Annotated in this window: 82 protein-coding genes and 2 pseudogenes (2 of these 84 cut by a window edge); 47 read left to right on the plus strand and 37 right to left on the minus strand. The window is 55.5% G+C overall.

Translation table 11 applies throughout. The features are described 5' to 3' along the window. Together OHL21_RS14105 and OHL21_RS14110 are read right to left on the minus strand one after the other, a co-directional pair. A protein-coding gene (locus tag OHL21_RS14105; protein WP_263417924.1) for a TonB-dependent receptor crosses the window boundary here: on the minus strand, nt 1-2,080 show its 5' portion. The gene continues 1,535 nt to the left of window position 1, outside the view; 2,080 of the gene's 3,615 nt are visible here — the first part of the coding sequence; its start codon is at nt 2,078-2,080; the stop codon falls past the left edge of the window. Nucleotides 2,081-2,188: 108 nt separating this feature from the next. Beyond that, nucleotides 2,189-4,516 (minus strand): glycoside hydrolase family 31 protein, encoded by a 2,328-nt coding sequence (locus OHL21_RS14110; RefSeq protein WP_263417925.1) that lies wholly within the window; start codon nt 4,514-4,516, stop codon nt 2,189-2,191. A gap of 249 nt (nt 4,517-4,765) precedes the next feature. Between OHL21_RS14110 and OHL21_RS14115 the strand changes: the two genes are divergently transcribed. Further along, nucleotides 4,766-6,088 carry a hypothetical protein gene (locus OHL21_RS14115; RefSeq protein WP_263417926.1) on the plus strand — a complete coding sequence of 441 codons (1,323 nt, stop codon included), beginning with the start codon at nt 4,766-4,768 and terminating at the stop codon, nt 6,086-6,088. Between the two features lie 32 nt (nt 6,089-6,120). Here OHL21_RS14115 and OHL21_RS14120 read toward each other — a convergent pair whose 3' ends face one another. Next, on the minus strand, nt 6,121-7,509 hold the full coding sequence (locus OHL21_RS14120; RefSeq protein WP_263417927.1) for a PP2C family protein-serine/threonine phosphatase: 1,389 nt from the start codon (nt 7,507-7,509) through the stop codon (nt 6,121-6,123). Between the two features lie 127 nt (nt 7,510-7,636). Further along, complete coding sequence (gene katG, locus OHL21_RS14125; RefSeq protein WP_263417928.1) at nt 7,637-9,817, minus strand: catalase/peroxidase HPI; 2,181 nt, start codon at nt 9,815-9,817, stop codon at nt 7,637-7,639. Nucleotides 9,818-10,052: 235 nt separating this feature from the next. On the opposite strand from katG, the gene OHL21_RS14130 reads away from it, so the two are divergent. From OHL21_RS14130 to OHL21_RS14165, 8 genes are all read left to right on the plus strand, one after another. Further along, nucleotides 10,053-10,919, plus strand: a complete 867-nt coding sequence (locus OHL21_RS14130; RefSeq protein ID WP_263417929.1) for a LysR family transcriptional regulator — start codon at nt 10,053-10,055, stop codon at nt 10,917-10,919. Between the two features lie 712 nt (nt 10,920-11,631). Next, complete coding sequence (locus tag OHL21_RS14135; protein ID WP_263417930.1) at nt 11,632-15,000, plus strand: carboxypeptidase regulatory-like domain-containing protein; 3,369 nt, start codon at nt 11,632-11,634, stop codon at nt 14,998-15,000. 85 nt (nt 15,001-15,085) lie between these two features. Then, nucleotides 15,086-17,311, plus strand: coding sequence for an endo-alpha-N-acetylgalactosaminidase family protein (locus OHL21_RS14140; RefSeq protein WP_263417931.1), 2,226 nt, complete (start codon nt 15,086-15,088; stop codon nt 17,309-17,311). Nucleotides 17,312-17,471: 160 nt separating this feature from the next. Continuing rightward, entirely contained in the window at nt 17,472-18,569 is a 1,098-nt protein-coding gene (locus tag OHL21_RS14145) for a Gfo/Idh/MocA family protein (RefSeq protein WP_263417932.1), read from the plus strand. A gap of 49 nt (nt 18,570-18,618) precedes the next feature. Then, a complete protein-coding gene (locus OHL21_RS14150; RefSeq protein WP_263417933.1) occupies nt 18,619-18,921 on the plus strand; it encodes a putative quinol monooxygenase in 303 nt (100 codons plus the stop codon). A gap of 82 nt (nt 18,922-19,003) precedes the next feature. Further along, nucleotides 19,004-19,348 (plus strand): PadR family transcriptional regulator, encoded by a 345-nt coding sequence (locus OHL21_RS14155; protein WP_263417934.1) that lies wholly within the window; start codon nt 19,004-19,006, stop codon nt 19,346-19,348. After that, nucleotides 19,345-21,984, plus strand: coding sequence for an ABC transporter permease (locus tag OHL21_RS14160; RefSeq protein ID WP_263417935.1), 2,640 nt, complete (start codon nt 19,345-19,347; stop codon nt 21,982-21,984). Before OHL21_RS14155 ends, OHL21_RS14160 begins: the two co-directional genes overlap by 4 nt. A gap of 53 nt (nt 21,985-22,037) precedes the next feature. Beyond that, on the plus strand, nt 22,038-23,030 hold the full coding sequence (locus OHL21_RS14165; protein ID WP_263417936.1) for a zinc-dependent alcohol dehydrogenase family protein: 993 nt from the start codon (nt 22,038-22,040) through the stop codon (nt 23,028-23,030). A 58-nt stretch (nt 23,031-23,088) separates the two neighbouring features. Here the strand turns inward: OHL21_RS14165 and OHL21_RS14170 are convergent, their stop codons facing one another. Together OHL21_RS14170 and OHL21_RS14175 are read right to left on the minus strand one after the other, a co-directional pair. Beyond that, nucleotides 23,089-23,610, minus strand: a complete 522-nt coding sequence (locus tag OHL21_RS14170) for an Hsp20 family protein (RefSeq protein WP_263417937.1) — start codon at nt 23,608-23,610, stop codon at nt 23,089-23,091. 274 nt (nt 23,611-23,884) lie between these two features. Then, nucleotides 23,885-26,023 (minus strand): winged helix-turn-helix domain-containing protein, encoded by a 2,139-nt coding sequence (locus OHL21_RS14175; RefSeq protein WP_263417938.1) that lies wholly within the window; start codon nt 26,021-26,023, stop codon nt 23,885-23,887. Nucleotides 26,024-26,197: 174 nt separating this feature from the next. On the opposite strand from OHL21_RS14175, the gene OHL21_RS14180 reads away from it, so the two are divergent. Together OHL21_RS14180 and OHL21_RS14185 are read left to right on the plus strand one after the other, a co-directional pair. Next, nucleotides 26,198-26,518 carry a hypothetical protein gene (locus tag OHL21_RS14180; protein ID WP_263417939.1) on the plus strand — a complete coding sequence of 107 codons (321 nt, stop codon included), beginning with the start codon at nt 26,198-26,200 and terminating at the stop codon, nt 26,516-26,518. 480 nt (nt 26,519-26,998) lie between these two features. Beyond that, nucleotides 26,999-28,117, plus strand: coding sequence for a sigma-54 interaction domain-containing protein (locus OHL21_RS14185; RefSeq protein ID WP_263417940.1), 1,119 nt, complete (start codon nt 26,999-27,001; stop codon nt 28,115-28,117). Between the two features lie 145 nt (nt 28,118-28,262). Here the strand turns inward: OHL21_RS14185 and OHL21_RS14190 are convergent, their stop codons facing one another. Genes OHL21_RS14190 through OHL21_RS14215 form a run of 5 tightly spaced genes read right to left on the minus strand, consistent with a single transcriptional unit; the run spans nt 28,263 to nt 33,471 of the window. Continuing rightward, nucleotides 28,263-29,270 carry an NAD-dependent epimerase/dehydratase family protein gene (locus OHL21_RS14190; protein WP_263417941.1) on the minus strand — a complete coding sequence of 336 codons (1,008 nt, stop codon included), beginning with the start codon at nt 29,268-29,270 and terminating at the stop codon, nt 28,263-28,265. Continuing rightward, nucleotides 29,267-30,334: a non-hydrolyzing UDP-N-acetylglucosamine 2-epimerase gene (gene wecB, locus OHL21_RS14195; protein ID WP_263418045.1), complete on the minus strand. Its 1,068-nt coding sequence runs from the start codon at nt 30,332-30,334 to the stop codon at nt 29,267-29,269. Before wecB ends, OHL21_RS14190 begins: the two co-directional genes overlap by 4 nt. Before the next feature lie 41 nt (nt 30,335-30,375). After that, entirely contained in the window at nt 30,376-31,176 is an 801-nt protein-coding gene (locus tag OHL21_RS24405) for an N-acetyltransferase (protein WP_317889985.1), read from the minus strand. A 53-nt stretch (nt 31,177-31,229) separates the two neighbouring features. Next, nucleotides 31,230-32,069, minus strand: coding sequence for a glycosyltransferase family 2 protein (locus OHL21_RS14210; protein ID WP_263417942.1), 840 nt, complete (start codon nt 32,067-32,069; stop codon nt 31,230-31,232). Nucleotides 32,070-32,103: 34 nt separating this feature from the next. After that, entirely contained in the window at nt 32,104-33,471 is a 1,368-nt protein-coding gene (locus OHL21_RS14215; RefSeq protein WP_263417943.1) for a nucleotide sugar dehydrogenase, read from the minus strand. 387 nt (nt 33,472-33,858) lie between these two features. Here OHL21_RS14215 and OHL21_RS14220 point away from each other — a divergent pair, with 387 nt between their 5' ends. The 20 genes from OHL21_RS14220 (at nt 33,859) to OHL21_RS14310 (ending at nt 59,112) form a co-directional block, all read left to right on the plus strand. Then, a complete protein-coding gene (locus OHL21_RS14220; protein WP_263417944.1) occupies nt 33,859-34,980 on the plus strand; it encodes a Gfo/Idh/MocA family protein in 1,122 nt (373 codons plus the stop codon). A gap of 51 nt (nt 34,981-35,031) precedes the next feature. Next, nucleotides 35,032-35,388 carry a hypothetical protein gene (locus tag OHL21_RS24490; RefSeq protein WP_449649506.1) on the plus strand — a complete coding sequence of 119 codons (357 nt, stop codon included), beginning with the start codon at nt 35,032-35,034 and terminating at the stop codon, nt 35,386-35,388. Further along, nucleotides 35,385-35,756 carry an EamA family transporter gene (locus tag OHL21_RS14225; protein WP_263417945.1) on the plus strand — a complete coding sequence of 124 codons (372 nt, stop codon included), beginning with the start codon at nt 35,385-35,387 and terminating at the stop codon, nt 35,754-35,756. The genes OHL21_RS24490 and OHL21_RS14225 overlap by 4 nt, the downstream gene beginning before the upstream one ends. A 1-nt stretch (nt 35,757) precedes the next feature. Next, the gene (locus tag OHL21_RS14230; protein WP_263417946.1) at nt 35,758-37,167 is read left to right on the plus strand and encodes an NAD(P)/FAD-dependent oxidoreductase; all 1,410 of its coding nucleotides are present in this window, start codon (nt 35,758-35,760) and stop codon (nt 37,165-37,167) included. Nucleotides 37,168-37,177: 10 nt separating this feature from the next. Further along, nucleotides 37,178-37,381: a hypothetical protein gene (locus OHL21_RS14235; protein ID WP_263417947.1), complete on the plus strand. Its 204-nt coding sequence runs from the start codon at nt 37,178-37,180 to the stop codon at nt 37,379-37,381. Further along, the gene (locus OHL21_RS14240) at nt 37,378-38,142 is read left to right on the plus strand and encodes a polysaccharide deacetylase family protein (protein WP_263417948.1); all 765 of its coding nucleotides are present in this window, start codon (nt 37,378-37,380) and stop codon (nt 38,140-38,142) included. The genes OHL21_RS14235 and OHL21_RS14240 overlap by 4 nt, the downstream gene beginning before the upstream one ends. Before the next feature lie 15 nt (nt 38,143-38,157). Continuing rightward, nucleotides 38,158-39,330 (plus strand): glycosyltransferase, encoded by a 1,173-nt coding sequence (locus OHL21_RS14245; RefSeq protein WP_263417949.1) that lies wholly within the window; start codon nt 38,158-38,160, stop codon nt 39,328-39,330. Then, nucleotides 39,299-40,663, plus strand: coding sequence for a glycosyltransferase family 4 protein (locus tag OHL21_RS14250; RefSeq protein WP_263417950.1), 1,365 nt, complete (start codon nt 39,299-39,301; stop codon nt 40,661-40,663). The genes OHL21_RS14245 and OHL21_RS14250 overlap by 32 nt, the downstream gene beginning before the upstream one ends. A gap of 120 nt (nt 40,664-40,783) precedes the next feature. Next, a complete protein-coding gene (locus tag OHL21_RS14255) occupies nt 40,784-41,386 on the plus strand; it encodes a polysaccharide biosynthesis/export family protein (RefSeq protein ID WP_263417951.1) in 603 nt (200 codons plus the stop codon). 173 nt (nt 41,387-41,559) lie between these two features. After that, a complete protein-coding gene (locus OHL21_RS14260) occupies nt 41,560-42,666 on the plus strand; it encodes a hypothetical protein (protein WP_263417952.1) in 1,107 nt (368 codons plus the stop codon). After that, on the plus strand, nt 42,656-44,128 hold the full coding sequence (locus OHL21_RS14265; protein ID WP_263417953.1) for a GumC family protein: 1,473 nt from the start codon (nt 42,656-42,658) through the stop codon (nt 44,126-44,128). The genes OHL21_RS14260 and OHL21_RS14265 overlap by 11 nt, the downstream gene beginning before the upstream one ends. Before the next feature lies 1 nt (nt 44,129). Then, entirely contained in the window at nt 44,130-44,945 is an 816-nt protein-coding gene (locus OHL21_RS14270) for a tyrosine-protein kinase family protein (RefSeq protein ID WP_263417954.1), read from the plus strand. Nucleotides 44,946-44,992: 47 nt separating this feature from the next. Further along, on the plus strand, nt 44,993-49,207 hold the full coding sequence (locus tag OHL21_RS14275) for a BACON domain-containing protein (protein WP_263417955.1): 4,215 nt from the start codon (nt 44,993-44,995) through the stop codon (nt 49,205-49,207). 20 nt (nt 49,208-49,227) lie between these two features. Further along, entirely contained in the window at nt 49,228-51,138 is a 1,911-nt protein-coding gene (locus OHL21_RS14280) for a DUF2079 domain-containing protein (RefSeq protein ID WP_263417956.1), read from the plus strand. Beyond that, nucleotides 51,135-52,682, plus strand: a complete 1,548-nt coding sequence (locus OHL21_RS14285; protein WP_263417957.1) for a lipopolysaccharide biosynthesis protein — start codon at nt 51,135-51,137, stop codon at nt 52,680-52,682. Before OHL21_RS14280 ends, OHL21_RS14285 begins: the two co-directional genes overlap by 4 nt. Next, nucleotides 52,679-54,085 (plus strand): O-antigen ligase family protein, encoded by a 1,407-nt coding sequence (locus OHL21_RS14290; protein ID WP_263417958.1) that lies wholly within the window; start codon nt 52,679-52,681, stop codon nt 54,083-54,085. Before OHL21_RS14285 ends, OHL21_RS14290 begins: the two co-directional genes overlap by 4 nt. After that, complete coding sequence (locus OHL21_RS14295) at nt 54,082-55,281, plus strand: glycosyltransferase family 4 protein (RefSeq protein WP_263417959.1); 1,200 nt, start codon at nt 54,082-54,084, stop codon at nt 55,279-55,281. Before OHL21_RS14290 ends, OHL21_RS14295 begins: the two co-directional genes overlap by 4 nt. After that, on the plus strand, nt 55,247-56,464 hold the full coding sequence (locus OHL21_RS14300) for a glycosyltransferase family 2 protein (protein ID WP_263417960.1): 1,218 nt from the start codon (nt 55,247-55,249) through the stop codon (nt 56,462-56,464). Before OHL21_RS14295 ends, OHL21_RS14300 begins: the two co-directional genes overlap by 35 nt. 160 nt (nt 56,465-56,624) lie before the next feature. Further along, a complete protein-coding gene (locus tag OHL21_RS14305) occupies nt 56,625-57,557 on the plus strand; it encodes a polysaccharide deacetylase family protein (protein WP_263417961.1) in 933 nt (310 codons plus the stop codon). Continuing rightward, entirely contained in the window at nt 57,541-59,112 is a 1,572-nt protein-coding gene (locus OHL21_RS14310; RefSeq protein ID WP_263417962.1) for an IPT/TIG domain-containing protein, read from the plus strand. Before OHL21_RS14305 ends, OHL21_RS14310 begins: the two co-directional genes overlap by 17 nt. On the opposite strand, the gene OHL21_RS14315 is transcribed toward OHL21_RS14310, so the two are convergent. Continuing rightward, complete coding sequence (locus tag OHL21_RS14315; protein WP_263417963.1) at nt 59,092-60,375, minus strand: glycosyltransferase family 4 protein; 1,284 nt, start codon at nt 60,373-60,375, stop codon at nt 59,092-59,094. The two genes, OHL21_RS14310 and OHL21_RS14315, sit on opposite strands and share 21 nt — an antisense overlap. Continuing rightward, nucleotides 60,372-60,728 (minus strand): serine O-acetyltransferase, encoded by a 357-nt coding sequence (locus tag OHL21_RS14320; RefSeq protein ID WP_263417964.1) that lies wholly within the window; start codon nt 60,726-60,728, stop codon nt 60,372-60,374. The genes OHL21_RS14315 and OHL21_RS14320 overlap by 4 nt, the downstream gene beginning before the upstream one ends. Before the next feature lie 571 nt (nt 60,729-61,299). Between OHL21_RS14320 and OHL21_RS14325 the strand changes: the two genes are divergently transcribed. Continuing rightward, entirely contained in the window at nt 61,300-66,060 is a 4,761-nt protein-coding gene (locus OHL21_RS14325) for a beta strand repeat-containing protein (protein WP_263417965.1), read from the plus strand. A gap of 48 nt (nt 66,061-66,108) precedes the next feature. On the opposite strand, the gene OHL21_RS14330 is transcribed toward OHL21_RS14325, so the two are convergent. Together OHL21_RS14330 and OHL21_RS14335 are read right to left on the minus strand one after the other, a co-directional pair. After that, nucleotides 66,109-67,449, minus strand: coding sequence for an exopolysaccharide biosynthesis polyprenyl glycosylphosphotransferase (locus OHL21_RS14330; RefSeq protein ID WP_263417966.1), 1,341 nt, complete (start codon nt 67,447-67,449; stop codon nt 66,109-66,111). Nucleotides 67,450-67,452: 3 nt separating this feature from the next. Continuing rightward, the gene (locus OHL21_RS14335) at nt 67,453-68,601 is read right to left on the minus strand and encodes a DegT/DnrJ/EryC1/StrS family aminotransferase (RefSeq protein WP_263417967.1); all 1,149 of its coding nucleotides are present in this window, start codon (nt 68,599-68,601) and stop codon (nt 67,453-67,455) included. 366 nt (nt 68,602-68,967) lie between these two features. On the opposite strand from OHL21_RS14335, the gene OHL21_RS14340 reads away from it, so the two are divergent. From OHL21_RS14340 to OHL21_RS24495, 7 genes are all read left to right on the plus strand, one after another. Next, nucleotides 68,968-69,936 carry an NAD-dependent epimerase/dehydratase family protein gene (locus tag OHL21_RS14340; RefSeq protein WP_263417968.1) on the plus strand — a complete coding sequence of 323 codons (969 nt, stop codon included), beginning with the start codon at nt 68,968-68,970 and terminating at the stop codon, nt 69,934-69,936. A 59-nt stretch (nt 69,937-69,995) separates the two neighbouring features. Continuing rightward, nucleotides 69,996-71,885 carry a glutamine--fructose-6-phosphate transaminase (isomerizing) gene (glmS, locus tag OHL21_RS14345; protein ID WP_263417969.1) on the plus strand — a complete coding sequence of 630 codons (1,890 nt, stop codon included), beginning with the start codon at nt 69,996-69,998 and terminating at the stop codon, nt 71,883-71,885. A 55-nt stretch (nt 71,886-71,940) separates the two neighbouring features. Beyond that, nucleotides 71,941-73,494 carry a PAS domain S-box protein gene (locus tag OHL21_RS14350; RefSeq protein WP_263418046.1) on the plus strand — a complete coding sequence of 518 codons (1,554 nt, stop codon included), beginning with the start codon at nt 71,941-71,943 and terminating at the stop codon, nt 73,492-73,494. Nucleotides 73,495-73,980: 486 nt separating this feature from the next. Further along, a complete protein-coding gene (locus OHL21_RS14355) occupies nt 73,981-74,667 on the plus strand; it encodes a phosphoribosyltransferase (RefSeq protein ID WP_263417970.1) in 687 nt (228 codons plus the stop codon). 218 nt (nt 74,668-74,885) lie between these two features. After that, nucleotides 74,886-75,329 (plus strand): CBS domain-containing protein, encoded by a 444-nt coding sequence (locus OHL21_RS14360; RefSeq protein ID WP_263417971.1) that lies wholly within the window; start codon nt 74,886-74,888, stop codon nt 75,327-75,329. 265 nt (nt 75,330-75,594) lie between these two features. Next, nucleotides 75,595-76,515, plus strand: coding sequence for a universal stress protein (locus OHL21_RS14365; RefSeq protein WP_263417972.1), 921 nt, complete (start codon nt 75,595-75,597; stop codon nt 76,513-76,515). Between the two features lie 438 nt (nt 76,516-76,953). Continuing rightward, entirely contained in the window at nt 76,954-77,304 is a 351-nt protein-coding gene (locus OHL21_RS24495) for a transcriptional regulator (RefSeq protein WP_399258565.1), read from the plus strand. Between the two features lie 307 nt (nt 77,305-77,611). On the opposite strand, the gene OHL21_RS14370 is transcribed toward OHL21_RS24495, so the two are convergent. From OHL21_RS14370 to OHL21_RS14395, 6 genes are all read right to left on the minus strand, one after another. Then, entirely contained in the window at nt 77,612-79,210 is a 1,599-nt protein-coding gene (locus OHL21_RS14370; RefSeq protein WP_263417973.1) for an acido-empty-quinoprotein group A, read from the minus strand. Beyond that, entirely contained in the window at nt 79,207-80,292 is a 1,086-nt protein-coding gene (locus tag OHL21_RS14375) for a c-type cytochrome (protein WP_263417974.1), read from the minus strand. Before OHL21_RS14375 ends, OHL21_RS14370 begins: the two co-directional genes overlap by 4 nt. Nucleotides 80,293-80,376: 84 nt before the next feature. Continuing rightward, nucleotides 80,377-81,279 (minus strand): sugar phosphate isomerase/epimerase family protein, encoded by a 903-nt coding sequence (locus OHL21_RS14380; RefSeq protein WP_263417975.1) that lies wholly within the window; start codon nt 81,277-81,279, stop codon nt 80,377-80,379. Between the two features lie 191 nt (nt 81,280-81,470). Continuing rightward, nucleotides 81,471-81,878 carry a hypothetical protein gene (locus OHL21_RS14385; protein ID WP_263417976.1) on the minus strand — a complete coding sequence of 136 codons (408 nt, stop codon included), beginning with the start codon at nt 81,876-81,878 and terminating at the stop codon, nt 81,471-81,473. A 105-nt stretch (nt 81,879-81,983) separates the two neighbouring features. Then, the gene (locus OHL21_RS14390) at nt 81,984-82,442 is read right to left on the minus strand and encodes a hypothetical protein (RefSeq protein ID WP_263417977.1); all 459 of its coding nucleotides are present in this window, start codon (nt 82,440-82,442) and stop codon (nt 81,984-81,986) included. An 812-nt stretch (nt 82,443-83,254) separates the two neighbouring features. Then, the gene (locus tag OHL21_RS14395) at nt 83,255-83,413 is read right to left on the minus strand and encodes a hypothetical protein (RefSeq protein ID WP_263417978.1); all 159 of its coding nucleotides are present in this window, start codon (nt 83,411-83,413) and stop codon (nt 83,255-83,257) included. 975 nt (nt 83,414-84,388) lie between these two features. On the opposite strand from OHL21_RS14395, the gene OHL21_RS14400 reads away from it, so the two are divergent. Next, complete coding sequence (locus tag OHL21_RS14400) at nt 84,389-84,718, plus strand: hypothetical protein (RefSeq protein ID WP_263417979.1); 330 nt, start codon at nt 84,389-84,391, stop codon at nt 84,716-84,718. A gap of 19 nt (nt 84,719-84,737) precedes the next feature. Beyond that, on the plus strand, nt 84,738-85,055 hold the full coding sequence (locus tag OHL21_RS24500; protein WP_399258516.1) for a hypothetical protein: 318 nt from the start codon (nt 84,738-84,740) through the stop codon (nt 85,053-85,055). Nucleotides 85,056-85,395: 340 nt separating this feature from the next. Here OHL21_RS24500 and OHL21_RS14405 read toward each other — a convergent pair whose 3' ends face one another. The 5 genes and pseudogenes from OHL21_RS14405 to OHL21_RS14425 form a co-directional block, all read right to left on the minus strand. Then, nucleotides 85,396-86,040 carry a hypothetical protein gene (locus OHL21_RS14405; RefSeq protein WP_263417980.1) on the minus strand — a complete coding sequence of 215 codons (645 nt, stop codon included), beginning with the start codon at nt 86,038-86,040 and terminating at the stop codon, nt 85,396-85,398. A gap of 368 nt (nt 86,041-86,408) precedes the next feature. Continuing rightward, complete coding sequence (locus tag OHL21_RS14410) at nt 86,409-87,611, minus strand: M23 family metallopeptidase (RefSeq protein ID WP_263417981.1); 1,203 nt, start codon at nt 87,609-87,611, stop codon at nt 86,409-86,411. A gap of 183 nt (nt 87,612-87,794) precedes the next feature. Next, nucleotides 87,795-88,709, minus strand: a complete 915-nt coding sequence (locus OHL21_RS14415) for an FtsX-like permease family protein (protein WP_263417982.1) — start codon at nt 88,707-88,709, stop codon at nt 87,795-87,797. Between the two features lie 415 nt (nt 88,710-89,124). Next, nucleotides 89,125-89,601: pseudogene (locus OHL21_RS14420) on the minus strand (FtsX-like permease family protein); the annotation flags it as partial. A gap of 441 nt (nt 89,602-90,042) precedes the next feature. Further along, complete coding sequence (locus tag OHL21_RS14425) at nt 90,043-90,228, minus strand: hypothetical protein (RefSeq protein ID WP_263417983.1); 186 nt, start codon at nt 90,226-90,228, stop codon at nt 90,043-90,045. Nucleotides 90,229-90,485: 257 nt separating this feature from the next. Between OHL21_RS14425 and OHL21_RS24505 the strand changes: the two are divergent. Together OHL21_RS24505 and OHL21_RS24510 are read left to right on the plus strand one after the other, a co-directional pair. Next, nucleotides 90,486-90,761, plus strand: a pseudogene (locus OHL21_RS24505) (hypothetical protein); the annotation flags it as partial. Between the two features lie 22 nt (nt 90,762-90,783). After that, nucleotides 90,784-91,119 (plus strand): hypothetical protein, encoded by a 336-nt coding sequence (locus OHL21_RS24510; protein WP_399258521.1) that lies wholly within the window; start codon nt 90,784-90,786, stop codon nt 91,117-91,119. 699 nt (nt 91,120-91,818) lie between these two features. On the opposite strand, the gene OHL21_RS14430 is transcribed toward OHL21_RS24510, so the two are convergent. The 11 genes from OHL21_RS14430 to OHL21_RS14480 all read right to left on the minus strand — a co-directional run bounded on the left by OHL21_RS14430 (nt 91,819) and on the right by OHL21_RS14480 (nt 110,706). Next, the gene (locus OHL21_RS14430; protein WP_263417984.1) at nt 91,819-92,613 is read right to left on the minus strand and encodes an SDR family oxidoreductase; all 795 of its coding nucleotides are present in this window, start codon (nt 92,611-92,613) and stop codon (nt 91,819-91,821) included. Between the two features lie 118 nt (nt 92,614-92,731). Continuing rightward, the gene (locus OHL21_RS14435; RefSeq protein WP_263417985.1) at nt 92,732-95,506 is read right to left on the minus strand and encodes a PAS domain S-box protein; all 2,775 of its coding nucleotides are present in this window, start codon (nt 95,504-95,506) and stop codon (nt 92,732-92,734) included. Nucleotides 95,507-95,532: 26 nt separating this feature from the next. Continuing rightward, nucleotides 95,533-96,414 (minus strand): MEDS domain-containing protein, encoded by an 882-nt coding sequence (locus tag OHL21_RS14440; RefSeq protein ID WP_263417986.1) that lies wholly within the window; start codon nt 96,412-96,414, stop codon nt 95,533-95,535. Nucleotides 96,415-97,479: 1,065 nt separating this feature from the next. Further along, nucleotides 97,480-98,346 carry a 2-dehydropantoate 2-reductase gene (locus tag OHL21_RS14445; protein ID WP_263417987.1) on the minus strand — a complete coding sequence of 289 codons (867 nt, stop codon included), beginning with the start codon at nt 98,344-98,346 and terminating at the stop codon, nt 97,480-97,482. 275 nt (nt 98,347-98,621) lie between these two features. Next, nucleotides 98,622-100,028: a sensor histidine kinase gene (locus OHL21_RS14450; protein WP_263417988.1), complete on the minus strand. Its 1,407-nt coding sequence runs from the start codon at nt 100,026-100,028 to the stop codon at nt 98,622-98,624. Further along, nucleotides 100,025-100,702, minus strand: coding sequence for a response regulator (locus tag OHL21_RS14455; RefSeq protein ID WP_263417989.1), 678 nt, complete (start codon nt 100,700-100,702; stop codon nt 100,025-100,027). Before OHL21_RS14455 ends, OHL21_RS14450 begins: the two co-directional genes overlap by 4 nt. A gap of 16 nt (nt 100,703-100,718) precedes the next feature. Beyond that, entirely contained in the window at nt 100,719-103,262 is a 2,544-nt protein-coding gene (locus OHL21_RS14460) for a TonB-dependent receptor (RefSeq protein WP_263417990.1), read from the minus strand. A 127-nt stretch (nt 103,263-103,389) separates the two neighbouring features. Then, nucleotides 103,390-106,434 carry a TonB-dependent receptor gene (locus OHL21_RS14465; RefSeq protein ID WP_263417991.1) on the minus strand — a complete coding sequence of 1,015 codons (3,045 nt, stop codon included), beginning with the start codon at nt 106,432-106,434 and terminating at the stop codon, nt 103,390-103,392. Nucleotides 106,435-106,531: 97 nt separating this feature from the next. Next, nucleotides 106,532-108,538: an outer membrane protein assembly factor BamB family protein gene (locus OHL21_RS14470; protein ID WP_263417992.1), complete on the minus strand. Its 2,007-nt coding sequence runs from the start codon at nt 108,536-108,538 to the stop codon at nt 106,532-106,534. 6 nt (nt 108,539-108,544) lie between these two features. Further along, on the minus strand, nt 108,545-109,717 hold the full coding sequence (locus OHL21_RS14475) for an FG-GAP repeat domain-containing protein (RefSeq protein WP_263417993.1): 1,173 nt from the start codon (nt 109,715-109,717) through the stop codon (nt 108,545-108,547). Between the two features lie 95 nt (nt 109,718-109,812). Continuing rightward, on the minus strand, nt 109,813-110,706 hold the full coding sequence (locus OHL21_RS14480; protein ID WP_263417994.1) for a sugar phosphate isomerase/epimerase family protein: 894 nt from the start codon (nt 110,704-110,706) through the stop codon (nt 109,813-109,815). A 140-nt stretch (nt 110,707-110,846) separates the two neighbouring features. On the opposite strand from OHL21_RS14480, the gene OHL21_RS14485 reads away from it, so the two are divergent. From OHL21_RS14485 to OHL21_RS14500, 4 genes are all read left to right on the plus strand, one after another. Continuing rightward, nucleotides 110,847-111,518, plus strand: coding sequence for a response regulator transcription factor (locus tag OHL21_RS14485; protein WP_263417995.1), 672 nt, complete (start codon nt 110,847-110,849; stop codon nt 111,516-111,518). Nucleotide 111,519: 1 nt separating this feature from the next. Next, nucleotides 111,520-112,917, plus strand: a complete 1,398-nt coding sequence (locus OHL21_RS14490) for a sensor histidine kinase (protein ID WP_263417996.1) — start codon at nt 111,520-111,522, stop codon at nt 112,915-112,917. Next, nucleotides 112,914-115,061, plus strand: a complete 2,148-nt coding sequence (locus OHL21_RS14495; RefSeq protein WP_263417997.1) for an outer membrane protein assembly factor BamB family protein — start codon at nt 112,914-112,916, stop codon at nt 115,059-115,061. Before OHL21_RS14490 ends, OHL21_RS14495 begins: the two co-directional genes overlap by 4 nt. A gap of 128 nt (nt 115,062-115,189) precedes the next feature. Beyond that, nucleotides 115,190-115,343 carry the start of a sugar phosphate isomerase/epimerase family protein gene (locus tag OHL21_RS14500; RefSeq protein ID WP_263417998.1) on the plus strand. It continues 851 nt past the right edge of the window, so the window shows 154 of its 1,005 coding nt (coding positions 1-154); its start codon is at nt 115,190-115,192; its stop codon lies off the right edge, out of view.

A 115,343-nucleotide genomic window follows, 5' to 3' on the forward strand; every position in this document is an offset into this window, starting at 1 on the left:
GTCCCGGAATCACCTTCCAGTTATCCAGAAAATACCCGGCGCCGGTGTTGTAGTACATGTCAGTCACCGGATTCGTGCTGCTCTGCGAGAAGCCGCTGGTGATTCCCATCAGGAAATTCGCCAGCGGGTTCGCGGTGCCAATCTTCTTTCCGGTAACCTGATCGACCATCACACCGCTGCCGAAAGAGAGGGCTCCATTCGCTGAACCATAGGTACCCTGCTTGTTTCCTGCCTGACTCCAGTAGCCGCCCATCTTGAAAGTGTGAGTCTTGTAGACGACGGTAAAGTCGTCCGCCACGGAGGGGGACTTTTTGATGGAGTTATAGGTATTGCCCTGCTGGAAGATGTCGGGCTGCGAGATGTCAGGAAGAGTACGAGCTCCCGGAGAATTGATCGACGGAACGAAGGACGACGCGCCGTTATACACGGTGTTGTAGTTGTACCCGACTGCACTCTTCGACATCGCCTGCAGATTTGAACCAGTGAATGGATTGTCGAGCCAACCAACTGCAACACGCAGCTCGTTGGTCGACGCCCCGTTGAAGACGTGGATATAGCTTCCACTCAGCACATGGGAATGCGTTGGGCTGATCAGCGGTCCGCCCGGATAGGCCACGGAGTACGAAGGTGTCCACCAGATATGCGCCGGCGACGTTGCAGAGTCACTGCCGTACTGATAGCTGACGAAAAACTTGTTACGGTCGCTCAGGTTGTAGTCAACACGTCCGCGATAGATGTAGCCGTTATGCACATTTGTCGGTTGCAGGTAGTAGTTGTAGCCGCCTGAGTTGCTCGATGGATCGGTATTCGCTGCCGGGAAGAGTTTGAGCAGCGCCAATGCGCCAGGATCGAGATAGGAGGATGGAACCTGTGTTCCGCTCAGTGGAGCTCCATCAGGAGCGTAGCCGCCATTCAGAGAAGAGCAGAAGTCATTGCCGGTGCTTGTCTTGCATAGCGCCGCATTGGCGGAGTCTGTCAGGCTGAAGTTTCCTGACCTCATTGCCGTGGAGGGCACATAGCTCTGAAGGGGTGACGATGCCGGCAGTGTCTGGCGAAACGCTTCATAGCCGGCCCAGAACAGAAGCTTGTGGTCCTTATTGAACCCAGTGCCGGGAATCAGGATCGGACCGCCGATGCTGCCACCTGGATAGTAGTAGGACGCTTCCGGGCGTGCCGTCGGCGAGGTGCTGTGCTTGTTCTGCCAGGTATTGGCGTTGAGAATCGCGTTGCGCGTGTACAAGTAAGCCTGACCGTGGAACGCCGCTCCACCGGACTTGCTGATGACATTGATCACGACCGGTCCCTGCGCCGCATCGGCTCCGAAGTTGGAGCTCTGGACCTTCACCTCCTGCGTCATATCGGGGTTCACAGTAGCGATCGACCAGCAGGCGCAACCGGGATCAATGATATTGGCGCCGTCCAGCAGATACGCTGTTCCTCCGCGATACGGCGCGCCATTCGTATTCAAACCCACACCGACGGCCGATCCCGATGATCCCGCATCCGTGAAATCGAAGCCGGTGCCGTTCCCTGTTCCGGTCGAGGTTGTCGTTACGCCCGGCAATACCTTCAACAGCTCTGAGAAGTTTCGGCTTGCAAGCGGAATCCGCTCGATATCTTTCGCATCCAACAAGGCTGAGCGTTCACCGGAGTCCTCAGGCGCAATCGCCTCTGCGCTGCTGTTGATGGTGACGGTTTCGGTCGCGGCTCCCGGCGAGAGCACCAGATTTGGGAGCGAACGCGTATCCCCAGGGTTCAGCACCACGCTCTCTTGCCGATATCCGCGGAAACCTTCCGCCGTGATGTCGACGGTATAGTTTCCCGGGACGATCCCTGCAAAGTTGAAGTAGCCGGACGAATTCGTCTCCAGCCTTCGAACCTCGTTGGTGGACGTATTCGTTAGCACCACGCGAGCGCCGGGGATGATGGCGCCCGTACCATCCTGCACCGTCCCGGAGAGACTCGACGTTGTCTGCGCCATAAGCTTCCCTGAAAAATTGCCTAACATCAGCAGAAGCACGAAGAAGATCGCAACACCGTGATAGCCCGGCATCGTCATTTTCCGTTGTCTTGTTTTCATGATGGACTCCCTCAAAACAGAACTTGATAGGCCTCTTGGAACGTCTCTATATCGGAACGATTCGCAGAGTCGGCACGGGTGATGCCCTGATGGCAGAGACACAGTGCTTCATGGGTGCACCACCTGCACGACACCCTTTGCCGGATCGACTGGAATCGACGCATCACTGGAATTCAGCCGTTGCGCATGGTTATCCCAATGCAGCTCGGCTATATGGTGCTTTCCGCTCTCGTAGGCATAGGTCGTGCCATCGTCGTCATAGAGCGTGAACTGACCATCGGCGCCGGTATAGACCTTGATCGTCGAAATAGTCTGCTTGTCCTGCGTACTCTCCACCATGGAGCCCAGTGGAAGAATCGATCCTGCACGCACAAAGACAGGGATGGTATCGATCGGCGCAGCCACTGTTACACGCTGACCGCCCTGCAGACACTCGTTGGTCCAGAAGTTGTACCAGGAGGCTCCCGCGGGCAGATACACGCTGCGTGTCGTCACCCCCTGCTCCGTTACAGGAGCCACCAGGAGCGCAGGACCAAGCATGTATTCGTCTCCGAGATCGGCGACATTCGGATCGTTGCCGAAGTCGAGAAAGAGACCGCGCATGAAGGGAGCGCCGGTCAGATGTGACTGCCATCCCAGCGAATACAGATAGGGCATCAGCTCGTAACGCAGCCGCAAATACTTTTCGAGGATCGGCTCGGCCTGCTTGCCATAGCTCCATACCTCGTTGTGCAGACGCGATCCGTGCGCGCGCATGTTGGGCTGGAAGGTTCCGTACTCGAACCAGCGGGTATACAGCTCCGGATAGTCGTCGAATCCACCGACGTTCTCGCGCGCATCGCTCGGATCGAGCAGGGGCGGATGCTCCGGTTTATGAGACTGCGGAAGGTACTGCCATCCGCCTATATCGGTAGACCAGTACGGCATACCGCTGGCAACAAAGTTCAATCCGGTCGGGACCTGGCGGCGCAGGACATCCCAGCTCGGAGAGATATCGCTCGACCAGAAGATGGCGCCGTTGTGTTGCGCTCCCAGATAACTATCGCGGGAGAGGATCAGCGCTCGTCCTGGCATATCCTTGCGCATGCCGTTGTAGAAAGCAGCCGTATGAAATAGCGGATAGACGTTGAAGAACTGTGTTCCCGGCCCAACATGGAAGTAGCTGCCGTTCGGAGGGAGATCAGGCTCTGTTTCGTCTGCCCAGAAGGCGTCGAAGCCCTTGGAGACATAGTTATCGCGTACCGTGTTCCAGTACCACTGCGCCGCTTCCGGATTTGTGGTGTCGATGTCCGATCCGGCGCGATCGTAGGGCAAGCCGTTCGTCGGTGTTCCGTCGTCCTGATGCATCAGCCATCCCTTCTGCATCAGCGTGTTGTAATAGCGGCTCTCGGGGACAAACCTTGGCCAGACGCTGATCATCGTCTGGAAGTGCATCTGGTGCAGCTCACGATTCATGGCTACCGGGTCCGGCCACTTCGCCGGATCCATATCCATCTGCCCCATCTTTGTGTAGTGGAACCAGTCGATCACCAGGTCATCGATCGGTAGATGGCGCTCGCGGTATCCCCTGGCGACCTGCAGCAGCTCCTGCTGGCTCGTGTATCGCTGCTTCGACTGGATGTACCCGAAGGCCGACTTGGGCGGCATTGGCGTATCGCCGGTTAACAACCGGTAGCCCTTGTACTGCGCCTCATAGTCCCCGGCGATGATGAAGAAGCTTACCCGCTGGCCAACTTCGCTCAGGAAGGTGTTCTGGTCGTTGAAGCCAAAGCTGGCCGTAGTGCGTGACGGATTATCCCAGACGAGCCCGTACCCTTTATTCGTGACGACGAACGGCACACAAACGCTCTGCCCGCCGGGAGCGTTGTAGTCGTGCGCACAACGAAGCACGTGGCCGCGGCGGTCGAGGTAGCCCTCCTGGTTTTGCCCCATGCCGTAGTCATGCTCATCGGCGGCGGCGCTAAAGCTGGCGCTTACGGTGAAGAAGGGAGGATCAGAGGGCCTGCGATCCGCGTTGAGCCAGGCCGTTCCGTCCTTGTAGTTCGGTACGGCCATGCCCCAGCCTCTGAGGTCGACCAGCGACCGACCATCCACCGTAGCGATATGTAACCCTACCCATGGGGTCGATCCGTTGAAGAACTTCGCAATGTCTGCGTGCGTTCCTGACTCCGCTTTCTTCTCACTGGCAGGCGCCACCTGGATGTCCAGCGCCTGGGAGCGGAAATGAGCTCCGTCGGCTCCCTGTCGCTGTGTCCATCCATCTGCCACCGGACGGGCCAGGATGCCATAGCCCGCCGGGGCCACGGCATCCTGTTCCCGCAGGCTCAAGCTGACATGAACGATGTTCGGCGCGTAGGGTTCGACCACCACGGTGGCCTCATTGCGATGCAGGACAAACTGTGCCCTCGCACTTCCCTCCAGCGTAGCCAGCAACATAGCGGCCCCTACTGCCCAACGGCAGCCTCCTGCAAGGTGTCGAAACAGACTTTGTTTGCTAGCCGACACACTCTCTCTTTTCTTTTGGTCTCAAAAAATAAGAAGATTCAGATGCCGAATCACTACACTTATCTGCAGATACATCCGACAAGGTGCAATACAGTACAGAGATTCAGGTAACGGAGCTAAGTCCTTTGAAATCAACTTTGACAGCCCGAGAAAGGGAGAGGTAGCATACCTCTCTGTCCCATGAAATCTGTCCCCCAGGTTGTGGACGCGCACGCGAAAGACATCTCTCCCCTCGCTTCAGGCGAGCGGGAGCAGATCTGGGCTGCGGTCCAGGAGATCCTGACGAGCTCCTCTTTCTCTTCTTCTTCGCAAAATCAGTCGCTGTTGCGATACGTGGTGGAACACAGCATTGCGGGAGACGAAGCTCTGCTGCGGGAGCGCGTGATCGGGAAAGAGGTCTTCCATCGGCCGGCAGACTATGAGCCCGGCGAAGACCCTGTCGTCCGCATTCGTGTTGCGGACCTTCGGAAGCGACTGGCCATCTATTACCAGGCCAATCCGTCGGCCAGCCCCCGGATCTCTATCCCGGTGGGGGGATACCGGGCGGCCTTTGAATTTCTCGCTTCTCCCAAGCAGGAGGAAGCTTCGGCTGCCCGGGCGACCGAAGTCGCTCCTTCAGGCTTGCCCCCCGAGCTCCAGGTTGCGGTACCCACGGTTCAAGTTGTCCAAGATCACCCGAGACGCAATCGGCGAGTCATCCTCACAGCCGGCATTGTCTTGGCCGTCGTCCTTGCGGCACTCGGGATCCGGTTTTACAGCGCTCGTCCTCATGGCGCCGTGCAGCAGTTCTGGTCACCTCTACTCACGACAAACTCTCCCGTACTGCTGTCCGTGGGAAGCAATGCGGTTTACCGGCTCTCAGAGGGTTTTTCCGACAACTATGTTAAAGAGCACCATCTGGAAGCTTCCGGCATGGAGTTCTTCCCCACGCTCGATCCCCATCAAACTGTGGACTCCATCGGCCTGCATTCTGCGCCGGACAGCTTTGTCGCTCTGGGTGACGTCGCCGCTGTTGCGGAGATTACGCGAACGCTGACTGGCTTCAATAAGCCACAGCAAATTCGCTTCTCGAACGATATCTCGTTCGCGGAGGTGCGCAGCAATCCGACTGTCTCCATCGGCGGCTTCAATAACCAGATGACGCGGGAGTTCACGAAGAAGCTGCGCTTCACCCTCACCAGCCGCAACCGCATCGACGATCATCTGAACCCCGGCCAGAGCTGGCTGCTCAACGCATCATCCGACTCGCACGACACCGAAGACTATGCGCTGGTTACACGGTTGCTCTCCGGCAACGCCACGGGGCCGTTTCTCAGCCTTGCCGGCATGGGGCAATATGGCACTCTGGCGGCGACTGACTTTGCCTGTGATGAGGAGTCGATCAAAAAGCTCGACAGGCTTGCACCTAACTGGCAGCACAAGAACCTGCAGGCCGTACTCCGCATCAAAGTCGTGGATTATAAAGCGGTCTCGACAGAACTCGTCTCTGTTCACACCTGGTGACTTACGTTATTCCGAAGTCCGGCTTCCACGCCTCATGCAATGTAGTCGCAGATCAGGACGGTAAGGTCGTCATTCTGGTGAGGAGCCCATCGCCGGATTGACTCAATGATGTGGTCTGCCGCTTCGGCGCAAGTTCGCCCAGCCGTATCGCGAACCAACGCACAAAGCCGGTCCTTGCCGAACTCTATCTTCTCCGCGTCTTCCGCTTCGAGAATTCCGTCGGTATACAGTACGAAACGGTCGCCCGGTTGAATAGGGACACTTACGGTCTGATACTGCGCGAAGTTGAACGCGGCAAGCATAAGCCCATTCTCTTCGATTTCGATCGTTGCACCGTGGCGAAGAAGAAGCATTGGCGGATGAGCGGCGGCAGCGTATCGCAGTTCCCGGTCCGCGGCACTCAGGTAGACATATCCCGCCGTCACGAACTGGCTCTGAGTATTTCCACAAAGAACATCATTCATACCGGATAGAAGCTCCGCGGGTGTACGCGCGTTCTGATGCTGCGTGGTAATGGCGAGCTTGACCATGGATGCGATCAGCGCTGCGGGAACACCATGACCGGACACATCGGCAATCAGTAGCCCTGCCTCGTCGTCGCTTGCAACCACATACTCATAAAAATCACCTGCGACCGAGGTCATAGGAACGTAGCGGGCTGCGACCTGGAATCTCTTGGATATAGGAAAGGAAACGGGCAGCAATGAGAGTTGGATTCGCTGGGCGATCTCGAGCTCTTTCTGAATGGTCGATAGCTGCTGTTCTTTTCCAAGAGCCCGGCGACCTGCCACGATACCCAGGCAGGCGAGCAATACTACAAATCCGAAGGGCTCTATGTTGTCATGCCGGTCGAAGAACTCGCTCACATTCCCATAAAGCGCAGAAGCAATGAACAGTAACAGCCCCCTGCGGACGAGACGAATATCGTCTTTCTCCGAGTCAGCCCGAACGAGCGCAATGGAAACGAGCAAAAGAGCAATAACGACGAACCCGTTGTTAATGTTCCAAAAGACCTGCTGAGACCCGAAGATCAAGCCTGCAAGAGCAAGCAGCGACGCGACCGGCCAGATGATATTAGATGCGATGCGTCCAGCCCGCCCGAGTAGATTCAGTTCGCGGAAGAAGAAAAACGCCGGAATGGGGACCAGAAATCCAACCGCTGTATAAATTCGCCAAAAGACCGGCGGCCGCAGGCCCAGCAGCAAAAGAAGCTGATACCTCATCCAGAGGCGGCCACCATAAAGCAGGGCGAGCAGCGCGAACCAAAGAAGAAGCGGATCAAACCGGCGGCGCAATAATGCGAATAAGCTCGCGACCATGCCAATGCTGCTGATGGCCGCCCCCAGGAAGAGATAGACCTGGGCATGGTTGAACGTCCGGAGCACTTCGCTTCTGGCGAATTGTGGATCGGGTTGAAACATGTGCGCCCCTCATCTTATCCGATCTAAAGAATCGGATAATGGCGCCTTAAACGTGCTCAACCTCAACCGGGTCCGGCCGTTCCGGACAGGTTGAGGTTGAGTGGTTGCGATACAAAGATGCTGTTATCTACGCCAGCTCAAAGCGATCGAGATTCATCACCTTGTTCCAGACTCCAACGAAGTCCTGAACAAACTTGCCGTGTGCGTCTTCGCTTCCGTAGACCTCAGCCAGGGCCCGTAGCTGGGCATTGGAACCGAAGATCAGATCGGCGCGTGTTGCCGTCCACCGGACTTTCCCTGTCTTGCGGTCTCGCCCTTCAAAGACATCGTTGGCGTCTGAAGTTGACTTCCACACGGTTCGCATATCAAGCAGGTTGATGAAGAAGTCGTTGGTAAGCGCCTCCGGCCGCTCGGTGAAGACGCCATACTTCGTTTGTCCGAAGTTGGCATTCAGCGCACGCATACCACCTACGAGTACGGTCATCTCGGGCGCGGTCAGTGTGAGCAACTGTGCCTTATCCAGCAGAGTGATCTCGGCCGGAATGCCGCTGCCGTTGGTATAGGACCGGAAGCCGTCTGCAATTGGTTCAAGCATCGCGACTGACGCCACATCGGTCTGCTCCTGTGAGGCATCTGTGCGGCCCGGAGTAAAGGGGACGGTCACATTAATACCGGCATTTCTCGCGGCCTGCTCGACACCTGCACACCCAGCCAGGACGATGAGATCTGCAAGCGAGACCTTCTTGCCACCGGGCTGTGAGCCATTGAAGTCGCCCTGAATTCCTTCAAGCACCTTCAGGACCTTTGCCAGTTGCTGCGGCTGGTTCACCGCCCAATCCTTTTGCGGAGCGAGACGAATTCGTGCGCCGTTCGCGCCACCGCGCTTATCAGAGCCACGGAAGGTAGATGCAGAAGCCCAGGCCGTGGAGACCAGCTCCGGGATCGACAGACCCGAAGCAAGTACCTTCTGCTTGAGCGAGGCAACATCCTGCTCATCCACCAGCACATGATCCACCGCGGGAACAGGATCTTGCCAGATCAGTTCTTCCGCCGGAACCTCCGGGCCGAGATAGCGTGCCCGCGGTCCCATATCGCGATGCGTCAGCTTGAACCACGCACGAGCAAAGGCATCCGCAAACTCAGCCGGATTCTCGTAGAAGCGACGCGAGATCTTTTCATAGATCGGATCGAAGCGCAGCGAGAGATCGGTGGTGAGCATCGCCGGGGCATGACGCTTGGACGGATCGTGGGCATCCGGCACTGTACCGTCACCCGCATCTCCCTTTGGCTTCCACTGATGCGCGCCGCCGGGGCTCTTGGTCAGCTCCCACTCGTACTTGAAGAGATGATCGAAGAAATCGTTGCTCCACTTCGTCGGTGTCTTCGTCCACGTGACTTCCAGGCCGCTGGTGATGGCGTCCCCTGCAATGCCGGAAGCGTAAGCGCTCGTCCAGCCCAGCCCCTGCTCTTCGATCGGGGCTCCCTCCGGCTCACGCCCCTGATGGTGAGACGGACCTGCGCCATGGGTCTTTCCGAAGGTGTGGCCACCCGCGATCAAAGCGACGGTCTCCTCATCGTTCATCGCCATACGGCCGAAGGTCTCGCGGATGTCCCGCGCGGCCGCGACTGGATCGGGCTTACCTTCAGGCCCTTCCGGATTCACGTAGATCAGCCCCATGGTCGTCGCACCAAAAGGATTCGCGAGATCGCGCTCTCCGGAATAGCGCTTGTCGGTACCCAGCCAGGTCGTTTCGAGTCCCCAGTTAACGTCGAGATCTGGCTCCCACACGTCTGCACGTCCACCTGCAAAGCCGAAGGTCTTGAATCCCATGGATTCCAGAGCAACATTACCGGCGAGAATCATGAGATCAGCCCACGAGATTTTCTTGCCATACTTCTGCTTGATGGGCCAGAGCAAGCGGCGGGCTCGGTCAAGGTTGACGTTGTCAGGCCAGCTATTGAGCGGAGCGAAACGCTGCTGGCCTCTGCCGCCGCCGCCGCGACCGTCTCCAGTGCGATAGGTTCCCGCGCTATGCCATGCCATGCGAATAAACAGCGGACCGTAATGACCGAAGTCGGCCGGCCACCAGTCCTGAGAGTCGGTCATGAGCGCCAGAAGGTCTTTCTTCAGCGCTGCATAATCCAGGCTCTTGAACTCTTCCGCGTAGTTGAAATCCTCGCCCATGGGATCGGACAGAGACGAGTGCTGATGCAGTAGATTCAGATTCAACTGGTTCGGCCACCACTCACGATTCGTTGTCCCGGGACTGCTGCCGTGATGAAAGGGGCACTTTGCTTCGGTTGCCATGGATCTCTTCTCCTTCTTGAATGCTTGTTCACTCATCGCATCTGGCGCAATGGAAGCGTCTGCCTTGGGGTGCAGAAGCCGTCATTCCTTATACGCCCGATCCGCTGTTGTTTTCTTCAGCCGCGTGTAAAACACGCGCACCATTCGCTCTCGTCGTTCTCGACCAGATGACTGTAGCACTCGGGGGATCGATAGCTCCAATACATATTTCCCATCCGGAGTATAGTTATCTCCTATGGAATTCCATCAGTTGCGCTACGTCTGCGCCATTGCTGAAACAGGCAGTTTCAGCCGTGCCGCAGAGCGCTGTCAAGTCGCCCAGCCATCGCTTTCACAGCAGGTTCTTAAGCTTGAGGATGACCTGGGGGCAAAGCTTTTTGACCGGCTGGGGCGCAGCGTCCGCCTCACAGAGGCCGGCCGTGCCTTCGTTCCTCATGCCCGCTCAATTCTCAACCAGATGGAGGCGGCACGGGCGACTGTCGCTGATAAATCTGCTGACGTCCGCGGCAGCGTCGCCGTCGGCGTTATCCCCACGATCGCGCCCTTCCTGATGCCGCGCCACACGGCTGCATTTGCGAAGAGATACCCCGAAGCCAATCTGCGGATTGTGGAAGAGATGACACCGGTACTGGTGGAAAGCCTGCGGAATCTTTCGATCGATATTGCGGTTCTGGCCCTGCCGTTGCGCCACAAGGATCTGGAACTCTTCCCTCTCCATACCGAGCCACTCTTCGCTGTGCTGCCGAAGGATCATCCTCGTGCCGGAGCGAAATCGCTCTCCCTCAAAGAGCTACGTGGCGAGTCCTTCGTCATGTTGCGTGATGGACACTGCTTCCGCGATCTCAGTATTGCCGCGTGCACGCATGCTCACGTCACGCCACGTATCGCCTTCGAGAGCGGCCAGTTCAGTAGTCTTATCGGAATGGTCGCTGCCGGAGTTGGTATCTCGATCCTTCCGGAGATGGCCATCGACCGCAACCCAGGCTGCCGCTACATTCGTGTCAGCGATGCGCGCGCTACCCGCACCATCGTTGCCGCAGTTTTGCGAGGGCGTAGTTTTAACCGCATTCAGCAGGCATTTCTTGCAGGGATCCAAAAGTGAGATCTGACGACGGAAAGCGAGCTGCGGGGGGCAAAAAAGTTGCCGGCCAGAACGCAGCGAGCCCACATACTGACCGGCGAAGGAGAATTACTTGCCATTTGTTACAAACGACAACCACGTTGCACCGTGATCGAAGGAGAGATCACGATGAAGAGAGAGGTCGGCCACCAACTGCATGACCGGCTTCCCTAATCTCGACTAATGAAGTTCTAGAGCAACACGGAGAATGCTCTAGAACTTCCATGCCATCGATGGAACCCTCGGTCTCAAAGTTTTTATCGGCCGAATGGCGGCGAACGTGACAGGAAGATTGAAGAGAATGAGGCTGTTACAAAGCTCTACGATTCGCGGCATAGCCCTAATGCGTCGACATATAGGATTGTGTTTTGTTTGTCATTTCGCAGCGATAGCGGAGAAATGACAAAAAGCCAGGCAAAATTGCCCCGCTCAGCATGCCGATATACCCTAAACCTCCGAGGCAGTAATCTTTCCCTTCCGCCCTCTGACAGCACATCTGCACGCCCGACGGAGTGCAGACATCGTTCCGGGAGCATCCATAAACCAGCGGATATCTCGGTTTTTGAGCCAAATGCAGTTTTTTATTTACAACAAATAGTTTCTAAGAGTAAAAAAGCGGGCGTAGTTCAAGTTTTATTTGTTTGGACATCAAACTATATCATACGTGTATCGCGCCCTATTCCTCGTGTCGATTTTGGCGGCCCCCGTTTCACTTTTCGGCCAGGTCACTACCACTTCTATCGTCGGCACGGTCACGGATCCCACCGGAGCCGCCATCCCAAATGCCACCGTAATAGCCACAGATAATGACCGTGGGCAGTCGAAGTCCGCGCAGACGGGAAGCGATGGAGCATACCGTATCGACTTCCTGTTGACCGGCAACTATACCGTCACCGTATCCATGCCGGGCTTCAAACGGTTTGTGCAGAAGGGCATCACGCTCAATGCTGGAGCTCCGGCAAGCGTGGACATCGCTCTTTCCGCCGGTGAAGTGACGGAATCAATCGAAGTCACTGCTTCGGCGCCGCTGGTCAACACGGTCAACGCTGAAGTCGGAACCACGGTGGACTCACGCCAGATGATTGAGCTTCCCCTGGTGAACCGCAACCCTTATCAGTTGCTTGACCTAACGCCCGGCGTGCAGACCAACTCCAACATTCAATCGTTTGGCGCTCCCGCGCAGATTACCCTGATCAATGGAGGCAGCGACAACGGCGCCGGTTCCGTCAACTACTATCTTGACGGCGCACCGAATATGACCGGCCTGCGCAACTCAGGGAATATCCTTCCCAACCCCGATGCGCTGCAGGAGTTTCGCGTTCAGACCAGCAACTACGGCGCCCCGTACGGACGGTTTGCCTCTGGCATCATCAATGCGCTGGTCAAGACGGGGACGAACACGGTCCACGGTACGGTCTTTGAGTTCATTCGTAACCAGAAGCTCAACGCGCGCGACTGGGGATCAAATGCCTCTCTCCCGAAATCTCCTCTACACCGCAATCAGTTCGGGGCCACGCTTGGCGGGCCGATCGTACCCAACAAGACGTTCTTCTTCGGCTCCTATGCGGGTCTTCGCCAGACCAGCGGCACCTTCCTGCAGAACTCCATCATTCCTACAGCCGCCAATCAGGCCGGCAATCTGAGCGATCACTTCCCTGCCAATCTTTCGGCGACCTCGGCCTACTCGTGCGCGACAGGTTCCGCTCCCGTCCTGTCCGCTGCGGATCTCGCAAGCGGCAAGTACCTCATCTGCAATCCGTACAGCAGTTCCAGCGCAGCCAATAGAACGACCTATCCAGGGAACATCATTCCCGCAGGCCATCTTGATCCGGTTGCCGCGAGGTTCATGCAGAGCTATCTGCCGGCTCCGAATACGACCTTCTCCAGCTCCGTCGGCACCTATCCTTCGTGGCAAGGGTATTTCAGCTCTCCTTACAACACCGATGACTTTCTGCTGAAGCTGAATCACACGCTGAACGCGAACCAGCAGTTGTCGGCCACCTACTTCAACTCCAGCGGCTTCAATGCAGCTCGTGGTGGATCGAGCAACGTTCCTTACTCCTCGCAGAACATGTTCTGGCGGCAGCAGAACTTTGTTCTTGGACACACCTGGACCATCACCCCGGCCGTCGTCAACAATGCCTGGATCTCCTACACGCGCCTGCTCTCGAATCGCGTCAACACCCCGACACTCTCGCTTGCTGACTTCGGTTCAGCCTTCACACCGCAGGGACCGAAGGCTCTGCCTAATCTCTCCATCACCGGTTACTTCACTCTTGGGGAAACGAACTCCGGTCCCGGGTTCACGAACAATTACGCCGTCCGTGACCTGGTCACCTGGACGCTTGGCCGCCACACACTTCAATTCGGGGGCGAGGCCGTCCTCGACAAATCGCAGAAGGTCGCCAATCTGAATAACTGGGGAAGCTTCTCCTTCAATGGAGGCGTGACTCGCGTCGGCAGTCAGTCCACCGGACTCGCAGGCTTTGGCGACTTCCTGCTCGGTCTACCCAGTTCGGTACAGCAGGACGCGCCTGCCTCCGTCTCCGCCGTTACCCTTACCTCATCCTTCTTCCTGCAGGATGATCTCCGCCTCAATCGGCAGCTTACGGTCAATCTGGGATTGCGCTATGACATTCAGACGCCGCCGGTCGACCCTGCAAATCGCGAATCCAGCTTTGTGCCTGGACAGCAATCTACGGTGCGGCCGAATGCTCCCGTAGGCCTGCTCTTCCCCGGGGACGCAGGCATCTCTCGCGGTATCACACCTATCCGGTATAGCCATTTCTCTCCCCGGCTCGGTTTTGCCTACGATCCATTTGCAAATGGCAAAACCGCTTTCCGCGGCGGCGCGGGACTTTTCTGGGGCTCTCTCTCAGAAGAAAGTTGGATGGCGAGCGGCAACACCATTCCTTTCGCCATTCGCTACAGCTTCCCTGTCGTCTCCAGCACGACGGGCGCCAGTCTCTCCAATCCGTATCGCGGCCAACCTTCCGGAAATATCTTTCCATACAGCGGCAACTTCTTTCCGGTAGCCGGCCCCATCCAGCCGACAAGCAAGACGGCGGATTCTCCCTATACCGTGCAGATGAATCTCTCTGTCCAGCAGCAGCTTACCAACTCCTGGGGCATCTCTCTTGCGTATGTGGGAGCACTCAGCCGCAACCAGGTTTATGCTCCTGATCTCAACTACCCGGGACTCAGCACGAACTATGGTCTCGCAGCCGGCAGTTCGGGATGCACCAGCGGTTCAACCGGCGCTCCCATCCTCACGGCGACAACCGGCAATGTTCAGTGCCGGCGTCCTTACCAGCCGTTTGGCACCATCCTGCGCACCGAGTCGAATCAGTCCTCCTCGTATCACTCGCTGCAGGCTACGATTACGCAGCGCATGTCTCACCACTTCTCAGTCAGCGGCACCTATGTATGGTCAAAGTCACTGTCGAGCGTGGGACTTGAAAGCTCCGGTCCCGGGGGCACAGCGCAGAACTACACACGTCTGCGTGACGAACGCGGCCGCACCGACAACGACTACCGTCAGATGTCGACGATCGGCATTGTCTGGCAGCCGGACTATTACACCGGACCACAGCGCTGGCTCAAGGCAATCACGAACGGATGGGAGATCTCACCTCTCGCCCGTCTGCGCAGCGGCTCTCCCTTCACCGTAATGAATTCGCTCGATGCCAACCTGGACGGTCAGACCAACGACCGTGCCTCCGTGATCGGCGACCCCAATGCGGTACAGCGCTCACTCAACCAGTGGTTCAATACATCAGCATTTGTTCAGAATGCAGTGCCCACCAATGGCGTTCCTGTCAACGGCAACACGCCTCGTAACTTCCTGACGGGCCCTGCCTATCACAATGTCGATCTGAATCTGGCGCGCACCTTCCCGATCACGGAGCATGTCAAATTCCAGTTCCGTGCCGAGGCTTCCAATGCCTTGAATAATCCCAGCTACTCCAACCCCGGCAGCACGATCGGCACAGCGACCTTCGGCCGCATCACCGGCGCCGGCACTGTACGCCAACTGCAGTTTGGCGGCAAACTCAGCTTCTAACCATGTGGCGGGTCGAGGGCACAATTCTCGACCCGCTTCATGCAAGCAAAACTATCTCTGCAGCCAGATGCAAGGAGCAGCACGCATGACTGTTCACCCTGATCGACTTAGCCGCCGTACTCTTCTCAAAATCAGTGCCGCCGGCATGGCCATGGCAAAAACTGGCCACCTTTTCTCGGAACCAGCCACTCCCGTTCCTACAGGCCGCATCCTCTCGCTACGCTCGCCGCATCTCGTTCTGCAACTCGACGCAACAACCGGTCTTCCCATCTTCTATCGGCTGCTCGGTTCCGGAAAGCTCTACCGCGGAAGCACACCTTCTACCCCTTTGAAGGTCCGCCTCTTTCAGCACGAACCTCACGCCTTCAGTGATGTCGAGATACACCCGTCTCACGAGAAGACAACACGGACGACTGCCGACTTCCACTTCCAGGCGCTCTACGGTACCACCCCTGCGGCGAACTTCATCCTGCACTATGCAATCGATGGGCGGACTATTCAGGTCACACTCGAGGAAGTACAGGAGCATTCCGGCTTCGAGCTGATCTCACTCTCGATGCCCTCCCTGGTCAGCGTGCATGAATCCGATCCGAACTCATGGATCGCTCATGCAGACGACGGCGGCGATCTGGTTTCGCTGCGCGATGCCAAGGCAGGCAAGCTGCCTCTCAATACCTTCTGGGGGGAGATCAACGGTATCCTCCCGGTCATCATGGCCGGGCACTCAGGCACGGTCTGCGTGCAGGAGACCACCGCCTTTATGGACGGCACACTCCTGTCGGTGACTGGCGAAACTCCTGACAGGACTGCATCTCTTGGCACTACCAAGGTTCACCGTGTTGATGGGAGCGCCTGTTACGACATGAATCTGGGACGCGGGGCTCCGAAGAGCTGTGGCAACAACGCTACGCCCAATCTGCTAGTGGAACAGAAGTCGACCTGCCGGCTCGACTTCCTTGAACCGGAAGCAGGTGGAAAAGCACTCGACTGGCTTGACGGAGCAAGACTTGTCCGGGCCCGGATGCCCGCTATCCCTAACCATTTCTACGATGACAAATTCATCTATGGCATCCGGGTTGACGAACCGAAGTTTCCCAAACCATCGGCGACATTTGAGCGTTGCGAACAGATTATTCGAGACATTCATGCGCTGACCGACGGCTCTCCGCAACTCGTTCACCTGTGGGGTTGGCAGTTCCGCGGAAAAGACACGGGCTATCCGGCCGTGAACGTTGTGAATGAGCGCATCGGCGGTTATGAGGGCATGATGCGCCTGATGGATCGAGCAAAATCCTTAAACACCACCGTCAGCCTTTCCGACAACTACGATGATGCATATCGCAGCAGCCCGGCATGGAACGAAGGGATGATCGCCCGCAAACCCGATGGCGACCTTTGGAAGAGTCGCGAATGGACCGGCGAAGAGTCCTACATCCAGGGACTGGCCAAATATATGGAAGGCCCAGGCCCGGACCGCGTCCGCTATACCTGCGAACGCTATAAGCTGCCAGGAACCATTCATGTCGACGTGCTTTCGTATTACGCCATTCGCAATGACTGGGATCCCAAACATCCCGCAAGCGGCATTCGGAATCTCAATGCCGGTCGTTACCGGATCCTGGAGGAGTTCGCCAAGCACGGCGTCGACGTCACGTCGGAAGGGCTTCGCTATCCATTCATCGGCAAGATGAGCATGAGCTGGTATGCGGGCGGCCCAAAGCCCTGTCCCTTCGGGGGAAAGCCTGTGCCGATGCTCTCTATGATCTACCGCAAGAGCGCCGTCTGGGGCCGCGCCGGAAACGCGGGTGAGCTTCCCCTCTTTCTCATGACCTTCTATGGCGAAGCGCAGCACTCAATCTTCAATGGAGATGCCTCGCAGGAGAGGATGCTCGACTCCTTCTATCTGACGATGGTGCCTTGGTTCCGCCTGCACCTGCTCAACATCGAAGGCTTTCAGCGCACCCAGGAGCGAACCATTACGTATCTTGAAGGCGCCGGCAACTCCATCGAGATGGATTGGGAGAATCAGAGTTACAAAGTCACTCTTAACGGAGCAGAGGTCGCAAGAAAGGATGCTGTCTTCTGCCCCCTGGGCAATGACCGCATCGCTATGTATTCCGTTCACGACGGCCCATTGACCGCGACGCTGCCCGCATCCTGGAAGCCACAAGAGGTCGTTGGCGCGGCGCTCTTCCCAGATAGAAAGGAACCCGTCCCTCTGAAGCAGGCAGGACGTGAGGTCACGGTCACAATGCAAGGACGACGTCCTGTCATGCTGTACCGCAGCCGGAACAACACAAGCACAACTTAGCCGCAGAGACCAGAGCCGGGTGTCCTATAGTGGCTGAACCGAGAACATTCGTTTGTTCAGCCACCACACACTGCAAGATGTTGGGCTTCCTTCTGTTCGCTTGACCTCCATCAAAGCGACACGGCACACTGCCTTCTGACGGCAAAGGAGCCGGTCCTAAGTGAAATTGAGATTACCCCTTGCAGTTCTCTTCCTCGCACTCGCACCGGTGCTCCCCGCGCAGCAGCCGATTCGAGTCGCGATCGTCGGCCTTGTTCACGGCCACGTCAAAGGCTTCCTGCGTGATCTTCCCAAATCCAAAGACGCTCAACTGGTTGCAATCGTCGAACCCGATACCGCGCTTGCCGCTAACTACGAGAAGCAATTCTCGCTCGACCATTCCCTCTTCCACACCGACCTGGAAGAGACGCTCAACAGCACACACCCTGATGCAGTTCTGGTTTACACGACCATCCTTGACCACCGCCGTGTTATTGAAGCTGCCGCGCGTCATCACATCTCGTCCATGGTAGAGAAGCCCCTGGCGACCACCATGCCCGATACACTTGCCATCCGGGATGCTGCGAAACGTTACAACGTGCACGTCCTTGTCAACTATGAGACGACCTGGTACTCCTCCAACGCTGAAGCCCTGAGCCTCGCTGCGAATGGCAAGCTCGGCGATGTACGCAAAGTCGTTGTGCACGATGGGCACGAAGGCCCCAAGGAGATTGGCGTCGGCCCGGAATGGCTTCCATGGCTCACGGATCCCGTCCGCAATGGCGCAGGTGCACTCTTCGATTTCGGCTGCTATGGCGCTGACCTTGCCACTGTGCTGATGCATGGAGAAACTCCAATCTCTGTCACCGCCTCCGCTCAGACCGACAAGCCGGAGATCTATCCGCACGTCGACGACGATGCAACCATCATCGTGCGCTACCCGAAGACCCAGGCCGTCCTGATGGCGTCCTGGAACTGGAGCTTCGCCCGCAAAGATATGGAGCTCTATGGAACCCAGGGAACCATCTTTACCGTTGGCCCCTCCCACGCACGGAAGCGCTTCCGTGGTGAATCCGAAGAGCAGATGGGAACCTCACCCTCGCTTCCTCCCGCTCAGTCCGGATCTCTGAAATACCTCGCCGCTGTTCTTCATGGTGAGGTCAAAGATCAGGGTGATCTGTCTTCCCTGGACACGAACTTGATCGTGATGCAGATCCTCGATGCCGCTCGCACCTCGGTACAAACCGGAAAGACAGTCTCTTTGAAACAATTGCAATAAGACATCCGCCTGGACACAGGCACCCCACCAAACAAGAAGCGGAGGAACGATGCAGCAACTTACTATCATTGCAACCCTCGTGGCGAAACCTGGCAAGAGCGAGGAACTTGGAGAGGCGCTTCTCGCACTGGTACCGCCGTCGCGCGCAGAAAAGGGTTGCATCAACTACGACCTGCATCACTCTTTGAGTGATGCGAATACATGGGTTGTCTACGAGAACTGGGTCTCCAAAGCAGCCCTGGAAGATCACTTTGCCACCCCGCATTTTCAGGCGTTTTCCAAGCAGCTCGACGAGCTTACCGGCGGAAGCGTTGGCCTGCAGGAGTTCCAAATGGTGAGCTCAAAGGCCTGATCGGAGACAATTCAGACATTCTCCCCTTGACATTCGACACGAAGATGCGAAAGCCTTTTGTCGAATATCAAGGGGAGAGCCTATGCCGCCGTCTACCGACATTCTTCAGGGAACACTTGACGTTCTCATCCTGAAAACCCTCGCTCATGGACCTATGCATGGATGGGGTATTGCCACCCGTATTCAGCAGATCTCCGCGGATGTTCTCCAGATCGGGCAGGGTTCTCTGTATCCCGCTTTGCATCGGCTCGAATATAAGGGATGGATAAAAGCTTCCTGGGGAGCCTCCGAGAATAATCGCAAGGCAAAGTTTTACGCTCTCACACCTCTCGGCAGCAAGCAATTGCGGTCTGAGCTGGAACAGTGGAATCGCCTCAGCACGGCTATGTCCACAGTGCTCAACGCATCCCGGGAGGAGTTCGCATGATCCGCGAAGCTATCTACCGCCTCCGCTACATCTTTCGCAAGCACAACGTCTCAACGGATGTCGACGAAGAGTTGCACGTTCATATGGCGCATGCGATCGAGGCAAAGATTGCTTCCGGCCTGTCACCGGTCGAGGCCCGCCGTCAGGCCTCTATTGAATTCGGCAGCATGCAGGCTGCACGCGAACAATGTCACGACCAGCATCCGCGGGCATGGTTTGACACTCTGCGGCAGGATCTCCAGTTCAGCCTTCGTTCCCTGAAGCGCGATCGCGGTTTTACTGTAATCGCTGTCGTCATTCTCGCAATTGGTATGGGCGCCAATATCGCCGTCTTCAGCCTGGTGAACACGATCCTCCTACGGCCATTGCCCTTTCACGATCCCGAAGCGCTGGTATGGATTCAGCCGGCAGATGCGGACGGAGGACTTTCCGGTTCTACCTATTCGGTCGACGCGTATGAAGACCTCCGCGATATGAACCGTTCTTACAGCGGTGTGACGGGCTATTTTGCATTCAGCTCGCCGAATAACCATAAACTTACCGGTGAAGGCATTCCGCAACCGGTGACCGGAATTGACGTCATCCCTAACTTTCTTGACGTACTCGGCGTAACACCTGCTCTCGGACGGGACTTCCGTAGAGAAGATGGGCTTAAAGGCGCATCACCGGTTGTGATGCTCTCCCATGCATTCTGGATGACGCGTTTCCACGGCGATCGCAACGTCATCAATACCGCGGTCTCTATCGACAACGCACCAGTAACGGTTGTCGGAATACTTCCAGAGAGCTTTGATTTCGGTTCGACGTTCTCGCCCGGCACACGCGTAGACGTGCTTACCCCTTTGAACGTAGAGATGATTCGGTACTCCGGAAACACGCTAACGTTCATTGGACGTCTAAAGCCCGGTATTACCGCGCAGCAGGCATCGGCCGAAACTGCAACGCTATTCCCGCAGTTCTATTGGGGAAAGAAATTCCCCGAGAGCAAAGGCAGTTACGGCAAGGCCGTTGCCGTTCCCCTGAAAGAGCATGTTGCCGGACAGCTTCGTCGTTCTCTCTATGTTCTTTGGGCTGCGGTAGCGACCATCCTGCTGATCGTCTGCGTCAACCTCTCTAACCTGTTGCTCGGACGCGCGGCATCGCGCAGTAAAGAGTTTTCCCTTCGCTTTGCATTAGGCGCCAGCCGCGGGCGATTGATAAGACAGTTGCTCACCGAGAGCTTCCTGCTAGCCACCTCCGGCTCAATCCTGGGAGTCGCCCTGGCTGCGGCCGTGGTTCGCTGGCTTGCCCATCAGGGATCGATTGCACTGCCACTTATCTCAGAGCTCCGCATTGATCCGGTTACGCTCTTGTGGACGCTACTTCTCAGCTTCATCGCGATGGTGCTCTTCGGCATTGTCCCGAGTCTGCGGGCGACGGATACCGGACTACAGTCACGTCTTAAGGACAGCGGTCCTGCTACCAGCGAAGGCAAACGGCATGAAGGACTGCGCAATGCCCTGGTCGTGAGTGAGATCGCTCTTGCGTGCGTCCTGATCGTCGGCGCCGGCCTCCTCTTGAGAAGCTTTCTCCATGTTCTGGATGTTGACCTCGGCTTCCGGCCATCCCAATCCGCCTCGATCACGGTCGATGTACCGAACCTGAAGAAGGAGGAACGATACAACTTCTATCGCAATCTGCTACACGAAATCCCCATGATTCCGGGCATTGAGAGTGCGGGTCTCTCCGACAATCTTCCACTCGCGCGCAATCGTACATGGGGCCCTCCTGGAGTCAAAGGAGTGACGTATGGGCGGAACGAGCGTCCATCTACATTCGTTTACATCATCTCTCCTGGTTATCTTCCAACGATGGGCATGCATCTTCGTGGGCGCGATATCTCCTGGAATGACAATGCTACAAGCGAACCGGTGATCATCATCAATGAGAAGGCTGCGCGCTTTCTATTCCCCAATGGGGATGCAGTCGACCACATGATCGTGATGAGCGGGAAGGACGTCCGTATCGTCGGTGTTGTCTCCGATGTCCATGAGACCAACGTCGAAGCCAGTTCTGCCTGGCAGGTCTATCTGCCCATTGCCCAGGGATGGGGCGAAGATGGTGCGGAACTGGTCATTCGCAGCTCTATGCCGCCAGAGACGCTTGCGACGCCCTTACTCTCTACCCTGCGACGGCTCAACCCTGGTCAGCCTGCGGCCGAGCTGCGTCCGCTGCAGGCTCTCGTCGACCACAGCACCTCACCAAGGCGCTTCTTTGCCTTCCTTGTCGCCATCTTCGCCATCGTAGGGCTTTTGCTCGCATGCCTTGGCATCTACGGCGTGATCTCCTACTCGGTTGCCCGCCAGACGCAGGAGATTGGGATTCGCATGGCACTAGGCGCGACACGTAGCCGCGTGCTGCTCAGCGTTATCGGAAGGACAGTGCGCCTTTCGGTCATCGGCATTGCCATTGGAACGATCGTTTCTTTCATCGTGGCGAAGGCGATCAGCGCATTGCTTTACGGCACCGAGCCAAACGATCCTATTACGTTCACCGGCATGATATTACTCTTGATCTCTGTTGCCGTCTGTTCGGGCTACCTGCCGGCAAAGCGTGCAGCAGATGTGAGCCCGATGACCGCACTTCGAACGGAGTGATTCTTGATCTACATATCCGGACGTACGATGATTGATCATCGAGGAATTCTCCGATGCGTGCTGCGTTACTGGAACAACCGGCGCCGATTGAGACCTCATCGCTCATGCTGCGGAACGTCCCCGTGCCCTCTCCCATGCCAGGTGAGGTCTTGCTGAAAGTCCTGGCATGCGGAATTTGCCACACGGACCTCCATATCGCTGAAGGCGACCTTCCTCCGATCAAAAAGCCCGTCATCCTTGGGCATCAGATCGTGGGCGAGGTTATGAAGACAAACGCTGGTTCGTCTCAAATTGGAGATCGCGTAGGGATTGCCTGGCTGGGCGGTACCGATGGTACCTGCCGATACTGCAGAACGGATCGTGAAAATCTATGTGATCATCCCGTATTCACAGGCTACAGCCGGGATGGCGGCTTTGCGGAATATGTCGCCGCCGATGCCCGTTTCACCTATCCAATTCCAGAAAACCTGCCCTCCGAAACGGCTGCTCCGCTGCTTTGCGCCGGCGCCGTGGGCTATCGGAGCCTACGTGTTGCTGAGGTCAAACCCGGTACGAAAGTTGGCCTGTTTGGATATGGCGCCTCAGCGCAGATGGTGATGCCTGTTCTTCTCCATTGGGGCTGTGAGGTTTTCGTCTCCACGCGGGAACCAGACCACCAGGAGCTGGCCCTCACACAGGGCGCACGTTGGGCAGGGCCGCTCGATGAGAGAGCTCCCGAACAACTTGATGCCGCGATCACCTTTGCGCCGGTCGGTCATGTTGTTATCTCTGCCCTGCGGTCTCTCTCGAAGGGAGGGATCGTCGCGATCAATGCCGTCCACCTGGACCGCATTCCGTCGTTCGATTACGACACGCTTCTTTGGGGAGAACGGCAACTTCGCAGTGTCGCCAACCTCACACGGAAAGATGCTGCCGATTATCTGCAGCTAATTTCAAACCTTTCATGGCGACCAAAGACGACCCCATGCCACCTGGAAGAGGTGAATCGGGCTTTGCTTGATGTTCGGGAAAGCAGATTCACACTTCCCTATGTCATCATTCCGTGAGTCCAACACAGGTAAGCACCATAACGTCCCTGTGTTCGAAGCGAGTGGAGCTGCTTCTTCACGCCACCTTGATATTGACAGCTTTGGAAGGAGCGGATTTTGGCAATGTAAGTTGGAGCACGCCATCGCTGAGCTTTGCTTCACTCTGGCTTGCATCGATCATGGCGGGCAATTCGATATGGCGCGCGATCTCATTCGAAAATACCTCGCTATATGTGACAACCCCCTTCCCCTTTTCTTCCCTCCTGCTTTCGGATCTGCCGCGGATGTACACGCCATCCGGCTCCACTTGAACGGTCAGCTCCTCGGCTTTGAACCCGGGCACTTCAGCCCGAATGGAGAAACTTTGATCTGACTCTGTAATCTCGACCGGAACCGCTTTCAAGAACTCCGATTCAGCCTTAAACCAATCATCCCAGTCGCGGCCCTCACCCCCTCCGCGCTGCTGGAACAGGCTGAAAGCACGCTTAGAGATACGTTCGGTGAGGCGCTCCATATCCTCAAACAGATTCTGAATATGAGGAAATTGAATGGCAGCCTTACTCGATTTGCCTCGGTGGACGGTTAGCGTAGTAGGCATGGCAAGCCCCTCCTTCGGCGCAAGCGCGCTCACATAGCTACATAGCAGGCTCGATACGGGGAAGACCGTGACCACCTGCACCACCTCCGGTGACTGCCATCACTTACAGAGGAGATTTTCTGGGAACGAAGTTAAGAATTAGAGCATTTTCCCTGTAGGTGTAGTCCAGAGCATCCGCATCTATGGGCGTTTTCCGCAATGAAAACGCCGCTGCACTCCCCTCCGGGATACCCAGCAACAGGGAAAGTGCTCTAAGCAGCGGCCCGTACGCAATTCACCTGAGATCTACATTCAGGTCGTAGATCTCTGCCGAACCATCGAGGTACTCGAAGATCAGGTCTCCATCTGCGGTGAATTCTAATGTCCGGGATACATCACCATTCGCATAGACCTCTGGTATCTCCATCACCTGGGTTACGCCCTGTCCTCCGACCTGAAACCTGAAAAGGGTACAACGCTGATCCTGACCTGGCTGACTCTGGCTTGCCGCGCCCCCTTGTCGTGCTGTGAAATAGAGGGTGTTCCCCTTGCGATCCCAGATACTGGCGCCAATCCTGGCCGAGTTGAACACTACGTCCCACTTTCTGGACACCCTGTCAAAGACGCGTAATTGTTCTCGATCTGCACTTACCGCAGAGATATAACGACCATCGGAGGACCACCTCGCGGCCGTCATCCCCTCAGATTCGGGCAGTTCTTCTAACAGTTTTCCTTTTGAAGAAAGAATGGCGAGCTTCCCGGACCTCGTGCTGCCCGAGCCCATCTGATCCATGACAAGTTGATCGCCCGCGGCACTATACGCCAGTTCACTCGTTCCGCTGCCGCCGATTGCCAGGATGCCTGGCTTACCGCCACGTGCGTCCACCCGTGCTAAGCTCCACGGCTTGCCGTCGGTCATGCGCAGATAGAAGATTTCATGGTCATCAGACGACCATTGCGGCATGCGCGTGTACTCGTCATGCGCCGAAAGCCGGGTTCGTTCGGTGCCATCGAGACGGCTCTTCCAGAGTGAACCCTCCGGATACACGGAGTACGCAACCCACTGTCCATCATGAGAGATGCTCAGTGAATTCGCCGAAACTGCCGGAAGAAAAGGAGCAAATTTCGAGTTGAGCAGTACGAGCTTGTGCCTCGCCTGTTCACCGATCGCATAGATATGATCCTGGTCGATAACAGGCGCCCGCCAGAAATCCACCGGCCCCGATACCAGCTCCCAGGAACGTTTGATCTTTTTCCACCCAAGTATCTCTTCGCGCTGCACCCATAGTGACGTTGACGCGGAGTTTTCAACCACATATGCGAAATACTTTCCATTGGAAGTCCATACGCCGCAACATGCACGATGTTCATGCGGCTCGCCCTGGAGTACCGGTGAAAGGCGTTTCGTCGTCAGGTTTACCTCCTGAATGCTTTGCCCCCCATCCGGCTCTCGAACCGAAAACCGTATAGTAGTACCGTCAGGTGACCATACGGGCCAAAAGGGAATTCCTTGCACGGTCGCCAGGGATACGGGGTTTTGCCCCACCTTATCCGCGGTGAATAATTGCTGACCGCGGATGAACGCCAGATGCTCGCCATCCGGTGACCACGCAGGCGATTCTCCATTGAATTCGCTTAATGGACGGTCGTTGCCTCCCTTTAACGAGGCCACGGTGACTGTACCTTTATCGCCCGGCCGCGCAATGAGTATGTCCTCCGCGCCCGTCCCTATACCAGACAGAACCCCATCACGAAATGGAAGTACCTGGTTCCTGTAGATACTTCCATCGAGGGAGATACTTGCCAAAATATTCCGGCTGTCCTGGCGCTCCGTCAAAAACAGCCTCTTATCGCGCAGGAAGATGGGAGCATCACTTACCTTGTACACGCCATCATGTGTTAGCTGCCTGACTTTCAATAAGTGTGGCCTCGCCTGAAAACCACGGAGCAGCGTAGCTGCCATCGTGACAACAAGGACGGCTGCCTGTATCAGAAACATCTTCTTAATAATGCTCCTGGACCGTCTCCCCTCCATCACAGGCGCAACCGGCCCAACCGGTGATGGAATCTTCTTTTTTGTTTTATCCGATAGGGAGAGTGAGGGTTCGCGCATTGTCGAAAGAGACAATGCGGATGGTGACATACGGTACCCTTTTTTGGGTACTGTCTCTATGTACTCCTGACCATTTGGTAACTTACCTAAGGTCTTACGCAGCAGGAAGATTGTCTGGGTCAGATTGTGTTCTTCGACAATAACGTCACCCCAGACTTTGTCCAGGAATGTCTCCCTGCTAACGACCTCTCCTTTGGCATCAAGCAGCAGAGATAGGGTCTCCAATTGCCTGGGCGTGAGATCAATCATCTCAATTCCGCGCATGACAAGTAGCGGAGATTTCTCAAACGTATATTCTCCAAAAAACTGTATCTCTTTCATTGCAAAAGACCTGGATATAACAATGGATCAATTGACCGGCATCAAGAACGGTTTTGAGGACTATATCTGGCCGTTGTATGTACCTTGGGCCTGTTTCACTTTTACCGGGTTTCAATTCCGTATCGATCGTTGGCCCGTTGTACTGCATTTGGTTTTCTTAAAGGACATACCATTATGGAAATTACTGGACTGCATCGGTCGCTTTATGACCCTGCTTTGTATACCTCTCATGTTCCGCAAAGATTGCTGATCTGGAGCCCATATCTCCTGGTTGTCATACTTACATTGGCTGGAGTCAATATCATCCTTTCGACGTACCGGATGTCTCTCATCAATGCCATGCCCCCGAGCGGACGGCTGGCTGCGATGGGGGTACTGCAGGTAGCCTGTATCGTTTCGCTCTGTGAGATCTGGGTACAGAACGCATCTTCCATCCTCCGTCGGGAATCACGCGACGCAAACCAGCAAGTAGGCGACCAAACCTCCAGGCGCTGAAAGCACACATCGCCAAAGGAATTAAGGCGTCTCAACAGCCGGTAAAGGTGCGCCTTGGAATCTGGGGTACACCATACGCCTGTTTGACATAAAAATACGAGCGATTTCAAACATATTGAGGTACTTAAGGTATCCGTGATGCTAAGGACTAAAGTAGTCGCAATTATTACAAGCTCAAGGCCATTTATTCAGACTGCCGAGGCTACGCTTCAATCCGAGGGACATCTTGTTGAGGTCTTCGAATCCCTGAAAGAAGCCTTGGCTGCTTGCCAGACACGCCATTTCGATGCTGTCATTTTGGACGTCTCCGCACGTCCTCCCAGAGATGAGACTTCTTTGTCGAGACTTAGTCAGCAGGTAGGTGCACATCGCATTTGGCTTGCGCCCCCCCTCGGTCTGAGCCCGTGGGTTCAGGATGCAGAGACACTTGGGATCCATCATTTTCTCAAAGTCCCGGTTCAACGCCCTGAACTCGAAGAGATGCTTACGGAACTCTCCCAGTTAACGGAGGAGTTTGAAGTTACTCGCGACGTAGATCATGACGTCCGGCCGACTTCTGGACGCTATCATCTGGAAGAGATAAGCCATAACCGCTACTTCCTTGCGGCCTCACCGGCCATGATGCGAATCTATGAGAACATTCGCCTCCTCGCCGCGGTCGATGTTCCTGTATTGATCCTTGGGGAGAGCGGCGTCGGTAAGGATGTCGTCGCCAATCTCCTTCACAAGCACTCTCGCCGCTCGTCGCACACCTTCAGCTCCGTCAATTGTGCCGCTCTCCCGCCGGACCTTCTTGAAAGCGAACTCTTCGGCTATGAGGCGGGCGCCTTTACCGGAGCCGTCAAGGCGAAACCCGGTAAGTTCGAGCTGGCCGATCGGGGAACCCTCCTGCTGGACGAAATCGGTGAGATGAGCGCTCCGATGCAGGCTAAGTTGCTTCATGTCCTGCAGGACGGCCGTTACTCCCGTCTGGGTGCAAGAACCGTCTCAACCGCTGATGTCCGGGTGATCGCTGCCACCAACGTCAATATCGAGAATGCAATCACAGATAAGCTCTTTCGCGAAGACCTTTACTATCGCATCAGCGCCTTCACGATCAATATTCCTCCGCTGCGCGAACGGCGGGAGGAGATTCCGTTCCTTGTGGAACAGATGGTCAAGCGGCAGGCCGCTCAGTTCCAGCAAGATCCGGTCTATATCTCACCGCGCATCGTCTCTTTGCTACAGGAATACCACTGGCCCGGAAACCTGAGAGAGCTCTCGAATGCCGTCATACGCATTCAGATTCTCAAGGGTAGCGATGCCTCGGTCGCCGATATCGAGAGCAAGGTGATGGGACGTGCCTCCATCACCGAGCAGACCTGCCCGACGATTGAAGGAGAACCCGATGCCAGCGTAACTCATATGCGCTCCATCGTCCGGAACTTCAAAGACCAGACTGAAAGCCGGCTGATACAGCAGGCCCTGGAGGCGGCTCGCTGGAATCGCAGGCACGCCGCCGCGGCATTGCGTATCAGCTATCGCACTTTGCTGTACAAAATCGACCAGTATCACCTGAAAGAAGCTAGAGCTCCAATGCGGTTTTCGACGGGTCACTAAGGGATATCGCAGACGCGGGTACCCCGCTTATCGGTTTCACGAAGACTGGGCTTTAGCGCTGGGCTTTCCTGACGAAAGGAAGGCGCAGGGCTAAAGCCCATTTATGTTTATCGATGCAGTGTGGTCGATAGAGCGCAGATGAACTCTAGACTAGAGCGGCTTTGAGGCTTCCACTCGCCTCGAGTTGTTCCTTCTGCCACGCGATCGTCTTCATCAAGCCGATCGCTAGTGGTACTTTGGCTCGGAAACCAAACAGGCGTTCTGCCTTCCGGATATCCGGAACGCGACGGCGGACATCCTCGTACTTACGTCCTGCGATCTCGTTATAAGGGACGAATGTAATACGCAGCGATCCATCTTTTCCACTCAAGCGATGGATGCTGTGTGCCAGCTCCAGGATTGAGATCTCAGTATTGTCTCCAATGTTGACGATTTCACGATTGGCATTCTGGGATTCTGCGGCAGCTACGATGCCACGTGCGGTGTCCTCAACAAACGTAAAGGATCGTGTCTGCAGGCCATCACCATGGATGGGTATGACCTCCCCGCGCAGGATGGCGCTGATGAAGACAGACTGGGGGCCTCCCCACCAGCTCAGGTTTTGACGCGGCCCGTACGAACCAAATATCCGCAGAACAGTCGCATTGATCCCCGCTTCTTCCGCCATGGCAAGCACCAGGTGCTCGTCGAACATCTTCGAAGCAGCATAGGCCCATCTCGCCACCGTCGCGGGTCCAAGAACTGAATCTCCATCCTCGGAGAAAGGTACCCTTGGATTTTTGCCATACACATCCGAGGTGGATGTAATCACAAAGCGAGCGTTGTTCTCGACCGCGATCTGCAATGCGTTCTGAGTCCCATGGGAGTTCACCATCAGTGTCTTCGTCGGGTTTTCGTAACGCGGGATCTTGTATGCAGCCAGATGAAGGACAATATCGACCTTCCCCGCGGCCTGCCGCAAGGCGTCGTAATCACATACATCCGCGGCGTGAAATTCAAATCCAGGATATTCCCTCGCGGAGTCAAGGTTTGCGGAGTTCCCGTGTGACATGTCATCTACAGCAATGACGTCGTAACCTTTTCCAAGCATCAGATCGGTTACATGCGATCCCAGGAAGCCGGCAGCCCCCGTAATAAGTACCCGTTTTGTCATGCAGCCCTCACCATTTCCATAATTCGACCGATGCTACGTTCTCCTGCATGGCCTTCACCAAACTCGACCAGATCCCTGGGCTCCTGGATACTATTGCGCCCGAAGCGTGCCAGGCGACGAGCTCCATCCAGGATTTTTCCTGCCTCATTGCCGACCAATATGTTCCACCCCCCGTGCAGCGTCTCAATCCACTCGGTCTCGTCTCGGAGAGTCAAGCATGGTACCCCCATGAAGTAGGCTTCTTTCTGCAGCCCACCCGAATCCGTCATGATGAACCGGGCATTTCGCTGTAGCGCGAGCATATCCAGGTATCCGACCGGCTCGATCACGTTCACATGATCCGCAAGAAACAGATCAGAATTGCTCGTTCCGAGCAGACGTTTCCGCAGCCGCGGATGCATCGGAAAAATAATGGGAACATCCATCTTCTTTAAAGCCTCAAGAATGCCATTAAGCCGTTCAGGCTCATCCGTCGCTTCGGCTCGATGAATAGTAACCAGAGCATATTCCTGGGTTCCCAAGTGAAGCTCACGCTGTATTGCGGACTGCTCATTCGTGCCGAAGAGGCTGACAGCATCGAGCATGACGTCTCCTACAAATGCTGCCCGCTCGCCGAGTCCTTCCATCTCTAACTGCTTTACGGCATTGGGCGTCGGGCACAGAAGAAGGTCTGATATATGGTCTGCAACGATTCGGTTTAGTTCTTCCTGCATCATCCGATTGAAGCTGCGCAATCCAGCCTCAAGATGAATTACAGGAATATGAAGCTTCGCTGCCGCCAGCACAGATGCAAGGGTCGAATTTGTATCGCCGTACGCGATCACAGCGTCCGGCCTCCACTCCAATAGTTCCGCTTCCACTCCGGCAAGCATGAGCGCGGTCTGAATTCCAGGAGTCCCCATCCGGACGCTCTCCAGCAATCTGGGCTTGGGCAGACCCAGTTCCTGAAAAAATACCGAAGACATCATCGGATCGCTGTGCTGCCCTGTATGCAGCAGCCTGTGTTCTATTGCACCGAAGTGTTCACGGTTATACTCTTCGATCGCCCTTACAAGGACTGCCATCTTCACGAATTGCGGCCGCGTTCCACCTATGGAAAGTATCTTCACGGTGTTTCTCCCGGCTTGGTCTCGCTCTCGTATGGCAACAACTGATCAATATCTACCGGGCGGACAACTCTGGCCGGAGCCCCCATGACAACCATGCGCGCCGGGACATCGCGCGTTACCACGGACCCCGCTGCAACCAGAGCATCTTCCCCGATCAACACTCCCGGCAAAATCGTGGCGTTCGCAGCAACGCGGGAGCCTTTCTGCATGGTCACTCCGCCGAAGTGTTTGAACCTCTCCTGCGTGCGTCCGACAAAATTGTCATTGGTGAAGGTCACCTCGGGAGCGACAAAACACTGGTCTCCGATTGCGGATTTCGCGGTGATGTAAGCCCCGGTTTCAATCTTGCAGCACCGCCCTACTCTGACCTGGTTTTCAATGGCAACTCCTCTGCCAATGATGCTGAGTTCGCCAATGGCAGTGTCTTCACGCACGCTGGCAAAGTCAGCAATCAGAACCCCATCTTCGACAATCGCCCCTGAATAGATCACGGCGTTGCTCCCAACCAGACAACCGTTACCCAAAAAGGCCGGCCCCAGTTCCTTGGTTCCAGTCATAGCGCTGGCTTTTGATTTCAGTGGCTTCTTGCCGATAATTGCCCCGTCATCGATCCTGACGTCCTTACCAATAGTGGCGTGATCATGAAGAACGACATGATTGCCAATAACCGTGCCTTCCCCGATACTGACGTTCTGGCCCACAACTACATTCCTGCCGAAATGCACGTTGGGGTATCTTCTGTTTCTTTCCTGCTCCAGGAGAAGAGCATTTTCAGATGCAACAAATTCAAAACTCATAGGACCTTCTATCTTTCCAACGGATCGTAACGATCCTGCCGGACGTGCGTAAACTAACGACTTCCAACAATCTTCATCATTCGCCCGACATCCTCTCTCTTCTCCTGCCCGTCCTGCTTTGCCTCGGGCTTGCAGAAGGACGGATAGCCATTGTTTCTGGCGAAGACACAATCCAGAGCCAATTTCAAGTGATCTCTGATTGTGCGAAGAATTCGCATTTTGCTGCATCCAGTCGTACGTCGATGCAGCGTCATTGGCACCTCGTGGATCCGATAGCCAAGATAGGATGCATTCATCAGAATCTCCACCGTAGACACAAATCCGTTGCTCCGGAAATGCGCTCGCCTGATGAACGAACCGCGATATGCGCGGAACATGCTCGTATAGGTGTAGAGCTTGACCGGCGAAATCATGCGATAGAGCCGTGAACAATAACGGCTGAGAGCATACCGCCAGGGCGCGACCCCCTCGACGGAACCTTGCGGATGATATGGAGATGCCACGACTACATCCGCCTTCCCATCCACGATCAAATGAACCATCTGGGCAAGCTGGTCCGCGCGGTAGCTGCAATCTGCATCCAGAGTGCAAATAACATCGGCGCTGGCTGCGATCTCAAATCCCGTGCGGAATGCTGCGCCAATACCGAGATTGCGGGAGTGTGAAACTACTCTGTAGGAGGCCCCGTACGGTGCCGTCCGTGGCAGAAGCGCCACGGTACGGTCCGTACTTCCGTCGTCGATAAAGAGGTAAAACGTGATGTAGCGATCCTGCAGACCCCGCTGTAACTCCGCAAGCCGGATCCGAAGAACCTGCAGTGATTCCTGTTCATTACATACGGGTATGACTACAGCAACTCGAGGACGGCTAAGGCTATGTCGCGTGTCTGGCATTCGAGCTCTCCTGTCTATCCCCGAGGCAGCTTGCTTAACAACGAACGATCTTGGAAGACACGATCCCGCGGGTGGCGTTACGCGTGTCCACGACAAGTTGTGAATCGCGCACGATCGCCTGGTAGTCGTAGTCGGAGTGGTCAGTGGCAATGACGACACAGTCGTAGTCAGCCAGACGATCCAGGGGGGTACACGTCATGCCAAGGTCGTAATGCCGGCCGCGGCCGACAGTTGGGAAGTAAGGGTCGTTGTAGTCGACGCTTGCCTTCTCTTCCTGCAGCATCTCGATAATCTCGAGTGATGGAGACTCACGCAGATCGTCGATATCCTTCTTGTAAGCAACACCGAGAACCAGGATCTTTGCCCCATTCATCGATTTGCGATGGGCGTTGAGGGCCTCTGAGACCGAGTGCACCACGTGACGAGGCATTCCCTCGTTGATCTCGCCGGCCAGCTCAATAAAGCGGGTGTGGAAGTTCCACTCCCGGGCTTTCCAGCTCAGGTAGAAAGGATCGATCGGGATGCAGTGACCACCAAGGCCAGGGCCGGGATAGAACGGCTGAAAGCCGAACGGTTTGGTCGCGGCGGCATCGATAACCTCCCAGATGTCGATTCCCATCCGGAGTGAGAGCAGCTTGAGTTCGTTTACCATCGCGATGTTTACGCACCGGTAAATGTTTTCAAGCAGCTTGGTCATCTCTGCCGCCTGCGTCGATGAGACCGCAACAGTGCGGCCAAAAATATTCCCATAGAGTGCGCCTGCCAGCTTTCCGGCAATCGCGCCATGCCCGCCAATCACCTTCGGGATATCCCGGCGAGCTACTGTGTTATTCCCCGGATCCTCACGTTCAGGCGAGAACGCTACATAAAAGACGTTCGCGTCCTCATCCATACCCCGCTCATAGGCCTGAAGGCCGTCGCGGCAGCCGCGGTCCAGAATGGGGATCAGCACCTCTTCCGTTGTTCCGGGATAGGTCGTACTTTCCAGAACAACCAATTGGCCGCGAACCAGCCACGGAGCAATGGACTCAGCAGTCTTCTGAATGAACGACAGGTCCGGATCGCGATGATCCGTCAGCGGTGTGGGGACACACATGATAATGGCATCCTGTTCGCTGATCTTGCTGAAATCGGTCGTTGCACGGAATCCCTGCGAACGAGCCATCTCAATTTCCGTCGCAGGAATGCGGAAGATATAACTCTTCCCATCTTCCAACTGTTCCACTTTGCGGGCGTCAATATCGAAGCCCTGCACTGTAAAGCCCGCTTCCGATAGAAGAAGGGACAGGGGGAGACCAACATATCCAAGGCCGATAACACCGACCTTTGCGGTCTTCGCTTGGAGCTTCTCGAGCTGACGCTCCGCTTGACGAGTTTGCGTGGAGACGGTTACTAAGTTCATGCCGCGTAGACAATGCACGGGATGTGCCAAATCCTCTGGCCTGACTTAGAGCATTCCCCCTGTTGCTGGGTATCCCGGAAGAGCGTGCAGCGGCGTTTTCATTGCGGAAAACGCCCATAAATGTGGAAGCCCTACACTGCACCTACGGGGAAAATGCTCCCGCGATATCGCTGGGGCAGCATCCTGTACCGGCTTATCTCCACTATCGTGCCCCTCTTTTGGGGTTCTGATCCCCTCTCGGAGATGGGAAAAGTATGCAAAGAGTTGCGCGTAACCTGCCATTTTCGGGGCAAAATAGCAGGCTTCTGCTCCCTCCAAGGTGCGATCCGAATTGGCATAGAGATTGCTCCTGTGTCTGTATGCGGTTCATACAAGGAGACATCCACGATGATGGGAGCTCGATTAAAGGTAGGAGTTGTCGGTCTGGGCGCCTGGGGCTGTAACGTCGCCCGGTGCCTCTATGAAATGCCGGAATGCGACCTGGTAGTCTGCAGCGATCTGAACGAAGGCCGCTGCTCGATGGCGCGGCACAACTGGAATGTGCAAACCGTTGCATCACTTGATGAAATGCTCGCGCAATACCCCGAGATCGGAGCTGTGGTCATCAGTTCTCCAGCTACGACCCACTACAGCCTCGCTAAGAAGGCGCTACTTGCCGACAAAGACGTCTTCGTAGAGAAGCCCTTTACCCTGAACGTCCGGGACGCCGAGGAGCTATCGGCACTGGCTGCGTCGAAAGGGCGGATTCTGATGGTTGGGCATCTCCTCGAATATCATCCTGCGGTCAATCGGATCCGCGAGATCATTCAGTCCGGCGACCTGGGTGAGATCTACTACATCTACACGCAGCGGGTAAATCTCGGCCGCATTCGTGGTGATGAGAATGCCCTCTGGAGCTTTGCACCGCACGATCTCTCTCAGATTCTCTACATACTCGGTGAGGATCCAGTCGATGTGAGCGCCCGGGGACAATCGTTTATCCAGGACGGCATTGAAGACGTTGTCTTCCTTAGCCTGTTCTTCGCGAATCGCCGGATGGCCCATATTCACATCTCGTGGCTCGACCCACACAAGATGCGCAGCACGACTGTTGTGGGCAGCAAGAAGATGCTCGTCTTCGATGACGCGGCTGCTTCCGAGAAACTCCGGATCTACGACAGCGGCGCGCAGAGCCCAGCTACATGCTCTTACGGCGAAGCGATCCAGGTGCGTTTCGGCGATATTCAGATACCCCATCTGAGCGCGACCGAGCCGCTCAAACTTGAGTTCCAGCATTTCATTAACTGTGTCGAGCAGCGCATCACACCAAGGAGCGACTCTCAAGACGGTCTGCGTGTCGTCCGCATTCTGGAAGCGGCTCAAAAATCCCTGGAAATGGATGGTCTCCCCGTATCGCTTCACTCGGGCGCCGTTTCCAAAGCACTCCATCCACCGCAAACCATCAACCGGCAATGGACGCCGAGCCTACCGATGCTCCCGGCCATGCCGGCAGTCGCGGCGCATTCCTAGACGGGCAGAAATTGCAGGATCTTCATGCGAATGATTCGCTACAAGACAGAGATGTTGGTGGGAGGCTCAGTGGCTATGGCTGCGGCCGGGCAGATACTGATCAAAGTTGGCCTTTTGGGGAAAGGTAGACTTGGTCTATTGGCCCTCCATTGGCCACTGAGCCTCCCATGGGGGGTAGTGATCGGACTTTGCGTCTACGGAGTGGGAACACTGCTCTGGTTCGCTGCGGTCGCGCAAAAGAACATCAGTTACCTCTACCCTCTCGCTGCCAGCAACTACGTTTTGTTGGGACTTTTGGGCCACTATCTTCTGCATGAATCGATGGGGCCTGGGCGCTGGACCGGTATTACCGTCATGGCGGCCGGCATTGCACTACTGTCCAAAACCGATAGAGGAATGGTCAGATGAATGCCGATACCACGCCATCGCTGGCATATTCCTGGGGAATACTCGCCGCAAGTATCACCTCTGGGTCGTTTGCACAGATTACCCTCAAACATCTGACCAACACCCTTGCCAAAAGGCAGAACGCGGGCCGTCTTATCGCCATTCCATGGCTCGCTCTCTGGGTCATTCTGTTTGGACTGGCAACTGTGTGCTGGCTCATCGCGCTACGCCATCTCGATATCTCGTACGCTTATCCCCTCCTCAGCCTCGGATACGTTCTGGTAACAAGCCTGGCAGCCCTTCTGCTGGACGAACATGTATCCCGGTCGCACTGGCTGGCAATTGGACTGATTACATGCGGCGCTGCACTCGTCGCGGGGAGTATCTGACATGCAACAAGGCACATCGCGTCCTTCCCATATTGCCGTTGTGGGCGGCGGTTTTACAGGCATGGTATGCGCCTTCCGTCTACTGCGCGCCGGATACAAGGTAACGATCCTGGAAAGCCGGTCGGACCTGGGCGGCCTGACCAGCACGCACGACTTCGGCCCATTCCGTTGGGACAGGTTTTATCATTGCATTCTTACCTCGGATAAAGCCTTGCTGGGCCTTCTTACCGACCTGGAACTGAGTGATCAGCTCCGGTGGACCAAGACCGAAGTTGGCCTGTTCTCCCAGGGCGCCTTGCACAAGATGACCAGCCCGGTAGATCTACTGCGTTATCGTCATCTTTCACTCGCATCAAAGCTCCGCCTGGCGCTGATGACCCTGTATGTAACAAAGATCAAGGATGGGCTCGCGCTGGAATCCATTCCGTTGTCTCAGTGGACGCGTCACATCTTCGGCGGGAAGGTATACGAGCAAATCTGGGAACCGCTCTTCCGCTGCAAACTCGGCGAGTTGCGCAGGTATGCATCGGCGGCATTTCTCTGGGGTACGATCGTCCGGCTCGCGTCGACACGACAGCGTGGTCCGGGACAACAGGAGCAACTCGGCTATATTCGCGGGGGGTATAGCACCGTTTTTCAGAGACTGCAGCAGGTCGTTGTGTCGCTTGGGGGCTCGACCAATACGGGAGTGAAGATCCGCTGTATCTCTTCCAGGAACGCTACGCAGGAAGGACGTGTCCGCGTTAAAGCCTGTCACAAAGATATGTACTTTGATGGCGCCATTCTAACGACTCCCAATAAGGTCATCGCCGATCTGCTCGACACGGAAGATGCCGCTTACAAAGCCCGTCTCGGGCAGGTAATGTACCTCGGGATTATCTGCGTTGTGCTCGTTTTAAAAAAGCGCCTAAGCCCGTTCTACGTAACGAACGTGACAGAAAAGATCGGCTTCACAGGCGTCATCGAAATGACGAACCTGATCGATCCAGTACAGGAGACTAACAATCGCCACCTCGTCTATCTGCCCCGCTACACTGCTCCCGACGATGCCTTGTTTGAAGCCTCTGACGATGCAGTCTGGCAGCACGTTTGGGCTGATCTTTCGCGGATGCACCCCGATCTCAAGGAAGCAGACATTGAACATCGTTTTGTCTTCCGCGAGCGAGTCGTCCAGCCCGTACCAACGTTAGGGTATTCCGAGATTCTGCCTCCCGCACGGACACCGGTTGCCGGCGTTTATGTTGCCAATACCTCTCAGATACTGAATGACACGCTCAACAACAACGCAATGACGTCCATCGCGCAGGCTACATGCGACGAACTTATGAAAGATATCCCGCTGCAGCAGCAGGTTGATACGTCAATGCCGAAAGGGACGGAAGAGGCGCTCAGCCCCGCTTTCGCACGGTAGGTGTCCCACTATGCACATCCCCATCCTCCCTATCCAGGCCATCCTCCAAGCTATCAATCATCTATTGCTTGGCCGTCCGGTGATCTCGCTTCTTCTGATCTCCGGATGCCTGTTCCTCATCTCTGAGGTAATCCAACGTGCCAAACACAGCCAGCCTCCTGTGCCGACAAAGACACAGATGCTCCATCAAGGCACAGAAGACGGCTCCGTATGAAACTTTCGTCAACCATTGTTCCGCACGTCCTGGCCTATCACGAGATCGACGACCAGCACTCGGCGGATGTCTATTGCATCTCTCCCGATATATTCATGAGCCACATGTGGGCGGCCACCCATGAAGCAGAACAGATCAAACGATCGGTTCGTATTACGTTTGACGACGGCCATGTGTCTCACATGCGATGGGCGGTTCCCATTCTGAATGAGCTCGGCGTGCAGGGACACTTCTTCATCCCTACGGCATGGATGGGATCGAAAGACGGATATATCAATTGGAATGACGTGCGGTCGATCGCCGAACAAGGACATCGGATCGGCTCGCACGGAGCTACTCACGTTTTTCTATCAGTGTGCACCCCCTCCCAGCTGGAGCAGGAGGTTCGCCATTCCAGGCTGATTCTGGAAGACAAGATCGGCCGGGCTGTCACATCAATTTCAATGCCTGGTGGGCGTTGGAATGAAGCCGTGATTCGCGCCTGCGCTGTAGCGGGATACGAAGAGGTCTATACCTCGGAGCCCGGCATGTACCGCGCCGCTACAGTCGAGAACAACATGCAGCTTCCCGCTGTCATTGGAAGATTTGCGGTACGCCGTAAGACCTCACTCCGCACGATTGCCGCCTACCTTGAAGGCGATCTTTTCGCTGTCAGCCGGCTTCGCGGTATGTATCTGTTCCGTCAACTTGCTAAGCGCATGATCGGAGACAGGGGCTATCAGCATATCTGGTCTTCCCTGTTTCGGGCGATGCCAGGCTAGTGAGGAGTGTGGTGTATGAGGGTCCTGCAACTTGTCTCAAGCTCCGGCTTCTACGGTACCGAAAGGATGATCTGCCTCCTGTCGGCGGCACTTCAACGCTCCGAAGCCGAGGTCTATATCGGTGTATTCAATGGCTCGAGCTCATCCTGTTCGCGGTTTGTCCAGGAGGCTGAACGTCAGAACCTGCAGGTGCTCGATCTCGCCTGCAAAGGCCGGTGGGATCTTAGAACCATCGTGCGTCTGGCCAGATGGCTGCGCAAGAACGATATCGAAGTGCTGCACACCCATGGCTATAAGGCGAATATCTACGGGCTGGTCGCTGCCCGCCTCGCCGGCTGCGCGCTTGTTGCAACCTGTCACAACTGGACAAACCGTACCGCGTCCCTTCGACAATACGCGGCGCTCGATCAATTTCTCCTCCGCCACTTTGATCGCGTGGTAGCCGTATCGCAAGGCGTCCTGTCGAATCTTCGACGTGCCGGCGTGCCCGGCCGGCGCATACGGCAGATCCCTAATGGCATTGAGGTCGCCGCATACAAAACCGCAGCACAAAACTCCGACAAGCCTCGGCATATAATCCTGGGTTGCCTTTCGAGGCTTTCGAAGGAAAAGGGTGTCGACGTCCTGGTCTGGGCTCTTCCCAAACTATTGGCAACCTATCCTGAACTGCAGTGCGTCGTCGCGGGAGAAGGTCCCGAAAGGGAGCGCCTGCTTGCACTGGCGGCCGAGCTCTGCGTGTCTCACGCTCTTCACTTACCTGGGTTCTGCGACGACACCGCCCGCTTTTTGTCGCATTGCACACTTGTCATACAACCTTCGAGAATCGAAGCGATGCCTCTGGCAGTACTGGAAGCAATGGCCTCTGAAAAACCCATCATCGCCTCCGCGGTCGGCGAAATTCCTCGTCTGCTGGAAGGCGGTAAGGCAGGGCTGCTCGTACCTCCTGGTAATCCGGACATGTTAGCAGCCGCCATTCTGAAGCTACTTTCTTCACAGGAACAGCAGCAGGCACTGGCGGCTCGTGCGGCAGAAAAGGCAACTGCGTGTTTCGACGTCTCGGTCATGCTTGCCGGCTATCTCTCGACGTACAAGGAAGCAATGGCAAAGCGTCATCTGCTGATGCGAGTGAGTCCTTCGGGGAAAGCAGGCGCATATTATGAGCGTGGTACCGATCGCAATATCGCATAAGGCGATGGAAGGCACACAGCCGGACGGTTCATCCTTGCGCGTTTGGCTGAGCGATCCGCTATGCTTTACCCCTTGGTATACAGCCGCTCTCGCCCGTGCACTCGCGTCGGCAAATGTCTCCCTTCGTTTGCTCAGCGCCAGCGTCTCTCGCGAACCTGAGTATTTCGCCCAGGTGAGTCTCTCTCCTGACCCTGGCCCTTTTCACTTTGACGATCTGGCAAATGGCTGGCCATCCTCACTACGGCGTGTCTTGCGCTGCGCCGCCGCCATCTCGAACTCCATTGCACTCGCGAGAACACTGGAGAGTACTCCCTCAAAGCGCCCCGATATCCTCCACCTGCAGCAGCTTCCTCTGTTAAATCACAATATCGGGAGTGACTTTGAGTTACTCGCGGCCGCCAGGAGATGCGGTATCCCGGTCGTACACACCGTTCATAATCTGCTTCCGCACGACACCGGGAATCGCCGGGAAAACATATTCGGGCGCCTCTATCGCAGTGTGGATCACCTGATCTGTCACTCGCGGGATATCGCAGATACTCTGGAGGCTCGATTCGACATACCTTCCAACTTCATTTCCGTCATACCGCATGGGCCCCTCTTCGAATCCCGGGAACATATCAATCCCAGCGATGCCCGTGCAGCACTGAAACTTCCTCAAGATCGTCCAATTGTTCTCTGGCAGGGAGTGATGGCGACCTATAAAGGGTTAGACCTTCTGCTCCAGGCATGGAGGCTCACTGCGCCTCGGTGGAGAAATCGATCGGCGGCTATGCCCCTGCTGGTGATCGCAGGAACGGGCTCATCGGAAGTTGAGGCCGCGGTTCAGGCAGCAGCCACCGCGCTTCCGGATTCTGTCCGAGCAGACATTCACTACATCCCCACAAACCGGCTGCCTTCCTACTACCACGCGGCCGACCTGCTGGTGTATCCCTATCGTTCGATAACGACCAGCGGCGCTTTGCTGACCGGCCTGTGCTATCGGAAGCCAATTATCGCCTCCGATCTACCTCCATTCCGGGAGTATCTGGAACCAGGCGAGAACGCACTGCTGGTGCCTCCCGGCAACGTTGCAGCGCTTTCCTCCGCACTTGAAGAAGCGATCGGCGGCATCGCAAAGTTACACCAGCAGCCGCGATCCGAGTCAAGCAAAAACATCTATCTCGGCCTCCTTTTGGGAGCAGCGAACAACCATCGCAGGTACGTCGGTTGGGATCAGATCGCGCGCCAAACGATTGGCGTGTATCGGGCGACAATTGCCACTAAAGCTGCGCAGCCGAAAGTATGCAAGACCCTGCACACATTTCCGAAGGCATCCTTCCGCAAAGCCTGATATCTGCCAGAAACGCCCTCAAAAGGAGGGGGGATTTGGCTTTTTGATTGCTCTCTTTCAAGCATCGGAAGGATGGCCATTATGAAGCCCAGGTCTCATACCATTTGGTGCTTACGAGCCGTGTCTGCGGCTCTTCTCTGCACCGGAATCTGCTATGGACAACAGCGAGTGGCAGATGCAGGCAAGACCAACGCTCCCAGCGTGCCGAAAGCCGACCCTCACACTCCCGCTGCCGTCGCCACGCCACAGTACACAATTGGAAGCGGGGACGTCCTCAACATCCAGGTCTGGAAGGAAAAAGACCTGAGCCAAATAGTCGTTGTCCGCCCCGATGGCAAGATCTCACTCCCATTGCTCGGCGAAGTTTATGTCGTTGGCAAAGAGCCGTCCCAGTTGGAAGACCTGATCCAAGCCCGCCTCCAAACGATGGTGGTGGAACCGCGTGTGACGGTTACAGTGGCCGAGATACACAGCAGAATGGTCTACATCACCGGGGAGATTGCACGTCCCGGCGCCTACCCATTGAATACGCCGATCACCGTGCTTCAGCTGATCGCACAGGCCGGCGGTCTCACTGAATTCGCTTCCAAGAAAAAGATTCATGTACTCCGCGCAGGCGGGCCCGCCGGCGGCATCTGGATGAATTACAAGTCTCTCCTTCAAGGGTCCGATCCGAACCGTAATTTGCAGCTCAATCCTGGCGACACAGTGGTGATCCCGTGAAAGTATTTAGCACTGTTTCCTTGCTCTGTCTTATCTGCCTTACTCCCGCGGTCGGCATAGTTGCTCAAACTGCACATAAGCAAACGTCTTCTCAGTCCCAGCAAGACGCACAGGAAGACAATAGCCAAACCTCCACGCAACAGGAAATACGTCCGACCTGGGTAGATGCGGCGATGCCCCGCGAAGAACGATCCTATTTTGACCTCGCAGCGTCGCTGTCGTACGGCCGGGACACCGCCGTAAACAACACTCCCGACCTGAAGTCCAACACCCTCGGAATCCAGGGCCACATCGGCATCGGTTCGGTGGGACGCCGCTACTCCCGCTCTTTTACGCACGACGCCACCCTGGTTGAGTTCCCCTCAAGCAATATCGAACGGCAACAATACCACTGGACAACCGTTAACCTCACAGGTATGTCCAGCCGCCGTACCGCATGGGGTCTGAACGCGGCAAATGCATATGGCGCGGATGCAGCACGCGCCGGAAGCAGCGTCAGTCTTGCTTCCGTAAATTCGCCGATCGACAACAGCGGTGTACAGACGGGGCTCATCACCGGCAGCACGCTACGGCAATACGTAACGTTTCTTGTCGATCACACTACTTCTGAAGTAAGCGCAATATCCTTCGGAGCGAGTGCAGGCTTTCATAATTTCCTTGGCGCTGCCCCCTCCACCCGACAATACGAAATAAATGCAGCTTATCGGGAATTCTGGAGTCCCCGCCTGCTTGTTGGGGTCCGAGGCGATGCCGTACAACAGAACTTCGGCGCAGGCACCTGCGTAACCGCAGCGCTCGATGGCCTCTCCACCTACCAGATGACCACGGCGATACGGATCGATGGTTCGGGCGGTCCGGTTTTCGGTTCCGCACAATGCACCGGCAACTATCAATACGAGTTCATCGTTTCCGCGCAGAGCGCTCGAGGAAACCGAGCCTACATCGGTACTAGCCGTAAACGCGGCAATGGCAGCGTCGCAGGATCCCTTTGGGAGACCTCTGTGTATGGCGGAGCGCAGATGGGCAATCCCAGACGATTTACTGCGACATTGAGCGGTGGTTATAGCAGCTACCATGGTGGAGCTTTGACGGATACAAGCGCCGACATCAATGGCTATTTTGTGTCGGCTGAGTACCGACGTCCTCTTTCGGAATGGGCGGAATGGTCATTTACCGCACGCCATTTTCAACGTACCGGTTCGTCAATCGATTTGACCAGAACGGTCTTTTTTGTGACCTTCACCTGGTTGAAACAGCATGGAGGTCCCCGTGTCAGATGAGCATACCCCGATTTCCGTCCGCATTCCGATGTTGTTCGGTGCGCTGAAATACCACTTGCGACTGATTCTCACCGTCCTCGTAGTCGTCTTTGTGGGATCGGCTGTTTATATCGAACGCATGCCGAATGTTTACCGGGCACAAACTCAGATCCTGGTGAACCCTCAGCGGGTCTCGGACAAGTACGTCAGCAGCGCCGTTTCGATGGGCGCAAACGAGCGCCTGAATACTTTGAGCCAGCAGATTCTCAGTTCTTCCAGGCTCGAGACGATTCTGGAGGAATTCGGACTCTTTCCCCAGTTACGCGGGAAGGTCAGCCGAGAGGAACTCATTGACCGCATGCGGAAAAACATTGGTATTGAGTTGAAACACAACTCCGATGGTTTGAGCGCCTTTACGTTGAGCTATACCGGAGAGTCCGCCCAAGAGGTCGCTGCGGTTGCCAATAAACTCGCGGATTCGTTCATCACGTGGAACCTGCATGACCGTGAGCAGGAAGCTCAGGGGACTACCGCATTCCTCGCCAATGAGCTACGCACGACGAAAAGCCAACTCGACAGCCTGGAAGAACAGCTCCGTGTGTACAAGATGAAACATCTTGGTGAACTACCGGATCAGTTGCAAGCAAACATGCAGACGCTCTCCCGCCTTCAAGTGGAACTTCAATCGAACGCCGACGCGCAGAGCCGTCTCGACCATGAAGCTCTTCTTGCCGCCGCGATTGCCCCCGAGACAACATCGCACTCGCAGGGCATAACACTCAGCGCACGGCAAAGACTTATCAGCGAGAGACAGGTTGCCCAGGCAGACCTCGCCGAGCTGCGAAAGCACTATACCGACAGCTTTCCCGATGTAGTGAAGAAACAGGCCGAAATACAGGCTCTTAGCGAGAGGATCGCCGCAACTCCTGATGTGGATGCAACGGCGATTGCCTCTGATTCGCAATCGACCTCCAATCCACAATTGCAACTGATCCGTCGCGACCGTGTCCGCCTTGTGAACGAGCAACGGAATATCCAGATGGAGATCAACCGGTATCAGGCGAAGGTCGATTCTGTACCCGTTCGCGAACAGGAAATCGCACAACTCCTACGCGACTATGATACGGCGCGAGACCACTACCGCTCGCTGCTTGAGAAGAACTACTCCGCGCAGATGGCGGCACAGTTGGAACATCAGCAACAGGGTGGCAGTTTCACCATGCTGGACTACGCCCGGGTTCCTGATGCAGCTGTCGGACCGAAACGTATGCCCCTTCTTATCGGAGCCTTCTTTCTGGCCTTGATCGCCGGCATGGGCGCAGCATTTGTCTCCGAAATGATGGATAGCACGGTAAAGTCGGAACTCGAGTTACGGGACTGCCTTCCTGGCATTCCACTTCTAGGCATCACGCCGAACATGGAACAAACACGCGGCATGCGGCGCGCACTCGCTCCGCAACGCTATTTATTAGGGGGCCAATAAGGTGATCTCTCTCTCTCTTCGACCCGAAGCTGATCTCCGCAGCCGTAACTTACGCCATCAAAAAGCGGACTCTGATCATGCCTCCACGCGGCAAAAAGAAGCGATCCTCAATGCCGCATCCGGGCTTGATGAGATCAAGCGTATAGATGCCAACGGCGAGGCGCGCGAGGTCTCCGTATTCGAGGCCGATCCTAACGGGGCTGCCGCGGAGCAGTTCCGATTGATGCAACACCGTCTTTCCAATGTTCGTCCTTCAGGAGGGTCGGTATTGATTACCAGTCCAGGCGCTGCGGATGGCAAAAGCCTGAATGCCTTCAACCTTGCGTGGGCCCTGGCCGAGGCCGGAAACAACACTCTGTTGCTTGAGCTCGATCTGCGCCGGCCGAGCCAAAGCCGCCACATTCCAACACCACCGCCATCCAGCCTGGTTGATGTTCTTACGGGCGAGACAACTGCCCTATCCGCAGTACGCAGGCTCAGCGATGTTCCATTGTTCTATTTAGGCCTGAATAAGCCGACATCGAAGCCAGTCAAGCTGCTACGGTCCAAGGCGCTGCAAGACCTGCAGTGCTGGGCGCGCCAGACATTTTCGTGGGTCATCATCGATGGACCACCTGTTTTGGCTGTATCCGATATTGAAGAGATACTGCCCGGCGCCGACCTTGTGCTCCTTGTTGTTCGCGAGCGCGGGACATCACGGACGATGCTGGAACGCACCGTGGAACACCTCGGCGACCGGCTCAATTTTGTGATTTATAACAACGTGTCAATGTCCGGCCATTACGGCTATGGATATCGCGGCTATGGAGATCGTTGACTCTGTAGCAAGGCTATCGAACGTGACCAACAGATAAGGGAACCCCCATGAACACCTTAACTATCTCGATCTCTCGTCATCTTCGCCTGCTCGTTCTCTGTGCACTGGTCTTTGTTTTAGCTGTGCTGTTGGTATCCCATGCGGTGGCGCAAAGCCAGGATCTTACGGTGGTGGTGCTGGTGAATTCATCTGTTCCATCCGGCTATAACACCAGCAGCACAAGCCCAGGATCCTATCAAATGGGCCCCGAGAGATATCTCGTTCATTTGCAGGTTCCATACAAGGTTGTTGATATCAGCCAGACGCCGGCTACAGATCTAACAGCATCGCAATTGATTATTGCGGGCCATAGCGGTTTGAATCCGAGTGCTGCGTGGCAGAATGCAATTCTGACCGCGGTCGCAAATGGTACAGGATTTGTGAATCTCGACAGCGATCAGGCGATCGGCACGCAGAATCACATAATGACGATGTTTCATGCTACCGGCGCAACGTTAGGCGCCGCGCAGACAAGCATTACTGTTCCCGCGGCAGTCCAGGTGGGTGGATCAACGCCGCACTATATTGCGGCACTCCAGCGTCACTGGCTCGGTGACCCAGCCGGCGACATCACATACAACTACCACGGCAACGGCTCAACGACGATTGCTTCCAATGCGACGATTCTCACCGGCGCGACCGGCACCGTTGTGGCTAAGCTTGGAACCGACCCTCTGATTCTAGCCAGTACTTATGGCATGGGACGCATCGTCGATTTCACTACTTATGACTACCTCCACGCCGATCGCTTCGGATTTGTCGAAGGTGTTGACGATCTGTTCTGGCGCAGCCTGGTATGGGCAGCTCGCAAGCCCTTCGTGCTTCGTGGATATCCGCGCCTTGCGGCGATTCAGATGGACGACAACGAAGTTGGCGTTATGTCTCGCATTCCAGATATGTGGAACACGACTCTTACCGGCAACATCGCCTCCGATGGCACGGGAGGTCCATGGCTGCCTCAACTGAACATGCAGCTCTCTTCGTTGGCTACCGCCGGCGGCGAGCGCGCCCAGTTGATCAGCGCCGTCAACTCCGGCTTTCTGCATGCAAGTCCGCATGGCCTGAACTATGGTTCGGGCGGAGATCTTTACTGGAATCTCAGCATTGCGAACACGGATGCCCAGTGGCAATCGAATGTAGCTTCGACGCTGCAATGGCAACTTGGGCAGGGCGGAACGGATACATTTCCCGCTTTTGGCCGTTCGGTAGTAGGGCACTACTGGGATATCACTGACAATGCCGGATACGAGATGTGGAACAGTTTCGGAACTCGCTACATCACAACACCGCAAAATCCTGGTACTTACTACTTCAATTTTCCGAAGACAACAGCCCAGAGAATTCCTTATGGACCGTTCCGCATCTACGAACAACCGCCGGTCTATTCAGGGGATTATGAAGAAACATTTCCCTTCTTCTATGCAGACGATATGACAGTACACAGCGTTGCTGGAAAGCCTGCGCAGACCTTCTTTGCCTTCGCGTCCCAGGTTGGACAGTCGGGCGGCCGGTTCTCGCGCCCAGACGCCGTCTGGCCCAGCTCACAGAATGGTTATACCGTCGCCCAGAGCCTCAACCAATGGGAGTACTACATGTGGCGATTCTGGTCGGGCATGATGCCGGTCGAAATCTATACCCACGACGGTAACAATCTTCAATATACGACAACGTCTAATCGCCAGACATTTATCCAGCAGCTCTCTCAATGGTTCAGCACGAACAAAGGCATTCATCAATATATGGACGGCATGGGTGACTACCTCCGCGCCCGTAACCACTCGCTGCTTACCAGTGGCACGGTCACCTCTTCGGCCATCACACTGAACTTCACTGGCTCCGCAACCGACGCCGATGGCCACCTCATTCCGACCAAAGCTTACATCTTCTACGGGGACGATGAGGGACAGCTCCTCGCTATTCCTGGTTTCAGCAACGGTGGTACCTACAGCTTCGCCAACACACAGGCTGCTACCATGCAGGTCACGCCGACCACGCTCAGCTTTACGACTCCTTCGGGATCATCACCAGCATCGCAGACAGTCACGATCGCGAACATCGGTTCCGGTTCCTATAGCTGGACGGCTACGGACAATGCTTCCTGGCTTAGCGTCAGCCCCGCAAGCGGCACGGCGGGCAGTAATACCGTGACGGTATCCGTCAATAGCTCCACCCTGGCTGCCGGTTCCTACAGTGGCACGATCACCTTCACATCGGCCACTGCAGCGGGAAGTCCAAAAACAGTCGCGGTCTCACTTACGGTTTCACCGAGCAATCCGTCATTGGTCGTCAGTCCGACCTCGTTGTCCTTCAGCCAAAATAGCGGCACGACAACAGCTACAACGCAACAACTCTCCATCACGAATCCAAGCGGTACCAATGTCACCTGGACCGCATCGAGCAATGCTTCCTGGCTTAGCGTCTCTCCGACCACCGGCGGAACGCCCGGCACACTGAATGTCTCTGTGGTTGCAGGCTCACTATCGCCTGGAACCTACAGTGGAACCGTTACGGTCAGCTCAACGAATCCTGTGCAGTCCGTATCTGTTCCTGTTACATTCCAGGTGCTCACACCGTCCACCGTGATATCCACGTCGAGCCTCAGCGGCTGGACGATCTCGCCCCTCGGCGGCCTTTCCGGATGGTCCTCAACCGGCAGCGCTCTTCGCTATAACGGCGGAGGTGAAGCTCCGCTCTACGCCGGCAACGCCGGATGGACGGACTACGACCTCTCCGTAACGATGACGCTGCCGGCCTCCAATTACCCTGGCGGCATCAGGGGCCGTGTGAACACAGCCAATGGATCCGGCTATGCTCTCTGGTTCTACCCGTCGGATCACACGGTCAATCTCTACAGAGTGGTCAACTGGAGCATCGACGGCGGATACACCTTGATCGGAAGCTACAACCAGCTTGCCTTTGACACCAATCCCCACACATACAAGCTATCGTTCCTCGGCAGCACGATATCGGTCTATTACGACGGAACGAAGCTCTTCTCATCCACAGACTCAACTTATACCTCTGGCCTCATAGCCCTGGATCCGTCGAACCAGGTTGTTACGTATAGCAATGTCACCATCACGAATGCAGTTGCTCCACAAACGACGGCAAGCGCCTCGCCTACATCCTTAACCTTCAGCGCCTCACCCGGTGCTACGGCGGCCGCTCAGACGGTAACACTTACCTCGTCTCCGAACAGCGTCTCCTGGACAGCCTCTTCCAATGCGGCGTGGCTTACCGCCTCGCCAACCCAGGGAAACTCTACCCCTGCATCCATTGCAGTTACTGCGAGTGCAGCGAGCTTAGCTGCCGGAAGCTATTCAGCCACACTTACGCTGACTCCATCTGCCGGATCGCCGATTCAGATTCCGGTGACCTTCAGCGTTAGCTCACAACAAACGGCCGTCATCAGCGTCACGCCTTCAAGCCTGTATCTCTTTAGTCCTACCGGCACCTCTCCATCACCGGCAACTGTGTCCGTACAGAACAAGGGGACAGGCGCCATGCCGTGGACCGCAACCAGCAACAGCTCATGGCTGACGCCATCGCCGGCCTCTTCGGGCGCTCCAGGCACGTTGACACTGACAGCATCCAGCGCTGCACTGCCTGCGGGAACCACAATGGCGAACGTTACACTCAGTTCGAGCAACGCAACCAACTCAGTCACACTGCCGGTCTCGCTCCACCTCGGAACGAAGCTTTTCAGCGATAACTTCACTTCCGGATCGTCACAATGGACCGCTTCTCCCCTTGGTCTTGCCTCAAACTGGACAGTATCGAACAATTCTTTCAATTACAACGGAGGCGGCCACACGCAGCAATATGCGGGGAGTTCCACCTGGACCGATTACGTCTTCTCCGCCGATGTCACTCTGGCAAATCTCTCCAACTACCCAGGTGGTATACGCGGCCGCGTCAATTTGTCGACCGGTGCGTCCTATGCGGTCTGGCAATATCCGGGGGATAACGTCATCAAATTGTTCCGTACTACGGCGTGGGCAATCGACTCTGCCGGATTGACGCTGCTTGCACAATCGCCCCCGATCGTTATGGATACAGCGCGTCATACCCTCCGTCTCCAGTTCGCGGGCAACCAGATCATGGTGTACCGCGACAACAGCCTTATCATTTCGGCGTCTGACAGCACACTCACCTCTGGCGCCATCGCCCTGGATGTTTCATCGCAGCCAGTCAGCTTCGCAAACATCAGCGTTCAGCAGTAGGAGGAAAGGGCGAGGGGCTTATGGCGACGCTTATGCCTGTTTCAGCACGAAATGAGCAGGATCATGGGAGAGGCATCGCAGAGCGATGGGCAATCCGGCTGCCCATCGCTCTGGGCTCCTCCGCCATCGCCATCTGGAGTTGGCTGGCATTTTTTCGCCCGGTGGGACCGCGGGGAATCATTTGGGCTGTCATCACGGGTGTATTAGCCTTCGCATTTTTCTCAGTCACTTCGTTGCTGGTTGCGATGCTGGATGGAAGTGGCTCACGTACACTTCATCGCGAACTGGCAAAGTGCTCCATGGCGTTCGCGTTCCTGTTCCTCTTTCTTCCTGAATATACGGCTCGAGTACGCCCACCGGTTCTTCGTTCTTCTCTGCTACTTCTCACACTGACCATGCTTTGGCTCGCGCTTTATCATTTCTGTCGCCGCGAGGCCGAAGGCATCCGAGATTGGGCAGAGCGAAAGACTTATTGGCCAATCGCAATGCTTGCCATGCTCTCCATTGCGCTGACGGGACTCGCCATTCGCAAGTTCTATGTCTTCGGATATGTCGGGCAGGATCTCGCCTATTTCGCGCAGATCATGTATACGACCTTGCACGGCCATCTCTTCTGGGGTTCTCTGCTGCAGGATCTGCTGTACTCCTATCCGGTAACCACGGATTTTGCTGGGCACAACTCGCCCGTTATGTTTCTCTTCGTGCCCTTCTATGGGCTTTTTCCCAGTCCTATAACGTTGCTTGTCCTACGCAACGCTGCCATGCTTGCCTGCTGTTATCCGATTTACAAGATAGCTCGGACATACTGCAGTGAAAGCACCTCCCGGCTTTGGTCACTTGCTTTTTTCCTGGTGCCAACCATCTTTTATCAGTCGACGTTTGACTTTTATCCACTGAGCTTTGTCGCACTTCCCTTGCTTTTTACGATTTACTTTTTCCAGCAGTCTCGCTTTCTACCGTTCTGTGTCGCACTGGCCTTTACCCTGGCCGTAAGAGAGGACCTAGCAATCTTTGCGCTCGTTCTCTCGATCATTGCGCTGATCCAGCGAAAGTCCATTCGCTGGATCAGCACTCCGTTCGTCGCCGGGATCGCCTGGGCCTACTTCTCGTATTTCATCGTGCTTCCTCACGCGCTGCACGGCTCATCGTTTGTAACGGATGCATGCTTCAGCCACCTGGGCGCGACCCCGAAACAGATGCTGAGCCACGTTTGCAGCAGCCCACAAACCACGTTGATAACCCGCGGCAACATTGTGTACCTGAAGGAGCTACTGACGCCCACCGCGCTCGTCCTTTCACTCGGCAATGTGCTCGTGCTTTCTTCTCTGCCCTTCATCGGAATCAACCTCGCTGCCGGAGCAGGAAAGTGCATCACCACCGTCATCTATGCTCAATATTCGGTGATTCCGGCGGTGTTGCTTTTCGCCAGCGCCCTGCTTGCCGGTACGCGTACACGCGGGACCCTCAAAGGAATCTCAAGATTGTGGATCAAAAGCGACGCAGTTGCCCCAGCAATCTGCCTCGCGCTTTGTGTCGCGAGTCTGATCTTTGTAACAGGAGAAGATCAGGCCAGCGAGCTACGCTCCAAACCCTGGACGCAGGAAGCCCACCAGGTGGCCCGCCTTATTCCTGATAGAGCTTCCGTCGCAGCCCCTCGCTATCTGTTGCCGTCTCTGGCAAATCGCGATTGCCTCTATCAGACTCACCGGCTCTCGCAATATCACCATCCGGTTTACGAATACCTGATCCTCGACACCGACTGGTCGCACATCAATACCTCCCAGGAGTACCGAACGGCATATACAGCACTTCTGGAGAATGCCCCGAAAGATCCCGCTTTCCGCCTGATCTACAAAACTCCGCGGTTTACCGTCCTACAGAACCCCGCTGCCCATGGAAAAGGATGCTTCCCAGTGGAGGCACCACGATGAACGCGCGGTCGACACTCTTCCGGGACATGGCCAACTACCTGATGGGCCGGGGATCGCTCATCCTGTTAGGGCTTATCACCTTCCCTCTGCTGACGCGATTGCTCTCGGTCAGTGAATACGGTGTTCTGTCTCTTACTCTGCGAATCGTTCTGGTGCTGGTTGTCCTTTCGAAGTGTGGACTTCAATATTCTGCGGCACGTTTTTTTAAGGCCGGCGCATCCTCCGTGCTGGAGCAGAGGCGTCTTTACACAACTCTGCTTATCTGCCCAGCCTGCATTGTGGTTCTGGTCTCGCTGCTGTACTACGCATTTCTGCTCTTTACGCCTGTCTTTCATGGAGATCCGCTCCTGTATCAGTGCCTCATGGTTGCACCGGCGGTCGTTTTCTTTCGGACCTTACAGGCAATCCTGCTCAGCTTTCTCCGGAACGAAGGCAAGAGCCGCCTTCATACGATCGTGGAGATCACGACCAAAACCAGCACCCTCGCGGCCTTCGTGATTCTTGCATTTGTCGGCCTTCACCATGCCTTTCCTGTGCTGCTCGGTGTTCTGGCAAGCGAATTCATCATCGTTGCAGCGCAACTCATCAGCTTTTTGAGACGTGGATTATTCCATTTTTCAGCAATGGATTGGACACTGATCCGCGACTCGCTCCTCTTTGGCGCCCCCCTCATCGTCTATGAGCTTTCCAGCCTGGTGCTGGATTCAGGCGACCGCATCATCGTGCAACGCTACCTTGGGGATCACCAACTGGGGCTTTATTCGGCAGCCTATGGAGTCTCTGGATATCTTCAGGACACGGTGATGACACCCCTGAATCTCGCCATCTTCCCGATCTATATGCGGATATGGAATGAAGAAGGCAAAGCAGCTACTGAACAGTTCCTTTCCACCGCGGTCTCATGGTTCATCCTCGCGGCTCTCTTTATTGTCGGAGCATGCGCTCTCTGCTCGCGGGAGATGCTGACACTCCTCGCATCGGCCCGCTTTGCCGGAGCTGACCGGTTACTGTCAATCCTTATTCCGTCATTGATGATCTACGCGCTGCACATCTTCTTCAATGTGGGTCTGATTCTCGAAAAACGAACGACACTGCTTGCAGCCATTGCAGCTTCGGCAGCAGTAATCAATATCGCGTTGAACTTGTACCTGGTCCCCCGGTTTGGCCTTATGGGAGCAGCGTTCGCCACTCTTCTCGGGTACAGCGTCATGGTCGCCAGCCTCATCCTTATCAATAGAAATAGCCTGCCGCTTACGCCGAATGCTCCACTCATCATGAGCGGCGTCGCGGCAGTGGTTCTTGCGTATCCACTTCCATCTCTTACTACGTTCCATCTGCCTGTTATCACACTTCTGGCGCGGCTCACCAGCTACACCGTCGTCTTCCTGATATGCATGCTTGCCATCTCGTCCAGCTTCAGGACACTGGTGCTTACCGCATGGAGGCGGGTAGTGTCCAGACTTGTCTTTCGCGGACATACCACCGAAGCCGCAATCATCGAGGAGTGTGAGACGTCCAACGCAGGCCAAGGAGTATCCCAATGATTCTCGCTGACCTCGATCCATCGGCAACGATTGGAGTACGCAGTATCGCGCTCTATGCGTCCGTTGTAATTGGCGCACTCCTTACCCTTGCGTGGCGGTCAGAGATCGGGATCTACATCCTTTCGGTTCTGCTGCCCCTGCAGACGACGCGGTATCACCTGCATGCGTTTCCGCTCGGCTCCAAGATCGTCGACATCCTGCTCCTTTGTGTACTAATTGGCACCGTGATACGGCCGAAGTCCAAACTTGCCTATCGTCCCCGTATCGCGATTTTTCTCGCAGGTCTGGCATTCTTCTACTTTCTGTCTTTATGGCGAGGAGCGTTTTACCTTGGCGGAGAGCTCCCCATCTGGTTTTCGGACCATCGTCTCGTCGATTACAAAAACTTCATCGTTATGCCGCTTCTGGCCTTCGCGGTTGTCCGTACCATTCGGACCAAACGGCAGATCGTCACGATTGTCGTTCTGTGTGGCCTCACCTCGGTGGCTGTTGACTATAGCTACCTTAAAGCGTCTTTTGGCAGGGACTTCGCACACTACTCTGAGGAAACACGAGATGCAGGTCCTCTCGGCTATGCCGGTGAGAACGGTCTCGCCTCCTATCTGGTGGAAGCAACCGCCTTCGTCCTTCCGCTGATTGTCGTAAGGAAGAATCCGCGGCTCAGGCTATTTGCCCTCGCGGTTGCCGGGGCAAATACTGTGTGCCTCCTGTTCTCCTATTCGCGCGAAGCCTACCTGGCTCTCGCGGTCATTCTGTGTTTTCTTGCGGTTGTCAGGGTACGCGCGCTCTTCATCCCGATCCTGCTGCTGGCGCTCGGATGGCAAGCTATCCTGCCCGTGGCCGTCCGCGAGCGTATCACCATGACCTATTCGCGTCCCGACGCAGGCATGGCCGCCGAGTTGGATGCGTCTGCTCAAGAGCGGGTTATGCTGTGGAGCGATGCCATGGATCTGTTTCGTCAGAATCCGGTGTTTGGCACAGGTTTTCTCACATATGCCGAACTCAGCCGGGTTGGGTCCTATAAAGATACCCACAATTTCTATCTGAAGATGCTTGTGGAGACCGGCCTTATCGGCCTCTGCCTCTTTATTCTGCAACTCCTGCTGCTCTTGCGTGAAGGGATGCGGCTCTTTACAAGAGCACGAGATTCGCTGCTATCACTTATTGGTTTAGGTTATGCCGCCATGATCGTAGCTGCCACCATCGTGAACCTCTTCGGGGATCGATGGATGTTTATCCAGGTGGACTCGAACCTATGGATCCTCCTTGGGTGTGTGATCTGCGGATCATCCCTGGCCGCTGAAAGCCGTAAGCAGCTGCAACGTCCACAAACAACCTCTATTGCCAAAGCTCCGTGGGCGATCCCCGCTGCCTCGCTGTCCTATGAAAAGGCAATATCATGACTTCTCTTATAAACAACGCGCTCACAATGCGGAAGATGACCTCTTCCCCCAGAAAGGTTCATGGAAGCACTTCCAACCGCTCCATCCTTTTCCTGATCGATCAATTAACGGAAATGGGTGGGGCAGAACGGATGATGTTTGAGCTGGCAAATCGCCTGAAGAAGATGGGGTATACGGTATCGGTCATCACCTTTCGTGAGAATCCCAGCCCGGAGGCCTATACCTATGACACTGAGGTGATTGTGCTTCCAATTCGCTCCTGCCTTTCCTGGCAAGCTATCGGTGTTGCGCGGAAGATAAGGCAGATCATTCGCGAGAGAAACATTGCCATTGCACAGACCTACTTTGAAAGCTCCGATCTGTTTGGCGCCGTGGTCTGCCGGTTATCTGGAGTACGAAAGATCTGCTCCAGCCGCCGTGATATGGGGCTTCTGAGAACTCGAAAACATATGCTGCTCTACAGGCTCTGCACTCCGCTCTACAGCCGAGTGTTCGCCGTCTCAAAACGAGTCGCAGGGTGGCATCAGCAGCAGGACGCCATCGTGCCGCAAAAGATGGAGGTCATTTACAACGGTGTTTATCTGGCTACCTATAACCACCATATTGATAGGGACCGGGCGCGCAAAGCCTTCGGCATCCCCCTGGGCGTGCCAGTAGTCACAACGATAGCCAACATCAACCCATGGAAGGGACTCGACGTTTTCCTGGAAACCGCCGCCATCGTCCACATCCAACATCCCGAGATCGCCTTTGTGATCGCTGGGGATAAGACTGACATGGAGCACTATCAGGTGCTTCAGAGTCGGGTTCAGGAGCTGGGTCTGTCCTCGAATGTCTTCTTCCTCGGACGTGTTTCCGATGTCCCATCTCTTTTAATGTGCTCTGACATCTTTACTTTGCTGTCTCGTACGGAAGGGTTCCCGAATGTCGTGATCGAGGCAATGGCTGCAAGAGTCCCGGTGATAGCCACGGACGTTGGCGGAACGTCAGAGGTAGTGACAGATGGTGTCACCGGCTATCTTGTTCCCTGTGAGGACCATCTCACCGCGGCTGCCACTGTTCTGTCTCTCCTGTCATTCCCTCCCCGGGGAGATCGCCTCACGAGTACAGCAAGGGCTCTTGTAGAGAAGCAATTCTCAATCGAGACGATGGTTCAACGGCATGTTGAGGTCTACGATGCTCTTCTATCTGCCTAAAGCGGGCTTCGGCCCCCAATTCGATCGTTATGCCGTTGTGGCGTTCTGGGCATGTGTCGCGGTTATCGCATATACCTATGCCGGCTATCCGCTCCTGCTCTGGGTACTGACAAAACTTCGCCGGTCGCGTCCGTCAGAACCGTCGACGACGCCAAGCATCACAATACTCATCTGCGCGCACAACGAAGCAAAAAACATCGGAAAAAAGCTTACCGACTGTCTTGCGCTCAACTATCCCCATGACCGGTTGCAGATCATTGTCGCGTCTGACGGCAGCACAGACGAAACCGTTCAAATTGTCCGTTCATTTTCAGACCGGGGAGTCGGTCTGGTCGCCATTCCACAGCAGCGGGGAAAGACAAACGCACAAAATGTCGCAGTGCAATATGCAACCGGTGACATCATCGTCTTCTCGGACGCAACGACGGAGTACCAGGCGGACGCGCTTCAGTACATCGCCGGAAACTTTGCCGATCCATCTGTCGGCGCCGTCTCAGGCCGTTACTACTATTTCGATCCGGAGAAGGCGTTATCGTCCAATTCCGGGGCGAAAGCTTTTGCCGGTTATGACAATCGCATCCGTCAGATGCAATCGGAGATCGCCAGTATCACAGGTTGCTGCGGCTGCATCTACGCGGTTCGTCGATCGTTGTACACACCGCTTCAACCGCACATCATCAGTGACCTCGTAGAGCCAATGCATGTCCTGCTGCAAGGCGCGAAGGTCAAGCTGGAACCTCGTGCTGTAGCGCGTGAGTCTACCGCAAATACCTGCCGCAAGGAGTTCTCAATGAGGGTGCGCGTCATTACCAGGGCACTGCATGGGATCAGTAGCGTAGGTGCGCTTCTCTCTCCCTGGAGATACCCGTGGATCGCCCTGCAGCTGTATTCCCATAAGTTGCTCCGATACAGTGTCCCCGTATTCCTCCTCGGCGCCCTTTTGTTTTCCTCTCTTCTGATTCACGTACCTCTTTATCGGTTCATCTTCGTTACTCAGGCATTCGTCTACGCCATAGCCCTGCTTACAGCTTTCGTTCCTGCTCAGAAGCTCGCCCGGCCCCTGGCGCTTCCTCTCTACTTTTGTATTGTGAATGCCGCGGCACTCACAGCTATCGTCCAGTTTGCGCGGGGTGAACGTTACGTCTCATGGAGACCGGAACGTGAGGTGTCGCGTGCACATTGAGAGAAAGCGCAACAACGGCACTCCCCTGAAAACCGTATTGCGTCAGATCAGAATCCAAACCCTTGATGCATGCGGTCAGCTCCAGGCGGCACGCAGTAGTATTGCGAGAAGGAACGGCGTCATTGTGCTGATGCTGCACCGGATCATTCCGGATCACCAAATGCATCAATGCCGATCGCCTCGCGGCATGGTGCTCCGCGAAAGTGGGTTTCGGAAGCTGCTGCAGTACCTTCGTGCCGAGACCGATATCATCGGCCCCGCTGATCTGCCACACACGCGCGCGCGTAGCGAGCGTCCCCAGGTCCTGCTGACCTTCGATGACGGATGGGCTGATAACTATGAGGTGGCCGCTCCATACCTGGCTGCTTTCAATATCAAGGCATGTTTCTTTGTAGTGACGGCCTATGCAGGATGCTCTCATCCTTTCTGGCCGGAACATGTTCTCTGGTTACGCGGCCTCTCCCAGCAGGCGCATCGTGGGGATCTCTGGAGGCGCTTCCTGGAGAGTTTTCATGTCCACGAGAACAACCGGCCGCGCGGGGAGATTGTGTCGGGCGCCGAGGAGAGGGTCTTGTCATGGCTGAAGCAGTTCAGCGCAATGGAGATTCTTGAGCGGGTTGACGAAGCGCTCTTCCGATTGGATCCGGCTCTTGATCGCATTATCAGCGATCCGTATGAGCGGCTTATGACATGGGACGAAATGCGGTCTCTTGCAAAGCAGGGTCACATGCTTGCTTCCCATACGTGCACGCATTCACTTCTGACACATCTTGGCGGCAAGGCGGTGGCAGAGGAGCTCCGCAACTCGTGGCTCACTCTAAACACAAAGGTGTGGCAGGGCGTTGGTACTTCAGCCTGGATTTCATATCCCAATGGAGATGTCGATAGCTCCGTCCAGGCTGCGGCACAAAAGGCTGGATATCGGTACGGATTCACGACGGTGCCTGGCGTTTGGCCAGGAAGACGCGAATCGCTCTCCATCCCGCGGGTCAACATCTGGGATGGATCGCTGCTCTCAACTGATGGGACATTCAATGAAAACAGCCTTGCACACACTCTCTTCTGGCGTCCAAGCCATGCGGTCCGGCACTAGAACTCTGCTCATCCTGCTGGCATTGCTCATCCGCGCCTTGCCGGCTGACAGCCAGGAGCGCACGGCTGCTCCCAGGATCTTTTTCAGCGATCTGCTCAGCGGCCCAGCCGTGGGAGGCCAGAGCGATCAAGGAGCCTTCGTTACGATCTATGGCTCCGGCTTTGGAACGTCGAGAGGCACAAGCTACATCACGATAGGGGACGTAGCGGCTGCGTCTTATCCAGTCTGGTCGGACGGTAAGATCTCTTTTCAGCTTGGAAGAAATGCAAAATCCGGGCAGATTGTTCTGCACACCGGCAGTGGGCCTGTCTCAAACGGTATTCCATTTGCGGTCCGCCCTGGTCGAATTCTCTTCCTGACGGCAAAGGCACGGGAAAAGCTAAGCACGGCTGTCGGGAAGCTGAAGGCCGGCGACATCCTGTATGTCCAGGATGGGTTCAGCGATGCGGGCTTAGATCGCTACGAAGCAACGGTGAACATCATGTCCAGCGGGCGCCGCGATGCACCCATTGCGCTTCTGGCGTATCCCGGCGCAAAAGTCACTATCGGCTCCGCCAACACACCGCGTATCGCAGCACGCACACCTAATGTGGCACGGACCTCCGATCATTGGGTCATAGGAGGCATTCACTTTATCGGCTATCAGGAAGCACTGGATGTAACGTCTTCGACGGACTGGAGAGTTGTCGGTAATGACTTTACCTGTCCGAACGGATTCGGCCCTACCGGCTGTATTGAGTTTTCCCAGGCATCGAATGTCGCTTTCCTCGGAAATATCATTCACGATGTCGCACAACCCGGTACGACTAAGGTCTACCATGCACTCTACTTCAGCACTGACAGCAATCACATTGATATTGGATGGAACAATATCTTCAATGTTCGTGGTTGCCGGGCCATTCAGTTCCACTCCACTCCAACGGACCGCGGCACCGGCCGTAACCAGTACGATCTGCATGTACACGACAACATCATTCACGACGTTGTATGCGACGGCATAAACTTCGCGACCATCGATCCATCCCGCGGAACGGTGGAAGCTTATAACAATCTTTTCTATAACGTCGGTCAAGGCCCCGATCCGCCCGATGGGAGTTCCAACTATTCGTGCATCTACGTTCAGGGTGGCACAAACTACGGTGCGACAGGCACTGGTGTGGTCGAAATCTATAACAATACGATGTACCGATGCGGCGGCCGTCGCAACACAGACTCCGGCGCTATCTCTTTTTCCCGGGGATCGCCAGGGCAGATCGTTCATTTGCGAAACAACTTGATCGTTCTCGATTCGAAGGTTCCTCTGTTCTCTCCAAATAGCACGATAGTGCCGCTACGAGCAGAGTCAAACCTGGTGTGGTGGCTCAATGGAGTAGCCTCCTCACCGACTCACGCAGGCTTCACGATTGCTAATCCGTTACTGCGTGATCCTGCACACGGCAACTTTGCACCAACCTCTGGAAGTCCCGCCCTTGGCAAGGGCACGCCGTTGGACCTGACCTGGAATCTGTTGGGGCAGCCACGGGAGAAAGGCCGCTTAGATATCGGCGCTTACTGACGTAAGGCTTCTTGGCGCGGCACTATGTTTGAACAAAGCCTCATCCATCAGGTTCTCGAACCGATGGACCGCTTTGTTCACATCGAAGTTAGCTGCCCATTCCACCGCCTGCTGCCCCAGACGCGTGCGCAGCTCGTCATTTTCCATAAGGATGGAGATCGCTGCGGCAACCTCATACACCGATTCGCCGTTCACCCGGAATCCTGTTCTACCATGCGCAATCGCGTCCGCAGTGCCCCCGGCCTCACCTCCAATTACCGGCAAACCGCACGCGTTCGCTTCCAGGAAGACAACTCCGAATCCCTCCGTATCACCATTGATCTCCCGGTTGGGCTGCACAAATACATCTGCACTCTCATAGAGTCCCGGAAGATCCTCGTCTGGAACGAAGCCTAGAAATTCGACACACTCCGTAAGTTCCAGTTCTTTTACGAGCTGAACCAAAGTGTCGTGTTCGGGCCCCTTGCCTCCGATCACGTATCTCCATGACGGAGACAGTTTTTCCTGCCGCCTCAAAACTTCCAGCCCGCGAAGCACCTGATCGATTCCCTTTCGCTTCTCCAGCCTTGCCACCGTCAGGAGAACGGTTTTCTCTTGCCAACCGTAAGCGGCTCGCAGCTCTTCACGCTTTCCCGAGATATGAAAGCGCTTGAGGTCGATAAAGTTGGAAAGGATTTTTGACTTCTCCACGGGAGCTCCTGTCTTTCGAGATACCAGGTGCGCTGTATAGCTGCTCACCGAGAGATTCATATCGGATCGCCTGATACAGCGGCGTTGCCAATAATGCATGAAGGGAGCGAGCAGACGGGGCTTAACCGCCATTGTCAACTCCTCGCCATGAATGTAGTTCACCAGAGCCGTGGGCTTAGGGAGATTCTTCATCAGCCATCCGGCAGAGTATGTTCCGCCACAGACAACAGCGTCGGGTGAGTATTTGCTGCAGAGTTCCTGCCATTGCCGTCGCCCCCGCCGCAGAAATCGAGCCAACTGTATGAGGCTGCCAATCGGTCCCTTCTTTCGATCACCTATGTGGAACTCAAATGCATCGATCCGTTCCACATCCAGACCGTAACGTTGTTTTGCCAACGCGTCCCATGCCTGCAATTCCGCCAATGACACATTGGATCGATCGCCGACAACAACAACTCGGTACCGTTTTAGCCGTGTTAATAGGCCGAGATAGATCTGAACAACGCCGCCGTGATATGCCGGGGCAAAGTATGGAGCAGCAAAGAGCAGCAGAGGGTGTTTTGACTTGGTCATAGGGTGACCTCTGGCGCCTGCGCGATCTCTTTCACGGTTCTTTGTTTTACGACGACAGCCGGCACTCCCATGACAGTCGCTCCGGCGGGAACATCACGATTGACCAGCGAATTCGCGGCAATCATGGCTCCGTCTTCTACCCGTATCGGACCAATCAGAACTGCGTTCGCACCGACGTAAACATTATTTCCAAGTTTGGGAGCACCCTGCGAGCCCGCACCTCGTGTACCCAGCGTGACGTGGTGCGCGATATCACAATGCCGTCCTATGACGACTTCCGGATGCAAGGTGATTCCACCACAGTGGGCAATCAAGAGACCGGGACCGATCTCGGCACGCACGTTGATCCGCATCTGCAAAACCGCCTCGATCCACGTGGCCCCAATCAAATGGAGAGGCTTGGCGAGGCCCCTAACGAGCAGGTTCCTATCCGGGCTATAGACCCAGCGGCCCAGGCGGTACCAGAAAATACACCAGACCGCAGGATTGAGGAGAATTCGCCGGTAAGACTCTCCATAGGCCCGATAGCGCCCCAAATCTTCTTTGAACTCTGTGACCAATGCGTCATCCAGCACGTCAAGGCAACGGACTGGCCTCCCTGGCCTGTCTCGGAGCACGTCGCTGGCCATTCATTGAGGCCCGGGCGGGAATTTTTTTCCTAGTCATGGAATAAATCTTCCGCAGCCAGATCAGAAGGTAAACGAAAAATCAATTACTTAGGTGTTTGGAATCAGCGGAGACAGGATTGCAAGCCTTTGCACACGTTCACCAAGTCGGGCTTCATTCGACATATTTTTTTCACCTCACCTTTTTCAGGGAGACGAGCGCGTGCTCAAGGAAATTTCTGTTTGTTTTAAAAAGACTCAACACCAAACTGTATCTTGCACCCGTTCTTTCGGGTTTCCCTTATTCCTCTCTAGTCTGATGCTTCTCCTGCTCGGCACCAATGGGTGCGGTTGGGGTGGATCCGGGGTCAAGGCAGCTTCAAATACGTCAACGATTACGCTGAACGCCGGCCAGTCGATCCAGATTCCCGCAACAACCGCGTCCAGCATCTCCTGGACCGTCAATGGACCGGGATGCTCTGAAAAAGGAAGTTGCGGCACCGTCACCCCTGGATCTGGATACATCAACTACACCGCACCCCAGGCGATATCATCCCAGCTCCACACAACCATCAATGCCACTCTTGCCTCGGCAAGCGACGCTGGGTCCATCGCAGTTACCGTCAATCCGGAACTGACAGTAACGGCGAATCTGGATTCCGCTACAGTTGGCTCTCCCTACTCGGGCTTGTTAACAACCTCGGGAGGATCGAATCCGGTTCAATCATCGATCTCCGCTGGTAACCTTCCGGCGGGCCTCTCCTTTGATCCGTCTACAAACAAGATCGCAGGCACGCCCACAACTGCCGGCACATATACATTCACCTTCAAGACAACCGATGCCAGTAACGCGCAGACGAACGTCCTTACCCCAAAGACGATCCGCGTCGGCTCGACAGCATCTACGATTTCCATTACGTCCCGTTCTCTTCCGCGCGGCACGGTAGGCGCAGGGTATTCGACTCAGCTTTCCGCCGCCGGCGGCTCTTCCTCGTATAGCTGGGCTGCCTCATCAGGCTCGCTTCCGACTGGTCTCACACTCTCTCCCACCGGCATCATCAGCGGCGTGCCTGCCGCTGCGGGCACATTCGCGATTACGGTAACTGTCACGGACGATACTGGAGCATCAACATCTACACCCCTTACCCTTACCGTCGCTGCATCAACCTTGGCAGTCACGACCACATCGTTGCCATCAGGCGCCGTCGGTGCCTCCTATACTGCGGCCATCACGGCAGCCGGAGGAGTATCTCCCTATGCCTGCGCAGTTGCATCCGGCAACTTACCGAGCGGTTTGTCGCTCTCAGGTTGCGCCATCAGTGGAACACCTACTGCCGCCGTCAACTCTTCGTTGGTGTTCTCAGTCACTGATGCGGCTGGTACATCCGCTTCCAGCAAGACCCTGGCGCTCACGATCGCGGACGCAGCCACGTTGGACATTACCTCTCCTGCCTCGGGGACTGTAGGTGCTGGCTACTCTGCTTCCATCGGCGTCTCAGGTGGAAAGGGTCCATACACCTGCAGCATGACCGACGGCACACTACCCACCGGCATCCTTCTGAACAATTGCACGCTCCAGGGCACTCCAACGGCAGCCGGTGTTTACACGCTCGGTATCAGCGCCACGGACTCATCCAAACCCACGGCTCAGGGGAAGAAGAAGATCTCCGTCGTTGTCCAGAGTGCTGCGACGCAGCTGACGATCACCTCGCCATCCACGGCCACCGTTGGACAAACCTACAATGGCACGATCGGCGTCACCGGCGGAACCTCCCCTTATTCCTGCTCCATTGTTAGCGGGACGCTGCCTTCGGGTCTGAACATCAACAACTGCACCATTACCGGAACCCCGTCGGTAGCAGGCAGCACAAGCTTGGCCGTAAAAGCGACCGATTCCAACCATCCTGCAGATTCGGCGACCGCATCCATCACTTTGACCGCCGTCTCCCCGCCGGCAACTCTCACACTCTCTTCTCCGCCATCGGGTACCGTGGGAGCACTGTATAACGGCTCCATTGGTGTTGCAGGTGGAACAGCACCCTACGCCTGCGCACTGGCAAGTGGAACGATTCCTAATGGATTGACGCTGACCGGTTGCTCGCTGACTGGAACCCCCACAACTGCCGGCAACTCCACCTTCTACATCAAGGCAACCGACTCCAGCAGTCCGGTTAACTCCACAACGGGACCGGTCACACTCAATATCGCCGCAGATCCAGTAACGTTGGCCCTCACCGCACCACCCTCTGGAAGCGTTGGTGTCGCTTATAACGGAACCATCGGGGTCTCGGGGGGCACGGCTCCGTATACCTGTTCACTGGCTACCGGTAGCATGCCCTCCGGACTTACTCTCAATAACTGTGCCATCAGCGGAACTCCGCTTGTGGCCGGATCCTATAGCCTGTCCATCAAGGCAACGGACTCCGCTTCAAATACGACGACGGCAACGGTGCCCCTGAACATCATCGCTCCAACGTCTGTCACGCTTAAGATCAGCTCGCCTGTTTCCGCCACCGTAGGTACTGCTTACACCGGTGCGATTGGTATCACCGGCGGCGCTGCACCGTACACCTGCTCACTTGTGAGCGGATCGGTCCCAGGGCTTACGCTCAGCGGCTGCTCGCTCAGCGGAACGCCGACCACCGCTGGAACTTATTCACTCTCCGTGAAGGCAATCGACTCCAGCAGCCCTGCGAACTCGACGACCAGCGCTGTCTCGGTCGCTGTCAAGGCTGCCGCTGCTTCCTTGACGATTACTCCTCCCTCTACGGCCGCCACGGTGGGAACGGCTTACATTGGCGCAATCGGAGTCTCCGGTGGCTCCGCACCATACACCTGCTCGCTCCTGAGCGGATCGGTCCCGGGTCTCACGCTCAGCGGCTGCTCGCTCAGCGGAACGCCGACCACGGCGGGAAATTACTCACTCTCCGTGAAGGCAACCGACTCCAGCAGCCCTGCGAACTCGACGACCAGCGCTGTCTCCATCGCTGTCAAGGCTGCCGCTGCTTCCTTGACGATTACTCCTCCCTCTACGGCCGCCACGGTGGGAACGGCTTACATTGGCGCAATCGGAGTCTCCGGTGGCACCGCACCATACACCTGCTCGCTCCTGAGCGGATCGGTCCCGGGTCTCACGCTCAGCGGCTGCTCGCTCAGAGGAACGCCGACCGCGGCGGGAAATTACTCACTCTCCGTGAAGGCAACCGACTCCAGCAGCCCTGCAAACTCGACGACCAGCGCTGTCTCCGTCACCGTCAAGGCTGCCGCTGCTTCCTTGACGATTACTTCTCCCTCTACGGCCGCCACGGTGGGAACGGCTTACACCGGCGCAATCGGAGTCTCCGGTGGCACCGCACCGTACACCTGCTCCCTGACCAGCGGCACAGTCCCGGCAGGCCTCACGCTGACCAACTGCTCGCTCTCCGGCACGCCGACAGCTGCGGGCGCATCCGCGCTCACCATCAAAGCCACTGATTCCAGCTCTCCCGCTGCATCCACGACGGGTACGGTGACTTTGACGGTCAATGCAGCTTCTTCCTCCTCCCCAGGCTCATCGGGAGGACCGCACATCAATTACACCGATCTGAACGTTGGCAGCGGCACCGGCGGAGACAACGGAAACGGCGTCTACGTCCGCATCTTCGGCAGCAACTTTGGCTCAACCCAGGGCAGCAGTACCGTCGTCCTTGGCGGGCCGTTGGTCACGAATTGCAGCCTCTGCTCATGGAGCGATACGACCATCATTGCGCAGCTTGGCAGTGCGGCGAAGACCGGCAATATTGTCGTCACCGTAAATGGCGCGGCCTCGAATGGCGTGCCCTTCACGGTCACACCAACAGATATCGTGTTTGTCTCACCGAACGGAGCCGACACCAACACAGGCAGCTTCACCTCACCCTTCAAGTCGTGGCGTGCAGCCTTCAACTCTGTAACTTCATCCGACTCCATGACGCCGGTACGCAATACGGTCATCTATCTGCTTCCGGGTACGGATGTCAGCTTCGATGACGGCCGTGGATACAAGTCGGCGATCTCCATCGATATTGGCGGTTCCTCGCCAACGAGCCAGCTATCGATCGTGGGCTATCCCGGCGGAACGGTGAATGTGGGGAGTCCTTCCATTACGTATGGCGTTCACGGATGGGGTAAGTACGCCACCATCGCAAACCTCAATATCGTAGGCCAAAGCTCGGCGATCGATGCTGAAGCCGGAAACGTCCGCATCATCAATAACAGCCTCTCCTGCCCTGCACCCCCATCGGGCCTGGGTGGAACCGCATGCGCTCTTGGAGAGACCACCGACCCATCCGAAACCTGGGTCTTCGATGGCAACAACGTGCATGACACCGGTGGCAACGTCGACAAGACGTATCACGCGGTTTACTTCTCGAGTAATGTCAACCATGCCGAAGTAGGCTGGAACGATGTCGGCCAGAACTTCAAAGGTTACTGCCGCGGCATCATGTTCCACGCTACCCTTGGCAACAACGAGTATGACCTGCACATCCACGACAATGTTGTAACCAACTCCTATTGCGACGGCATTGCACTTGCTTCCGTAAATCCGTCAGAGGGAACGGTTGAAATCTATAACAATGTTGTGGCACATGTGGCCCTTGCTTCCAATCCCTATGGAGTTGCCAATGAAACCGGCATCGCCATCAACACTGACCCTGCGGCGGGGTCAAGCAGCGGTAATGTTGAGGTCTATAACAACACCGTGGTTGACGCAGGAGCGTACACGATCGGAAACCAGAACGGGTGCTTTGGTGTAGTAAGCAGCGGAGCCGGATTACACCTGACGAACAATATCTGTTCACAGCCATCCGGTTCTCAGCCCTATGTCGAAAGTGGATCGACGAATGTCAGCGGCTCCCACAACCTGTGGTACGGAGCAGGTGCGGCGCCGTCCTGGGATTCATCACCCGTAGGTTCAAACCCGCTGTTCGTCTCAACCGGAAACTTCGCGCTGCAGTCACAATCGCCGGCGAAGGCAGCCGGCACTAAAAGCATAACCTCCACCATCGACATCGAGGGCGCATCGCGAGGCTCTACGCCGTCGATGGGAGCCTACCAGTAGAATCCCTCTTGCCGCGGGGGGCGCGAAGTTTGCGCTCCCCGTTTTCTTTTAAAGAGCGCCCCGCCCCACCAGGACCACTTTCACCGTCTCCAGCGCGATTGCACAATCGAGCCAAAGTGAAAGATGTTTTACATAAAACAAGTCGTACTCGAGCTTGCGCTTTGATTCCTCGATCGTGGAACCGTAGTGGTATCGCACCTGCGCCCATCCGGTTAGTCCAGGAGGAACTGAATGACGGTGTTTGTAGAACGGCACGTGCTGCTCAAGTACCTCACACAGGTGAGGCTGCTCGGGTCTAGGCCCAATCAGACTCATTTCGCCACGCAATACATTGACGAGCTGCGGCAACTCATCGATACGATATTTCCTTAGATGCTTCCCCAATGGAGTAATACGATGTGTCTCATTGCCGGCCCAGCCGGTCTTTTGTACCGATGTCACCGGCGACATCGTTCTAAACTTCAGAATACTGAACCGTTTTCCAAATAGCCCGACACGCTGCTGCCGGTAAAACACTGGACCGTCCTGCTGCAGGTAGATCACGAATGCAACGATAAAAACAACCGGACTGGTAACGATCAATAGCATTCCAGCAACCAGAAGGTCGAAGATCCGCTTCGCAAATCGCTTCCCTATCCGATTGCTATAGCGGTCTGAAAAGATACATTGTTCAGCACTCAGATGATCGACGCGGACTCTTCCTGTTGCCTTCTCAAAGAAGGCCTGAGCATCCTCGATCTCCGTGCCGGCCATCTTGCAACTCAGCAATGTTTCCAGGTTCTCGTCAGACTGTGCCTTCACGTTGGTCACGATGATACGTTCGAACGCCTCACCTGCCCCCTTCTCACTTTGAAGGACCTTCGTCAGCATGGCAGGAGGCGCAATCTCGGCTACCTCCATATTCCATTCCGGGCTCGAAAGAACAATCGCCTGTAACTCCGCCGCCTCGTCACCGGCACCCACGACAAGAACCCGCTGCCGGTTGCGAGGCAGAGCCAGCCTTCTCGAAACCAGCGTCACCAGTGCAAGAAAGCCGGCGAATAGCAACACCTTTGACAGCACGGGGGCCAGCCACGGCAGAAGCAATACTCCCATGGCCAGCAGCAGAAACAGGAGAGCGAAGGCGCGCAGAACCTGCACGATCGTGGTTCTGGGAATTCGAACTGTCTGCAGGTTATAGAGATCGTGATAGTAGAAGATAACCTGACAGACAATTCCTACCAGCATCAGCCGCAGCAAGCCTAGCAGAACCGCACCAATGGGCTTGCTGCTCGATCCCGCGACAAGCGGCACGATAAAGAGGAGCGGCGCCGCAATCACCAGAACAACAAAGTCCAGAGAGAGGAGCAGCGCCGCCCTTGGAGGCAATGCTTTTCCGCAAATCTTCATATATCAGCTCACCTGTGCCAGGATCACTTTGGTTCGCATCTCAGGTTTCGCCATGATCTGCTTCAACGCGTCGCCGACGTAGTGAATCTCCTCAGGAAGCAGATGGGGATAAATCGGCAATGAGAGCACCTCCCCTGCAGCCTTCTCCGCCTCGGGTAAGCGGCCTTTTTTATATCCCAGGTGCTCGTACATGGGCTGGAGGTGCAGTGGAATGGGATAATGAACGGCTGTTTCCACCCCTAACTGGCGTAGTTCCGCCTGCACGGCGTCACGATTTGGAACCCGGATCGTGTATTGGTGAAATACATGCGTCCGGCCCTCCACGGTCTCCGGAAGCACTACTTCATCGATATCCCGTAGCACCTGATGATAGAGAGCTGCGCGTTCACGTCGCTGCTCGTTCCATTGATTGAGATGTGGAAGCTTGACCCGCAAGATCGCCGCCTGGATCTCGTCGAGACGGCTGTTCCACCCAAGAAATTCACTCTTATACTTCTTCGCACTGCCGTGGGCGCGCGCCATTCGCAAATACGCGGCATGTTCGGCGTTCTTCGTCACAATCATGCCGCCGTCTCCGTATGCGCCGAGGTTCTTGCTGGGGAAGAAGGACAGGCATCCGAAATCTCCAAACGAGCAGACCGCATCTCCGGCATATTTGGCGCCGAGTGCTTGTGCCGTGTCCCCAATAAACACAAGATTGTGTGCGCGTGCAAACTTCGCGATTGCGAAGATATCTGCCGCCTGTCCATAGAGGTGCACCGCAATAATCGCCTTTGTCGCCGGCCCCACCAGCGCTTCCAGCCCATTCACGTCCATGGTGTAGGTGACTGGATCAATGTCGGCAAATACTGGCGTCGCCCCCAGCAAACTCACGGTATCCGCCGTGGCAACGAAGGTAAAAGCCGGAACGATGACCTCGTCGCCGGGGCCAACTCCAGCAGCCTTCAGGGCCAGAAGCAGCGCATCGGTTCCCGAGGCGACACCTACCGCGTGCCCCACCTGGCAATAACTCGCAACCTCTGACTCAAGCGCGGCCACCTCAGGTCCGAGGATGAAGTGCTGCTTTTCCAGCACGTTTTCAATCGCTTTGTCGATCTCTTCGCGAAGCGATGCATATTGGCGCTCCAGATTGAGCATTTGAATCTTCTGCATTGGCTCTTCCCTCCCTGTGGATCCGCCGGCCTATGAGGCACAGGTCACCCTCATAACGGCTTCTTTGCACGCCGGCAGCCAGACCTGGGTTTGCTTCAAAGTAGCGACCAGGCACGAATTACACGCAGGAAACGAAATTTGCAGGACTTACAAGCTTCGGAAGCGATGCAACCGTTTGCACACTTTTACAAAAGTGCTGCCCCCGGGTTATTCGCCGCCGCATGCCGCAAGTCCTTGCTCCCTTTATGTATCCGTACGCCAGTTGCGGAAATTGTGGATTTGAGCGGCTGTTGTTGGGCCATTTCGCTATGGTCTTTGAAATGCACCTACCATGGCGATTCTCAGAATGGTCCAGGAGTCGGCAGGATGGCACGTTATCTTATCACTGGAGTAGCAGGGTTTATCGGATCGTCCCTCGCGCATGAACTTTTACAACAAGGGCACGAGGTGATTGGAGTAGACAACCTTACAGCCGGTGACGTTCACAATCTTGATGGCGTCATTCGGGACCTTGATTTCCGGGTCATGGATGTCAACGAAACCAGCCGCCTGCGCGAGTGCTGCCGTGGTGTAGATTTTGTCCTTCACCAGGCAGCACTCGCATCCGTTCCGCGCTCTGTCCGCGACCCCCTCTCGACGCATGTCGCCAATGTAGATGGAACACTGAGCGTCCTTATGGCCGCACGGGATGCCGGCGTTTCCCGAGTGGTTTATGCGGCTTCGTCCTCCGCTTATGGCAATAAGTCGTCACAACCGAAACATGAGGAGATGTTGCCGGAACCCCTCTCTCCATATGCAGCACAGAAACTCGCAGGCGAGTACTACGTCCGTAGTTTCTGGCATGTATATGGGCTTGAGGGCGTATGCCTGCGTTACTTCAACGTCTTTGGTCCGAGGCAGAGCTTCGATTCACCCTACTCCGGCGTTATCGCGAAGTTTGCTTCTGAGATGCTGAAAGGCGAGTCTCCATTGATTTTCGGTGACGGCAATCAGAGCCGGGACTTCACCTTCATCGATAATGTAGTCTCTGCGAACCTCCTGGCATGCAATGCTCCTGCCGCCGAGGTCTCCGGGAAAGTCTTCAACATCGGTACCGGGCAGAGTCACACCCTTAACCAGACCTACGACCTACTGGCCCACTTCCTCTGCTTCAAGAAGAGAGCACTCTATACGGCCCCAAGGCTCGGCGACGTCCAGCATTCTGAAGCCGACCTCAGTCTTTCGAGACGTACGCTCAAGTACGCACCCATCAGCAATTTCAAGGACGGTATCGCAAAAACTGTGCAATGGTTCCTTGAGCGGGAAGCACTTACCATCACCAAACACACAGCCTAACGACGCCGCGAGTGCGGCCCATCTACATAAGATCACGTGATCTTGAGTAAGGAGACCTCATGTGTGGAATCGTCGGATACGTTGGTCCGAAACCTGTTGTCCCTGTCATTATTGAAGGTCTGCGCCGTCTTGAATACCGAGGATATGATTCGGCCGGCATCGCACTTGCCGATAGTGATGGCGACTTGTCTATCTATCGTGCACCTGGCAAGCTTCGCAACCTGGAGGCTCTGGTTGCCGGTATGCCGCTGACCGGCAGCTATGGTCTGGGACACACACGATGGGCGACACACGGCCGTCCGACAGAAGAGAACGCACATCCTCACCGCGACTGCTCCGGCTCCCTCGTTGTTGTCCACAACGGAATCGTGGAGAACTACCTCACCCTCAAGCGGGATCTGGAGGAGAAGGAGCATGTCTTCGTCACGGAGACCGATACAGAGATCATCGCGCATCTGATCGAACAGGAATTCCTCGACGCAGACGATGTTCCGGGCTCCTCGGCGCCTCTGCCCCTGGAAGAAGCAGTTCGGCGTGCGGTCCGAAAGTTGAAAGGCGCCTTTGCTATCGGTGTACTGTCTGCCCATGATCCAGGAAAACTGGTCGCAGCCCGAAGCGGCCCGCCGGCTGTAATCGGTTTTGGAAACGGCGAATACTTTCTGGCTTCCGACATCCCAGGCATTCTTCACCATACGCGCAATATCGCCTTTCTCCAGGATGGTGATCTCGCCGTACTGACACCTGCCGGCGTACAGTTCAGCGACTTCGAGGGCAATGCTCTCTCGCGGCCACCGCAATATGTTGCATGGGATGCGGCCCAGGCAGAGAAGGAAGGCTACCCGCATTTCATGCTCAAGGAGATCTACGAGCAGCCCCGCGCCGTCCGTGACACGATCAGAGGCCGTCTCTCAACGACCACTGGCCGGGTCAGCCTGCCTGATCTGAAGCTGTCAGAAGAAGAGCTTCTCAAGATACAACGTGTTGTCATTGCGTCCTGCGGCACAAGCTGGCATGCGAGCCTGGTAGCGAAATTCATGATCGAACGGCTTGCGCGTCTTCCTGTTGAGGTCGACTACGCCAGCGAGTTCCGCTACCGCACACCTATCTTAGGAAAGACTGATCTGGGAATCCTCGTCAGCCAATCCGGGGAGACAGCAGATACACTCGCCGCACAGGCAGAGATGATTGCAAACACAATGCCGACGCTTGCGGTCTGCAATGTTATCGGCTCCGCCATCCCCCGCAGAGCCCTGGGATCAATCTCCACCAACGCAGGTCCTGAGATTGGTGTTGCCAGTACAAAGGCATTTACGGCACAACTAACAGCTCTGTTTTTGTTTTCGGTTTACCTTGCGCAGGTCCGCAAGACACTGAGCAGCGAGGAATGCAACCGGCTTCTCTCGGCGCTCAGGGATCTCCCCAACCAGGTTGATGCGGTTCTGCGCACAGCTGCGCCCGTCTGCGAGCAGCTTGCGAAGGCGTTCTACCGTGCAGAGGATTCTCTCTTTCTCGGTCGCGGAATTCACTATCCCATCGCTCTGGAGGGAGCACTAAAGCTGAAAGAGATCAGCTACATTCACGCTGAGGGATATCCGGCCGGTGAAATGAAGCATGGTCCCAACGCACTGATCGATGAAACCCTGCCAGTGGTTTGTGTGGCGACGAAAGATCCAAATGATCCCGTAAGTGTACTCAAGTACGAAAAGACCCTCAGCAATATCCAGGAAGTGACGGCGCGCAATGGGCGTGTCATTGCCATCGCATGCAAAGACGATCAAGAGATCTCCCGGCTTGTCGAGCAGGTAATCTTCATTCCATCGACCGTGGAAGCCTTACTGCCCATCCTCGAAGTTGTCCCATTGCAACTATTCGCCTATTACATCGCCGTAGAGCGTGGATGTGATGTCGATCAGCCTCGTAACCTCGCAAAGAGCGTCACCGTGGAATAAACAGGAGATCCTAAAAAGATGGGACCTGCGTTCCAGCGTCCTGCATATCTGGTCTATGGAAAATTCGAAGCGTAGTGCTGACCTCCCCCTCCGATGTCCATGGAGCTTCCCCGAACAATGGCTCGCAGTGATCGTCGAATCCTCCGATGCGGCGATTATGGGCGCGTCGCTTGACGGCACAGTCATAAGTTGGAACCGCGCGGCTACTCAGATGTTCGGCTATACCGCTGAGGAGGCTATCGGAAATTCCGTTCTCTCTCTCGCATGGCCGGGAGAAGAACAGAGAATGCGTGAACTGCTCTCTGCAGTACGGCAAGGCGAACAAATCCGCGGACTTGAGACATCCAGAAAGCACAAGGATGGCAAACGCGTACACATTTCACTCAATCTTTTCCCAATCGAAGATGGCAACGGGGCCGTGATCGGCGTCGCCAAGATCGCCCGCGATATCACCGGCGGTAAACAGGATGAAGAGCAGTTCACCCGGCCACATGTTGAAGGAATATCCAAAGAGATGGTTGACCGTGCTCCCGATGCGGTTCTGGAAGTCAATCAAGATGGCGATATTGTGACAGCAAACAGAACAACGGAAATACTCTTTGGGTACCGCCGCGAAGAACTACTCGGGCAACCCATAGAGCAACTTATCGCTCCCGCACACCGCAGCAAACAGATACTCGGCCTCTCGGTCTTTATGACGTCGAAAAGGCGATGCTCGTTACACTGCCTTGAGGTCAACGCCCAAAGAAAGGATGGCTCAGAGTTTCCCATAGAGATCGCCCTCAATACCAGCAAAGATGATCATGGAACTATGATCGTCGTGATGCGAGATATATCGGAACGGCGGAGCGCCGAACAGCAACTACGAAGTATTCACGAAAGCTATCTGAAGGAATTAGTCGCACGGCAGCAGGAGTCGGAACGTCTTAATCGCTTGAAAAGCGAATTTATAGCAAACGTAAGCCACACACTGAAAGCGCCGCTCCATACCATTCTCGGCCTTGCCGGCCTTCTCAGGGAGGAAATCCACGGTTCGCTTTCCCCTGCACAGATACGTATGATCGAGCACATTCAATACGATTCGGAACATCTGCTCACAACCCTGAATAACGTTCTCGATTTAAGCAGGATCGAGGCCGGCACAGTCCATCTTCACACCCGGGAAATCGATATTACGCATCTTCTGCGGGAGATTGTCGACTCGGTTCGCGGTCGGGCCATGGCGAAGGGCGTTGCACTGGAGTCGGAATGGAGATCGAACCTCCGGATCCTCGCGGATCCCACATACGTACGCCAGGTACTCCACAAGCTCCTCATCAATGCCATCAAGTTCACCCCGGACGGAGGAGCGGTATTGATTCGAGCTATCGAGCAGGAAGAAGGGATCCGGATATCTGTACTCAACAATGGAGCAGGAAATCCGCCCAGTGATTTGGACCAGATCTTCGAAAAGCTTTATCAGGCAGAGATAAGGACCGGAGGCGCCAAGGAAGGTATCGGTCTGGATCTAGCAATCTGCCGTCAGTTGATCAAGATGCACGGCGGCGAACTGTTCATTAATAGCTATCCGGGCATTGGACGCGAGTTCTCATTCACTCTACCTGCTTAGAGCATTTTCCCTATTGCCGGGTATCCCGGAAGAGAAGTGCAGCGGCGTTTTCATTGTGGAAAACGCCCATAGATGCAGAAGCCCTACTCTACACCTACCAGGGATGCGGGAGCCGAAACCCGGGAAAACTAATCGTTGTGATTGGCATCACCTTCCTTTGTGTCTGAAGCGCGGATACTTATTGGTAGCTCTAGAGCATTTTCCCTGTTGCTGGGTATCCCGAAAGAGGAGTACAGCGGCGTTTTCATTACGGAAAACGCCCATAGATGCGGAAGCCCTACGCTACCCCTACAGGAAAAATGCTCTGTTCGGAAACCTCCCTGCAGAAGGAGGGAGCCGTCAATGCAGACGCTTGTTCCCATTTTGATCACCGTTATTGGCTTTCTTTTCATCATCGTCGGAACAGGCGGCGCGCTGCTCACTCGTCTAAGAAGAAAACAAAAGAGGAGTGCACACACTCCACAGTGAACTGAGCGAGGAGAGGCAATGAAATTCAAAGACCGTACCGATGCCGGCATGCGATTGGCACAGCTTCTCGAAAAGTTCACAAATCGGCCGGACACCGTTGTCCTTGGAATTCCACGTGGGGGCGTCCCCGTCGCATCTCACGTAGCCCATGCCCTCCATCTCCCTCTCGACATCTTTCTTGCCCGTAAGCTCGGAGTCCCAGGTCACGAAGAATATGCATTTGGCGCCGTCTCAGAAGGTGAGGGGTGGTACTTCAACGATGCCGTGATCCGCAGCGCAGGAATCACTCCCGAGAAAGTAGAGGAGATCACGCGTGCGGCCAAGGCTACGTTGGACGAACGTGCCAGGCTCTATCGGCACGAAAGACCAGCTCTCCGGCTGGAGGGAAAGACCACCATCCTGGTTGACGACGGCATCGCGACGGGGGCTAGCATCCTGGCGGCTGTGCGATCGCTCCGTTCCATCAATATCGCGCACCTTGTGGTTGCGGTTCCGGTTGCCCCTCGCTCTACCTGTGCATGGCTCTCTCGCGAGGTCGACGAGCTGTTTGTTGTAAGTGAACCTACTGACTTTTATGCCGTAGGCCAGTTCTATGAGGATTTTGGACAGACCACCGATCAGCAAGTAGTCACCCTTTTGAATGAAAATTCTATGGGCATCGTTTCACAAAAGGCGGAAGGCGGAAGTCTGCCGGTCGGTCCCTGAGTGGCTCCAATATCTCTTACTCCTGTCTGGAACAGTGATCCGTATCACATCCACGCGGCACACCTCGGGACGAACATGAATACCACGAAGGAAAGATCGTCATGGCTGGAACGTGAAGAACCGTAGCAAACCGCCTGACGCGCCTCAGGCCATCGCATAGATTCGCGATTGTTCTTTGGAGAATCATCAGGCCTGACATGCGGGAGGGAGTATCTGGTATGAACATCACAGTAAAAGATGCAATGAGTAAATCCGTTGTGGCATGTGTTTCGACGGAATCGTGCCAGCGCGCAGCCGAACTTATGCGACGACATCATGTGGGCGCTATTCCGGTTGTGAGTGACAAAAACAGCCAGCATCTCATCGGGATTATCACCGATCGCGATCTCGCTATGAAGCTGGTCGCGATGGGACGGAACGCCGCTGTCCCTGTTTTCAATGTAATGACGATGAACCCTATTACCTGCCGGGCGAGCGATCCCCTCGACATCTGCGAAGAAAAAATGCGCCTGCATCGTATTCGCCGGGTGCCAGTCGTCGACGAACTCGGCTCCTGCATCGGCATAGTGTCCCAAGCGGATGTCGCCTTGCACGATGATGCGCAACACCTGCAATCGACCGTTTCAACTATCTCAAGACCAGAACCCATCCTGGCTGCCTGACCTCGAACATGAGGGCGCAAATCGATAACGCCATGCGCCCTTGCTCTCGTTCGGCCTTGAGCTTGTCTAGAGCATTTTCCCTGTTGCTGGATATCCCGGAAAGGTCGTACAGCGGGCGTTTTCATGCGAAAAACGCCTATAGATACAGATGCTCTGGACTACGCCTACAGGAAAATGCTTTGATCGATCTCTCCTGATGTGACCTCAATCACTGCGGTACCCTCAGCCGGGATAGTGTGGCCTCGCGTTCTCCGGAGGGCCACCAATGAACATTTCAAGGCTTCCAAAACCATCCGGCAATCATTTGGTAGCTTCACCAATCTCCTTCGAAAGAATCCTCGTTGGCACCGATTTTTCTGAGCCGGCTGAGCGGGCATTCGATGTCGCATTCGAATTCGCAGAACAATTCGGATCGCATCTTTACATTGCACATGCCATCTCGTTGATGCTGCCCAGCATGGCATCGGCCGGCATTGTTCCAGAGGCTGTTGACGCTCTTGTCCAGTCAGCGAAGGAGGAGCTCAACAAAGTTATTCGCTCACGTCGGACAAATGCAGTGTCGATCGAAAAAGTCGTTGCGTTCGGTGGTGCGGAAGAGGTGCTTCTGGAAGCCGTCCGAGAGAAAAAGATCGACCTTCTCGTGCTTGGGACCCATGCCTCATTGGGGATAGCCCGCATCGCACTCGGATCGGTGGCCGAAAGTGTGATGAGGCATATTTCTTGTCCTGTGCTCATAACAGGACCTAAGTGTCAGCGAACATCCAATTTATTTGGCTCAATCCTCTTTGCGACCGACCTGACGACAACCGGCACACGCGCCGCGAGATACGCAGCAGCGCTGGCCGAACAGTTCCAGTCGATGCTCACGATATTTCATGCCATGGTTAAGAAAGAGTCCGTAGCAAGCGGGCGCCGCGAAGAAAGCGAGAATGCAAGCAGACTGCAACTGGAGTTTCTCTTGCCGGAAACCGCAGACCTGTGGTGCAGCCCCCATATGGAGCTCGCATACGGCGACCCGGCGGAAGAGATATTGGCCATGGAAAGTAACTGCGATGCGACCCTTATTGTTACGGGGACCGGCCGCCATCGTGCCCTGGCAGACCACTCCCCGCATAGCACGCTTAGTAAGGTCCTACATATCGCGAAATGCCCAGTCCTCGCCGTTCCCGATTCCACGGGCGAATGATCTACTTGCGGATGGCGGTACCTGAAATTGAATGCGCCAAATTCTGCCAAGTGTTCCTTTCGCTGGCAGGAAGTTATAAGCTCGGCTTAGACAGGACAGAAAACCGTTTCAGATGTAAGCAAGTACTCTTTGAATTAATTAAGCTCGAATTAAGCTTTCGTGGAGACTCACGCTTTCAGGGTGGATTTATCCCGCCTGCTATATATTGCTAACAAGTAGTTGCCTGAATTACCGCCAAATTGATCGATACTCATGAAAACACCATAAAAATGCCCCTCGTCGGTTTTATACGTGCTATGATTTTCCCGCATTACAAGGGAACCTGAAAGATCACTTCGACCTCCGCGGAGAAGGCCTGTGAGAAGTGTTTATATTTTCGGTGACTATATTTTCGAGACGTCTCCCGATACGCTGTCCCGGGGAGTGCAGACCGTCCCTGTGCCCTCGAAGCAACTCAGTCTGCTTCGCGTCCTTCTCCAGGGAGAAGGCAACGCAGTAAAAAAAGAAACCCTGCTGCGCGAAGCATGGCCCGGCTCCGACGTGGAAGACCATACCCTTGTCCAAACGGTCTATCTTCTTAGACTTACGCTGGGTAAGATGTCCGACGGGAGAGAATATGTTGAAACGGTCCCCCGTTACGGCTACCGGATCGCCGCAAGCATTTCACAGCAGGGGCTGGCTTTCCCAGAAAGTGACCCGTGGAAGCGCCCATCGAGAGGATCGGGATTCGTCCAGTCTCTAAGCCAGATCTGGCGGAGACTCAGTTCTTCTTCCCGGGCTGCGGTGTAACCAATTCTAAACACCTGACCTATCACTCGTTGAAGTCGATACGAGAGAGGGCTTATTTCTATCTGACTTACAATCCCTTCGGGAGCGCGAGGAGAAGATTCACCAGGCCAGCTAGGTAAGACACAGTGAAAGAAAATTGGTAACCTTTTCTAGTTACCTATAGTTACCTTTAAACTAAAGTAACCCTTCCTGCTCGATTTACCCGGTGCGGGTAGAATGTGCGTCGTCCGACTTTACTTACAGGCCTCAGTGGAGAATGTCTGCCCAGAAAATCGAATTGGCTGGCTGACTTCTCGTTCTAGCGTGCTTAGTTCATAACGAAGGCAAATAGCTTATCCCCGGCGCCGATAAGCAGGTACTGATGGCCGTCGAGCTCATAGGTGATGGGGCCGTTTGACATGCCTGTTCCCAGGTTTACGTGCCAGAGTGGGCTGCCAGTCGTCGCATCGAGTGCGACGAGGTTGTTGTTTGGATCTCCGGCAAAGACAAGATTGCCTGCGGTGCTAAGCAGCCCGCTTTCTCCACCCGATGTTTCCCACTTGTGGCTCCATCTGATCTTTCCGGTGCGGTAGTCCACCGCCTGCAACATTGCCTCTGACCATGTGCCGATACCATGTCCTCCCCAGCCTTCCGGTTTCTGGCTATCGTCGTAGATGTAGAACATCGAATACGAATGCGTGGCATTGATGTAGAACAATCCCGTCTTCGGGCTGAACGTCGAAGGCGCCCAGTTCACGCCGCCCGAGGAATCCGGTGTGACCAGCACACCCGGGATCTGCGGCTCCTTGGCGGGATTGGGTATCGGCTGTCCCTTAGCGTCCAGCCCCTTGGTCCAGTTTGTCTTCACGAACTCCGAGCTGACGTAGTTTTTCCCCGTCTCGCGATCCAGGACAAAGAACCAGCCATTGCGGCTCGCCTGTGCCAGCAGTTTGTGCGGCTTGCCTTCTATCTCGCCATCGAACAGGACCGGGGTTTGGATTGCGTCCCAGTCGTGGGTGTCGTGCGGTGATGGCTGGAAATACCAGGCCATCTTTCCGGTGTCTGCATGAAGAGCAACGATGGATTCTGTATAAAGATTGGCGCCCTTGCGTCCACTGCCGGCAATCACCGGCTGCGGATTCCCAGTGCCGATGTACAGCAGGTTTAATTCCGGATCGTAAGTTGGTGAGATCCACGTCATGCCGCCGCCGTGTGCCATCGCATCGGCATTTGGCCAGGTTTCAGACCCCGGCTCGCCAGGCTTGGGTACAACCGACCAGCGCCACTGCAGCGCGCCGGTCTCCGGATCGTGGGCTTCGAGAAACCCGGGACGGTCAAGATCATCACCGCTGACGCCGGTGATCACATGATTCTTCACTACCAACGGCGCCATCGATGCGTAATACATCTGATCCAGATCGCAGATGGACTGACTCCAACGCTTTGCGCCATCAGTCAGATTCAGAGCGACCAGGTTGCAGTCCGGCGTTTCGAAATACAGGGAATCACCCCAGACACCAACGCCGCGGTTTCCCAGGTGAATGCCCCCCTTGGAAGTCCAGGCGTAATGCCACAATGGCTTGCTTGTCCGCGCATCAATGGCCCATACATGGTCAGGCACAGTGATATACATGACACCGTTCACAACAACCGGCGTTCCAGCGAGCCGCCGGACCATTCCATCGCCCAGATTGGGTAACTGGTAAAGCCAAGCGAGACTGAGCGATTTAACATTCTTATCGTTGATCTGAGCCAACGTGCTGAAGCGCCGGCCGGAGTAATCTCCGTTGTAAGTCGGCCAGGTGTCCGGCGTTGGGTTGAGTAATACCGCCGGATCAAGGCCGCCGCCTGCCTGCTGTTCGGCGCTGGCACCGCGCGCGGAAGCAAAGGTTAGCAGGGCAAGGAAGAACGTTGCAAAAAGCTTCATTGCAGAGTCTCCAGGTATGACACGACGTCGTGAATGTCCTTGTCGGTATATGTGTCAAGTAGGGCGTCGTGACCCGCATACGGATTGTGCTTCTCTACCTTGAGCTGAGGACTGCGGGTAAAACTGAAATAGTGTCCGTCCGCGTCTCGAAGAGACACATTGAAGTCATCGAGATTCAACGGTTCGCCGGTCACAGTTGCACCGGAAGGTGTCGTAACGGTGATGGTGGTGCGGAGTTGACGCGAAGCCGTGCCCTGTCTGGTGATCGCCCGGTTTTGCGGAAACACAACCTTCTGCTGAAGAGCAGGGGGAGCATACTTACCGGCGATATGAGCAAGATCGCCCGTGACCGAATGGCATTTTATACAGCCGCCAGTCTTTTCAAAGTAAACTTTGCCCGCTTCGGCATCACCCACCAGGATATTCAGCGGGTTGTTATAAGGTCCTGTACGCAGTGTGTCGCCGATCTGCTGATGTAGAAAGTGAGACAGATCCTTCACTTGTTCCTGGGTCAGCTCCGCCGGCTTGGATTTGGGATGTCCCTGAGCGAGATACGGTCCGATGGTGCTGCCATACCGATCATGCAAAACCACCACCGATCGCACCAGATCAGCGCCGCGGCTGCCGCCGCGCGCTCGTGTTCCATGGCAGGTAATACATTGCGCGATGTAGACCGTCTTGCCGCGAGCGGCGGCATCCTCATCGACGACCTGCTTGTCGTCGGAGCCGGCCTGGTCGATCAGGCTGGGCTTGCGCGGAACCTTGGCTTGCTTCGTTGTAGCCGTGCCCGGAGCGGCCTCACCGTTGAGAGGAAAAGTCGTTGCCAGATAGCCGACGATCTGGTCGAACTCGTCATCGTTGATCTTTGCTCCGCGGGCGATCATGCTCGAAACGGTAGTTCCCCACTGCTCTCGACTCATCCTGCGCGCGGCGAACATCTGCACAGAGTGACAGCTCGAGCAGACGCGCTGGACAGTGTCGCGGTGCACACCTTCCGGTAGCTGCGAGCTTTGTGCTTGCCCAATCGCAGCGAGGGGCGCCAGGGTGGTCGTCAGCAGAAAGCAAAGACGAGACAATCGCATAACGTGAATCATAGGTGTGATGAACATCTCTTGGCGCATGGCCGGAAGGTGCGCAGTGAAACTGTGCGGCTCAAGCTCTGGGAACTACGCCTTAGGATGCATCTCGCCTGACAGGATCAGAGCAAAGCGGCGCCGCATCTCCTTCAGATAATCCGCATCACCGGGATTAAGCTCGAGCGTTGCCGTTCCCTGATAGCCGATCTCCTGCAGTGCTGTATAGACGGCGATCCAGTCGATATCCCCGTCCCCGGGAGACACCCAGCGGGCTACCGAATCTCCGCTTCCCTGACCGCGATGGAACGAGAAGTCCTTGATGTGCAACTTGACGATACGCTTGCCCAGAGTGCGAATCCAATCCTGGGGATAGCCATAGAGCACAACATTGCCTACATCAAAGTAGGCCCGCACATGCTGTGAGTTGTACTCATCAATGTAGTGCGCAAACTCCAACGGACTCAGCAGGAATTTATTCCAAACCTCTTCAAGCGCGAGCGTTACGTTCAACTCCTCGGCGAGTGGAATCAGCTTACGAACGGCTGCCTGCGATCGCACGTATGCATCCTTGTAGGACGTTTGGGCATTCACCACACCCGGCACCAGCAGTACCGTCGAGGCGCCCCAAAGATGCGCGTTTCGAATCGAAGTGCGCGCGCCCTCCAGGCTTTTCTCCACCACAGCGGGATCAGAGGAGGTGAACGGATACTTCCAGTGATCCATATTCATGACGGAATGAATGGGCAACCCAGACTTTTCGGAAGCACTCTTCATCGCCTCTGCAGTTGCCTGATCCGTTTCGGTAGGGCACTCAATCTGCTCATATCCACAGTCTTTGGCAAGTTGGAAGCGCTGCGCGATCGAGAGATTCTCGGGTAGCATGCTGTATTCCACCGCCATGCGGATCGGCAACCGGCTCTTAGACTGCGCGGGTAGAGAAGAGGACATGATGGTGAGTGCGGCGTTCTGCAGAAAGCTTCGACGAGTCATCATGACTCCCCTTTGAGGATGACCATTAATAACAAGAAACAGTTAGAAAAACAAATAAAACCATACAAACGAAAGAAGTAAACGTAATCAACATCTAACCATACCAGTTGGGGCAGGTTTCTCCGCCCAGGACTCGTGCAGGTCATGCGTGGCCGCGGCGCTGGCTGATCTTGAAACACCTCCGTCGTGATCGACTAGGTGCTTGGATAGTCCCAAACATCAGCCGGAAGCTTATCCTTGAGCGACGCGTACATGGCATCGCGGAACAGTTTCAGAGCCGGATAGGGCCGGAGGGCAATGGTTCGCTCCACAATCAACCCCTGCTCATTATCCACGATGACCTCCAAGCTCTCGAACTTGTGACCATCCATGGTTCCAACCCAGCGCAAGAAGGTAGTGCGCTCATCGAGCTTGAACTCCGCTGTATAGGTACCGGAACCACGTGTAGAGCTCGACTGAGCGAAAATAGCCGCGATAGTTTCGCGCCCCTTGATCGGCCGTACCAGGATCGGGCTGTTAAATACGATGTTTTCGGCAAGCAGCTTGCTCACTTGAGCGGCTGTAGGGTTACCGGATTCCCGAAGCTTTCGTAGTGGATGCATGGTGATTTCTCCTGTGCGGTGTTAACTACCGCCAACACACAAGTTCTGTAAGCGTGAGGCGTGCTTACGTTGGCAACTCTTCGCCCGACTGCCCATGAGAGTACCTCAGGCCGTGATTGCCTGTCCGTTCCTAGCTTCGATGGCTTTGACGCTATTCACAAAGGCCTTCTCCAAGACTCCTTTGCCAATGGTCCTGAGCACAAAGCCTAGCAAGTACCCCTTAAAGTTCTTGCCCTCACGTACCACCACCAGGTCAATATCGGTTGCACCATCCGCGTGGCGCGTGAAGGTGTAGTCATGGCCGGAAGCGCCGCCCCACACGTTGGAGTCAGTAGTGGTCAGGACGACATGATTGGGGTCAGACCAGTCGTACTGCAGACGTTCCCACACGCCATCCGAGCCTTCGGTCACATCGGCGTGTGAACGGCTGACGTGATGTACGGTGAGATATTCGTCGGCGCTGTTGCCAAAGATCTTCGAGCGGCCGGGCCCGAAGTCGACGAGCCCGGCGATGTATTGCTCGGGAGTGAGAGTAGTTGTCAGATGCAGATGGATGGAGGACATGGGTTTCTCCTTCGAATTGATTTCTACTGGTGAGCGCGCCGCGTATGGCAGCCCTCATCCATTGCTGCGCAACGACCGGAAGCCTGTGCAAAGCTCTTCGGAAGCGCCATCAATGAGCGCCGTTTTTTGTAGCCAGTAGGCGACATAGTTGATACCTCCCGAAGCCGTAGGCAATTTGCCTGACAACTCAGTAGAGTAGACCAGTCGGTCGAGGGATTCACAAAGTTCCTGGGTTGCGGCGCGATCTGATCGGATTCACCGACGATAAGTTTGGCCACGCACAATCGGGAACGTCCGAGAGAATGCCGGCGCGCAGCAGAGTATCGCGACGCAGTTTCCTTATTGGCCCTTATTGTCCCCGCAGATAGACCCTGATCGGAAGTGGCAGAAAGCGAAGTGATTGAAATTTGTCCGTTTTGCCTCCGAATAGGCGCTCATATCCGCTCGCAGTTTGGCACGAATTCGGATTGGGAGAAGAAAGTTAAGCCAGATATGCCGAAGATTCTCCGAGCGGCAAAGCGGCAGAGACTGAAGCCACTCTATACCGGTAAGAAGCTCGCAAATAGCCGCAGGTGAAAGTTAGTAGAGAAGCGGTCACATATAACTGAGACCGCAACACTAACAGCCACGTAAAACAAAGGCATAAGGCTTGCCTGGGATGCAATCTGCTCATCCATGAGGGAGACGACGAATCGGATTAAGTTTCCGTTCCAAATTCGCGGTCAGTTCCTGCAGATGATCCTTTGCTTCGAACCGGGAAGCCTCAGCCTCAATGAGGGCTTTCTTGGCAGCCCTCTTTTCAAGTCACTCATCTATGCTGGCTCCAATATGTAGACGAAGCGCTGTTGACGCTGATTCGTGTTGCGCTTGTTAACAAGCTGGAACGCCTCCAGCTCTGGCATACCCGCCATTAAAGACGCTGGGACACCCATTTCTTGAAAATCATCGGCAGCGAACGGGATACGCTTCACGTCTCCCGTCTTCAAAGACTTCTTTAGGTAATGTGTCGGTCTCATTAGTTAACCGTCCTTTCCTAAACGCGTGTGTAGCAATTGCCGATCCAGGATTTTTGCGCTGTCCAGGGCCAAAGTGTTTATGGCTGTATACAGTTATGTTTCGGAATGGATCCGGGCGATACACCAGGGCGGGCATAGTGAAAACTAACGAATCAATCCGTCTTTAGGAGTGTTCTCGCGCGAAGTCGGGTCTGAATCCCGATCGGGGGAAACAGTCCGCCGGAGCTTGCTCGAGTTGCGAGGTGCCGGGGATCCAAGAAGAACACCAGAGGGTGTTCTTGTATCAACGAGCTCTATTGCACCAGTGCGATCTCGCTAACGTGGTAAATCGTGCTGGAGCTGATGTTCATGGTGACGGCTCCATTGCCGCCCAATTGCAGGGCGTCAACGATAATCAGTTTCAAGGGGGGAGATGCATTGCAACACTGCTTGCTTGTTGGACCTTACTGGCCCCGCAGATGGACCCAAATCGGAGGTGGCGGAGAGCTAAGTTGTTGAGATAAATGGTGACCCGGGCAGGAGTCCAACCTGCGACCTTCGGAGTTCCCTGCCACACGTATTTTCAACAACTTAGAGAAAACACTTAACAATAAGAATCAATAACTTAGAACCCTGCGCAATCCTTATTGGACTCTTATTGGCCCCTCAAATGGACCCGCGCTGAACCCACTGCGGCACGAACGGCAGTTCAGCGTCCCAGATGACGGCCAGTTCGGCGTGGCGGGAAACAGGAGCAAATCTCGAGGTCCGAGAGCCGTGCCGACATTCATCTCTCGACATTGAAGCGCTACGTCGAGGCAATGGGGGGCACGCTCACGCTTGTTGCTGAGTTCCCTGACAGTTCCCCTGTGAAGCTCACCGGGTTCGCGGATATCGCCAAGTAGGCCTAATTCAACTGCACTGAAGCGGACCAGGTGATGACTCGACAGCATGCACTCGCCCAACTTTCGGTTTTCAACCGCAATGGCCTACGCGTTCTGCCTCCTCGACACATGGTCGAGTTCTCCGCAACACGAGGCCGAGCTGCGGGAACTCGCGACGTCTCTAAAGAAAGAGTTGCAGGAAGAATATGAGCGAGTCATTCCCGCGCGGAGCCAGAAAAACATGACTCTCTTTGAGCTAACGCTCTATTCGCCAGCAATCGAGGAACTGTGGTCGGAAACTGGAATCAGCCGCTTGAAGCCCGATGGGGCGATCACCAAGAAATGGAACGACATCTTCGAAGATGTAGCCTACAAGCTGTCAAAATATTCTTCTTAAACTTCGAATCCAGGGCGGGTTGGCGAGAAGCAACTACTATTCTCGACCTCGTCGCCAAACAGGAGATTCCCACCTCTGCCTGCTCGACCTTAGCAGTCAGAATTCAGCTCTCATTCGGGACGGTATCGATCACCTCACCCGCACCATCGAGCTGAATCCCGACTACGACAATGCCATGCGGTATCTGAATCTCGCCTATCGCCACCACGCGGATCTGTCATGCGGCGACGACACAAAGCGAAGCGAAGACCTCACACTGGCAGCTCAATGGAGTCAAAAGGCAATGGCAGCGCGAAAGCACAACGAGGAAACCCGCGTCAGCCGAATCCATAAGTAGGAGACGGGCGTCCCACCCAAGCCTGGGACCCATTTTCCGCACGGACATTTCGACCCGGTTCCACGAAAGCTCCGTATTGCCGGTAATACGCCACTGCCGGCTACCAAACTATACTCCTCAGCGATGAGGAGAGGCCGTTCTGAAGCAGCTATCAAGATCGATCGTTTCCTTGCTGTTTTGTCTGTTTCGAGACCCCTTGGTTCGTCCGCAGATTCAGAGCGGGCCAAACCCGAACCCACCTGCAACCAAGACGGTACCCTTTGCGTGAAGGCTGACGTGGAACAGTCCGTAGTCGTGAATCCGCTCTATTTTGAGGTCCGTGTAAGGTGCTCGGAGCAGATCAAGTACGCCCAGAAGCCCTTCCATGAGTGATGCGAGCTTGTAATCGCTTCGCCCACTCCGGCGCATCAGTTCTCAGGGACTGCGTATCCGCATCGCCCGAGACTTCTGACAAAAGCTTGCCCGTTTTCACATCATAAAGGCGGTAGTCTCCAACCTCGGGACCGTGCGTCGGTCCGTAGACGACCGCCACCTGCTTGCCACCTTCGAGAAACATCCAACCCCACACCATCTGGCCCTGACGGAAGGTATGGAGCACCTGCTTGTGCTGAAAGACGACAACACTCAAGGGGATCGAATAGGACGTACAACAGTTCTCGACATTAATCGTCCAACCGAGCGTTTGGCGATCTTGCGCTAACTCAACTCCAGAAAACCCGACCACGTTGAAGACAATTTCCTTATCGGTGCTGGCCTTCAATGGTGGAAGGGTTTGGACAGATTCCGTTCCGTCACTGTAGATGATGTGCAACGGGCCGGTCTCGTATCCAGAACCGGATGTCGGTTGTGCGATGAAAAACTTCGTAATCTGAGCCGCTTGCGACGCGTCTTTCATTTGCAGAATCGTCACCGAGGAGTGTCCAAATGTCGTTGCGGGTAACCAAGCGACCGGCAGAAACACCCATGCAAGAGAGGGACCTTTCACGAGCACCATCCATCGCTGCGAGTTGATCGACGAAACTTCCGATAGAAGTCTACCGCGTTCTTGCTGCAATCAGGAGCTAGGTCATCGACGGCGAGCGTTGTTTCCGGCAAGCTATCAACAAGTTCGTGGAGACGAGAGCGGTCAGTCATGGCTGGATCGCATGCCAGGCCGGTCGTCGGCAATTCGGAAGTTTGCGTGCCGATGAATGTCGAAGAGCATAGTCGCCAAGTAACTCACCGAAGCTGGGCTCGATGGGTGATTTGCCCTGTTCTCAACAGAAGGGTGGCGACAGAGACTCGGGAGACGAGGGGGGAAGGCTTAAGCAAATCTGTATCGTTTGCGGACCGTCTTTCAGCGGCCCGCAATCGTCAGTCGTGAGAGACCTCTTGAAAAGAAACAACACTCTTGTTCAGTGGTAGCTCGTGTGTTCGTTGCTGCGCACTTGAACTACCCTTTGTGGGCATGAGGGTGTAGTGGTCAATGACATACGGAATACCCTCACCGATGAGCGGTTTGGGGGATGTTGTGACCTCGAAGTGCAAATGAGGCTCGCGGGCATCTCCAGAGCCACCAATACGCGCGAGGACTTGTCCACGACGGACATGCTCCCCAATCTTTACCCGGATGCTCCCTGGTTGGAGGTGGAGATAATAGGCGTATTGTCCATGACCGAGATCCAAGGTAATGAAGTTGCCTGGGACAGTATCGAGTGTGATTGGTATAGCTGGGTGGAATGCATTTCCGTGCCCAGGAACGTTCTCCGGTAGACCATCTCTGACAGCGATGACACGGGCATTCGCAACCGCGAGCGCAGGCTTCCCATAAGAGAAATAGGAGTCTCTTTTCGTCGGATCTCCGGACAAGGTAACCCCATTTTGCATTTGTTGCCAGTCGATCGCGTAGCGTTCATCGATGGCCGGCTGACCATTAAGGACGTGTACCCCACGACGATGGTGATTGTCGGGACTATTATCTGGAGCGTCATCAGCAATCCAGTCCGGCCCTTCTACAGGTGGACCTAGTACTTGTAACGGCGTGTGATGTGTTTCAACAATAGCGCCTTCTGCTACTAATCCGGAAGCCACGACACGATGAGCGAGTCGTGGGGGTATTTGTGCAGTTCCGTCAAATTCGACCGACATAAACACTATGACAGTCTGACCGCCTGGGATTTGAACTGGCACCGTCGGCTTTCCAGAAGTCAGAAGCGCAGTCATGGACTGAAGATTCTCACCATCAAAGACCGCGATTGGTTGGGTCGGTGCGTCAGGGTTGATCACCTCTATGCGGTCTAGGGCCGCAGCAGAAGGCATGAAGTTAGTGAGGTGTAACTCGTAGAAAAGATGGATACGACCTTCACTCGGAAATGCAGTTGGAGCGAATGGAATGCGCGTTTCCATCTGAAGGGGAAAAGGAGCCTGCTTCGGTGGCTGCTGGCACGGTGCCGCAATGCAAATGGAGGCGGTCATCATGGCAAGAAGGAAACGGAATCGCATGCCCTGTGTTACGAAGCCGACATCAAAAAGTTCCCGGCTTCTCAACTTGAACTTGACACCGCCGGGCCTTCTCATGGAAGGTCCGCTCAACCTCACGAGCGATTTATCGCCGAAGCACTCATCGAGAGGGGCTCGATCGGTGCCTCGCCGGAGTCAACAAGTGAGCATCGTGGTCAAGATGCTGCTGAATGGCCGATCGAAGTTTTCTTCCCCGAGAGATACGCCACAATCCCTTGTCGCCGAATGGCAGTTCGATCCCTAATCACAACGCAGTGCTGTTATTGGATCAACGCGAGAAGCTTCCCGCGCAGGAACTGCGCAGGCGATTCCCGCAACCACGCCCAGCACCAGGACGCCGCCCAGAAGAACGAAGGGGTCTTGGGCATTGCCGTCACTCCACTGTGCAACGAATTTGCTCAAAACCACCGTGAGCGCCAAACCACATAGGACACCGCTGCCCACACTCAAGAATGTGGACGCGAAGACAATCCGTAAAACATGACCGCGCCCAGCCCCCAGCGCCAGTCGAATCCCAAACTCATTTGTACGCTGAGCTACGGTATAGGAAACGACGCTATAAAGACCCACAGCAGCCAGGATCATGCCTAGTGCGGCGAACAATCCAAATATCCACGACACCAGATGATCTTGTTGCCACTTTGGCTCGTTGCTGATCCAAGTCTCCAAATCCTCAACATTGTTGTAAATCTGCTGTTCTGGATTCACCGCATTCACCTGAGTCGCCAGGGCATGCATGAGTGTCAAAGGAGGCACGTCCGACCTCGCAAGGACTTGGGTCCCCTCGCTCATGCTTAGCGTGTAGGGAATAAAAATCCCTGGTTTGACTGGATTTTTCAATCCATCGTTGCGTGCATCTCCGACAACTCCCACGATCAACAGCCATGCATCCGCAATACCTGGCACGGACAAGACCTCCGGCGGCCGGCTTTCGATGCCCAGCAGCTTCAACGAGTGTCCGACGGCGTCGCCGTTCGGAAAGTAAGATCGCGCCAGCGTCTGGTTGATCAACGCTACGTGGGCGCCGTTCCGGTTCTCCGTTTCGTTCCATAGCCGTCCTTGCAATAACGGAATGCGAAGCGTCGGGAAGTAACCTGAATTGACAAGATTGAGAGAACCCAGCTCCTGGTCTGTCGCAGGCTTGCCCAATTTCAAATCGCAGGTTCCATCCGTTGCGTGGCGGAGTTGCATTGCTTGAGATCGCGGTCATCGTTACCCCAGGAGTTTCCGCGATCTTCGAACGCAACTGTTCAAAGTAGGCCGCACGAGCAGCCCATGTGGTAAACGAATTCTTATGGAGTGGAATCCCCACCGACATGATATTGTGCGGGTCGTAGCCCAGAGGTGCATGCATCAACCGCGCAAAGCCCTTCATTGCAGAACCCGCTCCAACAAGTAGTAGAAGGGTGAGCGCAATCTGTCCGGCGATCAGTGCGTCATGCGTTCTGCGCCCATGCACGCTTCCGGCTACACGTCGAGTTCCCGACAATGCCACACGGCTCAACTGCGGACGCGAGAGCTGCAGCGCAGGCCACATGCCGAAAAGAATCCCTGTGCCCAGCGCGACGCCGATGCTGAACATTAGTACTGGGAAATTAACGTGTATTAGTACCTCGGGCGCGAAGGCATACTTCGGCAGCACCACTTGTAGGACCGCGAGAATGCCATAAGTCAGAGCCACGCCCAGCGCGGCCCCGATTGTGGACAGCAGCAGTGATTCAGTGAGCAACTGTCGTACTATGCGCCGTCGGCTTGCCCCAATCGCTGCTCGCACAGCGAGTTCATGCTGTCGTGCCGTGCCACGGGCCAGCAGCAGAATAGAAACATTGCTGCACCCGATTGCCAGGAGCAGCCCCACAGCGCCAAATAACAGATACAAAGTTCCGCTAATACTCTTGACGACCCAGTCGTTCAGTCCTTCCACCTGTACCTTGAAGTGTTCGGGGAACTGTTTTGGACTGCTTTGAGCGAGCCGCTCCAGTAAAGGCTGCAAATCAGCGTTTGCGGCGTTGTGGGTCACGCCTCGCTTCAGAAGAATGTCGATCATGTACCGGGAACTCTGGGTCTGAATCAGCTTGAGAGGGAGAAAGACATCGGCGCTATACCAAGTGAAGCGTGGCGCGGCTATACCAACGATCACGTAGTTCTTCCGATCCAACTGCAATGTCTGCCCCAATACTGCTCGATCCCCCAAAAGTGCTTCTGCCAAAACTTGTACGAAAGCACAACTACAGGCTGCGGCTCTTGACCATCAGGAGCGTCCGAGGGTAATAGTCCCCGTCCCAGGACAGGAGGCACACCCAGTTCATTAAACCCGTTCGCGATCAGGCTGATTGCGTTAACGTTCTCGGGTAGATCGTGTCCGGTAAGGGTCATGGGATCATAGTCCATCGCGAGCACGCCCTCTACGCTCCGCAGCTGCTGCAACTGCTCAACCTGTTGACCATTCAGATTGATCCAATCGCCTGATCTTATTTGCTGTTTACAGTCAGCCGAACGATGCGGCCGCCGCAGGATATGGATACGGATTTACGAGCGCGGCATAAATGACGCTAAAAACCGCCGTGGTTGCCCCAATACCTACAGCCAGCGAGACCACCGCCGTCAGGGTAAGCCCTGGATTTCGAAAAAATTGGCGCGTTGCGTACCGGACATCATGAAGCAAGGTCTGCATACACCGTCCCTACAACATAGAAGTTGCTGCCCATGTTCGCATAAAAATGACTCTTGCAGAAACGTGTTCGCTTAAGTGCGTCCCTACTACTTTCGAGCGCCACAGCCAATGCACTCGTTGAAGGGATCGGCACCGAAAGTCGGCCTGTGGAAGGTGATTTCTGGGGCAATTACTTCCGCCATACGCGTTTATGAGGACAGATGCCTGACTTTGTACTCGATAAGAGAGAATGGTAACGAGCGAGGTACGGCGGGCAGATGGATCAACAGTTTTGGCAAGACAAGTGGGCTAGCAATAAGATCGCGTTTCACAATGCTGAGGCACATCCATTGCTGGTCCGGAACTTCCGTGCTCTGGGACTACGGAGGGAGGCCCACATTTTCGTGCCTCTCTGCGGCAAGAGCAGGGATCTGAATTGGCTAGCTCAGCAAGGCTATCGCGTTACCGGAGCCGAACTGAGCAACCTCGCAGTCAATCAGTTCTTTCAGGAGCTAGGCGAACAGCCTACAGTGTCCACGTGTGGTTCCCTGCAACGTTGCGAGGGAGGTTGGATTCGTGCTCTTCCAAGGCAGCATCTTCGATCTCACTCCGGACCTTCTCGGCCCCGTCGATGCCGTGTACGATCGGGCAGCTTTAGTCGCCCTGCCGGCAGGTCTACGCGACGAATATGCGAGCCATTTGACAAGCCTAACGCGAGCGCGGCGGCAACTTCTGATCTGCTATGAGTACAACCAAGCTTGCGCTGAGGGGCCACCTTTCTCCGTACCTGAAGACGAAGTAAAGCGGTTGTATCAAGCGACCTTTGCAATAGAGCTTTTGGAGAATCAGAGGGTGGAGGGAGGTCTGAAAGGCCGTTGTCCCGCTACTGAACGTGTTTGGCTCCTTCGGTAACGACGAGTCCGCTCCTATTTGTCAATTTTGGCTTACGCTAACGTCGCTGACAAGGCGGCGCAGAGCACAGTTCATTGAGAAAGAATGTGGCGGATGGTTTGGAATGGCCAGATCCATAGAGGCGGCGTACGGGCAATCACATCTCCGCGATTCTCGATGAGCGCATTATCGCCAATGCGCTCATCGACGTGTGCTGGGCAGGGATGAGCGTCTGGCCAATGTTTTGTCCGTAACAGCATGGCGGCATCCTGGCTTTATCCAGCACTCGCCGCACGAAAAACAGGCCATGGAAATGACAGAGTATGGAAAGCATGAAAGCCATGAAGCCGGCTTTCCACCCTTCCCACGCTCCTTGGAAATCCCTGCGGGATTCCCACATTCCCACGGCCTCGACGATTAGAGATATCTTCTTGTCCCCCCTGAAACCCGAATCATCGCCACCGCAAGGGGCTTGTAACGGATGTCTGAGGTCCACAACGTAACGCATGTCCAGGTACACTCCCCCTAGTGGACTGTAACAGCCGAATCCGTAGTGGGCAGGATGGAATGAGAGCGATCGCGATAGGCGCACTTGATCGCCTTGGCGCTAGGTTATGATGTCGGATGTGGCCGTGAAGCCCGATGCCGATGAAGCACAAGGATTGCGAAGAGCGCAACCAGCCAGCAACCCTGATGGAGCGCGGCTTGGCAGCCATCCAATCACCAGGTAAGCCCAACGGCCTTTCTCATTGCATCCTCGAATGCCTGATCGTCGAGGTTTCTTCGCAAGCCCACAATCATCTCAGCGTCTTGGCCGACCGGGACACGGAGGGGTGTTGCGGGATCTTCGATTGCACTGGCGATGGCCAATGCGACCACTTCAGGTCCGGTTGAACCAGATGGGCCCGTCATCTTGGTGTGGGCTCCGGCCCACTGCTCCCAAAGTCCGGCGTAGTCGGCTGGTCCCTTATGAGGCTCGATCGGTTTTATGCCAGTAGCGATGTTTCCAGGCTCGATTAACACGCTGCGTATTCCAAAGTGACGGACTTCCAAGTGCAGTGATTCGGTCATGGCTTCGAGCGCGAACTTGGAGGCGCTGTAGGCTGCTCCGAGCGGCGAGGAGACTCGGCCGTTCACACTCGACACATTCACGATGACGCCGGAACCCCGCTTTCGCCAGGCGGGCAAGACCGCCTGGATGATGCGCAACGCGCCGAGCGTGTTTGTCTCGAACATCTGTCGGAAACGATCCAGTGGATAGCCTTCCACCGGCCCTCCGCCAAATATCCCTGCGTTGTTGACGATTGCATCGAGCGGACCAATCTTTTTAAGGCACCGCGCCACGGAGTCATCGCTGGTGACATCGAGCACATGTGCCTGGATGCCTTCCAATCCACTCAACGCGGAGATGTCGGTGGCGACGACTGAATGCCCTCGTTTGGCAAGCACCTGCGCCGTTTCCATTCCTATGCCGCGTGCCGCGCCTGTAATCAAAATCTTTAGTGCCTTTGACATTCGGAAGTCCTCTTGCGTGTCGTAGATAGTTGGACTGTAGCAGCTGAATCCGTAGTGGGCAGGATGCGATGAGTCTACGGTCTCTCACAAGCTGCCGATATCAAGCCGTTGTTCACATTTACGGCTTGAGCGGGGTGTTTGCCGATTCCAGCCCGGATGGGAGGACAACACAAAACACGGTCCAACTCTTTCCGGGGGTTGTATTACTTTTCACTCGAATCGACCCGTGGTGTCTGTTCACGATATTGGTGCAAACCCAAAGTCCTAGACCGGTGCCGACATCTGTCTTGGTGGTAAAAAACGGCTCGAAAAGCTTTGAACGTAAAGAGAAAGGGATACCCGGCCCCGAATCGGCGACGGTAATGCGAACTGCTGACGATCCATTGCTATGAAGACGGGTCGCATCGATCCGGATTCGAATGAGACCCTGTGAGCCGACGGCATCGATGCTGTTGCTGACAAGATTGGTGATGACCTGGCGAATCTCCCCGGCTACCGCATATATCTCTGGGTCTCGTCGAATTTCCGAGAGAATTTCAATTCCCCTCTTCCGTGCACGCGCTCCAAAGAATGAGACCAGCGAATCGAGCATCGGACCGATTCTTACAACAGATGGAGCCTTGGATTCGCGGTAGAAGCCAAGAGTTTGCCGAGTGAGATGGGCGATGCGTTCCAGTTCTTCATCAATTGAATTGAGGTATTTCTGCACATCTTCGCGAATGGCGGAGCTCTTGGCCAAATACACCAGATTCGTTACTGCTTCGAGAGGGTTATTGATTTCGTGAGCGACCGTCGCTGCCATCCGTCCAACGGAGGCGAGGCGTTCGGTCATTCGCAGGGCACGCTCGGTCTTTTTTTCCTGAGTGATGTCCCGCGCAATCGAAGCCGCACCGATGACCCGGCCTGCTTCATCCCGAACCGGAGATATCGTCAGCGACACATCCAACCGTTCGCCGTTCCGTGTCACTCGGACTGTCTCTTGGCGTTCGATTCGTTCTCCGCGCCCGATAGTTTCCAGAATCTTCCGTTCGTCGTCGTGCAATTCGGGGGGGATGACGGCCGTGATCGACCGCCCGATCATCTCCTTTGCCGAGTACCCAAACATTCTTTCGGCGGCCGGATTCCACGTGGTCACAATTCCCCTGAGATCCTTGCCAACTATGGCATCATCGGACGACTCTACGATGGCCGCGAGTCGATTCTGGACTTGTTCCGCCTCTTTACGAGAGGTGATGTCGATATTGACCCCGGTCATTCGTACCGGCTGGCCCATTTGATCTCTGAAAGCCTGCCATCTCCCGAGAATCCAGTGAACGCTCCCATCGGGCCAGATGATGCGAAATTCCGCTTGGACGGGAGTATCGATCTGGATTGCAATTTCCACTTGACGGATTGTTGCATCCCGATCTTCGGGATGCAGGAGCTCCTGCCAGGCCTCCAGCGTGCCTTCAAATTCTCCTGGCCGAAGACCGTAGATTGCTTCTAGAGTGGGGGTCCACCGGTTCACATTTGTTTGAACGTTCCACTCAAAAGTACCTATGGTTCCGACCTGCTGTGCGAGGCGGAGGTGCTCCTCACTTTCTTCCGCGCGAGCTCGCTGATTCCGCATTGCGTCAAACAGGCTGGCATTATCCATGGCGATGGCCGCCTGTTTGGCGATACCCTCTATCAGGCGTTCTGCACGTTCAGTAAAGACACCCACTTGGGAATGACCGAAAAAGAGCCCGCCAATAACTTCCCCTGAACGCGAAATCACCGGAACAGCAAGATAACTGCGTACCGGCAGATGACCTGCAGGAATGCCATGATGGGGCGGATTCTTTCCATAGCGAGGATCGCGGAAGATATCGGCCACACGCACTGTCCCCTCGCCTCGAAAGGTAGGTCCAAATACTGCTGTATTGCGCGGCATCGGAAAATGGCTGAACGCCGTCTCAGGGACACCGGACAGTGTGTAAAGGAGATATTTTTCTCCTGCCTGATCGATATCGTTGTAGAAGAACGCCCCAAACTCAGCCTGGCTCAGTTCTCGGCCCGCATCGGTTATTGCCTGCACCAGCTTCTTCAGGTCAAGCTCAGAAGCCAGAGTAGAACCCACCCGATGGAGGATGCGCAGTTCTTCCTCGCTCTCACTTAAGGCTTCTATGGCGCGTTTGCGTTCGGTGATGTCCTGAATGGTGATGAGGGTGGTCTGGCTAGTATGGGTTCCCCGCATCAATTGACGAGCGTTAAGTGATAAGGTTCGCCGACCCACTCCTGAAAATTCAAGGTCGCACTCAAGTGATCGAGAATTCTCCTCGATGGATGAGTTGTCGCCTAATAGCGCCTGCAGACGGGGAATATTCCAGTCTCCGCTTCCCAGATGATAAAGGTGGGTTCCCTGAGATTCTTGACGCGAGGTCTGGAACAATGAGTAGAATGCCTGATTAGCTGCTTGAATCTTCAGATCGGAGTCAACAATCACCAGACCGTCGCCAATGGTATTGAGTACGACCTTCGTGAATTCACGTTCCTCAATTGCCCGTTCGATGCTTTCACGAAAAGCTGTGACGTTGGTGAACGTGAGTACGGCCCCGTTGATGTTCTGATCTGCCTTGTGACAGCCGACATCGACCGAAAAGCGCGATCCTTTGCCGTCGGCAACCTCCATCCGGTGGGAAGAACCGGTGGCGATGACGTGTTCGCAGAGTTCCTCTATTTGTAGTGTTCCAGCCGGCTTCTGAATGGAATGGAGGCGCTTACCATGATCGCCATCTGAAAGGGATAACAACCGTGCCGCCGCCGTATTGAAGCTGGTCACAGTCAGGTCGCGGTCAATGATAAGGATGGGAAGCTCGATACAATTAATGAGTTCCATCCCCGGCCAATTTGGAGCGGGACGCGCGTCGAGCATGGTTCAGTTCCGCCTCAAAAAAGCTTTCAAATTGACTGGGTGCGATATAGCGTGCCGCTCCGCTGAAGCACAGCGTCAGCTACCTGCGGCAGAAGTTGGCGCAATGCGAAAAGCAATGCCTGGGAGGCAGGCATCTTGAATGGAGGCGTGTAATGCTCCAGCAGCTTCTTTTCAAGCACGCTCGCCTCGACCGGCCCAACGATTTCGCGAAGTGCATCGGCGACTGCACCTTCGAGGCGATTGTAATTCTCGACGGGAATGAGATGCGAATGATTCTGCCCAAGCCTCGGCAGCATACGGGTATGAATCTCCCCATCGAAATTGTCCATAAGGAAAGAGCAGAAGATTGCAATTTCCTGTTCGTGCGCCAATTGGTCGAATAGGTCCTCAAGAGCCATGCTAGCGGTTGCATTGCCGCGTTCCCACAAAACATTCACCATCTCGCCCCACCAGCGCACCTTCGGATAACGGTTTCCACCTCTCGCGCGCGCTACTGCTTCGCCGGCAAGCCCCAGAAAGACAGGCGCATCTGGCATCTCCTGCCCCATGAAGCGAGGCAGGAGTTCGTCCGCATCGATCACAGACAACTGACCCCGCGACTGCGCTTCCGTAATATTCACGCCCTCCGCTTCGAGACGCGGATAGAAAGCTTCCCAGTGAGCGGCGGTGGGGACCAGGATCACACCTTCTCCGTGGGCGAGCGCAGCGGCAGCGAAGCGGCAGACGGCCCGGTTAAGAAACTGCTCATCCTGATAAAGCTGGACTATATGTTCGGTGGGCGCGGCATCGTGCAGGAGATTCCTCCAGGGCTCTTGATTCTCCGCTTTGTGACTACCACGGCAGCAGGCAGGTTGGAAGCCGGTCTTCGAAAGCTCCGGTGATTGCGAATCGGTATCAAAAGAACTCACAGTTGTTCCCCCAGTGCGGGAAAAGCTCCGCCATCTCGTTCAGAACACAAAAAGGCCTGTGAGCGTGAGATTCTTGGTCGTCTTGCCGGGTTGCTCAACTACATGAGTTGTCAAGTGAAAATTCGATACTACCTGGCATGTGCGGAAACACGGGCAGCGCCCCTAGCGAGGTCCTGGTTTCCTTATTCGTGCGGGTTAGCGCACCAAATTGTCAGGGCGGCGTTGCGGGCAGGAACAGGCCCGCCGAGATGGTGACAAAAGAAGTCACGCGGCGCTAGCCAGGGAGGAGACCTCACTCCTTCCGACAAGCCGACTTCTCAGTCCCAATGAATTTCTAAGGCGGGATTGACTTTGCCTGGTCTCTTACCCAAAGAAGCCAAGGGTCACGGTCGCTGTGTAGCTGCTCGTTCACAGGGGCGGGAGCAGCCCAGGTTCACTGTCAATTCAGAGGAATCCTTTGACCTTTTCAAGAACAGGAGATATTCCGCTCCACCCTTGTAGAAATTGGCAAAACAGCTTCCTCCGCGACCTCCGGGGCGAACACAGGTGTACGGAGGGACGTGGTCGTTGAAATCATCCCGTTGAGCAAGGTAGCCACGCAGAAGGAGAGAGCGCAGAGGACTACCATGAACGACCTCAACAACCCTGAAGGACACGACGGAATCAAGAACGCCTGTCGTCCACATGTTCGGGTTAGCTGGCGGGATTTGGTAGTCGGCTGCCACGGCTCGCACGATCACGTCAGCTCCTGAGACCGGTTCTTTTGGACTTTCTAGGCGCGAGACAGAACACGCAAGGGCGAACGATGGAAACCATTGCGGCAATCAGAGCGATAGTGTGCAGTTTCGACATCACGACGCAGACCTCCCAGGAAGAGCATCGTTTTTGTTTACAGAACTCACTCTAACGGCAATCTGCGCAGAGGTCCCTGACGGTTTCCGGTGAAGCTCAACGGCTTCGCCGCTATAGTCTAGTAGCCTGATCTAACCGCACTGAAGCGGACCAGCTGATTGGAAAGTGTGTCTCAGAACCTGTCCCGCTTTGCAGTTTCAGTTGCGATTGCGGCTATATAGCTTCAAGAAGAGAAAGCAGCAGACTATTGCACGGTGTCGGAATGCTGTGCTGCTGTCCAAAGCGAACGATGGCGCCAATGCGAGCGTCCGTCTCCATGGGACGGCCAGCGAGGCGGTCGGCCAAAAGCGAGTTCACCGAGTCGACGGGGAAATTGCGGTATTGAGCGAGCACTTTCTGAGGAAGATCCTCATCCAGAATTGCTCCTACAGCGCGACCTACCGCGGCGCATTCACGCACTACATCGAGTGTTGCTCGACCGATCGCCTCATCCTGAAAAACGCCAGCGGGCTTGCCCAGAAGCGCAGAGATCGAACCAGCGGAGTTGATACAGAGTTTTCGCCATGCGGCGGATAGAAAGTCAGCGGTCAAAGTAATCTGTGCGCCTGAGCCATCAAATATCATCCCGAAAGAACGGCCAAGCGTGTCTGCCTCTATGAAGAGTTCGACTGGCCCGCGTTGGTGCACGCTGTCAGGTGCTCGACGCTCGGCAGGGCAGTCGATAATGACAGGGACGATCCGGTCCGCTGGCACATAGGAAGCAAAGCGTTCGCGATGCTCCACCCCATTTTGAATCACCGCCACAGGAGCACCCTGTCTGCAGAGATGTTCGATCCACACCGCGGTGCCAGGAGCGTCGTACGTCTTGGTGGCAACTATGACCCAATCCACCGGTTGCGCCTGTGACGGCGCGGTAATGTTTGTGTAGTGGACGTGAATGCTCCTTCCAGGAGTCTCAACATCGAGGCGTGGCAGAGGCCGTCGCGTGCATAGTACAAGTTCGTGTTGTTCGGTGGACTGTAGTAATGCCGCGATAACACTTCCGATAGCGCCCACCCCGACAATTGCGATCCGTGCCATAGCACTATTATGGCAGTGGAATTGAATGCGACGAGCATCTGATTCGGTGGGCTGGAGTGCAGCAACGCCTCGCTTCCGATACCGATCGTGGCGCCAGTCGTTGCCCTACTGGTTCGGTCATGGTCTCTACCGTTCTAGATCAGGAGAGGAGGCTCATTTTGCTGCCCCTGTTGTGCATCGGAACGCAGCTCCGACCTTTCCGAGAACGCATCTTGCTATATGAACCCGCCTGCCTGCAGTGAGTAGCAGTGAATCCAATCGGAAACTTTGGCAATTCAATTGTGAGGATAAGGCTCACTCACAATCTCCGCGCATGGGAAAGCCACAGTGAAGATCGTCCCCTTCCCTACTTCACTGGCCAGGGTGATTGAGCCGCCATACACCTCCGTCAGACTCTTTGCGATGGACAAACCAAGCCCCGAACCTCCGTCGCCCGGTGTGCGCACTACATCCACACGATAAAACCGTTCAAAGACCTTGCTCTGAAGCTCGGCGGGAATGCCGATGCCGTCATCTATGACACGGAATCCTCCTCTGAGGCCATTTCTCCACATCTCAACTTGAACTGTCCCGCCTGTGGGTGTATACCGAACCGCGTTGTCGACCAGGATCATCATGACCCGTTCAACAACATTCTGGTTTCCTTTCAGGAGCAAGAGATCTTTTTCAAAGTCTGTCTTTATCTGGATATTCTTTCTGCGGGCAAGGGATAGAATCCTCGGTTCCAGCGCACGCAGCGACTCACTAAGCTCAAAGAGTTCACTCGGGGGCAGGTTATCGTTTGCGGATGCCCGTGCAAGGGTCAATAAATCTTCGATGACCCGCGTCATGTAGTCCGCTTCCGAAACGATGTGGTTCAGCGTTCTGCGAGCCGCGTCAGGCTGGCTGTCCTCCATCAGCAAAACCTCGGCAGAGGCCTTAACGACCGCGGTCGGAGTTCTCAGCTCGTGGGATGCATCTGCAGTAAATTGCTTGATCCTCTCGTAGGAGCCTGCAATCCGGTTCAGCATCCCGTTGATCGTCTCCGAAAGACGATCCAACTCGTCTCCAGTCCCCGTGATCGTCAGCCGCCGTTCCAGATTGTTTGCATCAATCGAATTTGTCGCGCGGGTAATTTCCTGGATCGGCCGTAATGCCCGCCCACCCATCCAATATCCAGTGCCCGCCGCGAAGAGCCCAGCCAGAGGTGTGATGAATACGAACAACCAGGCGAGACCAGTGAGCAATTCATGGTATTCCGTCTGGTCCACAGCAACTTGCACTACGAACGGGTATGGTCCCGCATATGCGTAACGGCTCATCGTTCTGTACGAGCGAGAGCCAACTTTGAGATTCCGTACTGTCGTGCCTTCAGACGGCTGCACATTCGGGATCACTGCCATCTGATCTGGCTGATAGATGAGATTGCCATTCTGATCTATAGCCCGAAACATCCGATTGCGTGGAAGAAGCGCAGCGTGTTCACGCAGCTCTTCTCCCAGGTTGTCCACCTGGTTGATGTCAAACTTGTGGCGTAGAAAGGCTTCAATGCCGTTGATGCCGGCATTCAACTCCTGGTCGGCAACCCGCCGGACGCCCCAGATGGCCGCCAGGTAGATTCCGCAACTCAGCAATGCAATGGTGATTGCCACCACTGCGGCGTACCAGATCGTCAAACGGATACGAATCGAGAAAGACTTCATAACTTTTCCGAGGCCAGACGATAACCGAAGCCACGTACCGTATGGATCAATTTGATCTCAAAGCCATCGTCAATCTTCGAACGCAGCTGCTTCATAAATGCGTCCAGGGTGTTGTTTTCGACCGTCCTCTCATAGCCCCAGACCGCGTTAATGATGGAATCTCGCCGAAGAACCGAGTTAGGACGGCGCATCATGTACTCAAGTAGCAGATATTCAGTACGCGTGAGCTGTATTGACCTTCCCGATCGGCTCGCATGGTGCGTGACAGGGTCGAGCTTCAGGTCTTCTATCTGGTAGTGCATGGAAGGCATGCCGACCCGTCGGCGCGCCAAGGCCCGTAGACGTGCAAAGAGTTCTTCGAACGCAAACGGCTTCGTCATGTAGTCGTCAACACCACAATCAAGCCCATCAACGACATCGGTGATCGTATCCCGAGCAGTCAACATCAGGACCGGAGTACCGATGTTGCGGGCTCGTAAACCGCGAGCGACCTCAAGCCCATTCATACCAGGCAGCATGATATCCAGGATAATCAGTTCGAACTCATGTTCAGAAGCGATCTCCAGCCCATCGCTGCCAGAGGTTGCCAGGACCGTGAGATACGATTTCTTCTCAAGCGCATCCTTCAGAAGCGGTCCCATCCTTGGATCATCTTCGACGACGAGAATCCTCATACACTCAGCCTACCGCCTAAAACGAGAACCGCGCTCCGAATTGAACTCTGCGGGCAGGCATCGCCGCGGTCGGATGCGAAAAGAAAGCAGACCGGACATTCCCGACATATGTTGTATAGGACGTCGTGTTGGTGACATTGAAGACATCGATCGACAGTCCAAGCTTTGCCTTCACGTCTCCGTTCTTCAGCCCCAGATCGTTTTCCTTCCCCCAATGAAGATCCAGCGCAGCGGTCCGTCCTCCCTGCAACGTATTTCGCGATACGCCATCGGGCCGAGCATTGAGGAGGCCAGTGTTGTAGCGATCGAACCCGGCCGTCTGCGTGTAAGGCAGGCCCGAATACAGCTTCACCGCAACGCCCAGGTTGAGCCAATGATCCTCATTGAAGGCTCCGAGCATGTTGAAGCGATGCCGCTGGTCAAGATCGGAATGGCCATACTCCCCAACGAGCGAATACTGATTCGCCGGAAACCAGGTCACACCGCCTGTGTCATTGTTCGTGTGGCTGAAAGAGTATTGAGTCATCCCCGAAAACCAACGTCCAGCTTTCCCTTGGATGGTGACGTCGAGCGTATTTCCAATCTGTTTCCCACGCGACTCCATCTGACGCACAATCCCGAAATTCGCTTCAGGAACGATTGAGTATGCCGGCGGCAAAGGGGCGTTGATATTTCTGGACCGCAGAAGAGATATCCCTCTCAGCCCCCGATAGGTAACCGCAAGGGTCATTCCCTTTACCAACTCATGTTCCGCCGTAAGGCTGTAGTTGATGTTGTACGGAACGCGTCCGCCAGGCTCCAATGTCACAAGATTTGTTGGAAAGGAGTTGATACCCGTACCTGAAGGATAAGGGTTTGGGTAGCCGGGATTCAGAAGAGTGACCGCTCGAATCGTGTGCCCGTTGTATCGGTTGAGATCGGCCTCCGGCGGCGCTCCGCTTCGGTCGAAGAAGACACCAACCCCGCCTCGCAACACAGTCTTCTGGTCGTTGAAGCGGTACGCAATGGACCCGCGCGGACCGAAATCGTTCCACGCCTTGAAGTAGGTCTGCCAATCGTAGCGAACACCGAAAGATAACTGCAGGTTCTTTCTCAGCTGAACCTGGTCTTGCACAAATGCACCCAATTCGTTCATCCAGAAGATTGAGCGTCCGGGCCCCGCCTGCTGCGTGAACGAATACGGCTTTCCTGATTGGTAATCGCCGATACTCGCGAAGTTGTACGTACCGCGCCGATTCGAATTGTCGTCCCATGCGCGTCGGCTCAAGTTGGGGATATTTACTCCAAATGTGACGTAGTGGCGCTTGTGAGTCCAACTCACCGTGTCATTGATCTTCAGATTGTTTTCGTTCTGCAGCATGTCGGCCTGGGCGCCGCCACCGGTGAAGCTTCCATCGACAATAATCTTTGGCGCATTGGTCGTACTGCGGATGGGCCCATAGTCCTGCTCATAGAACAATTGGATCTGGTTTAGAAGATCCGGAGTCACGATGATGCGCTGCGTGAAGATCACATCGTCCTCACGAATTCTCTGGTTTGTTCCGGCTTCGGCCAGGACAAGACCGCCTGCACCCTGATTCCTGGTCACGACATCGCTGACGTTGTATTGAAAGGAGACGCGGTTTGATGCCGAGAAGTCGTGTGAAATACGTGCTGCAAATTCCGTAGTGTGCAATGGCGTTGCAACGTTGGCGTTGCTGATACCGGTAAGCGTGATGGCATGCACAATGGCTTGCAGGTTATCTTCCTGCCGCGTACCGGAGATGAGGAACGTAGTGTGGTGGTCTGTCGCCGCAGGACCGGTGATCGAGCCCTCATAGATCCGCTTCTGCTCGAACGGCTTCGTCATAGCAAAGTAGTTCTTCGCATCCGTCACAGAGTCGCGCATAGTGAAGTTAAAGCTACCGTGTACACGCGGAGTTCCAGGTTTGGTAATGATGTCGATGCGTCCGCGGCCCGGTTGTCTGGTCTCTGCGCTGTACGGATCTCGATTGATCTTCACCTCCGAGATCGCGGAAGCCGAAACACCGGGCCCCTTCCGCTCGACGCCGTCAACAACAATGGTCACTCCCCCGGTGCCAATCCCCGCTTGATCGAGAAAGGGGCTGAGTGCCGCGATGTAGTTCTGGTCAAAGACCGGAACGGACTGCAGCAGACTCGCGTCCGCCCTGATCTGGTCTCGGTTGTTCGAGTCATCCAAGGAGACCGCATCCGGTTCGCTGGCGACAACGACTTCTTGTGCAACTGAACTTACCTTGAGCTGAATGGAAACACTGACCGCGTTCGCACCCACGGAGATATTTCTCTCGTACGCTTCGAACCCGTGGTTTGCTTCCACTCTCAACCGGTATTTGCCGGGCGCCACGTGTAAGAACTGGAAGCTCCCATTGTTGTCTGACGTTGTCGCCAACTGCCGACCATTAGCGAAAACCGCAACCTGAACCTCTGGAACATTCGCGCCATCTGGATCTGAGATATGCCCTGATACCGTGACTTGCGCGTAAAGGGTCGGCGACAGCAGGAGCAGAACAAGCGCCCGAAAAAAAATTCTGAAGTTCATCGAATGAAAGCGTATGCCTGGTGACCTGAATATTCCCTGAAACGAATCGTGAAATCGACGTAACAGAGCCTGACAACAATCGAGAAAAGGGGACGCGGCCGCATGTTGCGGCCGCGTCTCCTTAGAGCTAGTAATCGATGCGCAGGCTGAGCTCCAACTGCCGTGGTGTTCCGCTTCCGGTAGGGACCGTGCTGAAGGCGCTCTGAATCAAGCCAAAGTTTCCAGGAACGATCTTTGCGGCGCTTCCTGCTCCTGTCGAGGTCAATGCAACGATCGGCGAACCATACTGCGCTACATTGAACACATTGAACGCCTCGGCGCGGAACGATGTGCTCAGCGACTCCCAGACCTTGAACGTTTTCTGAAGAGCAATATCCGCCTGCCAATGGCCCGGTCCACGGACCGCATTGCGGCCGAGATTACCCCAGGTTCCATCTGCAGGCACGGCGAATGCAGCCGCGTTCAACCATTGCCGAGTTGTCTTACTGACCGGATAAAGAGAAGCACCAGGAAGAAGATTCGGACGCTGATTGCTGTTGATCTGATCGGGCAATACGCTTGCCGCGCGCGAAAGGGTTACGTTGAGAGGCAGTCCGCCGCGTACACTGCCGACTGCCGCCATCTGCCAGCCACCCAGAATCGTGTTGACCACAGGCCCAGCGTTGCCAAACACCGCATGTCCTCGGCCCACCGGAACCTGCCAAATAGTGCTGGCGGAGAAGTAGTGCCGCATGTCGAACTGGCTGTTCGCGCGCTCACAAGAGATGCAGCTCTGGTTCTGAGGAGCAATCGCTTCCGCTCCGCCAACCGAACCCGTGTCGATGGAGTGGGAGAGTTGATAGTTCGCAGCAATCATCAGGCCCGTACGATAGTCACGGTGCAGGCCGACCTCCAGCGCGTCGTAGGCTCTGTCACCCTGTGTACGGTTCCATGTAAAAGTGGAGTTGCTGTAGCTCGCATACGGGCGCTTCCCTGTCGCAGGATTGATTCCGTTGGCAATGGTGTTGCTCCACAGGCTGCTGCCTACGCTGCCAATGTACGACACCATCATCGATGTCCGCTTCGCCAACTGCTGTTGGAGGCTTAGCGTCCATTCGCTGATCTGCGCATCTTTACGATTGCGGTCCTGCGCGGAAGGGCTAAGGCTGAAGGCCGCGCTGCCGAGGAACGGATCGATGGGGAACCTCAGACCAGGTGAGTTCACTTGTGTAAGAGTGAAGCGTTGCGGAATGTTGCCCACCGCAGATCCCTGGTGACCAAACTGTCCCTGGCCATAGAAGATACCGCCGCCTCCGCTAATGACCGTCTTGTTGTGAAAGATCGCAGGTGACCACGATAAGGAAAGACGTGGAGCAATGTTGTTCCGGTCCGGGAAGTACCATGCACTACCCGATGGGCATTGAATATTCGGGCAGGTAGACGGATCCACGACAACGCCGCGGCCCAGGACATCGTGATCGACGCTCCAGAAGTCATAACGAAGACCGGCTGTGAGAGTGAGGTTCTGTTTCAACCTCACAGTGTCCATAAGGTAAGCGCCATACTCGGTCTGGCGCTGGCCGGTCATATTCGAGAACCCCTGGTAAGCGTATGAGTCCATTACATTCGACGTAAAGTTGGTCTCATTCAGATAGGTTGCAGTAATAACCGGAATCTTAGGAGTGTTCTTGTTCTCCTGGATACGGCGAACGCGCACACCGCCTTTGAAAACATGACTGGCCTTGACGAAGGTCATGTCATCGACAACGCTGTAGGCTGTGTCGTAGCGATCATCCGTCGCAGGCGTAGTCAGTGTGGCGAATCCGGTGACGGCCACGTTGTAGGGCAACAGCTGATCGCCGCCTTCGGAATATTCGTCGCGGTTGTAGCCGATACGAAAGTCGGTAAAGATCGACGGCGTGAAGTTGTGTGAGATGTCGATAACGGCATTGGGTGCGGTCAACGTATTGAATAGATTTGAAAGCTGGCCTCCAGGTGTGACCTCAATACCGTTCGGCGCCGTGGTGCGGAAGTGGTCTGTACTGTAGCGGCCGAAGATGCTGGTGCGAGTGCTCAGCTTATAGTCCAGCCGGATCATGCCGGAGTCTTCCTGCACAGGATTCCGTCCATTGCCGCTAAAGCTGATGGCATTCGGGTCCTTCGCCGTTGGCGTGCAATTCGCCGGGCATGGGTTGATATACGAATTGACAACGCCCGCAAGGCTCGGCGACTTGGCAATGAGTGCGGCGCGGTATGCCGGAGTCGGGACCAAGCCTGTCACTTGTGCTGACAACACCTGGCGGTACGCTTCCCAGTTTGTGAAGAAGAAGAAGCGGTTCTTGAGGATCGGCCCGCCAATGTTGGCGCCGAAGTTATTCAGGCGCAACTGCGGCAGGCCGGTGGAGTGCCAAGGCGTTGCATCGAAAACATTGTTGCGCAGATACTCCCAGGCAGAGCCATGGTACTTCTCTCCGCCGGACTTGGTAACAATCTCAATCTGGCCGCCGGCAGATCCGCCCTGGTCGGCACTGTAGGCGGCACTGCTTGCCTTGAACTGCGAGATGGCTTCCACCGGAATCTGCAGGCGCATGTCCAGCTTCTCGAACTGATGGTTAATACCCGATGCGTCGACCCCGTCCATGTGAAAGTTGTTGTCCTCCTGCGACAGGCCGACGAAACGAATCTGGTCCTGGGTGCTTCCAGCGGCATCCACCGCTCCTGGCACAGAGGCTTCAAGACGCTCGAAGCTGCGGCCATTCATTGGAAGCTCGTTGAGCTGCGCGCCCTGAACAACCCCGCCGATCTCAGCGGAAACACGGTTCAGATCGTCTTCCTCCGTGCTTACCTGAACCACGGTGTCGACGGCGGCAACTGCCAGCTTCGCGTTCATCTCACGGGTTTCACCAACTTGCAGTGCAAACGATTGAAACTTTATGGTCTGAAAGCCGCCACCATTAATGGTCTCTATGTAATTCCCCACAGGTAAGGAACTGAGCACATACACGCCGGCAGAGTTCGTGAGCGCCGTATAGGTCACTCCGCTCTCCATTGCGGTTGCAGTAACTGAGGCGCCACGAACCGATGCTCCCTGGACGTCGGTTACAGTCCCGGTCAAGGTGGCACGATCCGTTTGCGCCATCATCGGAACCACCCCGAGAAGAACGGACAACACCGTGCGTACAAGCGTTCGCATAATCGCTCCTGATTGGTTTGTTCGGAGCGATTACAACAAGGCCGCCTAAAGGAAACCTAAGAATTCAGGCTTTGTGACGGAACATTCACACAAGCGATCAGCGTCCTCCAGACGTCAGCCCGAAGACGAACACGCCACTAGGACCGGACAATGCAACATATTGCTTGCCGCCAACCATGTAGGTCATCGGAGAGGCCTGCCAGTCCTGCCCGACCGGGATATGTTTCAGCACTTTACCCGTGGATGCATCCAGTGCAAGGAACGTGCCGCCGGGTCCTCCGGCAAAGACCAGGCCACCTGCTGTCGCGAGCACTCCGCCGCGATTATTGGTTGAAAGAGGACGCTCCCACATCTTCCTGCCGGTATTCACGTCCAACGCGCGAATATAGCTTTCGGCACTTGCCTGGTTCGGAGCAACTCCGCCATACCATCGGTTTTCAACCAGTGGATCGTTCTGTTTCTTGTAGATCGCGCACCACTCATTTGCTCGCAGGTAAAACAGCCTGGTCTGGGGGCTCCATGCGCTGGAATACCAATTCGTTCCACCGCTTGACGCCGGGCAAATAAGCGCTCCAACTTCCGTTGGCTCCGATGCCTCTGTAAGGACCGGACGCCCATTCTCATATCGCTTCGCCCATGTTGTCTTGACGAAGGGCTCTGCCAAGAGGAGCTCGCCCGTCTCACGATCAAGAACGAAGAAGAACCCGTTCCGGTCGGCGTGCACCAGCAGCTTCCGAGGCCTTCCCTTCCAGAGCTGATCGATCAGAAGAAGGGGCTGCTCAGAATCCCAATCATGAGTATCGTGCGGTGTGAACTGAAAGTGCCACTTCAGCTCCCCCGTCTTCGCGGACAGAGCAACCACGCTATTGGCGTAGAGATTGTCGCCTTTCCGTTCGTCGCCATTGAAGTCCGGGCATGGATTGCCGGTCGCCCAATAGACCACGTCAAGCTTTGCGTCATAGGAACCGGTCAACCAGGCAGCGGCACATCCATGCTCCAGCGCGCTTCCAACCCAGGTTTCAGCTGCCTTCTCACCACGCGCAGGAATTGTGTAGAAACGCCATACGCGCTCGCCCGTGCTTACCTTATAAGCGGAGATAAAGCCACGAGCACCTTCTTCACCACCTGCAACACCAACAATCACCAGATCGCCAACGACAAGCGGTGCTGCCGTCGCGCTATAGCCATCGGCAACCGCACCCATCTCTACATCCCAGAGTTTGCTTCCATCAACACGATTCAATGCCAATAGATGCGCATTGTCCGTCACCATGAATAGCCTGCCGTTCCATACGCCTACACCGCGGTTCGTCCCTCGTCCAGCCTCACTCAGCAAGCCTGGCGTGTGGGGCTGACGATACATCCACAACTGTTGGCCGGTGGTGGCGTCGAGTGCATAGGCTTCATTCCAACTTGTGACGTACATAACACCGTCGATGACAACAGGCGTTGTCTCAAGCCGCACGGAGACCGTGGGGAATAACCATGCAAGCGACAACCTGTCGACATTCGCTTTATCGATCTGTGCAAGTGCGCTATACCGGTTTCCTGAATCGTCGCCGTTATAGGTGGTCCAGTCCTGCTTCGGCAGAATGGCTTTTTCCGTATACTTGCTTTCATCACGAGAGAGCAGATGATAGTGACGATCTGTGGTCAATACTTCTGCCGTATAGTCACTCTCGATCACAGTACCGTGTAGTGTCCGGCCATCCACTAGTTGCACCTTGCCAGGGTGGGGTCCTGGAGGCGGCTTCTTTCCTCCACCTTTGACAGGAGCAATTCCGGTATAGCCCGCAGTTCCCATCGCGGCATTGGATCCGGCCAGCTGGCGGAGATGTGGAATGAGGTTTTTCAGATCATCCGACGAAAGATCAAAGTTCGGCATCCCACGATCAATTCGCCCTTCATGGAGGAGCGACGTCAGCTCCGGGTCCGTGTGATAGCGGACAAAGCCAAGGAGCGACGGCGCACGTCCGCCCCCGCTGCCATCGCCCCCATGGCATAAGGAACAACGGTTCTCAAAGATTGTGGCACCGGCAGAGACCGCCGATTGCGCATGACACGTAGCAGAGAGAAACAACAGGAGACCAGCCAACAATCGCATCTTCTTCTAGCGCTTTCCCTGGGGAGCTGATTTGGTCTGGTTCTCGAACACGAAGAGGCCCGTCTTTCCGCCCATCACCAGGTCCAGATCGCCGTCCCCATCAAGATCAGCAACGGCAATCTGCATGCCGGCGCTGATGCGTCCGCCATAGTCGATCACGTGCTTGATCCATTCGATCGAGCCGTCCGAGGCTTTGCGATACTCGTACCAATAAATGCCCAGAGGTTCTCTTTCGCCGGGATCGCTGCCGTTATGCGCCATATAGCGTTTGCCCGTCACGAAATCGGCCCGTCCGTCGCCGTTCAGGTCGACCATCGTGAGCGCATGGCCTTGCGACCAGGTGTCATCGATGACATGTTTTTGCCACTTGCCTCCGCCCATGTTTTCCATCCAGAACATGCCGTAGTCATGGGCGACAGTGGCCACAAGGTCCACGCGGCCATCTTCATTCACATCAAGCGCGTAGATATATCCAACACTCACCAGGTTGAATTCCTGGTGGAAGGTCCAGTCCGGCATGCGAGGATCCGCGGGAGCTTCCAGCCATCCAAATGGTGTAATGATGTCGTTCCGCCCATCGTTGTTCAGGTCGCCGACACCAATGCCGTGAAAGTAGCTGCGCGAGCTGACGACATGTTTGACGACCTTTCCATCGCCGACAATCTCAAACCACGCCAGCGGATCGACCATCGTATGCCCGCCCCACTGTGGCAATATTGCGGGCGTCTTACTCTTCTTATCGAGTGTCACCAGAAAGCTGAACTCGACGCTGTGACCAACTTCGATGAGGTGTTCTTTCCATTCCCCTGGTTTTCCCTGTGGGTTTTCGTTCCACCAGATGCGATTGCCATGGGATGCGGAGCTCACTACATCCAGGTATCCGTCGCCATTCACATCCACAAGAAGATCCGTCAAATCTTCAGTGGCGTTGCGATAGTACTCAATCGAGCGGAAGGGATGCTTTATCCAGTGCGGACCCTCGTACCAGTTCTCACCGGAGACGATATCGGGATGGCCGTCGCTATTGATGTCCCCTACGGCTGCCGTCTCAAAGGCGCCTGGGTCGATCATCCGGCTGGTAAAACTAATCTCCGCTGGACGACGTTCAGCCTGAACCGCGGAGGTACCGGCGAGCAACACAATAAGAAATAACGGCAGCCCAAGCGAGCTTCGGAACATGGCAATCCCCATAGTCTGAAGGAGTACCAGCGAACTCTAAAGAGAACCTGAGAAAAAGCCATCTATTAACAGCGATTCACAATGTGTCTCGGCAGCTAAAAGTTCAATCCCAGATGGCCGGACATGTAGTCGTACATCGGCTTATCCCCGCCACCGCTCTCACCCATCACCCAGCCGGCAAAACCATCCCACTTTAGCTGCATCAGAATGCTGGACAGATCCACGATTCCTTCGCCAAACGGCACATTCCCGGCAACCTTGCCTGCCTTCACAGCAATGCCTGCCGGCGGCGCAGGGGAAAAGTCTTTCAGGTGTACCGCTATCAGACGTTTCCGGTACTTTTTGCATATTTCCAAGGGATCATCGCCACCTGCAGCGATATGCCCCACATCGGCGACAAAGAACACATACCGTTCATCGGTTGCCTGAAGCAACCGCTCATACAGTTGATGGCTCACCTCTCGCTGCTCAGGGTGGTACGCCACCTTCACGCCGTGTTGCTCGTATACCCGTCTGGCAACCTCATTCAGATTCTTCGCCCATGTCTCCAGGTTGATCCGGTTGTATGCCTCTTCATCGTCAACCTCGTTCAACACTTCTGAGGGCGCAATCATGTGCGTGATGTATTTGCCGCCGATCTTCCCCATGAATGCTGCAATCAGCAGATGTTGTTTGGAGATTGCTTCGATCTCCGACGTGTTCCCCATATGGCTGAACTGTGCGATACCTGGCATGGTGAGATGGCGCGCAGCCATTCCATCACGGAACTCTGTGATGCGGCTGCGGTAGGCTTCGGCGATCCGGGCCCGTGTGTTGTTGAACTCAATCCGGCGTACGTTCAGCTTCGCCACTTCATCGCAGTGGGTCCAGAAATCCTGTACTCCGGTCTCGATCGTCGTCTTACCCGCTGGTATAAGGCCCACCTGAAACAGTGAAGGCGTTTGACCGCCCGCGAACAAGCCTGCCGCGGAAAAGGAGACATTTCTCAAAAAATCTCTTCGGTCCATGGAAAGGAAGGATGTCGTCATGGGAGAAGGACAACACATGAATTTAAGCTGAATCTAAAAAAATCGACCTGTCACACGCGTTTCATGTTTCTGGAGTTTGCAGAACGTTAACGTACCTGCATATGCAAATCCTGGTTGTAGAAGATCGCCCCCGGATGGCGCGCCTTCTGGACCGTGCACTTCGGCGCGAGGGTCACACGGTTACCCTCGCATTCGATGGAGAACAGGCTGTGGACTATGGCCGCTCCCCCGATCTCGACGTCATTCTCCTCGATGTCTCCCTGCCGGTCACAGACGGGTTCACCGTTCTTCAGAGGTTGCGCGCGGAACGCTTTTCCACACCAACCATTATGGTGACAGCCCGTGACTCGATGCAGGATATCGTCCGCGGACTTGATCTCGGAGCAGATGATTACCTCACAAAACCGTTTGCGCTCGACAATCTGCTTGCCAGAATTCGAGCAGTCTCACGCCGCCGTGCAGCCATCGAAACCGACCGGCTGGAATTTCAGGACCTTACCCTTGATCGCAAGACCCATCAAATCTACCGGCTGGGCCGAACAGAGATGCTCACACGCATTGAATTTGCGTTGCTCGAGAAGCTTATCCGAAATGCCGGCTTGATCGTCTCGAAGGACATGCTTGTCGAAGCCGGATGGGGGCTTGGCGCAGGTGTGAGTGATGGTTCGCTTTATGTCTTCGTGCGCGCATTGAGAAACAAAATCTCGGCCAAAGGCGAGCCGCAGCTGCTGCACACTATTCGCGGCGTTGGTTATTCCTTGCGGCGGGCTTGATTTGAAACATAAAGTATCGATCTCTCTGCGCCTGACCCTGTGGTTCTCCGCTGCCTTCATGCTCGGCTACCTGATCTTTGGCGTAGCAATGTATCTGCAGCTCTCCTTCTCTCTTGCCGCCGGCCGGGATAAGACCCTCTCGCGGAGAGCAGAGCGAGCTGCCGCTCTATTGAGAACGTGCCATGTCGGCAACACAATATGCGAGGCAAAGTACGACGACTTCGCCGCAGCAACACCTGAAGGTAATCTCATTCACGTTTTCAATCAAAATGGCACGCGCCTTTATCCCGTCGCTACCAGTCCTGACGATATCTTTCCATGGCCTACCGCAGCTGCACTACAAGAACAGGAGTTCTCAAAGGTTCAATATCAGGGAGCTTCCTTTCGCATGCTCTCCCAGATCGTATTGCTGGGCGGGCAGAGATACCGCATCGTAGTCGGCGGCCAACTGCGAGACAATCGTGCGCTTGTTGCCCAGTTCCGCCGCGGGCTGCTCTGGGCAGTGCCGGTGTTCCTCGTCTTCTCAGCCGCATTTGGATATTTCCTGAGTACACGCGCGTTGAACCCCGTGGGAGAACTGATCGCATCCTTCCGTTCAACCAGCATCGGCAACCTCTCGCGCAGGCTGCCGACGCTCCATTCCGGCGACGAACTTGAGGCGCTCACTGAGACCTGTAACGAGATGCTCGCACGGCTGGACACGGCGGTTAGCCAGATCACGCGATTCACCGCCGATGCATCGCACGAACTGCGAAGTCCGATCACCTATATCTACACACTCGCTGAATGTGCGCTCAGAAACTCCTCTCTCGATGAAGAAAGCACTGAATCCTTTCAAGAGATCGTAAAAGAATGTAAGGAAGCGACGGAGCTGCTTGATGACATGCTTACGCTCGCCCGATGTGATTCAGGACACACGGGCATGGTGTTCGCTCCAACAGATCTGCTAGAGATTCTCGAAGATGTCGCCGCGAAAGCCGGCCCCATTGCAGACCGCAAACAACATCGTCTGATAACCGATTTCAACCGCCACGACCCGGTATGGATCATGGGGGACGCCTCCAGTCTGCGGCGTCTGTTTTGGATCATGCTGGACAACGCCATCAAATACACTCCGGCGACCGGGCAAATCACGATGCGGCTGCAAGTTAGTAGCGGTGAAGCGCGCATTGCCATTCAGGATACCGGCGTCGGTATTCCACATGATTCCCTTCCCCATGTCTTCGATCGCTTCTATCGCGTCGATAAAGCGAGAACCTTCAGCGAAGGAACGGGCCTAGGCCTCTCCATCGCAAAGTGGATCTCAGACATTCATCGCGCCGTCATCTCAGTAGAAAGTACCGAGAATGCCGGCTCAACCTTTCAAATTGCTTTCGGGACGATCAACGCACGCATATGAATGGATTTAAAAAGCAGGTATCGGTTTACCCTCGCCACACAAAGATTATTGCGGCATCTGCCTTGCTTTTCTGCACAGCATTCCTTCCAGCGCAGACACCTGGAACAGGTAAGGATTGGCCTGCGTATCAAGGTGGTTCCGATTCTATTCATTACTCAAAACTCATACAGATTAATCGACAGAACGTTAAGGATCTGAAGGTCGCATGGACCTTCGATACGGCGGAACGCACGAAAGCAAAACGTGAGTTCGAATCGAATCCTCTCATCATCAACGGCGTATTGTACGGTCTTAGCCCTACGGTAAAGGTCTTTGCTCTAAATGCTGCCACCGGTCAGAAGCTGTGGTCGTTCGACCCAGCCCCAAACTCGGCACAGGTTGGCAGTACGCGGAATCGCGGCGTCACCTATTGGTCGGATACGGATGGAAGCAATGCTCGTATCTTCGTGACTTTTCGCCAATATCTTTATGCGATCGACGCAAAGACAGGCAAATTGATCGAAAGCTTTGGCGAGAAAGGTAAGGTCGATCTCCGGGTCGGACTGCGTCACGAAGGCGAAGGCCTGTTCGTTACCATGTCGACTCCCGGTGTCATCTATAAAGACATGCTCGTGTGCGGCAGCATGATCGCCGAGCAGCTTCCTGCATTTCCTGGAGACATCCGCGCTTTCGATGTTCGCACGGGTAAGATTCGCTGGCAGTTTCACACGATTCCGCATCCCGGTGAGTTTGGCTACGATACCTGGCCAAAGGACGCGTGGAAGTACAGCGGCGCTGCCAACGATTGGGCCGGCCTCAGCATTGACCAGAAGCGCGGCATCGCCTTCGTTCCCCTCGGATCCGCTGCTCCTGATTTTTACGGCGGTGACCGTATTGGCGACGACCTTTTCGCCAACTCGCTTGTCGCGCTGGATGCGAATACCGGCAAGCGTCTATGGCACTACCAGTTTGTTCATCACGACATCTGGGATCGTGACCTCAATGCTCCGCCCGCTCTGGTCACCATCAAACGCGACGGCAAGCTGATCGATGCCGTGGCCCAAACCACCAAGACCGGCCACGTGTTTGTCTTCGATCGTGTAAGCGGAAAGCCGGTCTTTCCCATCGAAGAAAAGCCGTATCCCCGCAGCCAGATTCCAGGCGAAGTCACCGCGAAGACGCAGCCGTTGCCCGTCGCACCTCCCGCATTCGCACGGCAAAGGATGACAGAGAAAGACATCACCAACCGGACACCTGAGGCCCACGAAGCCGTACTGCAGCGCTTCAAAACGGTTTTGAGCGATGGACAGTATGCCCCTCAGACATTGGAAGGCACCATCCTGTTCCCCGGATCCGACGGCGGCCAGGAATGGGGTGGACCTGCGTTCGACCCTGAGACAGGCTACCTCTACACCAACGCAAACGAAATGTCATGGATCGTCAAGCTGGCAAAGCGCCCTGCCCCCTCTGAGTTGAACAGCGGGAAAGGGCTCTATGCAGCGCACTGCGCCAAGTGCCATAACAGTGACCTCTCCGGCAATCCACCAGATGTTCCAGCGCTTGCGAAGCTCGACCAGCGGCTGACGAACCGTGAAGTCGTCACCACCGTTCGCGGCGGCAACGGCAGAATGCCGGCCTTCCCGCAACTCAGTCCCCTTGAACTGAATGCAATCGCCGAATATGTCCTCAAAGGCAATGACAACATCGTCAGCGCCACGGCTCCCGCTTCGGAACAGCAATATATGCTGGGAAGCTCACTGCGTTTCCTGGACCCTGATGGCTATCCGGCCATTACACCTCCGTGGGGAACCCTTACCGCCATCGACTTGAATAAAGGGACGTTCGCCTGGCGGATTCCTCTTGGAGAGTACCCAGAACTCGCCGCCGAAGGATTGAAGAACACCGGTTCCGAGAACTATGGCGGGGGTGTCATCACTGCGGGCGGACTTTTCTTTATCGCAGCTACGAACTACGACAAAAAGTTCCGCGCCTTCGATAAAGCCACCGGAGAGCTTCTGTGGGAGACAACACTTCCTTTCGCAGGCAATGCGACGCCTTCCATTTATGAAGTGAATGGCAAAGAATACATCGTAATCGCCGCGGGCGGCGGCAAGTCAGTTCATGAAGATTCCGGAGGAGTCTATGTCGCATTCTCCCTACCGTAGCGAATAGAAATTAGGCCATCGAATCTCAGTCTAATTTTAGATTCAGTCAGTACTCTCTCCGTGACGCTCCAGCAGTCTCTGCTTTCTGCGTGAAAGCAGAGACATCGAGGGGCTCGGAGATTTCAGCGATGAATTACTCACGGCGCCAGTTCAACAGGCTGGCTATATCAGGTATCTCTGCCGCAGCGGCAACATCGTTCGCCCCCGTCAGGGCCTTTGCCGCCCAAAAACCCAATTCAAAGTTCGGCGGAGTCCAGATCGGACTAAACACTGGCTTCAGCT

Origin of the sequence: Terriglobus albidus (genome assembly GCF_025685425.1) — a bacterium.
Lineage (GTDB): Bacteria > Acidobacteriota > Terriglobia > Terriglobales > Acidobacteriaceae > Terriglobus > Terriglobus albidus.

Coding starts and splice junctions, on each gene's coding strand:
- OHL21_RS14110 (WP_263417925.1), bottom strand. CDS start 4,516: ATGTTGCTGGCTACGCTGGAGGGAAGTGCGAGGGCACAGTTTGTCCTG.
- OHL21_RS14115 (WP_263417926.1), top strand. CDS start 4,766: ATGAAATCTGTCCCCCAGGTTGTGGACGCGCACGCGAAAGACATCTCT.
- OHL21_RS14120 (WP_263417927.1), bottom strand. CDS start 7,509: ATGTTTCAACCCGATCCACAATTCGCCAGAAGCGAAGTGCTCCGGACG.
- katG (WP_263417928.1), bottom strand. CDS start 9,817: ATGGCAACCGAAGCAAAGTGCCCCTTTCATCACGGCAGCAGTCCCGGG.
- OHL21_RS14130 (WP_263417929.1), top strand. CDS start 10,053: ATGGAATTCCATCAGTTGCGCTACGTCTGCGCCATTGCTGAAACAGGC.
- OHL21_RS14140 (WP_263417931.1), top strand. CDS start 15,086: ATGACTGTTCACCCTGATCGACTTAGCCGCCGTACTCTTCTCAAAATC.
- OHL21_RS14150 (WP_263417933.1), top strand. CDS start 18,619: ATGCAGCAACTTACTATCATTGCAACCCTCGTGGCGAAACCTGGCAAG.
- OHL21_RS14155 (WP_263417934.1), top strand. CDS start 19,004: ATGCCGCCGTCTACCGACATTCTTCAGGGAACACTTGACGTTCTCATC.
- OHL21_RS14160 (WP_263417935.1), top strand. CDS start 19,345: ATGATCCGCGAAGCTATCTACCGCCTCCGCTACATCTTTCGCAAGCAC.
- OHL21_RS14165 (WP_263417936.1), top strand. CDS start 22,038: ATGCGTGCTGCGTTACTGGAACAACCGGCGCCGATTGAGACCTCATCG.
- OHL21_RS14170 (WP_263417937.1), bottom strand. CDS start 23,610: ATGCCTACTACGCTAACCGTCCACCGAGGCAAATCGAGTAAGGCTGCC.
- OHL21_RS14175 (WP_263417938.1), bottom strand. CDS start 26,023: ATGAAAGAGATACAGTTTTTTGGAGAATATACGTTTGAGAAATCTCCG.
- OHL21_RS14180 (WP_263417939.1), top strand. CDS start 26,198: ATGGAAATTACTGGACTGCATCGGTCGCTTTATGACCCTGCTTTGTAT.
- OHL21_RS14185 (WP_263417940.1), top strand. CDS start 26,999: ATGCTTACGGAACTCTCCCAGTTAACGGAGGAGTTTGAAGTTACTCGC.
- OHL21_RS14190 (WP_263417941.1), bottom strand. CDS start 29,270: ATGACAAAACGGGTACTTATTACGGGGGCTGCCGGCTTCCTGGGATCG.
- wecB (WP_263418045.1), bottom strand. CDS start 30,334: ATGGCAGTCCTTGTAAGGGCGATCGAAGAGTATAACCGTGAACACTTC.
- OHL21_RS24405 (WP_317889985.1), bottom strand. CDS start 31,176: ATGAGTTTTGAATTTGTTGCATCTGAAAATGCTCTTCTCCTGGAGCAG.
- OHL21_RS14210 (WP_263417942.1), bottom strand. CDS start 32,069: ATGCCAGACACGCGACATAGCCTTAGCCGTCCTCGAGTTGCTGTAGTC.
- OHL21_RS14215 (WP_263417943.1), bottom strand. CDS start 33,471: ATGAACTTAGTAACCGTCTCCACGCAAACTCGTCAAGCGGAGCGTCAG.
- OHL21_RS14220 (WP_263417944.1), top strand. CDS start 33,859: ATGATGGGAGCTCGATTAAAGGTAGGAGTTGTCGGTCTGGGCGCCTGG.
- OHL21_RS24490 (WP_449649506.1), top strand. CDS start 35,032: ATGTTGGTGGGAGGCTCAGTGGCTATGGCTGCGGCCGGGCAGATACTG.
- OHL21_RS14225 (WP_263417945.1), top strand. CDS start 35,385: ATGAATGCCGATACCACGCCATCGCTGGCATATTCCTGGGGAATACTC.
- OHL21_RS14230 (WP_263417946.1), top strand. CDS start 35,758: ATGCAACAAGGCACATCGCGTCCTTCCCATATTGCCGTTGTGGGCGGC.
- OHL21_RS14235 (WP_263417947.1), top strand. CDS start 37,178: ATGCACATCCCCATCCTCCCTATCCAGGCCATCCTCCAAGCTATCAAT.
- OHL21_RS14240 (WP_263417948.1), top strand. CDS start 37,378: ATGAAACTTTCGTCAACCATTGTTCCGCACGTCCTGGCCTATCACGAG.
- OHL21_RS14245 (WP_263417949.1), top strand. CDS start 38,158: ATGAGGGTCCTGCAACTTGTCTCAAGCTCCGGCTTCTACGGTACCGAA.
- OHL21_RS14250 (WP_263417950.1), top strand. CDS start 39,299: ATGAGCGTGGTACCGATCGCAATATCGCATAAGGCGATGGAAGGCACA.
- OHL21_RS14260 (WP_263417952.1), top strand. CDS start 41,560: ATGCCCCGCGAAGAACGATCCTATTTTGACCTCGCAGCGTCGCTGTCG.
- OHL21_RS14275 (WP_263417955.1), top strand. CDS start 44,993: ATGAACACCTTAACTATCTCGATCTCTCGTCATCTTCGCCTGCTCGTT.
- OHL21_RS14280 (WP_263417956.1), top strand. CDS start 49,228: ATGGCGACGCTTATGCCTGTTTCAGCACGAAATGAGCAGGATCATGGG.
- OHL21_RS14285 (WP_263417957.1), top strand. CDS start 51,135: ATGAACGCGCGGTCGACACTCTTCCGGGACATGGCCAACTACCTGATG.
- OHL21_RS14290 (WP_263417958.1), top strand. CDS start 52,679: ATGATTCTCGCTGACCTCGATCCATCGGCAACGATTGGAGTACGCAGT.
- OHL21_RS14295 (WP_263417959.1), top strand. CDS start 54,082: ATGACTTCTCTTATAAACAACGCGCTCACAATGCGGAAGATGACCTCT.
- OHL21_RS14300 (WP_263417960.1), top strand. CDS start 55,247: ATGTTGAGGTCTACGATGCTCTTCTATCTGCCTAAAGCGGGCTTCGGC.
- OHL21_RS14305 (WP_263417961.1), top strand. CDS start 56,625: ATGCATCAATGCCGATCGCCTCGCGGCATGGTGCTCCGCGAAAGTGGG.
- OHL21_RS14310 (WP_263417962.1), top strand. CDS start 57,541: ATGCGGTCCGGCACTAGAACTCTGCTCATCCTGCTGGCATTGCTCATC.
- OHL21_RS14315 (WP_263417963.1), bottom strand. CDS start 60,375: ATGACCAAGTCAAAACACCCTCTGCTGCTCTTTGCTGCTCCATACTTT.
- OHL21_RS14320 (WP_263417964.1), bottom strand. CDS start 60,728: ATGCGGATCAACGTGCGTGCCGAGATCGGTCCCGGTCTCTTGATTGCC.
- OHL21_RS14325 (WP_263417965.1), top strand. CDS start 61,300: ATGCTTCTCCTGCTCGGCACCAATGGGTGCGGTTGGGGTGGATCCGGG.
- OHL21_RS14330 (WP_263417966.1), bottom strand. CDS start 67,449: ATGAAGATTTGCGGAAAAGCATTGCCTCCAAGGGCGGCGCTGCTCCTC.
- OHL21_RS14335 (WP_263417967.1), bottom strand. CDS start 68,601: ATGCAGAAGATTCAAATGCTCAATCTGGAGCGCCAATATGCATCGCTT.
- OHL21_RS14340 (WP_263417968.1), top strand. CDS start 68,968: ATGGCACGTTATCTTATCACTGGAGTAGCAGGGTTTATCGGATCGTCC.
- glmS (WP_263417969.1), top strand. CDS start 69,996: ATGTGTGGAATCGTCGGATACGTTGGTCCGAAACCTGTTGTCCCTGTC.
- OHL21_RS14350 (WP_263418046.1), top strand. CDS start 71,941: ATGGAAAATTCGAAGCGTAGTGCTGACCTCCCCCTCCGATGTCCATGG.
- OHL21_RS14355 (WP_263417970.1), top strand. CDS start 73,981: ATGAAATTCAAAGACCGTACCGATGCCGGCATGCGATTGGCACAGCTT.
- OHL21_RS14360 (WP_263417971.1), top strand. CDS start 74,886: ATGAACATCACAGTAAAAGATGCAATGAGTAAATCCGTTGTGGCATGT.
- OHL21_RS14365 (WP_263417972.1), top strand. CDS start 75,595: ATGAACATTTCAAGGCTTCCAAAACCATCCGGCAATCATTTGGTAGCT.
- OHL21_RS14370 (WP_263417973.1), bottom strand. CDS start 79,210: ATGAAGCTTTTTGCAACGTTCTTCCTTGCCCTGCTAACCTTTGCTTCC.
- OHL21_RS14375 (WP_263417974.1), bottom strand. CDS start 80,292: ATGCGATTGTCTCGTCTTTGCTTTCTGCTGACGACCACCCTGGCGCCC.
- OHL21_RS14380 (WP_263417975.1), bottom strand. CDS start 81,279: ATGATGACTCGTCGAAGCTTTCTGCAGAACGCCGCACTCACCATCATG.
- OHL21_RS14385 (WP_263417976.1), bottom strand. CDS start 81,878: ATGCATCCACTACGAAAGCTTCGGGAATCCGGTAACCCTACAGCCGCT.
- OHL21_RS14390 (WP_263417977.1), bottom strand. CDS start 82,442: ATGTCCTCCATCCATCTGCATCTGACAACTACTCTCACTCCCGAGCAA.
- OHL21_RS14400 (WP_263417979.1), top strand. CDS start 84,389: ATGCACTCGCCCAACTTTCGGTTTTCAACCGCAATGGCCTACGCGTTC.
- OHL21_RS14410 (WP_263417981.1), bottom strand. CDS start 87,611: ATGAGAAGGCCCGGCGGTGTCAAGTTCAAGTTGAGAAGCCGGGAACTT.
- OHL21_RS14425 (WP_263417983.1), bottom strand. CDS start 90,228: ATGCAGACCTTGCTTCATGATGTCCGGTACGCAACGCGCCAATTTTTT.
- OHL21_RS14430 (WP_263417984.1), bottom strand. CDS start 92,613: ATGTCAAAGGCACTAAAGATTTTGATTACAGGCGCGGCACGCGGCATA.
- OHL21_RS14435 (WP_263417985.1), bottom strand. CDS start 95,506: ATGCTCGACGCGCGTCCCGCTCCAAATTGGCCGGGGATGGAACTCATT.
- OHL21_RS14445 (WP_263417987.1), bottom strand. CDS start 98,346: ATGGCACGGATCGCAATTGTCGGGGTGGGCGCTATCGGAAGTGTTATC.
- OHL21_RS14450 (WP_263417988.1), bottom strand. CDS start 100,028: ATGAAGTCTTTCTCGATTCGTATCCGTTTGACGATCTGGTACGCCGCA.
- OHL21_RS14455 (WP_263417989.1), bottom strand. CDS start 100,702: ATGAGGATTCTCGTCGTCGAAGATGATCCAAGGATGGGACCGCTTCTG.
- OHL21_RS14460 (WP_263417990.1), bottom strand. CDS start 103,262: ATGAACTTCAGAATTTTTTTTCGGGCGCTTGTTCTGCTCCTGCTGTCG.
- OHL21_RS14465 (WP_263417991.1), bottom strand. CDS start 106,434: ATGCGAACGCTTGTACGCACGGTGTTGTCCGTTCTTCTCGGGGTGGTT.
- OHL21_RS14470 (WP_263417992.1), bottom strand. CDS start 108,538: ATGCGATTGTTGGCTGGTCTCCTGTTGTTTCTCTCTGCTACGTGTCAT.
- OHL21_RS14475 (WP_263417993.1), bottom strand. CDS start 109,717: ATGTTCCGAAGCTCGCTTGGGCTGCCGTTATTTCTTATTGTGTTGCTC.
- OHL21_RS14485 (WP_263417995.1), top strand. CDS start 110,847: ATGCAAATCCTGGTTGTAGAAGATCGCCCCCGGATGGCGCGCCTTCTG.
- OHL21_RS14495 (WP_263417997.1), top strand. CDS start 112,914: ATGAATGGATTTAAAAAGCAGGTATCGGTTTACCCTCGCCACACAAAG.